This is a genomic window from Stieleria maiorica (assembly GCF_008035925.1).
GTDB classification, from domain to species: domain Bacteria; phylum Planctomycetota; class Planctomycetia; order Pirellulales; family Pirellulaceae; genus Stieleria; species Stieleria maiorica.
In genome coordinates this window covers 7,893,123-8,008,465 of record NZ_CP036264.1, presented here as the reverse complement: position 1 = coordinate 8,008,465, position 115,343 = coordinate 7,893,123, and the positions used below count along the sequence as shown (strand labels likewise).

Annotated in this window: 90 protein-coding genes (1 of these 90 only partly in view); 35 read left to right on the top strand and 55 right to left on the bottom strand. The window is 55.1% G+C overall.

Annotated features, from left to right (window positions below; genetic code table 11):
- The first annotated feature begins 88 nt into the window (after nt 1-88).
- From Mal15_RS27270 to Mal15_RS27255, 4 genes are read left to right on the top strand one after another with little or no spacing between them, the layout of a single operon-like run.
- On the top strand, nt 89-481 hold the full coding sequence (locus Mal15_RS27270; RefSeq protein ID WP_147870654.1) for a BlaI/MecI/CopY family transcriptional regulator: 393 nt from the start codon (nt 89-91) through the stop codon (nt 479-481).
- Complete coding sequence (locus tag Mal15_RS27265; RefSeq protein ID WP_147870653.1) at nt 478-2,775, top strand: M56 family metallopeptidase; 2,298 nt, start codon at nt 478-480, stop codon at nt 2,773-2,775. Before Mal15_RS27270 ends, Mal15_RS27265 begins: the two co-directional genes overlap by 4 nt.
- A gap of 29 nt (nt 2,776-2,804) precedes the next feature.
- Nucleotides 2,805-5,228 carry a DUF1549 and DUF1553 domain-containing protein gene (locus tag Mal15_RS27260; protein ID WP_147870652.1) on the top strand — a complete coding sequence of 808 codons (2,424 nt, stop codon included), beginning with the start codon at nt 2,805-2,807 and terminating at the stop codon, nt 5,226-5,228.
- Nucleotides 5,229-5,239: 11 nt separating this feature from the next.
- Complete coding sequence (locus tag Mal15_RS27255) at nt 5,240-6,526, top strand: DUF1501 domain-containing protein (RefSeq protein ID WP_147870651.1); 1,287 nt, start codon at nt 5,240-5,242, stop codon at nt 6,524-6,526.
- Between the two features lie 418 nt (nt 6,527-6,944).
- On the opposite strand, the gene Mal15_RS27245 is transcribed toward Mal15_RS27255, so the two are convergent.
- Both Mal15_RS27245 and Mal15_RS27240 read right to left on the bottom strand, forming a co-directional pair.
- Complete coding sequence (locus Mal15_RS27245; RefSeq protein ID WP_233903057.1) at nt 6,945-8,069, bottom strand: cobalamin-dependent protein; 1,125 nt, start codon at nt 8,067-8,069, stop codon at nt 6,945-6,947.
- Nucleotides 8,070-8,170: 101 nt separating this feature from the next.
- The gene (locus Mal15_RS27240) at nt 8,171-9,787 is read right to left on the bottom strand and encodes an acyl-CoA mutase large subunit family protein (RefSeq protein ID WP_233903056.1); all 1,617 of its coding nucleotides are present in this window, start codon (nt 9,785-9,787) and stop codon (nt 8,171-8,173) included.
- A 439-nt stretch (nt 9,788-10,226) separates the two neighbouring features.
- Here Mal15_RS27240 and Mal15_RS27235 point away from each other — a divergent pair, with 439 nt between their 5' ends.
- From Mal15_RS27235 to Mal15_RS27215, 5 genes are all read left to right on the top strand, one after another.
- On the top strand, nt 10,227-11,846 hold the full coding sequence (locus Mal15_RS27235) for an acyl-CoA carboxylase subunit beta (RefSeq protein ID WP_147870647.1): 1,620 nt from the start codon (nt 10,227-10,229) through the stop codon (nt 11,844-11,846).
- A gap of 37 nt (nt 11,847-11,883) precedes the next feature.
- The gene (locus Mal15_RS27230; protein ID WP_147870646.1) at nt 11,884-13,617 is read left to right on the top strand and encodes an acyclic terpene utilization AtuA family protein; all 1,734 of its coding nucleotides are present in this window, start codon (nt 11,884-11,886) and stop codon (nt 13,615-13,617) included.
- Nucleotides 13,618-13,854: 237 nt separating this feature from the next.
- Nucleotides 13,855-14,652 (top strand): enoyl-CoA hydratase/isomerase family protein, encoded by a 798-nt coding sequence (locus Mal15_RS27225; protein ID WP_147870645.1) that lies wholly within the window; start codon nt 13,855-13,857, stop codon nt 14,650-14,652.
- Nucleotides 14,653-14,828: 176 nt separating this feature from the next.
- Nucleotides 14,829-15,980: a PrnB family protein gene (locus Mal15_RS27220; protein ID WP_147870644.1), complete on the top strand. Its 1,152-nt coding sequence runs from the start codon at nt 14,829-14,831 to the stop codon at nt 15,978-15,980.
- Nucleotides 15,977-17,764: an acyl-CoA dehydrogenase family protein gene (locus Mal15_RS27215; RefSeq protein ID WP_147870643.1), complete on the top strand. Its 1,788-nt coding sequence runs from the start codon at nt 15,977-15,979 to the stop codon at nt 17,762-17,764. The genes Mal15_RS27220 and Mal15_RS27215 overlap by 4 nt, the downstream gene beginning before the upstream one ends.
- A gap of 218 nt (nt 17,765-17,982) precedes the next feature.
- On the opposite strand, the gene Mal15_RS27210 is transcribed toward Mal15_RS27215, so the two are convergent.
- The 7 genes from Mal15_RS27210 to hppD all read right to left on the bottom strand — a co-directional run bounded on the left by Mal15_RS27210 (nt 17,983) and on the right by hppD (nt 27,075).
- On the bottom strand, nt 17,983-18,726 hold the full coding sequence (locus Mal15_RS27210) for an SDR family NAD(P)-dependent oxidoreductase (RefSeq protein ID WP_147870642.1): 744 nt from the start codon (nt 18,724-18,726) through the stop codon (nt 17,983-17,985).
- A gap of 209 nt (nt 18,727-18,935) precedes the next feature.
- The gene (locus Mal15_RS27205; protein ID WP_147870641.1) at nt 18,936-20,285 is read right to left on the bottom strand and encodes a tryptophanase; all 1,350 of its coding nucleotides are present in this window, start codon (nt 20,283-20,285) and stop codon (nt 18,936-18,938) included.
- Between the two features lie 259 nt (nt 20,286-20,544).
- On the bottom strand, nt 20,545-22,521 hold the full coding sequence (locus Mal15_RS27200) for an acetoacetate--CoA ligase (protein ID WP_147870640.1): 1,977 nt from the start codon (nt 22,519-22,521) through the stop codon (nt 20,545-20,547).
- Between the two features lie 23 nt (nt 22,522-22,544).
- Complete coding sequence (gene fahA, locus Mal15_RS27195) at nt 22,545-23,822, bottom strand: fumarylacetoacetase (RefSeq protein WP_147870639.1); 1,278 nt, start codon at nt 23,820-23,822, stop codon at nt 22,545-22,547.
- Nucleotides 23,819-24,772: a hypothetical protein gene (locus Mal15_RS27190; protein WP_147870638.1), complete on the bottom strand. Its 954-nt coding sequence runs from the start codon at nt 24,770-24,772 to the stop codon at nt 23,819-23,821. The genes fahA and Mal15_RS27190 overlap by 4 nt, the downstream gene beginning before the upstream one ends.
- Nucleotides 24,773-24,797: 25 nt before the next feature.
- On the bottom strand, nt 24,798-25,952 hold the full coding sequence (locus Mal15_RS27185) for a homogentisate 1,2-dioxygenase (protein WP_147870637.1): 1,155 nt from the start codon (nt 25,950-25,952) through the stop codon (nt 24,798-24,800).
- 34 nt (nt 25,953-25,986) lie between these two features.
- Entirely contained in the window at nt 25,987-27,075 is a 1,089-nt protein-coding gene (gene hppD, locus Mal15_RS27180; protein WP_147870636.1) for a 4-hydroxyphenylpyruvate dioxygenase, read from the bottom strand.
- Nucleotides 27,076-27,340: 265 nt separating this feature from the next.
- On the opposite strand from hppD, the gene Mal15_RS27175 reads away from it, so the two are divergent.
- Genes Mal15_RS27175 through Mal15_RS27160 form a run of 4 tightly spaced genes read left to right on the top strand, consistent with a single transcriptional unit; the run spans nt 27,341 to nt 31,902 of the window.
- Nucleotides 27,341-28,366 carry a hypothetical protein gene (locus Mal15_RS27175; protein ID WP_147870635.1) on the top strand — a complete coding sequence of 342 codons (1,026 nt, stop codon included), beginning with the start codon at nt 27,341-27,343 and terminating at the stop codon, nt 28,364-28,366.
- Nucleotides 28,367-28,388: 22 nt separating this feature from the next.
- Entirely contained in the window at nt 28,389-29,462 is a 1,074-nt protein-coding gene (locus Mal15_RS27170; RefSeq protein WP_147870634.1) for a thiamine pyrophosphate-dependent dehydrogenase E1 component subunit alpha, read from the top strand.
- 55 nt (nt 29,463-29,517) lie between these two features.
- Nucleotides 29,518-30,567: an alpha-ketoacid dehydrogenase subunit beta gene (locus Mal15_RS27165; protein ID WP_199773743.1), complete on the top strand. Its 1,050-nt coding sequence runs from the start codon at nt 29,518-29,520 to the stop codon at nt 30,565-30,567.
- A gap of 39 nt (nt 30,568-30,606) precedes the next feature.
- Nucleotides 30,607-31,902: a dihydrolipoamide acetyltransferase family protein gene (locus Mal15_RS27160; protein WP_147870632.1), complete on the top strand. Its 1,296-nt coding sequence runs from the start codon at nt 30,607-30,609 to the stop codon at nt 31,900-31,902.
- 245 nt (nt 31,903-32,147) lie between these two features.
- Here Mal15_RS27160 and Mal15_RS27155 read toward each other — a convergent pair whose 3' ends face one another.
- Complete coding sequence (locus tag Mal15_RS27155; RefSeq protein ID WP_147870631.1) at nt 32,148-32,843, bottom strand: class I SAM-dependent methyltransferase; 696 nt, start codon at nt 32,841-32,843, stop codon at nt 32,148-32,150.
- On the bottom strand, nt 32,833-33,300 hold the full coding sequence (locus Mal15_RS27150; protein WP_147870630.1) for an Rrf2 family transcriptional regulator: 468 nt from the start codon (nt 33,298-33,300) through the stop codon (nt 32,833-32,835). Before Mal15_RS27150 ends, Mal15_RS27155 begins: the two co-directional genes overlap by 11 nt.
- An 86-nt stretch (nt 33,301-33,386) precedes the next feature.
- Between Mal15_RS27150 and Mal15_RS27145 the strand changes: the two genes are divergently transcribed.
- Entirely contained in the window at nt 33,387-33,986 is a 600-nt protein-coding gene (locus tag Mal15_RS27145; RefSeq protein ID WP_199773742.1) for an SAM-dependent methyltransferase, read from the top strand.
- 255 nt (nt 33,987-34,241) lie between these two features.
- Here the strand turns inward: Mal15_RS27145 and Mal15_RS27140 are convergent, their stop codons facing one another.
- From Mal15_RS27140 to Mal15_RS27120, 5 genes are all read right to left on the bottom strand, one after another.
- Nucleotides 34,242-34,742 (bottom strand): TIGR03067 domain-containing protein, encoded by a 501-nt coding sequence (locus tag Mal15_RS27140; protein ID WP_147870629.1) that lies wholly within the window; start codon nt 34,740-34,742, stop codon nt 34,242-34,244.
- 254 nt (nt 34,743-34,996) lie between these two features.
- Complete coding sequence (locus tag Mal15_RS27135) at nt 34,997-35,323, bottom strand: nuclear transport factor 2 family protein (RefSeq protein ID WP_147870628.1); 327 nt, start codon at nt 35,321-35,323, stop codon at nt 34,997-34,999.
- Between the two features lie 99 nt (nt 35,324-35,422).
- Entirely contained in the window at nt 35,423-36,307 is an 885-nt protein-coding gene (locus Mal15_RS27130; RefSeq protein WP_147870627.1) for an RNA polymerase sigma factor, read from the bottom strand.
- A gap of 128 nt (nt 36,308-36,435) precedes the next feature.
- Nucleotides 36,436-37,179 carry a hypothetical protein gene (locus Mal15_RS27125; RefSeq protein ID WP_147870626.1) on the bottom strand — a complete coding sequence of 248 codons (744 nt, stop codon included), beginning with the start codon at nt 37,177-37,179 and terminating at the stop codon, nt 36,436-36,438.
- A gap of 393 nt (nt 37,180-37,572) precedes the next feature.
- Nucleotides 37,573-38,085: a hypothetical protein gene (locus Mal15_RS27120; protein WP_233903055.1), complete on the bottom strand. Its 513-nt coding sequence runs from the start codon at nt 38,083-38,085 to the stop codon at nt 37,573-37,575.
- A gap of 250 nt (nt 38,086-38,335) precedes the next feature.
- Here Mal15_RS27120 and Mal15_RS34945 point away from each other — a divergent pair, with 250 nt between their 5' ends.
- On the top strand, nt 38,336-38,470 hold the full coding sequence (locus Mal15_RS34945) for a hypothetical protein (RefSeq protein WP_261344527.1): 135 nt from the start codon (nt 38,336-38,338) through the stop codon (nt 38,468-38,470).
- Between the two features lie 810 nt (nt 38,471-39,280).
- Nucleotides 39,281-39,574: a DNA-directed RNA polymerase subunit alpha C-terminal domain-containing protein gene (locus Mal15_RS35190; protein WP_147870624.1), complete on the top strand. Its 294-nt coding sequence runs from the start codon at nt 39,281-39,283 to the stop codon at nt 39,572-39,574.
- Between the two features lie 609 nt (nt 39,575-40,183).
- Here Mal15_RS35190 and Mal15_RS27110 read toward each other — a convergent pair.
- From Mal15_RS27110 to Mal15_RS27085, 6 genes are all read right to left on the bottom strand, one after another.
- On the bottom strand, nt 40,184-40,624 hold the full coding sequence (locus tag Mal15_RS27110) for a DUF6527 family protein (RefSeq protein WP_147870623.1): 441 nt from the start codon (nt 40,622-40,624) through the stop codon (nt 40,184-40,186).
- On the bottom strand, nt 40,621-41,796 hold the full coding sequence (locus Mal15_RS27105; protein ID WP_147870622.1) for a ThiF family adenylyltransferase: 1,176 nt from the start codon (nt 41,794-41,796) through the stop codon (nt 40,621-40,623). The genes Mal15_RS27110 and Mal15_RS27105 overlap by 4 nt, the downstream gene beginning before the upstream one ends.
- Complete coding sequence (locus Mal15_RS27100; protein ID WP_199773741.1) at nt 41,771-42,472, bottom strand: multiubiquitin domain-containing protein; 702 nt, start codon at nt 42,470-42,472, stop codon at nt 41,771-41,773. The genes Mal15_RS27105 and Mal15_RS27100 overlap by 26 nt, the downstream gene beginning before the upstream one ends.
- A gap of 85 nt (nt 42,473-42,557) precedes the next feature.
- Nucleotides 42,558-45,977, bottom strand: coding sequence for an ATP-dependent helicase (locus Mal15_RS27095; RefSeq protein ID WP_147870620.1), 3,420 nt, complete (start codon nt 45,975-45,977; stop codon nt 42,558-42,560).
- On the bottom strand, nt 45,961-46,554 hold the full coding sequence (locus Mal15_RS27090; RefSeq protein ID WP_147870619.1) for a hypothetical protein: 594 nt from the start codon (nt 46,552-46,554) through the stop codon (nt 45,961-45,963). The genes Mal15_RS27095 and Mal15_RS27090 overlap by 17 nt, the downstream gene beginning before the upstream one ends.
- Nucleotides 46,551-47,363, bottom strand: a complete 813-nt coding sequence (locus Mal15_RS27085) for a sigma-70 family RNA polymerase sigma factor (RefSeq protein WP_147870618.1) — start codon at nt 47,361-47,363, stop codon at nt 46,551-46,553. The genes Mal15_RS27090 and Mal15_RS27085 overlap by 4 nt, the downstream gene beginning before the upstream one ends.
- Nucleotides 47,364-47,870: 507 nt before the next feature.
- Here Mal15_RS27085 and Mal15_RS27080 point away from each other — a divergent pair.
- Both Mal15_RS27080 and Mal15_RS27075 read left to right on the top strand, forming a co-directional pair.
- A complete protein-coding gene (locus Mal15_RS27080) occupies nt 47,871-49,118 on the top strand; it encodes a helix-turn-helix domain-containing protein (protein WP_167547082.1) in 1,248 nt (415 codons plus the stop codon).
- A gap of 32 nt (nt 49,119-49,150) precedes the next feature.
- Nucleotides 49,151-49,663: a hypothetical protein gene (locus Mal15_RS27075; protein WP_147870616.1), complete on the top strand. Its 513-nt coding sequence runs from the start codon at nt 49,151-49,153 to the stop codon at nt 49,661-49,663.
- 64 nt (nt 49,664-49,727) lie between these two features.
- On the opposite strand, the gene Mal15_RS34940 is transcribed toward Mal15_RS27075, so the two are convergent.
- The 7 genes from Mal15_RS34940 to Mal15_RS27040 form a co-directional block, all read right to left on the bottom strand.
- Nucleotides 49,728-49,850, bottom strand: a complete 123-nt coding sequence (locus Mal15_RS34940; RefSeq protein ID WP_261344526.1) for a hypothetical protein — start codon at nt 49,848-49,850, stop codon at nt 49,728-49,730.
- 92 nt (nt 49,851-49,942) lie between these two features.
- Entirely contained in the window at nt 49,943-51,508 is a 1,566-nt protein-coding gene (gene tnpC, locus Mal15_RS27070) for an IS66 family transposase (RefSeq protein WP_167547081.1), read from the bottom strand.
- A 56-nt stretch (nt 51,509-51,564) separates the two neighbouring features.
- Nucleotides 51,565-51,852, bottom strand: a complete 288-nt coding sequence (gene tnpB / locus Mal15_RS35185) for an IS66 family insertion sequence element accessory protein TnpB (RefSeq protein WP_390623541.1) — start codon at nt 51,850-51,852, stop codon at nt 51,565-51,567.
- Nucleotides 51,853-51,932: 80 nt separating this feature from the next.
- Nucleotides 51,933-52,229 (bottom strand): IS66 family insertion sequence element accessory protein TnpA, encoded by a 297-nt coding sequence (gene tnpA / locus Mal15_RS27060; protein ID WP_147870613.1) that lies wholly within the window; start codon nt 52,227-52,229, stop codon nt 51,933-51,935.
- 52 nt (nt 52,230-52,281) lie between these two features.
- Entirely contained in the window at nt 52,282-53,064 is a 783-nt protein-coding gene (locus Mal15_RS34770; protein ID WP_233903053.1) for an MT-A70 family methyltransferase, read from the bottom strand.
- A gap of 249 nt (nt 53,065-53,313) precedes the next feature.
- A complete protein-coding gene (locus Mal15_RS27050) occupies nt 53,314-53,625 on the bottom strand; it encodes a helix-turn-helix domain-containing protein (RefSeq protein WP_233903582.1) in 312 nt (103 codons plus the stop codon).
- Nucleotides 53,626-53,819: 194 nt separating this feature from the next.
- Entirely contained in the window at nt 53,820-54,968 is a 1,149-nt protein-coding gene (locus tag Mal15_RS27040; protein ID WP_167547080.1) for an MT-A70 family methyltransferase, read from the bottom strand.
- A gap of 637 nt (nt 54,969-55,605) precedes the next feature.
- Here Mal15_RS27040 and Mal15_RS27035 point away from each other — a divergent pair.
- The 9 genes from Mal15_RS27035 to Mal15_RS26995 all read left to right on the top strand — a co-directional run bounded on the left by Mal15_RS27035 (nt 55,606) and on the right by Mal15_RS26995 (nt 65,584).
- Nucleotides 55,606-55,902 (top strand): hypothetical protein, encoded by a 297-nt coding sequence (locus tag Mal15_RS27035; RefSeq protein WP_147870610.1) that lies wholly within the window; start codon nt 55,606-55,608, stop codon nt 55,900-55,902.
- A 37-nt stretch (nt 55,903-55,939) separates the two neighbouring features.
- A complete protein-coding gene (locus Mal15_RS27030; protein ID WP_147870609.1) occupies nt 55,940-56,323 on the top strand; it encodes a hypothetical protein in 384 nt (127 codons plus the stop codon).
- A 548-nt stretch (nt 56,324-56,871) separates the two neighbouring features.
- Nucleotides 56,872-57,510 carry a hypothetical protein gene (locus tag Mal15_RS27025; RefSeq protein ID WP_147870608.1) on the top strand — a complete coding sequence of 213 codons (639 nt, stop codon included), beginning with the start codon at nt 56,872-56,874 and terminating at the stop codon, nt 57,508-57,510.
- 4 nt (nt 57,511-57,514) lie between these two features.
- On the top strand, nt 57,515-58,231 hold the full coding sequence (locus Mal15_RS27020; RefSeq protein WP_147870607.1) for a hypothetical protein: 717 nt from the start codon (nt 57,515-57,517) through the stop codon (nt 58,229-58,231).
- Nucleotides 58,232-58,312: 81 nt separating this feature from the next.
- On the top strand, nt 58,313-61,375 hold the full coding sequence (locus Mal15_RS27015; protein WP_167547079.1) for a type IV secretory system conjugative DNA transfer family protein: 3,063 nt from the start codon (nt 58,313-58,315) through the stop codon (nt 61,373-61,375).
- A gap of 18 nt (nt 61,376-61,393) precedes the next feature.
- The gene (locus tag Mal15_RS27010) at nt 61,394-62,707 is read left to right on the top strand and encodes a coiled-coil domain-containing protein (protein ID WP_147870605.1); all 1,314 of its coding nucleotides are present in this window, start codon (nt 61,394-61,396) and stop codon (nt 62,705-62,707) included.
- A gap of 800 nt (nt 62,708-63,507) precedes the next feature.
- Nucleotides 63,508-64,527 carry a DUF932 domain-containing protein gene (locus Mal15_RS27005; protein WP_147870604.1) on the top strand — a complete coding sequence of 340 codons (1,020 nt, stop codon included), beginning with the start codon at nt 63,508-63,510 and terminating at the stop codon, nt 64,525-64,527.
- 54 nt (nt 64,528-64,581) lie between these two features.
- Nucleotides 64,582-64,827, top strand: coding sequence for a hypothetical protein (locus Mal15_RS27000; protein WP_147870603.1), 246 nt, complete (start codon nt 64,582-64,584; stop codon nt 64,825-64,827).
- Between the two features lie 412 nt (nt 64,828-65,239).
- Nucleotides 65,240-65,584 (top strand): hypothetical protein, encoded by a 345-nt coding sequence (locus tag Mal15_RS26995; RefSeq protein ID WP_147870602.1) that lies wholly within the window; start codon nt 65,240-65,242, stop codon nt 65,582-65,584.
- A gap of 82 nt (nt 65,585-65,666) precedes the next feature.
- Here the strand turns inward: Mal15_RS26995 and Mal15_RS26990 are convergent, their stop codons facing one another.
- Both Mal15_RS26990 and Mal15_RS26985 read right to left on the bottom strand, forming a co-directional pair.
- Nucleotides 65,667-69,155 carry a DEAD/DEAH box helicase gene (locus Mal15_RS26990; RefSeq protein WP_147870601.1) on the bottom strand — a complete coding sequence of 1,163 codons (3,489 nt, stop codon included), beginning with the start codon at nt 69,153-69,155 and terminating at the stop codon, nt 65,667-65,669.
- A complete protein-coding gene (locus Mal15_RS26985) occupies nt 69,142-69,981 on the bottom strand; it encodes a Hachiman antiphage defense system protein HamA (RefSeq protein ID WP_167547078.1) in 840 nt (279 codons plus the stop codon). Before Mal15_RS26985 ends, Mal15_RS26990 begins: the two co-directional genes overlap by 14 nt.
- A gap of 174 nt (nt 69,982-70,155) precedes the next feature.
- On the opposite strand from Mal15_RS26985, the gene Mal15_RS26980 reads away from it, so the two are divergent.
- From Mal15_RS26980 to Mal15_RS26965, 4 genes are all read left to right on the top strand, one after another.
- A complete protein-coding gene (locus Mal15_RS26980) occupies nt 70,156-71,151 on the top strand; it encodes a tyrosine-type recombinase/integrase (RefSeq protein ID WP_315854275.1) in 996 nt (331 codons plus the stop codon).
- 670 nt (nt 71,152-71,821) lie between these two features.
- Nucleotides 71,822-73,141 (top strand): TolC family protein, encoded by a 1,320-nt coding sequence (locus tag Mal15_RS26975; protein ID WP_147870599.1) that lies wholly within the window; start codon nt 71,822-71,824, stop codon nt 73,139-73,141.
- Complete coding sequence (locus Mal15_RS26970; RefSeq protein ID WP_147870598.1) at nt 73,131-74,270, top strand: efflux RND transporter periplasmic adaptor subunit; 1,140 nt, start codon at nt 73,131-73,133, stop codon at nt 74,268-74,270. The genes Mal15_RS26975 and Mal15_RS26970 overlap by 11 nt, the downstream gene beginning before the upstream one ends.
- An 8-nt stretch (nt 74,271-74,278) precedes the next feature.
- Nucleotides 74,279-77,452, top strand: coding sequence for an efflux RND transporter permease subunit (locus tag Mal15_RS26965; RefSeq protein ID WP_147870597.1), 3,174 nt, complete (start codon nt 74,279-74,281; stop codon nt 77,450-77,452).
- Nucleotides 77,453-77,558: 106 nt separating this feature from the next.
- On the opposite strand, the gene Mal15_RS26960 is transcribed toward Mal15_RS26965, so the two are convergent.
- The 10 genes from Mal15_RS26960 to Mal15_RS26915 all read right to left on the bottom strand — a co-directional run bounded on the left by Mal15_RS26960 (nt 77,559) and on the right by Mal15_RS26915 (nt 89,647).
- Nucleotides 77,559-78,242: an ABC transporter ATP-binding protein gene (locus Mal15_RS26960; RefSeq protein ID WP_147870596.1), complete on the bottom strand. Its 684-nt coding sequence runs from the start codon at nt 78,240-78,242 to the stop codon at nt 77,559-77,561.
- Nucleotides 78,243-78,297: 55 nt separating this feature from the next.
- Nucleotides 78,298-79,524, bottom strand: coding sequence for an ABC transporter permease (locus Mal15_RS26955; RefSeq protein ID WP_147870595.1), 1,227 nt, complete (start codon nt 79,522-79,524; stop codon nt 78,298-78,300).
- 121 nt (nt 79,525-79,645) lie between these two features.
- Nucleotides 79,646-80,419 (bottom strand): hypothetical protein, encoded by a 774-nt coding sequence (locus tag Mal15_RS26950; protein WP_147870594.1) that lies wholly within the window; start codon nt 80,417-80,419, stop codon nt 79,646-79,648.
- Nucleotides 80,420-80,552: 133 nt separating this feature from the next.
- The gene (locus tag Mal15_RS26945; protein WP_147870593.1) at nt 80,553-81,083 is read right to left on the bottom strand and encodes a hypothetical protein; all 531 of its coding nucleotides are present in this window, start codon (nt 81,081-81,083) and stop codon (nt 80,553-80,555) included.
- Between the two features lie 91 nt (nt 81,084-81,174).
- Complete coding sequence (locus tag Mal15_RS26940; RefSeq protein ID WP_147870592.1) at nt 81,175-81,849, bottom strand: hypothetical protein; 675 nt, start codon at nt 81,847-81,849, stop codon at nt 81,175-81,177.
- A gap of 37 nt (nt 81,850-81,886) precedes the next feature.
- Nucleotides 81,887-85,141 (bottom strand): efflux RND transporter permease subunit, encoded by a 3,255-nt coding sequence (locus Mal15_RS26935; RefSeq protein ID WP_147870591.1) that lies wholly within the window; start codon nt 85,139-85,141, stop codon nt 81,887-81,889.
- An 11-nt stretch (nt 85,142-85,152) separates the two neighbouring features.
- On the bottom strand, nt 85,153-86,625 hold the full coding sequence (locus Mal15_RS26930) for an efflux RND transporter periplasmic adaptor subunit (RefSeq protein WP_147872558.1): 1,473 nt from the start codon (nt 86,623-86,625) through the stop codon (nt 85,153-85,155).
- A 239-nt stretch (nt 86,626-86,864) separates the two neighbouring features.
- Complete coding sequence (locus Mal15_RS26925) at nt 86,865-87,341, bottom strand: hypothetical protein (protein WP_147870590.1); 477 nt, start codon at nt 87,339-87,341, stop codon at nt 86,865-86,867.
- A 236-nt stretch (nt 87,342-87,577) separates the two neighbouring features.
- Nucleotides 87,578-89,086 carry a TolC family protein gene (locus Mal15_RS26920; protein WP_167547077.1) on the bottom strand — a complete coding sequence of 503 codons (1,509 nt, stop codon included), beginning with the start codon at nt 89,084-89,086 and terminating at the stop codon, nt 87,578-87,580.
- Nucleotides 89,087-89,155: 69 nt separating this feature from the next.
- Nucleotides 89,156-89,647 carry a hypothetical protein gene (locus tag Mal15_RS26915; protein WP_147870588.1) on the bottom strand — a complete coding sequence of 164 codons (492 nt, stop codon included), beginning with the start codon at nt 89,645-89,647 and terminating at the stop codon, nt 89,156-89,158.
- A 279-nt stretch (nt 89,648-89,926) separates the two neighbouring features.
- On the opposite strand from Mal15_RS26915, the gene Mal15_RS26910 reads away from it, so the two are divergent.
- A complete protein-coding gene (locus Mal15_RS26910; RefSeq protein WP_147870587.1) occupies nt 89,927-90,277 on the top strand; it encodes a hypothetical protein in 351 nt (116 codons plus the stop codon).
- Nucleotides 90,278-91,076: 799 nt separating this feature from the next.
- On the opposite strand, the gene Mal15_RS26905 is transcribed toward Mal15_RS26910, so the two are convergent.
- The 6 genes from Mal15_RS26905 to Mal15_RS26880 form a co-directional block, all read right to left on the bottom strand.
- The gene (locus Mal15_RS26905; protein ID WP_167547231.1) at nt 91,077-93,215 is read right to left on the bottom strand and encodes a heavy metal translocating P-type ATPase; all 2,139 of its coding nucleotides are present in this window, start codon (nt 93,213-93,215) and stop codon (nt 91,077-91,079) included.
- A 12-nt stretch (nt 93,216-93,227) separates the two neighbouring features.
- Nucleotides 93,228-93,593 carry an RND transporter gene (locus Mal15_RS26900; RefSeq protein WP_147870586.1) on the bottom strand — a complete coding sequence of 122 codons (366 nt, stop codon included), beginning with the start codon at nt 93,591-93,593 and terminating at the stop codon, nt 93,228-93,230.
- Between the two features lie 28 nt (nt 93,594-93,621).
- Nucleotides 93,622-96,852, bottom strand: a complete 3,231-nt coding sequence (locus tag Mal15_RS26895; RefSeq protein WP_147870585.1) for an efflux RND transporter permease subunit — start codon at nt 96,850-96,852, stop codon at nt 93,622-93,624.
- Between the two features lie 24 nt (nt 96,853-96,876).
- Complete coding sequence (locus Mal15_RS26890) at nt 96,877-98,187, bottom strand: efflux RND transporter periplasmic adaptor subunit (RefSeq protein WP_167547076.1); 1,311 nt, start codon at nt 98,185-98,187, stop codon at nt 96,877-96,879.
- A 1,102-nt stretch (nt 98,188-99,289) separates the two neighbouring features.
- A complete protein-coding gene (locus Mal15_RS26885; RefSeq protein WP_233903051.1) occupies nt 99,290-100,246 on the bottom strand; it encodes a hypothetical protein in 957 nt (318 codons plus the stop codon).
- A gap of 8 nt (nt 100,247-100,254) precedes the next feature.
- On the bottom strand, nt 100,255-100,671 hold the full coding sequence (locus Mal15_RS26880) for a hypothetical protein (protein WP_147870583.1): 417 nt from the start codon (nt 100,669-100,671) through the stop codon (nt 100,255-100,257).
- Between the two features lie 273 nt (nt 100,672-100,944).
- On the opposite strand from Mal15_RS26880, the gene Mal15_RS26875 reads away from it, so the two are divergent.
- The 3 genes from Mal15_RS26875 to Mal15_RS26865 all read left to right on the top strand — a co-directional run bounded on the left by Mal15_RS26875 (nt 100,945) and on the right by Mal15_RS26865 (nt 108,320).
- A complete protein-coding gene (locus Mal15_RS26875) occupies nt 100,945-101,835 on the top strand; it encodes an anti-sigma factor family protein (RefSeq protein ID WP_147870582.1) in 891 nt (296 codons plus the stop codon).
- A 14-nt stretch (nt 101,836-101,849) separates the two neighbouring features.
- Nucleotides 101,850-104,264, top strand: coding sequence for an efflux RND transporter periplasmic adaptor subunit (locus tag Mal15_RS26870; RefSeq protein WP_233903050.1), 2,415 nt, complete (start codon nt 101,850-101,852; stop codon nt 104,262-104,264).
- Nucleotides 104,265-104,330: 66 nt separating this feature from the next.
- The gene (locus tag Mal15_RS26865; protein WP_147870581.1) at nt 104,331-108,320 is read left to right on the top strand and encodes an efflux RND transporter permease subunit; all 3,990 of its coding nucleotides are present in this window, start codon (nt 104,331-104,333) and stop codon (nt 108,318-108,320) included.
- A 798-nt stretch (nt 108,321-109,118) separates the two neighbouring features.
- Here Mal15_RS26865 and Mal15_RS26860 read toward each other — a convergent pair.
- The 8 genes from Mal15_RS26860 to Mal15_RS26825 form a co-directional block, all read right to left on the bottom strand.
- Nucleotides 109,119-109,397 (bottom strand): DUF5676 family membrane protein, encoded by a 279-nt coding sequence (locus tag Mal15_RS26860; protein ID WP_147870580.1) that lies wholly within the window; start codon nt 109,395-109,397, stop codon nt 109,119-109,121.
- Nucleotides 109,390-109,593, bottom strand: a complete 204-nt coding sequence (locus Mal15_RS26855; RefSeq protein WP_147870579.1) for a hypothetical protein — start codon at nt 109,591-109,593, stop codon at nt 109,390-109,392. Before Mal15_RS26855 ends, Mal15_RS26860 begins: the two co-directional genes overlap by 8 nt.
- A 191-nt stretch (nt 109,594-109,784) precedes the next feature.
- A complete protein-coding gene (locus Mal15_RS26850; RefSeq protein WP_233903049.1) occupies nt 109,785-110,426 on the bottom strand; it encodes a hypothetical protein in 642 nt (213 codons plus the stop codon).
- A gap of 128 nt (nt 110,427-110,554) precedes the next feature.
- The gene (locus Mal15_RS26845) at nt 110,555-110,971 is read right to left on the bottom strand and encodes a DUF1622 domain-containing protein (RefSeq protein ID WP_147870578.1); all 417 of its coding nucleotides are present in this window, start codon (nt 110,969-110,971) and stop codon (nt 110,555-110,557) included.
- 12 nt (nt 110,972-110,983) lie between these two features.
- Nucleotides 110,984-111,526 (bottom strand): hypothetical protein, encoded by a 543-nt coding sequence (locus tag Mal15_RS26840; protein WP_233903048.1) that lies wholly within the window; start codon nt 111,524-111,526, stop codon nt 110,984-110,986.
- A gap of 254 nt (nt 111,527-111,780) precedes the next feature.
- Nucleotides 111,781-112,545, bottom strand: coding sequence for a hypothetical protein (locus Mal15_RS26835; RefSeq protein ID WP_147870576.1), 765 nt, complete (start codon nt 112,543-112,545; stop codon nt 111,781-111,783).
- The gene (locus Mal15_RS26830; RefSeq protein ID WP_233903047.1) at nt 112,542-114,578 is read right to left on the bottom strand and encodes a 2Fe-2S iron-sulfur cluster-binding protein; all 2,037 of its coding nucleotides are present in this window, start codon (nt 114,576-114,578) and stop codon (nt 112,542-112,544) included. The genes Mal15_RS26835 and Mal15_RS26830 overlap by 4 nt, the downstream gene beginning before the upstream one ends.
- A protein-coding gene (locus Mal15_RS26825) for a Glu/Leu/Phe/Val family dehydrogenase (protein WP_147870574.1) crosses the window boundary here: on the bottom strand, nt 114,575-115,343 show its 3' portion. Its footprint extends 581 nt past the window's final position; 769 of the gene's 1,350 nt are visible here — the last part of the coding sequence; the start codon falls outside the window, past its right edge; the stop codon is at nt 114,575-114,577. Before Mal15_RS26825 ends, Mal15_RS26830 begins: the two co-directional genes overlap by 4 nt.

The window sequence follows — 115,343 nt, the reverse complement described above, 5'->3', positions numbered from 1 at the left end:
CGTTGATTCTTTCTTTTACGGTGTGTAGAACTACAGTCTGTAAAAGTTCGGGCAGCAGTGAAAACGTCGGATTTGGCAGGTGGGTGCGATGCCGTTGAGATTGACCGGCCAGCAATTGGCGATCATGCGTTTGCTTTGGGACCGTGGCGAGATGACGGTCGCCGACGTTCAGGAATCGCTTCGCGGAAGCGACAGACCTGCCTATTCGACCGTTGCGACGGTGCTTGGCCGTTTGGAGAAGCGTGGCTTGGTGCGTCATCGGGCGGAGGGGCGGACTTATCACTTTTCGCCTGCCGTTTCCGAGACAGGTGTCGTTCGCGAGGTCGTCGATCGTGTTTTTGGTGGCAGTGCGACGGCGCTTGTCAGTCACTTGCTCGAGAACGAGGAACTCGTCCAAGGGGAACTGGAAGAGATCAAACAACTGATCCGAGAACATGAACGATCAAGTCAATCCGACCGCTCTTCGGAGGCGGAATCATGATCGGGATCGGCTCCATTCTGACTCCGATCGCGTCGGCGTTCCTGTTGACTTATCTGGTTTACTCCACCGTGACGACGGCGCTGGCGTGGGGGATTTGCCACTCGCGTTGCATGAAATCGGCTGTCTCGCGGGTGCGTTGTTGGAAGCTTGCAATTCTGCTGCCAATTGGGTTGTCGGCCGTTGCGACGGTGGTCCCCGCCCCTTGGTTGCCGGTGTTTCGGATTCAGCCAATGGCTGCCGGCGTGCAGAACACTACCCCGATCGGCGAAAGCCACCAGACTCTACTACCCAGGCAGCGCATGCGACCGGAGCGTGCGAGCCTGCCGACCGTCAAGCAATCGCAACGCCACGGATCGATTTCACGCCGTGGCGAATCCGCGGGCATCGAATCAAGTCGCGGTGAGCTCCACGCCACATCCCCGTCTTGGCTGAGCCTGTTTGCCGGAACGTTGATTGTGGCCTGGCCCCTCGGCATGCTGGTTGGTCTGGGCTGTCTAACCAGCGATCTGTTGAAGCTGAACCGATTGATTCGCTCCGGCCGTTCAATCACCACGGGCCCACTTTATTGGGAAACCTCAAAACTGCGCGAACGGATGCAGCTTCATCGTTCGGTTCGATTGCTGGAGTCGCCGCGGGTGAACAGCCCGTTTGCGGCGGGATGGTGGTCGCCCTGCATCTTGCTGCCGAGCGGTTGGATGGAACAACTTTCCGCAGCATGTCGGCAAGCGGTCTTGGCGCATGAACTCTCGCACATCGTCACTCGCGACGCGATCTGGAATCTGCTCTCACAAATCGTTTGTCGCACATTCTGGTTTCAGCCACTGAATGTTGTGTCCGTTCGCCATCTTCGGCGTGACATGGAATTCGTGGCCGACCATCAGGCCGCGCGCATCATTGATAATCCCGCCGATCTCGCCCGATCGCTCGTGCAACTCGCCGAACGACTAAAGAGCCCTTCGGGCAAGGTAAGCAACGTTCCCGCTATTGCCGCAGGCATGTCTGTCCATGCGAGCGGACTGAAAGGGCGTGTGTCGGCTGTGTTGAGTTACCAAGGTCCGGCATCCGAGCCAATCGTTGGTACAAAAATGGTCGGATTAACCTGTCTTGTTTGTTTCGTCTTGCTGATCGGTGTCCCACGTTTCGGGATTCCAGCTTCCAATCATTTCTCGGGAGAGACTTCTGGCATGCATATCGCAATAAAAAAACTGGGACTACTGACCGCGCTCGTGGCCGCCGCGACCACATCACCGGCGGACGACACGATTGGCCAAGCAAAGATGGATCGGACCAGCGGCGTGGTCGGACGGACGGATTCCAACAACGGACTTCCCGATGGCTTGAATCAGTTCAGCGGGATGCTGATCGGCGAAATGGTGGAACGTGACATCGAACGCGGCAACTTTACGGTCAAGGTTCAATATGTTGCCCGCGTTTGGGAGAACAACAAGGCTCCCAGACCGCGCTCCGTTGTCGGAAAGCAGGTCACGGTTACCGGAGTGACGGGCAAATGGTTGGACGAGCTGCTGTTGGTACGACCGGGCGAAACAGTCGAGTTCGAGGCTCAGCATCGCGGCGGCAATGCATTGACCTTTCCGGGCGAGTGGTTGAAAAAGGTACCGGCTTTTGATCCGGCCGAGCATCCCGTACCGGCCGAAGGATTCCGCGGGTTTTCGGGGATGGTCACGGGACAAATCGTCAAGAAAGACCCGACCAGCCGCGAGCTTCACCTGCGCATTGACGCCATCGAAAAAGCCTTTGAAAAAAACAAAGCGAGATCGGCGGCAGACGCCATCGGCAAAGAAATCGTGCTCGCCGGTTTTTGGGCTCGGATGAGCAAGCCGTTCGACAAACTGGAGAAAGGCGATCGAATCCGGGCAGGTGTCTTGCATCGTGTTCCACAAAGCGATCACTTCACCGTCATTGAATTAGCCGAGAAAATCGCCAAGGGAGAACAACATTCGGATGTCACCACGGAAAGCCCCACCCCTTCGAGCGGGTTTCCTGACGGCATGAAAGGATTCCGTGGAATCTTGCGTGGCAAGCTGATCAACAAGGACGTGGAGAAAGGCACGTTGGTCTTCGAAGCGGATCGGGCCACCCGTACCTGGAAGGCCAACCGCGCCAGCGACACGGACAGTTGCCGCGGCCGTCAATTTCTGGTCACCGGCATTTCAGGAAAGTGGATCGATGTCCTGATCACGTTGAAGACTGGCGATCTGATCGAGGTCGAAGCCTTTCATAACTCCGGCGAACACCTCGACTTCATTGCGGAGTGGTTGAAGAAAGTTGATTAGTGCTCTGTCAGCGTAAAATATCACTTGCCATGCGAAGAAGAATCTACCCGTTCGCCGCGATCGCGATCACGGTTGCCTTGCTTGGCCCCGGGAACCTGTGGGCGGAGCAACTCGACACTTCCATCGAAAAACGATTCGGAACGTCAGCGGCAAGTGCGCCGCCCGACTTTCAAAAGCACGTCATCCCGTTGATCAGTCGACTCGGCTGCATCGGCCGCGCCTGCCATGGTTCCTTCCAGGGCCGCGGCGGGATGTCGCTTTCGCTCTTCGGATACGATTTCCAGGCAGACCGCGAGGCGCTGACGGGAAAGAGCCACTCGGAATCGGGACACCGTGTCGACGTGACGAATCCCGACCAGAGTCTAATTCTCTTGAAAGCCACCGAAACGATCGGGCATGAAGGCGGGCAACGGTTCGAGCCAGATTCGTGGCAGTATGGAGTGCTGCGAGCTTGGATCGCGGCAGGAGCGCCGAGGGAGAAACGCGAGCAACACCTTGACTCGCTGGAAGTGCATCCCCAACAGTTGAAATGGAACGGGCTTCAGCAGTCCGCCGCGATCCGAGTCACCGCCATCTGGTCGGATGGAACTAAAGAGGATGTGACCGGCATCACGAGGTTTCGTTCCAACGATGACGCCACGGTTCGGATTGACGCGGAGGGGCGTGCCGAAGCCGTCGGTTTCGGGGATACACATCTCGTCGCGTTCTACGACAACGGCGTGGCATCGATTCCCGTGGTGGTTCGGAACCCCAAGCAGCCAACGGCTCCTTGGCCGATCGATCCGGAACCGTCACCGATCGACCAACGGGTCAACCAGAAGCTGCGATTTCTGGGGATCGTCCCGTCGCAGCGGTGCGATGATTCGGAATTCATTCGTCGTGCATCGATCGATTTGACCGGCACACTTCCGAGTCCGCAGGAAGTACAAGCCTTCTTAGCCGATCCATCTCCGCATAAACGGTCATCAAAGATAGACGATCTACTACGTCGTCCGGCGATGGCCGCCTGGTGGGCGAACAAGCTGTGCGATTTCACCGGCTGCAACCCAGGCCAGCAAGCCGAGCTTGGACAGGAGTTTGCCCAGCAATGGTACATGTGGATTTACCAGCGGCTTCGCGACAACGTGCCGTACGATGAAATCGTCGAAGGAATCCTGCTCGCACGTGGCCGCGATGATGACGAATCGTATCGGGACTATGCCGAGAAAATGTCGTCTTACTTTCGTCAGGACAACGCGGGTGACTTTGCCGACCGCTCGACCATGCAGCACTATTGGAGTCGGCGCTCGCTTGGTGAATCGTCGGAAAAAGCGCTCGCCGTCGCACACAGTTTCATGGGGATTCGCTTGCAATGTGCCCAGTGCCACAAACACCCTTGGGATCAATGGACACAGGAAGACTTTGATCAATTCAGCCACTTCTTTGACGATGTCCAATACGGCGTTCGTCAAGACGCCGAACCCGTCTATCGAGAGCTTGCGGGAAACGTCGGACTTCAACTTCGCAAGGGGCAGGAAGGTGCACCGATCCGCCCGGAACAGTTGGCTTATGCCCGGGAAGGCAAGACGATTCCTTGGCGAGAGGTTTATCTTCGAGCGCGCGAACAGCCCAAGCGTCTGTCTCTGCTCGGTCAGCAAAGCGTGTTTCTGAAGCCCGACGGCGATCCACGAAGGGCGATCATGGACTGGCTGCGGCAACCGGAGAACCCTTGGTTCGCCAAGGCGATCGTCAACCGCGTTTGGGCGAGTTGTTTCCACGTGGGAATCATCGATCCGCCGGATGATTTGAACGCCGCCAATCCGCCCAGCAATCCGGAGTTGCTGGACTATCTGGCGACCGAATTCGTCAAGCGGGACTACGACCTGCGGTGGCTGCTCGCTGAAATCACCAACTCTTCGGCATGGCAGCGAAGCGTTCGGCCCAATGCGACCAATTTGAACGATCGCAAACACTTCAGTCGTGCGATCCCGCGAAGAATCCCCGCGGAAGTCGCCTACGATGCCATGAAGCAAGTCCTCTGTGCGAGTACGCAACAAGAATCGGTGCGAGAGGATCTGTCACGTCGTGCCGTCGGTCATCTGTCAATGCGAATGGCCGGGACGTATGCGATGCATGTCTTTGGGAAACCAGAACGGGCGGTGACGTGTGACTGTGAACGCGTGAACGAACCCTCGCTGCTGCAGTCGGTCTTCATGCAAAACGACCCGTTGGTTCTGATTTTGCTTGGCGACAGCGGCTGGTTGGCCGAGATACGTGAACACCAACAGCCAACCACCGCGGTGCAACAGCGGTGGATCGAGGAAGCCTGGTTGAGAGCATTCAGCCGACCGCCTCGCTCGGAAGAGCTGGAGCGTGCGCTCTCACATCTTTCGTCAGCCCCGTCCGTTGGCGAAGGCATGGAAGATCTGTTGTGGAGCTTGTTCAACACGAAAGAGTTCTTGCTGAATCACTGATGAGAGTTGAAATGAATCGTTTTTCCAATCCCTGCTGCTCGCGTCGAACCGCGATCAAAATCGGCACGCTGGGTTTCGGGCTCGGCTTGGGTGACTACTTTCGATTGGCAAACGCCAGTGAAACGCGGTCGACGGATCGATCGGCGGTTCTGGTCTTTTTGAAAGGAGGTCCGTCGCATCAAGACACGTTTGACATGAAGCCCGATGCACCGGCGGAATATCGCGGCGAGTTCCGGCCGATTCGCACCAACGTCCCAGGCATAGAGATTTGTGAGCACTTGCCGCGGTTGGCAAACTGTGCGGACCAATATTCGATCCTTCGCGGGATCTCGCACAATTTAGCCGATCACAGCATCGGCACTTCGTACCTGCTGACCGGCAATCGCCCGACCCCCACGGTGCAGTACCCGATGTACGGCAGCGTGGTCAGTCACCAGCATGCCGCGGTACGCGATATTCCATCATTCGTCTCGATCGATCGTCCGTTGGGTGGCCCAGGTTTTTTGGGGCCGGAGTATGGACCGCTTTCGACCGGGGAAAAGCCACAGCACGGTTTGCCGTTTCGCGTGCGAGGGATTTCGCTCGACGACGGGTTGTCGATCGAGCGTTATCGTTCACGCGCTGCGTTGGCGGAGGACTTCGATACGCTTTTTCGTGGTGTGGAGTCGCTCGATGACCAGGTCCGCAGCATGGATCGTTTCCAGCGACAGGCATTCGATTTGATCAGCTCGCCGCGCTGCCGCGACGCGATGGACTTGGCGAAGGAGCCGGAGAGCGAAACGCAACGTTTCGGAAAGCACGAATTTGGTCAATCGTTGATGATGACGGCACGCTTGGTCGAAGCCGGCGTCCGATTTGTCACCGTGATTCTGGAAGATTGGGATACGCACCAGGAGAACTTCAACGAATTGGGGGGACGACTGCTGCCGCCGCTGGACCAGGGGCTTTCCGCGTTCCTGGATCGATTGAACCAGCGGGGAATGCTTCAGTCGACAACGGTCTTGGTGACCGGTGAGTTTGGACGCACGCCGAAGATCAACAACAAAGCAGGACGCGATCACTGGGCTCGGGCGATGACGTCAATTCTTGCCGGTGCTGGCGTGAGCACAGGACAAGTCGTAGGCGAAACCAATGACAAAGCCGAAGAGCCGGTGGGCACCGGCTTCACCCCGGATGATCTGGCGGCAACGTTTTACTCGGCACTCGGAATCGATCCCAAAATGGAGTTTGACAGCAACGTCGGTCGCCCGATCACGCTGGTTCGCGACGGCAAGCCCATTTCGCGGATCTTAAGCTAAACGGTCTTCGAGCCCCTGCCAGCCGGTGCCGTACAACGCGGCGGTCGATGCAACCGAGGGCAGTGGGTTTCTCGGTGAGTGTTGCGCGAGAGGAAAAGTAACGATGGGCAAAACGATCACAGCCGAAATCGTTTGCCCCCATCGTTTTGCCCCCATCGTTTTGCCCCCCATTGTTTTGCCCCCCATTGTTTTGCCCCCCATTGTTTTGCCCCCCATTGTTTTGCCCCCCATTGTTTTGCCCCCCATTGTTTTGCCCTTCCTTCGAGGATGGGGCAACGGTCGTGCAATCGGACCAATAGGACACATAGGACATATCTGTCCCATACGCCCTATTGGTCCTATTGGCTCCATCGCGTGATGTCGTCTTCGCTAGCGACACGACACGGCGAACTGCCTCCGACGCAATCTGATGGAGCGATCACTGTTCTCCCGTCATGTCGCGGATAATTTCATCCCAGCCCGACGGTTCGCTTTGGCCGGCTCGTACGACCGGCACGCCGCGAGACCCCGGCAGATTGACCTGCTCTCGCAGTTCGGTTTCCAGTCGATCGGCACCGGGAAGGTCACACTTGTTGATCACGATCATGTCAGCGATTTCCAGCAAACCCGCCTTCTCCCATTGAATCGCGTCTCCCGATTCCGGCTGCAACAGCAAGTAGACACGGTCGACGTGCTGGCGGATCGCAACATCGCCTTGGCCGACGCCGACACTTTCCACCAATACCAAATCGAATCCGAAGTGGGCTAGCACGAGAAGCATCTGGTCTAAACGGTGTGCAATCCCCTGTTGGCCGCTGGGGACTGCGAGACTGCGGATGAAAACGCGTTCGTCGCTGCCGGCGGACATGCGGACGCGGTCCCCCAGTAAGGCGCCTCCGGTGATTGGACTTTGCGGGTCACATGCTAACACCGCGACGCGTTGATCCCGCTGCACCAGCCTGGGCAACAGGTTGGCAATCAGCGAACTTTTGCCCACACCGGCACTCCCGGTGAAGGCCATCACACGCGTCGTTTTACCGGCGCGCTGACGGTGCAAATCGTTCAGCATCGTCGCGGACAGTCCGCCTTGCTCGATCAGCGACAGCAGACGCCCCAGCAAGACACGATCGGGGAGCGCGACACGATCGCCCGAGTCAACGCCACTCGTCAGATCAACGGTTTCGGTTTGCTGTGGCGAACGCTGACGCAAAAAGTCAACGATCTCTGCAATCGAAGTCCCCGGACCGAACACACCGCACACGCCGAGTTGCCTCAGACGCTCGGTGTCCTCTTTCGGAATGATGCCCCCGACCAGACACTCGGTGTGTTGATTCCCCGTTGCTCGAAGTGCGTCGATGACACGGGGAACCAACGTCATGTGTGCACCGCTCAACAGGCTCAGCCCCAACCAATCGGCGTCTTCCTCGGCCGCGGCGGCGGCGACGGCATCTGGACTTTGCCAAATGCCGCCGTAGATCACATGGTAGCCGGCGTCGCGTAGCCCGCGTGCGACGATCTTGATCCCACGGTCATGTCCGTCCAAGCCCACCTTGGCCAACAACACCCGATTCGATCGTAGAACGTTCGCTCCAGCACATTGTGCTTCGGGGGATCCGGTCGGTATTTCGGTAGCATTGGGGGACATTGAATTCGCTCTCGACGACACTACATTTGCCTAGCTCCCTGTCGGCCAAAAATCTCCGCCATCGCGGCGGTGATTTCTCCCACGGTGGCGCGCGTCCGTGCGGCCTGGATCAAAGCCGGAAAGACGTTTTCACCGCAACGAGCGGCATCGCGGACCGCTTGCAGCGAACGCTGGACCTCGTCACGGCTTCGCTGCTGTTTCACACGTCGAAGTCGCTCCAGTTGTCTGCTCTCCGCCATCGGGTCGACCTCGTGCAATTCAAGCGGCTGTTCGTCCGGCTCGACACAATCGGTGACGCCCACGATCTTCTTTTCACCACGGTCGATCGCAGTCTGGTATTGATAAGCGGCGTCGGCGATCTCACGACGAAAGAATCCCGTTTGGATGGCGGCCAGCATCCCGCCCGCTTGATCGATCTTCTCAAAATACGATCGGGCTTCCCGAACCATGGCGTCAGTCATCGACTCGATCGCGTAGCTCCCGCCCAGCGGGTCCACCGTGTTGGTCACTCCGGTTTCCAGTGCCAAAACTTGTTGCGTCCGCAGCGCCAGCGTGGCGGCATGTTCGGTCGGCAACGCAAGCGTTTCGTCCATGCAATTGGTGTGTAACGACTGGCATCCACCGAGCACCGCGGCCATGGCTTGATAGGCCACTCGGATCAAGTTGACCTGGGGTTGTTTGTCGTAAAGCGAACAGCCGGCAGTTTGTGCGTGAAACCGCAATTTCCACGACGCCGGATCCTGGGCGTGGAATGATTCCCGCATTAGGGTCGCCCACAGTCGTCTCGCCGCACGATACTTGCTGACTTCCTCCAGCAAATCGTTGTGGGCATTGAAAAAGAAACTCAGCCGTGGGGCGAACCGATCGATCGCGAGCCCCCGCCGCAAGGTTTGTTCGACGTAGTGACGACCATCAGCGAGCGTGAACGCCAGTTCTTGGCTTGCCGTCGATCCCGCCTCGCGGATGTGGTAGCCACTGATGGACACGGTGTTCCAACGCGGCACGCAGTCGGTACAGTATTCGATCAGATCGACAACCAGACCGACGGACGGCTCAGGTGGAAAAACGAATTCGTTCTGCGCGTGAAACTCTTTCAGGATGTCGTTTTGGATCGTCCCGCGCAGCTCGCGAACGTCGAATCCCCGCTCTTGCGCGGCCGCCAAATAAAACGCCATCAGAATCGCAGCGGGAGCGTTGATGGTCATCGAGACGGAGATTTTTTCCAAGTCGATGCCGTCGTACAGCACCAACATGTCATCCATCGTGTCGATCGCAACACCAAGACGTCCGACTTCGCCGCCGGATTTCGGATCGTCGCTATCGAGCGCCATCAGGGTTGGCAGATCGAACGCGGTGCTGAGACCGGTTTGTCCCTTGCGCAGCAATACACGAAAACGCTCGTTCGTTTCGGACGCGGTTCCAAACCCGGCAAACTGCCGCATGGTCCACAAACGCCCCCGATACATCGTTTCGTGGATGCCGCGCGTGTAGGGATACCGTCCGGGGTTGCCGATGTCCTGATGCACGTCGACCTGTGACAGGTCCGCATCGCTGTAGACCTGTTTGACCGCAACGCCGCTGACCGTCGTCGGTTGCTGCCGCGGCGCAGACGTTTGGCTGTGGAGTGTGGTCGCCACCAGCATCTCCTTCGAAAAGAACTCCGCCCGTATGGCACGGGTACACGTGTTGGTGCCCAAGCTTTCGCCGCCCACCCCCGCTGCTCCCGGTACGACGTCCCTTCCGCGACGTCGTCTCTCGCTGCTCCGGGTACGATGGCCCTTCCGGGCCGTCGTCTCTCGCTGCTCCGGGTACGATGGCCCTTCCGGGCCGTCGTCTCTCGCTGCGGAGCAGCGAGAGGAAATCGCCTAAAGGCTAAACACCAACCAAATCAAATCAGCCCCTGTTTCCATTCTACAAGTCGTCGCCGGAGCGTTCGAGACTTCTCGTTGCGTGGCATCAGGTCGCCGGTTCAGAATCCGTGATTCGCGGGTCCCTGGGCCATTGCGGGATATAATGAAACATTGCGGCGACGTGTTGGACACGTCGACAAACGATCGATTTGTTCACGGTGTCATTATGAATGACTTGCGCGATGTGACCGAAGCATTGATGCGTGACGAAAGTCGGATCCGCGAAGCCAGCGGACGCGAGACCAACGGAGGTGCAGCCAAACAACGTCACTCCGACCGGCTATCGGCTCGGCAGCGAATCGGCGCGTTGGTGGATCCCGGCAGCACGTTTTTTGAACTGGGAATCTGGGCCGCTTGGCGGATGTACGACCAGTGGGGCGAGGTACCGGCGGCAGGCGTTATTGTGGGGATCGGCCGCGTCTGCGGGCGACCGGTGATGGTGGTCGCCAACGATTCCTCGGTGAAGGCCGGCGCGTTCTTTCCCCAGTCCGTCAAGAAGGTCTTGCGCGCCCAGAAGATCGCGATGCGGTTTCGGCTGCCGTTGTTGTACCTGGTTGATTCGGCCGGAGTGTTCTTGCCGTTGCAAGACGAGATCTTTCCCGATGAAGATGACTTCGGCCGCATCTTTCGCAACAACGCCGTCCTTTCCGCGATGGGGGTTCCGCAGTATGCGGCGGTGATGGGAAACTGCATCGCCGGCGGTGCTTACCTGCCCGTTCTGTGCGACAAACTGTTGATGACCGACGGCAGCCAGATGTGCCTGGCCGGTCGCTCGCTGGTCAAAGCGGCGATCGGGCAGGACGCCGACCCGGAATCCTTGGGCGGCGCAAAAATGCACTCCCAGATCAGCGGCACGGTCGATTTTCGCGAGCCCGATGACGAAGCCTGCATCGCTCGCTTGCGATCGCTGGTCGGCTTGCTGCCCGACTTGCGATCCAGGGACCGAGCCAATTCGGACGTTATCGATCGCTTCCAAACCGAACGTCCCGCCGAAGACCTGTACGATTTGGTGTCTGCCGACGGCCGCCGGGAATTCGATACCCGCGATGTGATTCGTGCGATCGTCGATGCCGATTCGATACAGGAATACAAATCCGAATACGGGCCAACGTTGATCACAACGTTTGCCAAACTTTGCGGTCGGGCGGTGGGCATCGTTGCCAATCAACGCAAACGATCGATGACCGCAGAGCACCAGTTGCAGATCGGCGGTGTGTTGTACGGCGACTCGGTCGAAAAGGCAGCTCGTTTTGTCAACGACTGCAATCAAGTCGGATTGCCGCTGATTTTTCTTCAAGACGTTCAGGGATTCATGGTCGGTGTCGCTGCCGAACAATCGGGCATCATTCGCTCGGGGGCCGAACTGGTGCATGCGGTCAGCACCGCGACCGTACCCAAGTTGACGGTCATCATTGGCGGCTCCTTCGGCGCCGGTAACTATGCGTTGTGCGGAAAAGCCTACGATCCTTGGCTGATCGTGGCCTGGCCCAACGCGAGGTACGCGGTGATGGGAGCTGCCTCGGCCGCCGGCACACTAACCGACCTGAGAATTCGTGATGCGCATCGGCAAGGTCACGAATACTCCACGCAAGAACGTGACCAGCTCTATCAAGAGACTTTCGATCGCTACCAGGCACAAACCGACATTCGGTACGGCGCGGCACGCGGTTGGGTGGATGCCATCATCGCACCCGACCACACCCGCCGTTGGCTCCACACGGCCTTGGAGATCCTGCCCGACAGGTCGAAGTGCAATGATTTATCCGCTGACGTGAACTTGGTTTGATCCACGTCCGGCAAACGCAGCTTGATTGGAGACGATCATGCGAGATCCGGTTCGAATTGGAAACGCCCACGGGTTTTGGGGCGACCGCATCGAAGCCGCCGCGGAGATGCTCGCCAGCGAGCCCGAATTGGATTTCATCACGCTTGACTTCTTGGCGGAAGTCTCTCTGTCGATCATGGCCGCCCAGCGCGAGCGTGATCCACAGGCCGGCTATGCCGACGATTTCATCCAGGTCTTGGAAACGCTCGTTCCCTACTTTCAACAAGGCGGCCGGTGCCGCATGGTGACCAATGCCGGCGGTTTGAATCCGCTGGGATGCGCGATCGCATCGCAACGATTGTTGCAGCGAACGAATTGCCCTGAAAAGAAAATTGCCGTCATCGCCGGCGACGACGTGATGACGTTGCTGACGTGTGATTCGAACCGCGAGCAGCTGAGGAACCTGGATACCCGGCAATCTATCGATGCCGTTGAAGAACACTTGCTCACTGCGAATGCCTACATCGGCGCATCGCCCATTGCCCAGGCATTGTCGCGGGGCGCCGACTTGGTGATCGCCGGCAGGGTGGCCGACCCCAGCCTGACCGTCGGGCCGTGTCTTGCACATTTTGGATGGGATCCGGACGACTACAATCGCATCGCCGGCGCCACGGTCGCCGGCCATTTGATCGAATGTGGAACGCAGGTCACCGGCGGAATCTCGACCGACTGGTTGCGAGTCCCCGAATCAAGCCGAATCGGATTTCCGATAGCCGAAGTTTCCCAGGACGGGACTTGCGTGATCACCAAACCAAACGGCAGCGGCGGCTGGGTGAATGAATCGACCGTCAAGGAACAGCTGCTTTACGAAATCGGCGATCCCGACGCGTACCTGTCGCCCGACGCGATCGTTTCGCTGAAATCAGTGCAGGTGCGCCAAATCGGAGCGGACCGGGTTTGCATCAGCGGGGCTCGCGGGCTTCCCCCTCCACCCAACCTGAAAGTCAGCGCGACGTATCACGCCGGATACTGGGCGGCTGCCCAACTGTCCATCATCGGCCAGCAGGCTCACGAAAAAGCGTGCCGGGCCGGCGCGGGGGTACTGCAGCGGCTGGCCGACGCGGGGCTGACCTTCCAAAACTCGTGCGTCGATGTCATCGGCAGCCACGAATTTTCCGAAGTCGTCATGCGGTTGGCGGTCGCGGATCGGTCGCGAAATCACGTCGAGCGGTTTTGTCGCAGCGTGATGCCGTTGATCACCGCGGGCCCCCCCGGGACGACCGGCTATGCGTTCGGCCGGCCCAAGGTCCACTCGCTGATTCGATACTGGCCCTGTTTGATCGCCAGAGACCAGTTGGAGATCGAAGTTTCGTTTCTGCCGCAGTCTGATACCGACACCGCCGAAGGCCCTCCACCTAGCCCGGCACGACCGTCGGCCACCGCAGCCGTTCGGTCATCTCCCGACGTCACAACATCGACTCGCGAAGCGACCGGACGATTGGTCGATGTCGCCTTGGCGCGCAGCGGTGACAAAGGCATCAACGCCAATTTGGGTGTGATCGCGCGGCGACCGGGCGATTATCCGCAGCTGGAATCCTGGTTGACCGCTGCCCGCGTCGCCGAACATTTCGGCGTCGATCCATTGACGGTGCGCCGGTTTGAAATGCCGAATCTGGACGCATTGAATTTCGTCTTGTCGGGCATGCTCCTAAACCCCATCGCATTGGATGCCCAGGGAAAGGCATTAGGGCAAAAGTTGCTGCAGATTCCGTTGCCCGAGGCATGGACATGAATGGCACGGGCACGCGCTGGTGTTCAGGCTTTAGCCGCCCACACCCGCTGCTCCAGGGTACGATGGCCCTTCCGGGCCGTCGCCCGTGGGGCTTAGCGCGGCGACCTAGAAAGGACGTCGTACAACAATCCACCGACCAGCTCATACCCGGTCGGCCAGATCATTTGAATTTGTCGCGTTTGAAAGGACAGCACTGGAAGCCTATCCCACAAAGACTTCGCTCGTCGGAGAGATGAAATGGAACCACTGATCCAGTGTCGACGCGAGACGCGTAGCACCGCCATCATCACGCTCAATCGTCCCCAAAAGCGAAACGCGTTGTCGATTGAATTGATGCAACAATTTCACCAACAGTTCGTGAAGTTGGAAACCGACGCAGACTGTCGTGTCGTGATCATTGGCGGTGCCGGTCCGGTGTTTTGCGCCGGCTTGGATTTGATCGAGGCCGCCGACCCGGCCATCGCTCCGCAAAGCGCCCGATGGGTGGAAACGACCTTCACTTCTCTGATGAACAGTCCGTTGGTGACGGTCGCGGTGGTGCAAGGCGCCGCCATGGCAGGCGGCGCCGGTCTGCTGGCCGCATGCGATTTTGCGGTAGCCGGCGAAGAGGTGACGATCGGTTTTCCGGAAACTCGACGCGGTCTGGTGCCCGCACTTGCTGCGACCTTGATCGCACGTCGCTTGCGTGATTCGGAGATGCGAGAACTGTTCCTACTCGCCGAACCGATCGACGCCCGCCGGGCGAAAGCGTTGGGGCTGGTGCACCGCGTCGTCAAATCGGCCGACTTGCTGCAGGAGTCGTTGGGGATCGCCGAAACGGTCTGTCGAGGTGGTCCCGAGGCGGTGCGACAGACCAAACAGATGATTCGCGCATTGACGGGTTGCCCGAGCGATCTGCAGGACGACGCCTTGGCGATTCACAAAAAGATGCGCCAAAGTGACGAAGCGGCGGAAGGTTTGGCATCCTTTGCCCAGCACCGTGATCCACGCTGGAATCAACAAGATTCCGGGGCCGGTCCCGACGCCGGGGCGTAGAATAATGACAGGGATGCACACAGCGGCGCCAATCCCCGGGGCAAACGTAGCTACCTTCGCCAGAAAGTGGTTCCCCGTCTTCTCCACGCTCCGGCGAGTGCAGCTACGTCGAAGGCGATTCCGATGGCAGACGCCGAGGTGAGTCTGCGATCGTGCCTGAACAGTGGGAGGTAATGATGGACACTCATTTCACCAAGCGGGGTTTTCTGCCGGTTCATGATCCGGCGACCAGGTTCCGGCGTTTTCCCCAACTGAGCAGTCTCGACGAGCTCGGCGGATCGCTTCCCGAACGACTCGAGCAAGATGACTTTCGCGATCAAATCCGACGCACCATCATCCCGAGGTGGCCCGAAGACGAGTTACGACAATCGTCCCTGGACGAGTTGCGATTGTACTACGTGCGACTGGGGTTTCTGGCCTCGGCTTACATCAACCAAGTCTCCCAGCCTCGTGTCCATTTGTTGCCTTCGGTATTGGCCGTTCCACTTTGCCACGTCTGTCGGATTCTGCAGCGGCCCCCGATCCTCAGCTATGACGGCTATGCGCTGTACAACTGGAGACGCCTGGATCGCCGGGGCCCGATCGCGCTGGGCAATCTTGAGACGATTCAGAATTTCGTCAAGCTTGAAGACGAACACTGGTTCATCTTGGTGCACGTCGAAATCGAAGCCATCGCGGCTGAAATCCTTGCCGCGATAAACCGCGCCGAGCCGGCTCTGCACGGGCATGATGGGGACACGGCTGATGAATGCCTGCGCGACATCGCCGACGCCCTTGAGAAACAAACGAAGGTCCTGAGGCGGATCCCCGAGCGGATGCGTCCGCAGCTCTACCATCGTACGTTCCGGCCATACATCCGCTTCTTTGAACAGGTCAGTTACGAAGGGGTCGCGGACCAACCCATGAATTTCCGCGGAGAAACCGGGGCCCAAAGCAGCATCATGCCCGCGTTGGAAGCGTTCATGAAACTGCAGCACCGGCAGACGATCTTGACCGAACATCTCGCCGATCTGCGACGGTTCATGCCGATCGAGCACCAAGCGCTGTTGGGTGAAATCCAGGCGATGCCTTCGCCGCGAGCGTGTACTTCGCCGGAGAAGTTCAATGCGGTGCTTGAGGCAATGGCGGCGTTTCGCGAAGTGCACTATGGCTGGGCGGACAGCTACGTCCATCAACGAACCGACGACCCGCGCGGAACCGGCGGCACTCCTTACATGAAGTGGCTGAAGCAGCTGATCGATGAAACGCGGGCAGCCAAGCAACCAAGCTCGCGGTCATGGGTAGACGTGATCACGGGCGGGCACGGGCTGAGCGGAGCATCGTCATGAGTACAACCATCGAAAAAGGCGACATCGAGAAGCAGGAACTGAGGAAGCAACAACTCGCGCAAGCCGAAGAGCTGTTGTTCGCCGAAAGCCATCCGGAAAGCTTTGCCAAACAGCTTTATCACGGATACTTTGCCCAGCAAATGGTCTTCCCGTACCCCCGACTTGCGGCCGCGGAATCCGAATCCGTGGCCGCCGCGCTCGATGAGCTGCGCCGCGTCTGTGACCAGTACCTGGACGCGGAGCACATCGACCGGAACGCCGACATCCCTGCCGAGTTGATTCACCATCTCGGACGCATCGGCTTGTTGGGCATGACGGCACCGGAGTCTGCCGGCGGGCGAGGTTTTTCACAGTTGGCGTACTGCCAATTGCTCGAAGAATTGGGATCACGCTGCAGTTCGACCTCCATCTTTGTCAATGCACACCATTCGATCGGAATGCGGGGGCTGTTGCTGTTCGGCAACGAACAACAGAAACAACGCTGGCTGCCGGACCTGGTCAGCGGCAAAGCCATCGCCGCGTTTGCACTGACCGAAGTGCAAGCCGGATCCGATGCCGCGAACGTTCAGACCACCGCGACGCCGGCCGCCGATGGATCGCACTATGTCCTTAACGGCAGCAAACGCTACATCACCAATGGCGCCATCGCCAATCTGCTGACGGTGATGGCCCGGACGCCGATCGAGGGTTCCGAGAAAACCGCGGTCACGGCATTTTTAGTGACCCCTGACATGCCGGGTTTCCAGGTGGTGGAGCCGCGGATGGAAAAGCTGGGCATTCGTGGAACCGCGACCGCCAAATTGGAATTCGAGAACATGCGTGTTCCGGCCGAAAACGTGCTCGGCCGGGAAGGAAAGGGATTGCGTGTCGCGTTGACCGTGCTCGATTTCGGCCGCACGACCTTCGGCGCCTGTTGCAGCGGAGCGGCCCGAAGCTGCCTGCAATTGGCAACCCGACATGCCCGAACGCGAATCCAATTCGGACAACCCATCGGGGCGTTCGAATTGGTTCAGAAGAAGCTGGCGCGGATGGCAGCGGATTTATACGCCATGCAAGCGATGACGCACATGACCGCCGGGCTGATCGACCGCGGTAGCGACGATTACATGTTGGAAACCGCGATCTTGAAGGTTTGGACGACGGAGCGACTGTGGAAGATCGTCAATGAGACGTTTCAGATTTACGGCGGCGCCGCGTACTTTACCGATCAGCCGCTGGAACGAATGCTTCGCGACGCCCGCATCAATCAGATCGGCGAAGGCGCCAATGAAGTGCTGACATCGTTCATCGGCCTGGTCGGGATGCGAGATCCGGGCGAACGATTGCGCCGGGTCGCTCAGTCGCTGCACGCCCCTTGGAAATCCTTGGGCGTGATCGGCCAGTTTGTCGTTCAGGAGTTCGGTCGCCTGCTCGGTCGCCCGAAAATCACGACCCGCAGCGACTCTCTCGGCGATCACGCGCGGTGGTTGTCCAAAGCCGTCAAACGGTTCGGTCTGTCGGTTCAGCGCGAACTGATCCGGCATCGGGAGGAGATTCTGGACCGCCAGCTGGTTCACGAGCGGATTGCCTGTGCGGCGATGGAACTGTATGCATCAACCGCCGTGATCGCTCGCATGGATCACGAGTTGCAAACCGCTGCTTCGGAGACGGTACGACATTCGCATCAAGCGGCTAGGCTGTTTCTGCGCCAGTCACGGCGGCGTTTTGAGCATGCGATGGCGGGGAATCGCAACAACGACGATGTCCAAATTCGTGAAGTCGCGGAAAGTCTGAGCGCGGGATAGCATGCCAAGTGCCTCGATTCGGTCGATCGGGTGAGATGCGGACATTGGATCTCTGTACGACGGTCCCTTCCGGGCCGTCGAGGTGAGTCCGCTGGACGACGGCCCAGAAGGGACCGTCGTACCCGGAGCAACGAACGCCGACGGCCCGGAAGGGACCGTCGTACCCATCGAATCGCTTGGACCACACCGGGGCGGTCCTTTGCTGCAATTCCCCCGGCTTAACGCATCCGCATGCCGCCGTCGAGGCGGATGACCGTTCCGTTCATCATCGGGTTCTGCAGCACGTGGAGGACCGTTTCGGCGAACTCTTCAGGGCGACCGAATCGCGGCGGAAACAACGTTTGATCTCGAAGAACGGCCAATCCTTTTTCGTTGACGTTGTCCATCAACGGCGTTTGAAAGACTCCCGGAGCGATCGTCACCACACGGATTCCCAACGGCGCAAATTCACGCGCCGCCGGCAACGTCAATGAAGCGACACCTCCCTTGGATGCCGAATAGGCCGCCTGACCGACCTGTCCTTCCATCGCCGAGATGGACGCAGTCATCACGATCGCGCCGCGTTCGCCTTCTTCGTCAGGTGCGTTGGCTTGGATTGCCGCGGCACACAGTCGCAAGACGTTAAACGTCCCGACCAAATTCACTTCGATCACGCGTCGAAATTCAGCCAAGTCGAAGGGTCCGTCACGCCCGACAATCCGCTGGGCGTGAATCACACCGGCGCAAATGACGCATCCGCGTAGCGAGCCGAAACGATTCTTGGCAAACTCGATCGCGTCTTTCACCGAAGACTCATCGGTCACATCGGTTTGGCAATAAAACTCCCGCTGTGATTCATTCGCCGGTGGCTTGACATCAGCGATCACGACGTTTGCTCGCTCTTGTAGTAGCCGACCGACGCACGCGGCGCCCAATCCGGAGCTTCCTCCCGCAATAAGAACTGTCTCTCCATCGATGTCCATACAACGACTCCCGGGGGTAAAACGGTGCGCGGTTGATGTCGCAAACCAAAACCACTAGCTGGACAGCGCCACTTTGCTCACAAAACACCGTGAATCGCCGGTCCAACGTAGCTACCTTCGCCAGAAGCTGGATCCCCGGGGTTTTCCACGCTCGCATCGAGCGTAGCTACCCCAAAGTGGCACTGTCCAGCTAGGTTATCGTAGGAAAGTCACAATTCGGCGAATTTCGCCGTGAAGTGGCGAAGCGTCTGTGAAGCTTCCGTGATCCGCAAACCACGCAGCGTCTGGCGTTGCTGGTGCACTTCAATGATCGCGTCCGCGACGTAATCGATCTGGCTTTTCGTGTAGACCCTCCGCGGAATCGCCAGCCGAGTCAATTCCTTATGCGAGTGGTTTTTACCGAACATCACACTGCCGATTTCTACGGCTCGGATCCCTGCGTGTCGATAGAACGCGCAAACCAGCGATTGCCCGGGATACTGTTCAGCAGGAATGTGCGGGCAGAATTCGCATGCATCGATGTAGATCGCGTGGCCTCCCGGTGGCTCGATGATTTGAATACCGGCATCTAAAAGTCGCTGGCCCAGGTAGGCGACGCTGGCGATTCGGTAGGCCAGGTAGTCTTCGTCCAAGACTTCCGTGAACCCTTGAGCCATCGCTTCCAGATCACGACCGGCCAATCCACCATAGGTGACAAAGCCCTCGGTCAAGATCAACAGACTGTCCGCCCGCTGTGCAAGGTCGTCCTCGCGCATCAGCAACACGCCACCGATGTTGACCAGGCCATCTTTCTTGGCGCTGATCATCGCTCCGTCGGCCAAATCAAACATCTCGCGGACGATCTCCCGTACGCTGCGGTGCTTCTGTCCCGATTCCCGTTCGTGGATCAGCCAAGCGTTCTCAGCGAATCTCGCGGCGTCGAGAAACAACTTGATACCGCTACGCTGGCAGATGTCGTGCGTTTGACGCAAGTTTTCCAGACTCACGGGCTGACCGCCAACACTATTGTTGGTGATCGTGATGACGCACAACGGAATCTGCTCAGCTCCGACATCGTCGATCAACCGGTTCAGCTGGTTGACATCGATGTTGCCTTTGAAGGGGTAACGACTGCGTGTGTGGGACGCTTCTTCGGTCAGTAAGTCAACCGCTCGGGCGCCGGAGTGTTCGATGTTGCCGCGGGTGGTGTCGAAGTGATAGTTGCCGGGAATGACTTTGCCCGGACCTCCCACTAGTTCGAACAAAATCCGTTCACTCGCCCGCCCCTGATGCGTGGGCAGAACGTGCGGCATCCCAGTCAAATCACGGATCACGCTTTCAAATCGATACCAGCTACGAGCACCCGCATAAGATTCATCGCCGTCCAGGATCCCCGACCACTGCTTGCTGCTCATCGCCGACGTGCCACTGTCCGTCAAAAGGTCGATGATGACATCCTCGGCAGCGATCTGAAACATGTTGAAGTGGGCGCTGCGCAGGATCGTTTCGCGCTGTTCCCGCGTGGTCAACTTGATCGGCTCGACCATCTTGATCTTGAAGGGTTCAATCGTTCGGTCCATGGTCGGATCTTGGGTCACATAATGGAGTAGCAACAGTCGCGAAGACCTTCGGCAACCGTTGGTGTCTAGCCTTTAGGCCAATACCGCTAAGTTAAGCGTTGTTTCCTGCGGGGAGGGCCCGTAGGCTCGCGCCAAACGGCTGATCATCGTCCGACATCAGCCGGTTCGCGCCAGCGTCCGGGCTTCTCCCCCGACCTTAACTTAGCGGTATTGGCCTTTAGCCGATTCCCGGTCGCTGCCACGCGGCGACAGTGGACGGCTATCCCTTGGGTGTCTTCAGTTCTGGCAAGTCCTTGTACAATTGCAACGCCTCGGGATTGGCCAAAGCGTGTTCGTTTTTTACCGGGCGGTTGTGGATCACATCACGCACGGCCAACTCGACGATCTTGCCGCTTCTGGTGCGAGGAATGTCGGCGACCTGCAGGATTTTCCAAGGCACGTGTCGCGGCGTTGTGTTGTCGCGGATTTGCTTGCGGATCTTGTCACGCAATGAATCGTCCAACGTCAGATTTGGCCTCAACTTGACGAACAGGACCAGCCGCTCATCGTCGTCACACTGCTTCGTTGTGACGATGCTCTCGAGGACTTCGCCCAACTTTTCCACTTGACGGTAGATTTCAGCCGTTCCGATCCGCACGCCCCCGGGGTTGAGCACCGCATCACTTCGTCCGAAAAAGGTCATCCCGTCATGTTCGGTCAGCTCCACCCAATCGCCGTGGCGCCAAACGCCGGGAAAGTGCTCAAAGTACGCCGCGCGATACTTTTGACCGTCATCGTCGTTCCAAAATCGGATCGGCATCGACGGGAACGATGCCACACAAACCAGCTCGCCCTTTTCGCCGCAGACCGGTCGGCCCTGTTCGTTAAACACGCGGACGTCCATGCCCAACCCTCGCGTTTGCAGTTCGCCGCGATAGACCGGACCGATCGGGTTTCCGAGTGCAAAGCAGGAAACCAGATCGGTGCCGCCTGAGATGGACGAAAGACAGACGTCTCGTTTGATATTTTCATAGACGTAGCTAAAACTCTCCGCAGCCAGCGTTGATCCGGTCGACAGAATCGTCCGCAGCGAAGATAGATCATGTGTCTTTGCGGGCACGACGCCGGCTTTCTCGATTGCCGTCAGATACCTCGCACTGGTGCCGAACACGGTGATTCGTTCTTGTTCGGCCATGTCCCACAAAACGTTGGGACTGGGATGCATCGGCGACCCATCGTACAGGACCACCGTCGCTCCGACGGCCAGACTGGAAACAAGCCAATTCCACATCATCCATCCACAGGTGGTGAAATAGAAGATGCGGTCGTCACGTTTCAGGTCCGTGTGCAGGACCAACTCCTTCAGATGCTGAAGCAGGGTTCCTCCTGCGCCGTGCACGATGCACTTCGGAACCCCCGTCGTGCCGGATGAATAGAGAATGTAGATCGGATGGTCAAACGGCAATTGTTCGAATGGCAATGGCCCTGATTCACCTGGGGCCGTGGCGACGTAATCTTCCAGGGAAATCGACGGTTCGAAACGGTTGTTGGGCCTGTCGTGACCCAAGTAGCTGGTGATCACGGTCTTCTTGATACTGGGAATCTGCCGACTGATCTGCACCACACGAGCGATCGAATCGAATTCCTTGCCAGCGTACCGGTAGCCGTCGGCGGCGAAGAGGATCTTGGGCTTGATCTGGCCGAAGCGATCCAGCGTGCCTTCGGTCCCGAAATCGGGCGATGTCGACGACCAGATCGCTCCGATGCTGGTCGTGGCCAACATCGCGATCACCGTTTCGGGAAGATTGGGCATGAACGCAGCAACGCGATCCCCCACGGTGACGCCGTCGCGACGAAGTGCGGCTGCCAAGCGAGAAACGTTGTCAAACAGCTCGCGATAGGTCAGCGAACGTTGCCGCCCCTGTTCGTTCCAAAACACCAAGGATTCCTGATCATCGCGAAATCGCATCAAGTTTTCGGCAAAGTTCAGTGTCGCGCCGGGAAACCATTGTTTTGCCATCACGGGCAACGTCGGATTCACACGATCAGCGATGACGCGGTGCCATTTGCGCTCCGCGCGGACGTCGCAGAACTCCCAGACACTCGTCCAGAACTCTTCCGGTTGATCGATCGACCACTCGTACAGGCTTTTGAAGTCGGTGACTGCCGGGCGACACCCCTGGACCCGCTTGATGAATGCGGTCAAGTTTGCCTGAGCAATCCTCTCGTCGGTCGGTCGCCATAGTGGCTGAGACATGGGGCCGTCCCCTTGTTCACGATTTACACTTCTCTAGCCGGCAACACCGTACCGGTCACTTCGCCGAAGCCGATGCGATAACCGTCTCCCCGGCACCACCCGGTCAGCGTGACCTGATCGCCGTCTTCTAGGAATGTCCGAGTCTCGCCGGTGGCTAGGGCAAGCGGCTGCTTCCCACCCTGGCTGATTTCCAACAAACAACCAAGTGAATCGGGACTCGGTCCGCTGACCGTTCCGGTGGCCAGTAGATCACCGGTGCGCAGGTTGCAACCGTTGACCGTGTGGTGTGCCACCTGCTGCGAGAAACTCCAATAGACGTGACGCAAGTTGGTGGCGGTGATTCTCTGGCCCTTGGGCATGCGGGAGGTTCGCAGCACCGCTTCCAGATGAATGTCGAATGTGCGGTTGGTCGTGCCCGCCAAATAAGGCAACGGGGGCGGATCTTGCCGTGGACCTTCACTGCGGAAGGGTGCCAACGCTTCCAGGGTGACGACCCACGGTGAAATGCTGGTGGCGAAGTTCTTGGAAAGAAACGGCCCCAGCGGCTGATACTCCCATTTCTGTATGTCGCGAGCACTCCAGTCGTTCACCAGAACGACACCGAAAACATGCTCCTCGGCTTGATCGATCGAAACGGGATGCCCCAACGTGTTGCCGGTTCCGATCACGAAGCCGACTTCCAATTCGAAATCGACCGCGCGACTTGGTCCCAGTGATGGTGCGTCTCCCTGCGCTGTCAGACGCTGACCTCGAGGGCGAAACACATTGGTTCCGGAGACGACTACCGAACTGGCGCGGCCGTGGTAGGCAACCGGCAGGTGCACCCAATTCGGATTCAACGCATTCTCTGGTCCTCGGATCATCGAACCGACGTTGGTCGCGTGGTGCCGCGAGGAATAAAAGTCGGTGTAGTCACCGATTTCAATCGGCAACAACAATTCAACCTCTTCGATCGGCAACAGAGTTTGCTCGCGTAGTTCGATGTCATCGCGAATGGTCGCCACATCGGAACGCAGCAGGTGGCTGATGGTTCGGCGAGTCTGTCCCCATGCCGTTCGACCGAGTGCCATGAATGCATTCAGGGATCCCTGTGAAAAAACGTGTTCTGCTTCGGGGACATCCAACAAGTGCCGGCTGGCAAGCACAGAGAGGTCCAATACACGATCGCCGATGGCCACGCCGACTCGGGGCGTTCCGCCGGGAGGCCGGAAAACACCGTAGGGAAGATTCTGAATCGGAAAGTGCGACTCGGGCTCTGCCGGAACGAAGCTGCGAAGACGAGGATCGGTCGTCGAAATCATGACGGGGACTCTGTCTGATGAACTTCCAATGGATCGGACGCGCCGAACAGATTCAATTGCCGTAGTCCATCGCGAGGTTCCTCAAAACTACAGCTTCCGAATGATCGGATCGATTCCCGTCGACCATCTGCAATCTCGCTCAGCGTGGCCCCGTGATCGCCCCACGACATCGAGCGTTCATCGAACTGAAACGCGTCGGCGGATGTTTCCGCCAAGATCGCGGCGATTTGCGACGGTGCCAGCTGATGGACACATGCCAACACGGCGGCGGAAAACAAGTTCAGGAAACCGAATTCTGTCTGTCCAGATTCTTTCGGACGGGAGAGAGGATGATGCAAGCCTGCCGTGGCCTTCCAGCGCACGCCGGCAGATCGACAAGCGTCAATGAAGATGCCGACTTGTAGCGGTGTCGGCAGCGCGTTTTCGGACAGTCCCCCGAGACGGATTTTCAGCCCCACGCGTGTAGAACCTCTCGCTTGAATCGACGACAGCACATTGGTCAGAGCGTTTCCCCAGTCGCCGGCAGCGATCTCCAAGAACACGTCCGCGTTTCGCATTGCGAGCGCGTCGGTCACCTTTGAGACGTGGTCCAAAAACTGATCCAGTGAATCAACCGACTCGACCATCCACGCCGGCAATTTCAATTCCAACGCGGCAACGCAGAAATGAGCTGCCTGAGCCCGCTGGAAATCAGCCACGTCTTTGAAGTCGCCCACGGTGGGGCAAACCAGCGTCAATCGGATCGGCGTCCCGCGGAGCAGGCTGGAACAAGCCGCAAGTTCGGGCAGTCGGTCGACGCCGCAGACCATCCGCCCCAACAACCACGCGTCGGCTTGTTGCCGATAGTCTACGTAACTGCGGACAGCTTGATCGACCGACAACTTCGCAGGCGGAAAGATGCCGGCGTAGTCGATCGAACCGGCCAGTAACGTTGCCAGGCTGTTGGTCATCTGTGTATACCCTCCTCTGTCGCCCTCACAGCAACCAGGAACGAGCGTAATCGGGGTCTTCCGACGCCAGTGCCTCCCGCGCGACGCGCAGGGGATGAAACGTGTCCAGCATCACGGCCAATTCGTCGGTGCGTTGAACCCCGATCGACGCCTCGGCGCGGCCCGGATGCGGCCCGTGCGGCAGCCCCGACGGATGCAGCGTGAGCGAACCGTAATCGATCCCGCGCCGACTCATGAATTGGTCGTTGGCGTAATAGATCACTTCATCGCTCATCACATTGGAATGGTTGTACGGAGCGGGAACGGCATCGGGGTGATAGTCGAAAAGGCGTGGCACGAAGGAACAGACCACAAATCCGTCAGCGGCGAACGTCTGGTGCACCGGCGGCGGTTGGTGCAAACTGCCGGTGATCGGTTCGAAGTCGTGGATCGAGAGCGCCCAGGGGTAATAAAAGCCGTCCCAACCGACAACGTCCAACGGGTGATGGTCCAAGACCATTTCGGTCAACAGGTTGTTTTGCTTGACCACCGCGCGGAACTCCCCCGTTTCATCGTGGATGGGCAACGCCTGTGGCGGGCGAATGTCGCGTTCACAGTACGGACTGTGTTCGAGCAGTTGTCCGTACTCGTTGCGATATCGCTTGGGGGCGGCGATCTGTCCGGCGGATTCGATGATCAACAGTCGCCAGGGCCCATCGGTCAGTTGCAACCGATACAGAATTCCGCGCGGGATGACGATGTAATCTCCCTGCCGGAATGCCAATTCCCCCATCAACGACTGGAGGACACCGGATCCTTCGCTGACGTAGATGACTTCGTCGCCCTGGCCGTTGCGATAAAAAAAGTCGTCGTCGACGGTCGGGCGAACCATCGACAGAGACAGATGATGATTGAACAACAACACGGTTCGCTGCAGCGTTGCACTGTCGACGGTCGGCAGCTCGGCGAGTTGGAAGTGCCGCATCCTTAACGTTTCATCGGGATCGGATTTCCAGTCGATCTTTGCCAGTGTCTTTGAACGGCAAACGGTGGTCGGTGGGCGGAGGTGATAGAGCAGCGACTCGGGGCCTGAGAAACCGAAGCTGCCCATCACGTGTTCGTGGTACAGATCACCGGACGTCTGCCGCCAGACGGTGTGTCGCTTTCGAGGGACTTCGCCGAGCTGGTGATAAAAAGGCATGCCTGTCCCTCCGAGTGACCCCGTCCACGATCGCTTACAGATTACCTCGCAGCGCTTGCTCCCGCTCGATGGCTTCGAAGAGCGCTTTGAAGTTTCCCTTTCCGAAGCCGCTGCAGCCCCCGCGCTGAATGATCTCGTAAAACAGCGTCGGTCGATCTTCTACCGGCATGGTGAAGATTTGCAACAGGTATCCCTTCTCGTCCCGGTCGGCCAACAGATTCAGCCGACGCACCTCGTCGGGATCTTCTTCGATCGTGCCCACCCGATCCCAGACCTGATCGTAGTAAGCATCGGGGACGTTCAGAAAGACGACGCCGTTTTCTTTCAACAACGAGACCGTATGGATGATGTCGTCGGTCAGCAGCGCAATGTGTTGCACGCCTGGGCCGACGTTGTAATCAAGGTACTCTTGGATTTGGCTTTTGCGTCGCCCCGTGGCCGGTTCGTTGATCGGAAATTTGATCTGGTCCGAAGGGTCGGCCATGACCTTGCTGCGAAGTGCCGAAAAATCGGTCGAGATGTCTTTGTCGTCGAAGCTCATGAATTGATGAAAACCCAAGACCTGATCGTAGAACGTTCCCCAATCATTCATGTGGCCCTCTTCGACGTTGCCGACGATGTGGTCGATCCGCTTCAGTCCGACGCCGGCCGCGGGAATCCTGTGAATCTGATAGCCCGGCAGAAACGGGCCCGCGTAATCGGCCAAGGAGATGAAGGAGTGCAGCGTATCGCCGTAAGCCCGAATCTTTGCACGCCGAATCTGTCCTTCACGATCGGCGCAGCTGAAGGGCGGCACAGCGGATCGCGCGCCGCGCGCAATCGACTCGCTGTAGCAGTGGTCGACATCGTCCACCAAAAAGGCGATGTCCAAGACGCCGTCACCGTGTTTGCGCAGGTGTTCGGCCATGGCGTCATCAGGAAATAACGGTGTGCTAACGACCAGCCGAGTATCGCCTTGCTGCAATACATACGACGCTTGATCTTTGACACCTGTTTCCGGACCGGCATAGGCGAGCTGCGAAAAACCAAACGCGCGGCGGTAGTAATACGCGGCCTGCTTGGCGTTGCCGACCAGCAACTCGACGTGATGGATCGCTCTCAACGGCAGGGGATTTAAAGACATGCCTGCGACCTCACTGAAAAGACAAGTGCAGTAAGTGTCAAGCCTGCGAACCAATCATTTGATCGCCAGCTGATTGCGTCGACCACTCCTTGGCATCTAACAATTGTTCGCCCGAAGTCCGCACCAGGCAATCTCGATTGACCGGAATTGCGAAAACGATTCCTTGTCTAGACTCGCCCGACGCATAGGATTGAATCTGTAGTAGGACTGCGCATTTAAGTCCGCCTCTGGCATCTTTTCTTTACCCCGCTAAGGAGGCATTGCGATGGGCAAGCTTGCGCACGTATCGCTCAGCACGCCCTGCGAAGACGTGTTTCGGGCGGTCGGAATTATCGCCGACCAACAACCGTTGCCGGCGCATTTGAAGCTGTACGCCGAACAGGCCGATCAGGTGATGCGGCAGGCGGCCGCGATGGTCGACCAAGGCGAGATGCAGCAGGAACGGGCACACGAATTCCAGCAACTGCTGGTCGATTGTTGTGCCTTTGTGATGTGCCACCCGATCATCGCCACGAACAATTACCTGCGCCGCTTCGCCGAGGGGGTGACGTTTGCCCAGGCGCGGCACGAGATTCAACAGTTCTCCGTCTTCGGGCTGCAGTTCGATGTCGCACAGGCAAAACTGGTGGCCAACGCGCCGACGTTGGAAGCCTATCAGGAGCGATTGAAGGTGCTGCTGAACGAGAAGGGGATCCCGTACGAGAACGGATTTGAAGGTGAATTGACCGGCCAGTGGAGCCCGGCCACCATCCACTTCACCTGGATGCAGGACACCGCAAGAGGGTTAGGGCTTGCGTTCGAGGATTTGGGAAAGATCTGGATCGCACAACCGGGGACCAAACGGTTTGTTGAAACCACCTTCAACACCTATGCCAGTACCGACCAGAGCACGGCGACCGGGGCGGCGTTCGCCATCGAGAACTGGGCGGCCGGGGCACTGTGGACCCCATGGATCGCGGGGATGCGGAAATTGAACGAATCGCTGGAGCATCCCGTTGATCTGGGCTACCTGACCTACCACGAAGCGCAAGAGGTTCATCACTCGCAAGCAACATTGGACGAATTGCTGGAAGATTTCCAGACCGTCTGGTTCGACACGGAGCGTTTCTTGTGCGGTGCCGAAACGATTCTGACCGAGGGCGTGCAAGCCTATTACCAATCTCAACTCGACACCCTTCCGGAGAAAGACAACAGTTGGCCAACCCAGGCTTGTCAGCCACGGAGTTTTGATCCACATGCCTTGGACAAACTTCCCGTGCCGATGCATCACTCAACCGGACACCTGATTTGAGACACGTGTGCGGAGTCGATTTATGCAGAACATTGCTCACACCCATGACTTGATCGATTCGGACCCCGTCATCACGAGTGGCGATGACGTGCTTCCGTTGCAGACGGCGCTTCAGATTCACCGCGTGATGGTTCGCACACGCGTGATGGAAGAACGCATGATCAAGATGAGCAAATCGGGCGAAGGCTACTTTTGGATCGGCGGACCGGGCGAGGAAGCATTCAACGCCTGTCTGGGACTGCAAGTCAATCGTGGCGCCGGCCCCAACCACGACTACCTTCATCTGCACTACCGTAGTAGTGCCGTGATGGTGGCGATGGGCATGCCGCTGATCGATGCGATTCGTCAAATGGCGATGAGAATCACGGATCCGTTTTCCATGGGGCGGAATTTTGTCGGCCACTTTTCCCGGCCCGATTGGAACGTCGTTCCGGTCACATCCGTGGTCGAGATTCAGTACGCGATGGCGGCCGGTACCGCGATCGTCCAAAAACGCTCGGGCGGGGAAGGAATCACGATCGTGGTCGGCGGAGATGCCGGCACGGCCGAAGGAGACTTCGCGACCGCGATGGTGTGGAGCACGCGGCCGGACAACCAACTGCCGATCTTGATGGTCGTGACACACAACAACTGGGGAATTTCGACCGCAGCCTGCACCCAGCACGGCGAAAAACAAATCCTTGATCGCGGTGAACCGTTTGGAATTCCCGGACTGGTGTTTGATGGCAACGATGCGATCAAAGGCTGGCACGCCGTCCGCCGGGCAATGGCGTTCTGTCGAACCAAAGGCAGACCCTGCATCCTGGAACCGATCGTGTCGCGTTTGTACGGACACTCCTCATCCAGCGGCGCATTGCGTGTGAAGAATGAGCCGGACTGTATCGAGTTATTGGAGCAGAAACTGGTCCAAAGCGGGCTGGTCACCGCCGATCAGCTTCGGTCCGTCCACGAAGATGCGGTCGCCGAAGTGAAAGCCGCCGTGGAACAAGCCATGGCAGAAGCGAATCCCAAGCCGAGTGACGTCCAGCGGTTTACCTACGCACCAAGCAAGGTGGACCGGGTCTATCCGAACGACTACACGGGTTTGCCGATGTAGCCGGTGCCCGACGAGAGGGGCGTCAATTGAAACAGGTAGCAATGCGATGGCAACCATGGCCCAAGCCATACGGATGGCGCTGCACTACGGCGAAACCGAGCTGGGCGTGACCGATATCTTTGGCGAAGACGTCGGTCCGCCGTTGGGCGGTGTGTTCACCGCGACGCAAGGCCTGGAGACCGCCTGGAATTCCCCGCTCGATGAACGCGGGATTGTCGGCACCGCCATGGGGATTGCCTTTGCCGGCGGACGCCCGGTCGCAGAGATTCAATTTTGCGACTATGCGTTCAATACGATCGATTTGCTCAAGGCCGCCGGCAATCAATCTTGGTCCAGTGCCGGCGGCTGGAACCTGCCGATGGTTCTGATGACGCCCAGCGGCAGTGGGATCCGAGGCAGCCTGTACCATTCCCACTCCTTCGACAGTTGGGCCACGCGGCTAGCCGGCTGGAAGATCGTCATGCCCAGCAATCCGATCGATGCCTACGGGTTGATGCTCTCGGCGATCGCCGATCCGAATCCGGTGATGGTGCTGTTGCCGAAAGCGTTGCTGCGTGTCCGCGGTGAGACCCTGCTTCCAGGCGAACCCGAAGACCCGGTCGTATTGAAGGAAATGATCGATGCCCCGGTCGGCGATCGGACACATTGGCAACCGAACTGGCCAACGCTTGGCGAGCACTTCGTTCCACTCGGCAAAGCCTCGCTGGTTCGCAGCGGTGGTGATGCCACGGTGATCAGCTACGGCAGAACACTACCATTGTGTGTCTCCGCAGCAGATCAGTTGAAGACCACCGACCGGATCCGCTTTGACGTGATCGATCTGCGCAGCCTGTTTCCCTACGATTGGCAAGCGATCTCCGCCAGCGTCCTGAAAACGGGACGCGTCCTGATCGTCAACGAAGACACGGAGGTGACCAATTTTGGCGAGCATCTGCTCCGCCGCATCATCGATCATCACTTCTACGACCTGTTATGTCGGCCGCGCGTGCTGTTGGCCAAGCATGTTCCGGGGATCGGTTTGAATCAGGTCTACGAAGAAAACACGGTTCCCCAATCGCAGCACATCCTATCGGCGATGCGGGATCTGGCAATGGAACCCGCCTGAACTGGGCTCCGAACAACTACCGAGTAACGAGCCGATTCCATGGACTTTCAACTTCCCGAACTTGGTGAAGGGATCTACGAAGCCGAACTCGTTGAGTGGCGGGTCAAGCCCGGGGACCAGGTGCAACCCGGACAAAGTCTTGCCGAAGTGCTGACCGACAAGGCGACGATGGACGTCCCCTCACCGTTTGCCGGACAGATCGACAAATTGCACGTCGACCCCGGCAACGAAATGAAAGTCGGCCAGGTCGTGTTAAGCTACACCTCGGAAGCGGTGATCGAATCGGCTGCCGACGACGCGGTCGACCCTGACACCGAAGTTGAACGAATCCAGCCGACAGAATCGCACGAGGTCGTGCAGCGATCGCCGGAGAAAGCGGAGACGGAGACACCGCATCACGTGACGGCGACGACCGGCGTTCAAGCGGCGCCCGCCGTTCGCCGCATGGCCCGTGGATTGGCCATCGACTTGGCGGCTGTCCCGGGCAGCGGGCCGGATGGACGTGTGTTGATCAATGACATGACCGAGTTTATTCGATCGTCACGCCATACCGGCGCGCGATCCCACGACGGCCCCGCCCGCGAAGCAAGAACCAGAGTGCACGCCGATCAAAAGCCGGATGCACCGGAGGAATTGAAACCGGGAACGCGAGTCAAGTTTCGCGGCGTGCGACGAAAGATCGCTCGGCACATGGTCGAAGCGAAACAGAAAATCCCGCATTTCGGGTACGTCGATCAATGCGATGTCACCCAATTGGTTCAGGTGCGGGAATCACTGAAGGATTCGTACCCGGAGGTGAAGCTGACGTTTCTTCCTTTCATGGTCCAGGCCGCCGTTGCGGCGCTCAAGGAGTATCCGCTGGTGAATTCCAGATTGGATGAACGAGCCAATGAAATCGTCCTGCATGACCACTACCACATCGGGATCGCGACCGATACACCACTCGGCCTGATCGTTCCGGTGGTTCGCCACGCGGATCATAAGAACCTGATCGATCTGGCCGGGGAGATCCAGCGGCTGACCTCTGCCGCTCGCAGTGGCATGCTCGCGGCTGGTGATTTACGCGGCAGCACGTTCACCGTGACCTCGATCGGCAGCATCGGCGGACTGTTTACCACACCGATCATCAATCATCCCGAAGTCGGCATCATGGGAATCGGGAAACGGTTCACACAGCCGTCCATCGACGTCGCCGGCAACGTCCACGCCCGTGACATGGTCTATCTGTCGTATTCCTTCGACCATCGCGTCGTCGACGGCGCCATTGCCGCCAGATTCAGCAACGCCGTGATCCAACAGCTGGAAAACCCGACGCATCCATCGCTAGCGACATGATTTCGGGCGTGTGTTTAGTCATCGCGTCGAGAAATCCCCCCTCACGCGGCCCCGCGTTCGACATCATTCTGCCCCGAATCATTCTGCCATCCCCCTGCTCGACATCATTCTGCCCCGAATCGTTCTGCCATCCCCCTGCCCCCATCGTTTTGCCCCCATCGTTTTGCCCCCATCGTTTTTCCCCCATCGTTTTTCCCCCATCGTCACGAACAGCAAGTGTTGGCGGCTGGCAACAATTAGGTGTCTCATGCAGAAGACACCCAACCCTTGAAAGCGAATCCGGCGTAGAACAGACTGACGTCAGAAAACCCGGCCTCGTGCATCAGCCCCTCGTCTTGCCCAGGATCAAGAATCTCCAATTGGGAGTCGATTGCGTCTCGAGCCAGCGATGCCTTTTCGGGATCGACTCCGGAACTCACCACATAGGCTGCGTATCGCGAAAGCCACTGCGCTCGCGCCGCACCTGATTGAGGAAAGCTCAAGTGAACAGCAATGAACGGGCCGTTCGGTTTGATCCGCCGACGAATGGCGGTCAGCATCTGTCTCCGCTCATCGATGTCGGCGAAGTGCATCGTTAAAATGCAGGTGGCTGCATCGAATGGCCCACGGGGCGCAACGTCGACCTTGCCTTCATGCAGTGCGACTCGCGAGGCATGGGGCCCAAGCGTTTGCTTGGCAAGTTGCAGCATTGACGGCGAAGGGTCAACGCCATCGAACTCCCAGCCTGGTTCGGCTTCCGCAAAGGCCTTCAACTCAAGGCCGCCTCCCGCACCGACGACGAGTATCCGGCCACGGCTCCCCACACGCTCGGCCAGCAACAACCTCGCCATCCGCTGCATATCCGCGAAACCCGGAACGGCCATCCGTGGCGAATCCGCATATTTGGCCACCGCCTCCGGGTCGTGAAAAGCCGCTTTGAGAAAGTTCGGGTTAGACGCCATGCGCGTTCCGTTTTGCCTTCAGTGAAATGCCTTTGGTTTTGAGTCGCTTGTGACAATCCGCGCTCAGCGAGGCGAGCGTGACTTCACCGAGCCGCCGCAGCAGCAGCTGTTCGGCTTCATCAAATGTTTTGCCAAGCGCAGCGTTCACGGATTGCTCCACCAGACACCCCGGCGACTCGGTGCGATTACCGATCGCCAACAACGCAGGACTGCCGACGGCCTGGTAAATGTCCAGCAACGTGACTTCGTCCAAGTCGCACGCCAAAGTCCAACCGCCGCCATGCCCCTTCTCCGATCGCACGTATCCCTGCTCGCGAAGCCCCGCCATCAGACGACGCACCACGACCGGATTGGTGTCCATCATCTTCGCCAAGTCACTCGACGTCACCGGCTCATCCAGTTCGGCCATGTGCAGCAGGATGTGCAGTACGCCGGAGAGCTTGCTATCTCGCTTCATGTAACTTATGTTATTACGTGACCGTTCAGTCGTCAAGTTCGACCAGCACCGCACGGCCGCTCAACCGCCAACGAAGGAGAAGCGCTTTGTCACTGCCAGATTGGAACGCGAGGTTTTCCGAAACCGAATTTGCCTACGGCACCGAACCGAATTCGTTTCTCGCGAAAAACGCCCACCTGCTGGTCGATCCCGTGCTTTCGATTGCGGAAGGCGAGGGACGCAACGCCGTCTTTCTGGCAACTCAAGGATTGCGTGTCCACGCGGTCGACGGCTCGGACGTCGGGCTCGCCAAAGCGGCGAAGTTGGCAGCGAATAGCGGCGTCTCGATCTCGACGGAAGTCGCAGACCTGAATGACTTTCAACCCGAACCACAAACCTATGGCGGGGTCGTCTCGATCTTCGCGCATCTGCCAAATTCGATTCGCGACAGTCTGTACCCGCTTTTGGTGCAATCTTTGAAGCCGGGCGGCATCCTGATTCTCGAAGCGTACTCCGAAAACCAACGTGATCGCGGCACGGGCGGGCCTGGCGAATTAGACCTGCTGATGACGTGCACCAAGATCGAGAGGGAACTCCCCGGACTGGAAACTATCCTACTGCAAGAAACCCAGCGCGAAGTGGTCGAAGGCAAGTATCACACCGGCGTCGCCTCCGTGATCCAATTCATCGGCAAAAAACTCGGCTAAGGCTGCGGCACAACGATTAAGTGAATGGCGTAGCGGAACTCGCCAAGAGTTTCGATTCCGCAGAACTCGCCTGGCTCCAGCAGCTGACCGTCAGGCATCGCGCCCCTCATCATTCTGCATCCCTCATCATTCTGCATCCCTCTCCCGACTCCCAACGACGTGACAGGACACCGTCGTCGGGTGGAGAGGAAGGAAAATATTGGAGGCAGCAGAATTGGCTGCACCGAAGGGACGAATCCCAGAAGCGCGTTTGCGCTACCTGCCAGCGCCCAGCCGTCGCAGCTCCAGCACGACATCCGCGTTTGGCAGCTTGAACTCGCCCGGGCGAGGCTTCCCCGACCACAGCTTCTCCTTCCAGACACCGACGACACAGCAAACCTTCAACCTGTCGCCGTCCAGCTCGTAAATCCCGAGGGCGTCGCCACCCGATTCTTTCGCTTCGTCCGATCGGTGATCCCAGACTTTCGGCGTTGACGTCGGGTCGAGATCAAAGGTGCCGGCCCACAGCTCCTGATCGCCTGCGTCCAGCGCCGCGTAGGTTCGGTCCTTTCGAAAGACCAATCGCTTGGCTTCTTTCGTAATTCCCGGCGGCTGCACATCAACGATCTGCCAGGTCCCGGAGAAGGATTCGAGTTCCCGCTCAATGGCCCTCGACTTGGCATCGGCCTCCGACCGAACCTCGCCGAGCTTGGAGTCGTCCGCCATCGTCCCAAGGCAGAAGGCCAAGACGAAAAATGTGAACAGTGTTGATTTCATGGGTTTAGTACCAGAAAGGTGTGAAAGTAGAATGGCACGGGCTGAAGCCAATACGCTGAGCCGTAGGCGCTAGCCTCGGGCCTTACCGCCGTGTTCAAGGCGTATCAAGACCCGCGGCTAGCGCCGTCGGCTCACTAAGCCCGTGCCATTCGTGTGAAAGTATGGACCGGTCGATTTCCGCCGAAAGCGACGATGACAACGAGCTGATTTTCCCCGTCGCTGCTCAGACACCTCCAATGACGAAGGAGCCGTGGCTACGGGGCGATCTCTAACGACGCGATTTGCTCGCCCTCGAATTCGAAGACATACTTCAGGGCGACTGGGCTACCGGGAAAGTTTCCGGTCAACCGGCAGGTGACGACGCACTGGTCCTCCCGCTGCTCGCTCTTCAGCGGCTCGCAGGTGTAGACGTACTTCGTCGACGCGTCTTCTTTCCACTTCTGGATCGCTTGGCGGCCGCGATACGTGTGGCCTTCGTCCTTCACCACGGCATCGCCGGTGAAACAACGTGCAACGGCTTCGCCGTTTGATTCGTCCGCTTTGAAATAGCCCGCGACGGGTTCGGGGAGTTTGAGAGTCATGGCGATCCCTTCGAATGAGTGTGAATCGAGCAGCCCTTGCTGCCTCTTACTCATTGACACGGCTCGCAACCGACTGTGACGGGCGTGGGATCAAAATCCTCAATTTAGTCGCAGTGTTTTGCGCACCTCTTCCCGCTGGAGCATGCGTTGCAGCCAGTCAATCGCATTCTCCGGCTGAAGAAACGGATGCTCTCGGTAAAGGGCAACGTGCTGTTGCTCGACCAGATCCTCGATCTCCCTGACCGTCTCACCCACCACATCTCGTATTCGTTGGACATGCCGCGAAGCAAACATCAACCGGTGCGGATCGACATGCCCAGCTTCGATAAAACCACGCGTTTTCTTGGGGCAGCGGCAGGGATTGTTCGCGTTGACCAGACCGCACTGGTGGTTCATGAAATGGTGCAGGTCACGCCGGGCCCGTGCGAGGCATTGGCGAAAATTGACAGCGGTCATCTCCAGAACTTCGCCGCCGACGGTGTCGCTCGCACCCAGGATCTCGCCGAGCGTAAAGATCAACCGTTGCCTGCGATCCAAGCACAGCAACATCCCCATCGTGCAGCTGTGTTTGGCTTCCTCGACCAAGACCGGGAGGGCTACGGGAACATGCTCAGGATCAGGCAGTTCCAAGTCTGGCGTCCCGGCGATCGCCTCACCGTAGTCGGCAAACGTCATTTCGTGAGCCTCTGCGCCGCGACGCTTCATGTTCAGAACATGATTGGCGGCGATCCGGTACAACCATGTGCGAAACTTGCTCTCTCCCTTAAACGTGCTCAGTTTGGTGATCACTTTGACGAGCACTTCTTGGGTCACCTCCTCAGCATCTTGAGGGTGAAACACCATTCGCACCGAAATGTTATAGATCCATGCCTGGTGCCGCAAAACCAGCGTCTCCAGCGCGGCACGATCGCCACGGACGGCCAGATCGACCAGATCCGCATCCGAGACGTCGTCCGAATCGACCTCGCTGAACGGATTTTGCATGGCGGACCCCCAGTCGCCCAAAGTGATGAAATGAACAGACGATCACAAGCTTGGACACGCCGGCAGCGAGGGTGTGACAATTCCCATCAACAAATCACAAAGAATATTCTCGGTTGACCGCGAGTCGTCTATTTCACCTTCAACGTAACTTGACCGTTCTTCGCCTTGGCAAGCTCGGCATCCATGTCGCGTTTGAAGGCGCGGAGCGTTGCCGCCGAGCCGATGATGCCGATACAACCGGCGGTGCCCAGGCGGCCGCCGTCAGGGTGGATCCGGAGCTCGGTACGGTTGCCTTTCGCCAATCCCTTCGTTTTTGCGGCTGCCGTCCGGTCGCCAAAGTCATCCTTGATGTCGCTGACGTCGTAGGTGAACCCGACCCCGTCCACCTTGAATCCGGCTTTGGAGCGAGTCCGGTAGTTGTCCACCGTGTACGACCCAACCGGTAGGTTCCCTCGTCCGCTGTTGCCAGAGCGGAAGGCGTACGTCACGTTGTTGACGCGGATCCGCCCCGTCTTCATCTGGTTCAGCTTCTTCGCCTGGAACGTCTTTTCGAACACGGCAGTCAGGTTGGTGATCGCTGGCAGTGTTGCCGTGACCCGGTTCAGCTGCTTCAGCGTCTCGCCGTTCGGATCAACGCGTTGATCGGGAGATTTCGTGCCCATGACGTACTGCTGGTACGCGCCGATCGCGTCTTTTGTTTTGGTCCCAACCTTGCCGTCCTCCGCCAGCGCAGCCAACCTCGGCTGGCCTTTTGCGGCCAGCTTCGCGTTGAGTGTACTGAGATTCAGATTCAGCAAACTTTGAACCGTCATCGCGTCGGGCTCCCGGTTGATACCGCCTTTGCCAACCGACTTTGCAATGGTCATCATCATGACATTTACCCCTGCTTTTGTTACGGATTCTTGCTCAACACCAAGTAATCAAAGTCTCATGATCCAATTCGGAAGCGCCGGAGGCGATCCCAAACCTCTGGTCACACAGCGATGGATCCATCACGGCCAGCCCGGCCAGTCATGTTAACAGGGAACCCCCTTCCGTGTGCCGAGTTCTCAGATCGACATTTCTCGGTTTCAGAAGAAACCGATGCACGAATCCGATTCGACACTCGACATGGCTTCCCGAATGGACACGCCAGGCACTTCTACCGCAAGCGGCTTTCGCGAAACGAGCTTGCAACGTCGAGCTCCGATAAACAGCGTTGGATCTTATTCCGGAATTCGCGAGTCGAACGGCGCTCGCCGCGGTTGAGTCAGGAACAAACGCGTCTATTCAAACGGGCTGCCGCCGAAAGGATCGTCCGCGTCACCCGTTTTTCCTTCCCGACCATTTCCCAGATCCCCTGACGCATCGGATCCGGCCCGGTCAGCTCCGATGCCTGGGGCGGCGTCTGCGCCGGCACGCACCGGGATCTCGACAACAGCTTCGATCCGGCCCTTTGCGTCGACAACGATCAGCGTGGGGTCGCCGTCAACCGGAAAGGTTTCATCGAGCAAATGCAACTCACAATCCACGATCTGGAACGATAGGCCGCCAAATCGGCACGAAGCCCCACCGGCAATGATCTTTTTCTCGAATCGACGGTTGCCCACACCGGTGTAGCTGACCGCACCACCGGTGGCCGAGTTTGCGATCGCGTTTGCAAGCGCCGGGCTTGGTGAGAGAATCAACGTGCCTGATGACTTGCCCGAAAACGGCTTGTCCGCGACGGCAAGTCGAATCTTGCCGAATTCAGAAATCCCGTAATTCGCTAGCGAATACGTGATTCGTCTCGATTGCACGTTTCCATTTGGATGAACCGTGATTTGTGTTTGAATCGGCGAGAGCAATGACGCGGGAGCGCTGCCTCGATAGGTGGCAGTGAACGCACTCGAACCCCACGAAGCAAGCACCGCGGAGCAGGCGGTGATGAACAGAAGGGTTTGAAGTTCGTATCGCAATGGCTTGACCCCCGACCCAATTCAACAGCATATGAGAACTGCCTTCGTCCCATGGCAGCCGATCCGGCACCGACCGCCAAAGGCCAGTTTGTTGCACCTAACCACCGAAAGTCAAGCATCGGGGTGTCGCAATCGCTACAACGGCGATACCGACGGTGACCGAGATGTGGACGAGCAGGAATGCGGCCACTTCGGCCAGCGATTCCGCCGACAGCTGAGGTATTAATCACAGCCGACCTGTTTTCGTTGCCGAGGAACGCGAACCGCAGCTTGCTACGAGGTCAATCGATAGAAAGCGTAAAGGCAGGCGAGCCAATATGCCGGCACGATCCACTGGGCCCGCAACGGCAACCATGGCTGTTCCGTCGGCCGATCGCGTGGGTCCTCGGTCGCCGCAGGGCTTTTGCCTTGCCTCTGTCTATTCCCGATCCTCGAGAGACGATGTAACGGGAAAACATACCGAGCGAAACTCCGCCCAAGAAGAATCCGAAATGCTCTGTGGCGATGTCATGTTGACTTGAGCGAAATGCGATCTGAGCCATCAGCATCCAGAAGAAAAAGCCGACGAAGCCGCTCACTGCCGTGAGCGCTCGTTGACACTGAGTCGCTTGTCGATAGTTCAAGTAGCGACCGACGCCGGCACCGATCGCGAGGGTCAACAAACCCATTTATTAACCAAACCGCTTTGTGCTTGTGCCCTTTTCCGCCACCAGTTCTTTCGGTACTCGACAAGGATACGTTTGCCATCACGACGAGTATTCAGCATAAGGTGTTCGACAGCCAGGCACAAACTCGTTGCACGCCAGAGAATGCGGAACTCGCGCATCCGAAGGAGTTCGCCAGGCCTGTGCGGCGCTGTTCTCCTCCCTGGGAATTCGACTCCACCGTCGCGTGATTAGCGGCGACAAAAACTTCAAGCGGGCCATCGTGACACGCCCCCAAAAAGATCCAAAAAACGGTTGAAAATTGCATCGGTTTTCGGCCATCGTGTGGTACAAGCTGGCGATGACTAGGGGACGAAACTACTTCATGGCCGATGGAGCGATGCGAGATGGCAAGGACACGGATTCCGTTAGACCAACAGTGGGTCGCCGAGCAGAAAAAAACAAGAATGCTAGCGTCCGCGGTTGCGGAGCTTGAATTGGATGTCCGAACGGTGAACGGACTGGAGGAAGCCGGCGTCTTGTACGTCAGCGAACTCATTGAGTTAACGCGCGCAGAGCTCGACAGGATCCCAAACTTCGGATCCAAGAGTGTCGAACGAATCATTCAGGTGTTGGGGGAGCACGGATTGGCGTTACGCTCAAGCTGGTCCTCGCCGGCACGCTAAGCTCCGACCAACCGTTTTTGGTCTCTCACATCAGCCTGCGATTGTCGCGATGTCCGCTTTCAGCGGCCTCACGCTTCGTCCAGCATACGATCGCGCACCGCGTGAATCTCGGTCGATCGCCCAACCAGACAATCCAGACCAAATCGCTTTCCGGCACGATGCCCCCTTTGTAGCGCTCATTGGTCAGTCTCGAAATCGATTCCCGCTTCCACGATGCCCGAGAAAATGTGCAACCAGTGACGACGGTCCCGCGACCTCCGCCCCCGGCCCACAAAGCCCGCCGATCCTCACGGACACAATTACGTTGTCCAGTGATCGGCAGAAAAAGTGACAAGAGGGCCACACTGCCCGAGTATCGGACCAGAAAAGTCCAGAAATTGCCGGATTCTCCGGCAGTCGGGGCGACTAGATTCGAACTAGCGACCTCTACGTCCCGAATCTAGTCAGGCTCAATTGAACTAACGCTTATTTTACGTTTAGGACACTGGATATTGCGGGGAGTTGCATCGCTTATCAACGCTTGTTCAATGTTACTCAAATTGGCTTCAAATTGCCAACTCTGCCCCGGAAATGCCCCGGGCACTGAGCGCTAAAAACTGGCATCGCAACCTATCCACCGAAAATCCAGGAACCAAATCTTGCAAACCACGAGCGCGGCTTTTCCACGACTTGATTGTTCGACTCTCGACTAGCTGGCTGTTGAACTGCATTTCCGAATTGCCGCTCTGTGGCCAGGCGATCCCTTCTTCTTCCCGCGGCGATTTGCTCATCAGTCCATTGCCCTGCAACCCGAACTTGCCCGCGGGTGATCACGTAGTGCGAACGGCACGCCAGCGTCCAGCTCCCAACCGATGGGTTTAGTGAAACCGATTCGCCGTCATAGATGATTCGCCAATCAGCTGGACTCAGTGGCGTGACGACCTCTTCGCCACAGCCGCAACAGCAAAGGTGCGACACACTCTTAAACTCGATCGAAATGTACAGCACACCGGGCTCAAGTTCGTCCGGGAAATGAACGACGAATCTGTGTTTCAGTGTTGAATACTTCATGAGCCGTTAAATCCATTATTTATTTTGTTCGTATCAAGGGTGTAGGTTGAATAGAGCTCTCCTTTCAGATCGCAATAGAAATTCAGAATCTGTTTCCACTTTACGATTACCAACATCGCGTTTAGAGCATTCAGCTCAGCGACCTGAATATTTGAGGCGTACAAGTCCGCCTCGGCGTCGGCCTTAAACGGCACAGCACCCTTGTGAACATGGTCTCGCCTGTTAGGCACACTTGCAGCAACACGCAAGATTCCGCTAAGCGACTCGCCTTCTAAGTCGATCCCCATGCCAACATCGATGAACGATGCATCCATTGCTTCAAGCTTCTCGATAGCCGCTTTCTTTGCTTCGCCAGCGTCCATGCACAGGAATGCGAATGTCACACCATCAAGCAAATTCACATTAGACGGCCCGATCGCCACTTTGTGCGGCACAATGCCGCGACGCATTTGTGAATACATTCTGGAAAAGTATTCGACCTTCGGAATGACCTCACGAAGTTGCTCAATCGAAGCCGCTCCGGGAGCACGAAAGGCATTGTGCTGAAGAAACACATCATCGTCGAACAAGTGAATTTCACGTACGGGCGTCTTGGCAACACCATCCAACACGTACGAGCCAGTGCCCCCGAGACCAATAATCGCGATCACTTCGCTCGACAACTTCCGCGTCAGTTCGCCTATGCCAACACGATCGGAGGCCGTTTCGGTGTAGTTAAACACCGTGTCTTCGTCATCGGAGGGTACACGCAGTGACTTTGGCGAAATGCCAGGGCGAATCACTGATGCGGGACCAGCCAGAATATTTGCGTACGTAGTCATCTTCTCGTAGTAGTCAGAATACCCACCTTGCGGCTTACAAGAGAACGAGTGCGTAGCCACCATCCCGTTGGCGAGTTTGATATTCGCACCACGATCATTGATGTTTAGCGGCTTTCCAGAAGTATCGCAGGGAGACTCACCAGCAAAATGCACTTGGTGATTCCTGGGTTTGTGAGTCTGGTTGCCCGACTCGCTCAACTCGGAAACCAAAGTTCCGTGACGGACGTTTCGGTCCGCATCGACGTAAGGAACGTCCCGCATGAGAAGGAATCCGCCGTTTTTCTCGACGCAGTATCCCTCCTCACGCAGGCGTTTCAGGTCGGCACTACGATCGAATAGCTCGTTTGACATTGAAAATCGTCCCATGTTTAACCTGAACAGTTCCACCAGCACCAAGATTGCCGTCAGACGGACACGACAATGCACCGTCATAGGTAATCGTGAACTCCTCGTTCTCACCGTGGTTTCCAGGAAACGCAAGTTGAACGATTTGATCAAAAGTAACGTCTTTCGACGGAACAGTCTTTTCGCGAGTGTTGACAATGATCTGGACGCTCGGATCGGGCTTGGGACCCTTAAAGAACCGCTCCACCCCAGGCTCATTCAAATCAACCAGTTCAGTGCGATCGATTACACGATCTTGACCGCCAGGTACTGACAGAAAAACGACTTCGCCATCACTTGCCTTCGCAAGTCGCCGCAGAACCTGACCACTGATTAGTGGCTTTCCCCAGTGCTGCTGGTCTTTCTCGACCTCGAAACGAAAGCTTCGGTCACTGCGAAAGGCAATAAACCGCTCAGCTCCACGCTTTTGCAGGTCGACTTTTTCATCCAGACGGATGTCCTCGAAGTCACCGTTATCTAGGATTGCAGCAAGACTCGCATCACCGTCCGAGTCGTAGCCTGCGATTTCCAGAATCTGACGACCCAGTGGAACAGGATCGTCGACTTGATAAGGTTTGAATTTCAGCTGGTCATTTGCGACCAACACACGAAAGCCTTTGTTTTTTGTATTTCTATCACTCACTTCAAAAATCTCCTCAGAGGTTTGCCGAAGGCGGAATTGCCTCGGTCTGAAGAGTTAATCGCGTGAGATCAGCAAAATCGGTAAGTCAGGCAGAGATTTTCTTGGATAATTCCCCAGCCGGTAGCTTGCCACAAACGAAGTACGCTGGGCAGAGCGGACAGGTATCGCTAGTTTTTAATCCAAACTTGCCGGATAAGATTTCAAGACCGATTTCGTCCAGTCGCTTTTGAGCATTGTCGAGTTTTCGCGCGGACGTCGGCAGCGGCGTCACTTTTCCATCGCTCAAGTGGACAACTTCAGCGACGGTACGTTCGGAGAGCCCTTCTGTCCCAAGAACAAATGCCTTTGACTCAATCGATTCCACATCCTTTTTGACAACATGTCCGGTGCGAATCCGTTGAATCGATAGGCTACCGTCCTCTCGTCGAACGACCTGGTCAGGAACGATCTCTATCGTCCCTCCTGTAATTTGTACTATCATTGGTTCAGGCGGTAGTGTCTCCGCGCCTGAGGCACATTCGATTAGAAATCGAACGAGATCAACAGCGATTTTTCGGTACTCCACCGACGATGCGTCGGCCGAAAACCCACGCTGCACCATCGCATTTTCGAGCAATCTCTCAGCTTCATCGCGAGAGGGCCGACTGATGTGATTCGATGCAACATGTTGCACGACATCCTGCACAGCGGCGTGCAACTGCATGTATTGCGTTTCCGTTCTGCGACCTCCCGTCTGAAGAATGTGGGAATAGAGGAATCGGCGTGGGCATTTATCGTAGAGTCGAACCTGATGATCCGTTACCGAAATTGGTTCCTCTACTGTTACTCTCCACGCATCAGTCTCCTGGTCGGCTGCAACCTCACCGTCAGCCTCAATCTCCCATTCGTCAACATGCCCTTGCAAACATTCCAGAAACTTCGATGGGGATTGTCGCGCATCGTCGGAGCGTTTCTTGTTTCGGTAAAGGAAAAGACGGTCTTCCGCTCGTGAGAGAGCAACGAAAAGCAGACATGCCTGCTCGTTTTCCAAACCGTTCTTGACCGCGTCATAGCCAGATTCGGACGTGCCTTCGATCATCCCATCTGGTGGTGTGATTTTTCGCGAGAGCTGAAATCCAGCCGACAAAGGTATACTTGAAGAATTGAGGCCTGGTATGTGGACGACTGGAGACTCTAGTCCTTTGCTTCCGTGCATCGTCATCAATCTCACCGCGTCAATAGACTCTGCCGCTTTGGGAAGTTGGCGCAGCTCGCGATCATCTGAGTTGAGGACAAGATGACGAATGCGATCCAGTAGACGAAAAGTCGGGGTCCCTTCTCCAGCAGGAATCAGTCGAGCAAAATTCATTAACTGCCAGATCGCGATTCCTTGTGCTCGGCTTGAGACATCATCGGCCATGGCCAGGTTAGCGGCAATTCGTGTTCGATCGAATAGTAGTGTTGCCAGAAGTATCCAAGGATGAGAGCCGGGGTGAAAACCCGCCAGCGCGGCTTGCAGTCTTTCCAGAGATGCTACACCTTGCTCAGTCAGTTCTACATCGTCCAAAGAGTCAGACAGCCACTTCATTGCCGGCGTACTGCTTGCTCGCAGATGATCGATCAACGCCGAAGCATCAGATAGCCGCATTGAGAACTCGTTCATTGTCGCAATCCGGAGAAGACCCATCGCGCGTCGATCCGCCATGAGAGAAACGATCGACAGCAGGTCTCGAATCTCACTTCTCTCGAAGACGTTTCCCAAGAACAAAACCGGAATACCGCGATGCTCCAAATCGTTGGCAAGTTGCGCCAATCGATCATTGCCAGAACATAGCACGGCTTGCTTTCGGTAGGAGTAACCGTCATCTCGCATGGTTACAATCGCATCTGCAATCGCGGCAACTTCATCAGTCTTTTTTTCGACCACTCGCAGTTCTGGACGGTGCTCCATTGAGTCGCGCGTGGTCTCAATAGACGTCGTGTCATCGCTCACGTCGACCATCGAATTGGCAAATTGGTAGACGGTTCCGCTAATCTCTGGAACGCTTCGATAGCTCAGATCGAGCTCGCCCGTAGTGCCACCTGGAAAATCGTCTTCACAGAACCTCTGCATATTGAACAAGGATGCGCCGCGAAAACGATAGATCGACTGCCTAGCATCACCCACAACCCAAAGGTTTTTCCCCGATGGTGATAACGCCTTAAGAAGTCGCACGCTTGCTCGATTGACGTCCTGAAACTCATCAACGAGAACGTGTTCGTAAAGTGAAGACAAGTGCTCTTGGACATCGCTTATTTCCTCACAAAGCTTCACCGGCAACGAAACAAGGTTGCCAAAATCGACACCACCACGGGAAATTTTCAGCTCCTCATAGGCCTCAAAAATAGTCGCTACATCAAGGCACTCTTCTGCGCGAGTGATTGCTTTTTCTTCACTCGCGTTTGCCCGCATCGTCTCCGCCAACGAGCGATAGCGGTCCGGCCCAACCACTTCATCGTGCGCTCGGGAAATAGCGTCCAGAGCACGGCGAATCTCAAGTGAAGGATATTGCAGGTTCTTTAGGTGGTTCAGCTCCAGCCCAGCGTAGACCCCCTCCAGCATTTCTATCGCTTCCGCTCGGTCAATAAGCCGAGGGTCACTGGGGAGATTCAGCAGGTCATGAAATCGTCGGACAATATCGAGTCCGAATGAGTGAAAAGTTCCCACCCAAACCCTTGCAGCAGCGTCTGGATTCATTGTCGCGAGGCGATCTGACAACTCCCCCGCAGCTTTGTTAGAAAACGTCAGCACCAGTATGCGTTCTGGCGAAACACCTGTGCTGACCAAATGCTCAATACGACCGATTAGAGTCCGCGTCTTTCCGGTGCCCGGTCCTGCTTTGAGTAGAAACGCGTTCTCACCCGAGAAACGCATCGCCTCCAGCTGACGATCGTTGTACTTGATAGCGACTTCCGGCTTATACTCTTCGACCAGCTCTGGCAGAAATATCGCATCAAGTAGCTGTTGAAAGACTACCGGGAGTGGAGCATCAATCAACGCTGCAATCTGACTAGCGGTCTGCTCTTGTTCTAGATGGAGCGTTCGGATCCAATTGCGGGGTAATAACAACTCTCTAGCGAAGAGGTCCATCTGCACCTCACGCCGTGCGCGGTTGCTGTAATCAACCACCCTGTCCGTTCCAACGCCGGTGGAACCCGAGGACCGCTCTGGGTCAATGTCGGTGATAGCGAGGAATTCAGCTTCTCCACCGAATTCAACATGCCCAATTTCGTGCGCAACAAGAAAAGCGTCAGTGAAAGCGCTGCCGCTGTCTTCGTGGAGAATTAGCCATGCCTCGGGATCGAACAAAGCACGCCCGCCGCACAGTCGCACATCGTCCACAGGAACTCGGCTAACATCAATTTCTAGTCGTGCAGCCTCTCGACAAACGAAATCGTATGGCTTGGACGGATCACCACCATCAGAAACTGCGGCTGCATGAAGCTCTGCTGCTCGTCGTCTTGCAAGCTCAATTCGATCGGTCATGACCGAGATACCCCACTGCTGTTTTTCGCTCCTCGTCTGTCAATTCCGTGTTCTCGATTAACTCTTGAAAAGTAACCTGCTGAGCGATTTGTGGCTTCTTGTCTGCCTTGAATTCCAGCGTTTGAAGCACGTTCGGCGGCTCTCGCAGAAAAGTCTTCAAATCCTCCAGCGTCGACTCCAGTGCAGTTGAGGCCGCCACCAAAAACCGTTCCGGCAGACTCTCAAACTCGACTTGCCTATTGCGAATGGCAACAACAAAGGCCTTCGGGAGTCCAAGTGATTTACATAGCGAGGCAAACTTCTTCCCCTGAAACTTGCGGAAGGGGTTCGTAGATCGAGCCGATGATGAGCCTGCCGCCTGAAGAGTATTCCACGCAGAGCTGAACGTGGGATCATCGATTGCTTCCGGCTTCAATCGAGCTTCATTCTCAACCGCACGGATTTCAAAGGAAAGTTCGATAAGCTCATTCTTGTACTCGGGATAACTCTCTACGTATCGAGCAAGGGTTTCGCGATCATGTGATAGTTCCATTGAAAATGCATCGAGCACTTCCTCTAAGTTTTGATTGTGGCTCATACCCTGTCCTCCAAATACAGTTCTTCGCGGAGCTTGGCACGAGCCCGGTTTCTTCGAGCTGACACAGTCTTCTCTGTGCAACCAACAAGTTCCGCAATTTCCTTTATCTTGAATCCCTCCACCAATAGTTGAATTACTTGCCTTTCTTCATCTGGCAGAAGGCTAATCGCAGAATACACGCCTGATCGGTAAGAGAAGTCTTCAAATTTTTCCGAAACGTCTCGAAGCGACCTGATAGCCGTATCGACTCCGTCAAGATCCGCCGATTCGACAACTGCCTCAAGTGACTGACAATTCTCCCGTTTTCGATTCTCGGACGAGTCACGCTTTGCCGTGCGCCGCGCCCTGGCTACCGCACTATTGAAATTGATTTCGAAATAGTCCAATCGATCATCGTAGGCATTGCGATCATGACAGAGCTTCTCCGTTACGTTGTCGACAACGGCGTCTCTGACTGCGGCTTGATACGAGTCCTCGATATATCGATCGCCGCCCAGAGATTTCCGATTCACCCGTAGGAGTTGAAGAAAACGTTGACGAAGGCTACGGAAAAGAGATTTGTAGGCTAACTGATCACTGCAATTCTTCGCGAATCGAACAAAATGCATGACAGCTTCCGGCGGAATATATTCGGGATCAGCTGAATCCAAGATCTCCGAGCGCCTAGCAACTTCTTCGATTGAAATCTCATGAAGTGCAGCAAGCAGTTGTTCGACTGGTGTACGGCGCGAATAAACCTCGCCCGTTGATTGCTTGCGTTTGCGAAGCGGGGGCACGGCTGTCGCAACCCTGATCGGCTCTTTCGTCATTGTCTTGCCCTCACCGTAAGGTTCTCCGAATGAACTCGGTTGCGAATTAGCCGTGACATTTGTTCGTCGTAGACCGTTGCCGTCTTCTCGGGACCGGATAGCCGCGATTCCACCTTCTCAATGATGAAAGGGCTGTCCCACCGGCAGCCATACTCGGAATCTGGCAGTTTTCGACTGCCTAAGCCCCCTCGCAACTCGATTCCTGCCGACCGAGGTGAATAGTCCAATGATGCAACCATGAGCTAAAAAGTCCTTTTCATTTCAACAACTTGCAGCTTGAGGCCACCCAAGAGAGGTGTGCGACATTGCCGCTTACGTAGAATTTACCGCAATCGGACTTTTAAGTCAAATCTTGACTTGCATGTCCTGATAAGGTACTATGGATCTGAGATGAGAGATCGGAGAATTTTCACAAATTGACCTTTCCCTCATCATTGGATGGACATTTGGCTGCCAGTTTTTTTCAAGCTATTGTCAGCTCGAAAAATCGCTGGCTGGAGGCATCGCATGGCAAAGATCGACACCGTTTTACTGGGGCGTCAGATTCAAGAAGCTCGAAAGAGTGCTGGATTCACTCAGCAGCAAGTTGCTGACGAACTTGGCATTCAACGCACCGCTGTAGTCAATATTGAGGCTGGACAGCGATCCATCAGCACTCGCGAACTTACCAAGCTTGCACGATTCTTCGGTCGCTCCGTTTCTGAGCTTCTCGATGAAGAATCGTCGTCCAATGAAGATATCTTTGTCGTTCTTCATCGACTCGACGAAGAGTTTTCTGAAGACTCAGAGGTACGCCGAGAAGTCAATAACCATGTTGCGATCTGTCGCGAGGGGCATGACTTAAAAGAGATACTTGGAATTTCCAGTGAGGATGCATCGCCAGAATACGCGATGCCAGAACCGCAATCGACCATTGAGGCCGTAGAACAAGGTGCTGAAGTCGCCGTTCAAGAACGCCGTAGACTTTCTCTTGGAAGCAATCCGCTTCCAGATCTTGCAAAGCTGATAGCTGCACAAGGCATTTGGGCGGCAAAAGTTTCTCTTCCCGACGAAATGTCCGGGATGTTTCTCCTTCACCCGACTTTTGGTTCCGCGATTCTCATCAACCAACATCATCCGCTTTCAAGACGCCGGTTTTCGTTTGCCCACGAATATGCTCATGCACTGCTTGACCGAAACTCGACCGCGACCATAAGCAGTAGCAGAAACAGAAAGGACCTTAGAGAAGTAAGAGCAAATGCCTTTTCGGCAGCATTTCTACTTCCAGCAGATGGGATCCACTCCTTCTTGTTGCATAGAAGAAAAACTGTCCCAAGCCGAATAGAACAGATTGTCTACGATCCTTCTGCACATGGGGAAGAATTTGTTGCAGCGAAGCAACGCGTCAAGGCCAGCAATAGCAAAGTCACCTATCAAGATGTCGCATCCCTGATGTGCTATTTTCGTACAAGCTACCAGGCAACTTGCTATCGGCTTCGGTCACTTGAGTTTATCACCAAAGATGAGCTATCTGAACTGCTCGAAAAAGAAGCACTTGCCAAAACGGTGTTCACTGTTTTGCAATTGTTCGACGAAGCTAAGGATGAAGGCGAAAACGATAGCCAGTTTGACGAAGATGTACTTCGGCTGCAGGTATTGAATCTTGTCGTCGAAGCTTATCGTCGCGAGGAATTGTCGCAAGGGCGACTACGCGACTTCAGTTCGATGCTTGGCATCAAAGCAGCAGATTTGTTGGAACTTGCCGAGGCGGCATAGCGCAGTTAGTAGTCGAGGAATGACTTTTAGCAATGGATGCAAAGACAACAGTGATCCTCGACACATCTGTGCTCATTAACTTTGCCAGGATCCGAAGAATTGATCTGCTTGAATCCCATCCGTCATACGATTTCTTGATTTGCGACCACGTTAGAGACGAAGTTAAAGAGCATTTCCTCGAACAATTCGAAGCTGTCAACAGTGCGTTGGCGGATGGTGTGCTTGCTGAAACCGCGGCAGACGATCCAGCAGAACTATCTGATTTTGTCACACTAGTCGGTGAAAAGCGACTTGGAACGGGCGAGTGTTCTGCAATCTCACTCGCTAAGAACCGCTCAATTGCCCTTGCCATTGACGATCGCAACGCACGAAAACGTGCCACCAAATTCGCCCCCGGCATACAACTGCATTGCACACAATCGCTTGTCGTTGACCTAATTCAAGCAGAAGTTCTTACGATCGCGGAAGCCGACGCCATCAAGCTTGACTGGGAAACCAACCATTGCTTCAGGCTAAAGATCGCGAGTTTTGGAGATCTGATTTAGTCCCTCTAGTCGATGAACGGGTCGCAGCAGAGGCGTCTTTGGAACTTGCTGCAGCGGGCATGTACTAAAACAGCCGCTTCTCAACCTGGTTACCGTAAACCGTCCACTGGGAGTGCGGAAGCTCTTCGCGGCCATACATCTCCAAGTAGGGGCCGGGACTCACCTTTTCGACAATCGACCTGATCACGCCTGGCTTTCGGCTGTGTTGACCTCGGTGTGACTCGATCCAGCTTTTCATTGTGTTGTCGCGAAAGGTCGTAAGCGCACGGTGAAGTGCGGCTAGCTCTTTGCTTCTCGTTCCTTTTTTCGCTGGTCAGCGATTTCCCAACGATGCTCGGGATTGTCAGCCAGCCAGCGATCTGGAAGCAGTGTTTCTACTGCGACTCCCCGGGGAAGCCCGCTGATGACTGCCCGCATGTACGCCCACGGTTCCACATGGTTCTCTTTGCAACTGGCGATCAGCGACATCAGTCGCGACGCCCGATGCCCCGCTTCGGTGCTTCCAACGAATAGCCAGGCCTTGCGGCCAAGGGCGACGTTTTTCATCGCCCGTTCGGCTCGGTTGTTGTCGATCGATAGCTCGCCGCTTTCGATATAGCGATTCAGCCCTTCCCATTGGTTGCGTGTGTAGGTTGCCGCCTTGCCGATTAAACTCTTCGGCAAGAACTCCTCGTCGTCCAGCCAACGCTTCAGGTCCCTCAGCAGCGGTAGCGCGTGCTGCTCTCGTATCGACCGGAGGATCTCACGATCAGATTCGCTCGCTGCACGCTCCACTTCGTAAAGACGCGCGATCACGCCAAGGACATGATGGGCTCGCGCAGGATCTTGCTCACGCGCCTTGTGCCAGTAGCGACGACAGTGCGCCCAGCAGGATACTTCGGCGATCTTGCCTTGCGATTGCAAGTAGATTCCGTCATAGCCACCGTAAGCATCCGCTTGGAGGTAACCTTCGTAGTTTTTCAAAAATTGTTCTGGCCCGGCCCGCTCTCGCGTCTGCGTGAAGTCATAGACCGTGTATGGGTGTCCGCGATCGCCAAGATACGCCCAGAACCGTGCCATACGTGTACCGCCGATCGCGTGATCGATCAGCTTGACCTGCGTGTCGTCGGTGTGGATCACGCGAGACTGCAGGCAGCGCGACTTCATCAGCTCGTAAAGCGGCTCAACAAGGTCCGATACGGCCGCCAGCCAATCGTAGATCGTGCTGCGGCGGATGTGCACGCCATGACGTGAGAAGATGTCTTCGAGTCGATAACCGGGCAAGTGGTCACCGAATTTGCCGACGACGACTTGGGCAAGAAGGCCTGCGGTGGCCAAGCCCTTGGCGATCGGCTCAGGCGGCTTGGGGGCGGTCAGCAGGGTTGCCTGATCATGCTTTTCCGGGCAAGCGTACACAGCTCGCTTGTGCACGATCACTCGCATCTGCGCCGCAACGTAGTCGAGTTGCTTGCTGATCTCGTACCGAATCACCGGCATCGGTTTGCCATCGATCGGACAGAGACGCTCCTGCTCGGGAAGTTCGTGAAGGACTTCCACGTGTGGCAAGTTGTCGGGAATCATTCGCCGGGAACGACGCTTCTTTCGTCCGCGTCTGGGCTTGGATTCCTCCAGCTCTTCTTCGATCAGCTTCTCAAGCTCACCGATCTCAAAGAGCAGCAGTTGATCGGGATCGATCCGCTCTCGTTGCTTTCCGCGAAGAGCCGCGAGAAGCTCGGCAATTCTGTGCTCCTGCTTTTCAAGCTTCGCTTGCTGCGTGGAGACCGTTTGGGCAAGTTGATCGTTGGAAGAAGCGAGCTTCAACACGAGTTCGCGTAGCTCGTCGATATCGGCAGGCAATTCATCCATGTTCATGCCGTTAATATGACAACCAACCCAATATCGTTCGACCGACGATGAAAAATTCAACGAGTTTTTTTCGGTCGATAGCGTTTGCGGTGCTCGATGCTTCTCAAATCGATTCCACCGAGCAGGAGCGAGAGCTGTTGCGCTGTAATCTCAGCCTTCTCAGGACGTGTATCTTTGCCGACAAGATCGGTTGGAAACTGAAACGTTCCCTTTTCGAGTCGCTTGTACCAAATGGCCAGTCCATCTCGGTCCCAGTACAAGATCTTCAGCCGGTCACGATTTCGATTGCGGAAAACAAACAACTGGCCGCTCAGAGGATCTTGCTCAATGATCGTTGTGACCATGCCAGAGAGACCATCGAAAGAGCGGCGCATGTCTGCCGGTTGCGTGCACAGAAAGATCTTGAAGCCGGTTTGGATCCCGATCATGCCTCCGCCCCTTGAATCTGAGCGAGTGTCTCCAAGACGGGTCGCAACGATTCGATTTGGTTGTCGACACGGAGAACGGCTCCGCAAGGGAAGTCGACGCAAACTTGGCTGTTTGGCTTGACGACAACAGGAACAAACAGATCGACGGGCGACGCCTTGAGCTTCCGTCGCCAAACATAGAACGAGTTGACGCTGACATGGATCTGTTGGCAAAACTCGGCAACCGTCAGTTCACTGGATTCGAACTGCTCCATCCACGCAGCCCACTGAGGGGCAGAAAATCGTTTTCGCATCGGACCTCCTCCAAGGAAATCCAATAAACTAGTTCTGCCGTCAACATGGACTTCACCGTGCGCTTACAAAGGTCAGCGCGCCCCGCACACCCAGCAGCAGGAATTCGTGGGACACGCGCCAATAATTCCCCATGCCGATATCTGGCTTCGTCCACACAAAGCACGATTTGAACTTAAATCCCCAGGATTCGATCACGTCAAACGACTCACGCAAGAAGGCGTTCGTCGTCCACAGATGCAAATGGGCATTTTCGGCGACAATCTCTCTGACCGGCTCGGCGCATATTTCGTCCACGGTCATTGTCTGGTAGTGATTCTCTGCCGCGCCACGTGAACTGGTGTTGTCGTATGCCCAGGGAGGATCGGCATAGATCGTCGAGAATCGATGTCCCGATTTCACCAGCGTTTGCAACTCGCTGACGTTCGTTCCCACGCTCGCAGTTGGCTGTTGTCTATCGTTGTCGGAGGATTCGGCAACCGGAAACAGAACCAATTGCTTCGCAGCCGTTTCGTCCTTGCACACTTTCGAGTGAAGCAACTCCATGAGCTCGGATAGCGCGGCCTCGATGTCAGCTTCGCTGTCCATCAGCATGAGCTTATTGAACTCAAGCACCGTGCCGATGGGCAATGGCGGCTGCATCGTCTCTTGAAGCCCTTTCACCGGGACTGGGCATTCATATTGACGCTTCCATTCGATTGCAAATGCCGTTCGCAGCGATTCAATGTCATCAACTCGGTCGCTCACAAGGTCGTCGCGAAACGAAACGGCTGCTTGCAACATCGCGCCACGGCGTCCGCATGGCAGGTCCAATATCAGGTGAGTTAGATCCATCATCGAATGCTCTTGAATACTATGTGGTCGACACAGATGTCATCAGTTCCCGTCATCTGGGATCGTTTTGCCGATCCCGACTTTGATCACATTGCCTGAACCAAGGAGGAATCTCTTGCGTCGTTGAATGAACGCAATCCGAGCATCTCGGGCAGTCTGCCGTTTGCTTGATGCTGAAGAATTTCGCATCGCAAGAATCGCAAACGAAGTACCACCGGTGCAGCTCTTGTTCGCTCCTTGAATCCGGCTCGCTCATATGGGCAGCAACCCTTCGTTTTCGATTCGCTCCAACTCTTCGCGGGAAATCATCCACTCTTTGCTTAACCCACGACCTGTCCCTCGCTTTTCGGCCCACACTCGACCGTGGCGGCACCATTCCCGAACGGTGAACTCAGCTCGATTCAGGATCTGAGCGACCTCAGCTGTTGAGTAATATTCCTTCGTTCTCTTCTGCTCGATGAGCGACTCAAGCAGACGTTCAATCCGCTCAAGTCGCATTGCTACTTCTCCGTCTGCCATACTTATTTCCTCTTCCTGCTGGAACACTTGTTTACTCAGCATCATCACCGTGGACGAAAATCCACGTGTGAGCCAAGTCGACGACCTTTGCCAAGAGCGGAAGGTCGTCACGACCAAACTGCGCTGATTCTTTCCATACATCACCGTTCTTGAATAAACGGCAGACAGTGACGTTGTGTCGCTGACCCGACTTTGTCTGGTTTCTCCAGATCACGGCTTTGACCAACCCAAACCGGATCTCATGCATCGGTTTCTTCATTGCTCTTTTCCTCTACTTCAATGTTGTCGCTCTCGATATCCGTGCTGTAGATAGTCCAGCCGCTGACTTTGTTTCGCCCAAAAAGTTCCAGATATGGCCCTGGACTGACCCGCTCAATGATCTTGCGTACCCGCTCTGGAGCCCGACCATCGGATTCGCGCACCGCACGCATCCAACTGTTGAGCGTGGTTTCGGCAAACGGAAGTTCGCCGCGGATTCCTAACAGCAGGAACTCGTGGGCTTCAATCCAGTAGTCCGTTGACTGCCCATCGGGATTTAGACAAATCAAGCACGCCTGATATGAAAAACCCCAACTCTCCAAGACTTGCTTGGCTTCGCTGAAAGTCGCATTAGTTGCCCAGATATGGAGGTGGGCGTTGTCTTCTGCCACTGTTGGAATCGGCAGTTCACCAAGCGAACGCACCAGACCGTCGTTGCCTTCCCCATCACCTGACCACGGTGGGTCGACATAGATGCAGGAGAATTTGTTGTCACCAGTCAACTGCTCGACATTGTTGATCACCACACAATTGGTGATATCAGCCTCAACACCGTTTACGCTGCGATTCTTCTTTTTTGACCTAATCTTGCGTGCAATTCGCACGAGCCCCGCCGTTGTCACCTCGCCACAATCAGCACGCGTCGTATCGACGTATCGTTCAAACTCTTTTTCCGGAACGATGGCTGTCAGTTGCCACCGCGAGGATTGATCTTTTGTTACACCGATGTCACTTAACGTGACACGGTGCGAAGCGGACTCATCGCTACGGTCACCACCGTGTAACTTCAGTTTTCCCAACAGCTTCCCAGCTCGTCGCTCTGCGCGAAGTTTGACCTCCGCTGCATAGTTCTGAATCTCCAGTCCCATTCCTGCCGCCTGCGCGTACTTGCGCGCCGCCTCGGCTTTATCACGAATGTCTTTTAGCTCATTAAGCGAGCGAGCCTCGGAGATTGCCTGGTGGGCTTGCGAAAGCAGTGCCAACGATCTGCTGACTTCTGCTTCCTCACAATCCTCAGTCCCTTCCTGCTGCTCCCCAGAAGTTACCTCCACCACCGTTTCATCGGTCGGTACAGAAGATTCCTCAACGGGAGCCGGTGCAGAATCCTCCGGCTTGTTGAACCAACTCACAATCATGTTCTCCATCTACTTACGGAACGCTTCGAAGTTAATAACGAAGCGACAAGAGTAGTGGAGGAAAGCCGTTTCTCGATGAAAGTCACACTCGAAACGGCACTAGCCCTTGCAAGTGTAAATGCGATTTAGCAACGCTATGCTTTGCGCAGAAGTTCGCAGCAAAGTGACACCTTGTACTGACACCTTGCCTCGATTCAAAGCATCCGTTTCAAACGCTCAGTTCAGCTTTACTGCAAAAATGTTTGACATTTTGTCACAAGCTGCAGAAATCACTCGGGGCGCCGAAGCGAGCAAGCATCATGCCAGCCTACGACTGTCATGCTGCTTGCTGTTTTCGCTCCGACTTCCGGCGATCGCTCCAGCCTGCGGCAGTGATTTCTCCCATTGGTGGTTCTCGCCGTACCATCGTCCATTGGCTTGCATTTCCTTCCTCGATCCAAATTCCTGCCAACAAGGTCGCTCGCAGCACCGGGCTTTCGCCCGGCACCTCTCGCGTTGCCTGGATTTGTCTTGTTTTCGCTCCGAGTACGCCTTCATCGGTGAGTGAAAGGCCTACTCGGCACAAAAACATGCCGCAGGGGCCACTGATTAAACGCGGGCAGTACCGCGCCCGTTAGCAGGAGAGACAACGATGAAAATAAAACGAAAACCAACTATGCCTTACAGCCTGTTTCCACTCGGTAACCTCTATTCGACACGAGGTATCAATGAATCGCTCGACCGCCAAGAGATGTTTGCAATGGTCGCACGTCACGCCTGCGGAGACTGGGGAATCTGTTGCCAAGAAGACAAATTAGCCAATCAACAGGCGCTCAAGACGGGAGCCCGTTTGCTCTCCGTCTATCGAAGCAAAAGCGGAGATAAGATTTGGATCATCACCGAAGCCGACCGCAGTGCAACGACCGTTCTGTATCCCTCTGAGTATTAACCCCAAAATTAGCCAATCAAACGAAAGGATTCGAGACATGAACCTAAAACACATTCGAGACAACCTCAGCGTGCTACCCTCGGGCGCGCACCCCTATGAAACAGAAACCTTTGTTGGGGCGCAAAGCAACGTGGAGGTCCAGCAAGATGAGCCAGGACAGCTGGGAAACGAGGTGCGTCACCCGGTTCGCATCTTTAGCGTTGGTATGGTCATCACGCGAATCTGGTACGATTCCAACGACCATCCACAAAACGCTTGGAGAGTGGATCAACGCCGTATGGGCCTTGGTGAATGGGGAGCAACAGTCTACCAGCTACTGAGCACTGATGATCTTGGCGACGCATTGCGGGGACTGCGACTTGCTCGCCGCTGGATCAGGAAACGAGACCGCCGCATTGTGTGGCTGCGACTGCTTTCATAAAGACTATCACTCAGAAACGTGCGGAGCGATTGCTCCGCACCCTTTTGGCAGTCTAACAACACCACGCCGAAACTCTCGGTGCTGACTTCAGACCAAGAATTTCCGATTAGGATGGTTGCTAAATCGCGCGCCGCTGTACGCGGCTTAGCCTGAACGGCTTTGCGCGTGACCGGCTTGGGCCGGTGCACGCTTGCGACCTGTACGGTCGCTTGGGCTCGCTTGGCCGCTCGCCCCAGTTTGACCCGACTGGGGTCGGGTGCAAACTGTTAACGGCCTGCGCTGTACGCTCCGGCCTTTTTACGCGGGCTGAACGCCCGCGTGGGGCGCCGCTGGCGCGACGCCCTAGTCCATGGATGGCACCGCGGTTTAACGTGGCACGTGCCTGTCAACATGCCTCGTGCAGACGCGGATGCCCAACGAATTGTTGGGTCAATCGACTACATGTCATTCAAGGTGTCACCTATGGGTATGTTCTAACACGTTGTGCGTTGAATACTGTGATGCGTTCACTCCCCCGGCTTCTTCACTGACCAAGGCGCAACGATTGCATGAGGCTTACTGACCGTGATAGTGAAATCGTCTCAACGCTTGCTGCCCGAGTGCGGCTGTTTACACTCAATCAGATCGCACGAACTTGGTGGGCCTCTAGCAAACACTCACACGACCAGGCACGCAAACGCCTCAAGCAACTTGAAGACGAACTGTTGCTCAGAAGGATTCGCCTTACTGTAGTCGAGCTGCACGAACTTTCATCGCCCATCGTTACCTGGGCACCTGGTCAGGACCAACCCAATCTGGGCTCTGCGGCGTGGAAAATGCAAAGTCGTTGGCACGCCACGCCGCGTCCTGTCTCGGCCTACATCGCGACCAAGGCGGCTGCAAAACAATTCGGTGGTGCTGCCACAGGAAGACTCAAGCACCACTACCAAGCAACGCACGACATCGGGGTTGCCGAAATGTACTTGCAGCTAAGGAAATCTCGCGCCGATCTGATACAATATTGGGTTGGCGAAGATATCCTCGCTCCCCATCGCCGCAGGCAGAAACTACCTGATGCCGTCATCGCATCGCTGCCGGGTGCCACTCCTCAGCTTGTCCTGGAATTCGGTGGAGCGTATGACAAGGCACGTCTGCTGGCTTTTCACCAGGAGTGCAGTGCAAACGCCCTGCCCTACGAAATTTGGTGAGAAAGTGAGCAAGACTCGGCTAAGCGATCGAGATTATGAAATCCTCGACCACATCAAACGCTACCGCATGACCACGCGGGATGTTCTGCAAAAACTCTTCTTTGCGGACTCGGACATCAGTGCCGTTAGCAAGGTCACATCGCGTTTGATCCAGATGAACGTGTTGCAGAAATACGCTCTCGATGCCGATCGCGTCTACTTCGGTCTTGGCGAGGTAGCTGCCAAACTCCACGGCCTATCAGCTTCAAAAGCCTCTGCCCATGGACCGCAAGCCTTGATCGATAACTATGCGGCTTTGCAGTTCTGCTGCAACGGAGCTGTGCCCAGAGAACGCTTGCTTGTCAGCGAGCTAAAGCAATACATCGGTGGTATCCGAGGAAAGAAGCTCCGCCCAGGGATGTTCTACATCGACTATCAAGGTGGCCAATCTCGTCTAGCGGCGATGCGAGTTGATCACGGCAGCTCCCCCGCACACCTCCTTCGTCGTTCACGCGAATACTTGGAGCGGGTAGTTGCAAATCCGGGAATTGCTTCGCTGATACACCAGAAGAGTTTTATGCTGACAATTCTCACCGCGTTTGATGATAAGAAGACGCAAATCGAAGATTGCATCTCCCGCCAAGAATGGAAGGTCTTTTTTCGAGTAGAAGTGGTCAAAGGACTTCGCCCTTTGTTGACAGCCTCCGCACAGAAAGGCCAACTTCCGGGGGCAGAATTCTAAATGCTCTATGATCAATTCAAGAGACTCATAGATCGAGTCCCTGGGCTCCCGCAGAGTTTGCGACAATCCTTTGAAAACCCAGTGCAGGTCGAGCGTTTGCCTGACACATCGGGAATTCAAACCGAGTTTCCTGCATACTCGGAATCACGTGCTGCGGCCAAAAAGACCATTCGCAGAACGCTGATTGTCGCTGTTTTTATTTGCCTACTTCGAAGCATCCCCGAACACTTTCTACCAATTCCCTGGGCATACGATCTTTACGGAGTGCTGGCATGCCTTGCTGCATTCACAGTGACCGCCACTCTGATTGGTTGGCCATCAAAGTGGTGGCACTATCCGCTCTACTTCGTAGCTCTGCCGGCGCTACTGCTCTACATCCTCTACTTGAGATCGCTGTTTGCACTCCTTCTGCTGGCATCGGCGTTTACGGCTATTGTCGCCGATCGTTTTACCAAACTGACGCTTTACTTAGGAACAACGACGCCTTTTCCTAGGGATCGCGCCCGCTTTGTACGTTCAAAATGGCCAAGCCGACTGTTTAGCCTGAACACCATTCGCGGCATGGAGTTCTATGGGCTCATTGTATTGGTCTTAGTCGCTGCGCCCTTTATCGTTGATGGCTTGGATACCGCGGCAAATCCAGAGGGCGGATCGCTTCATTTTGCAGCCTCGCTGGCAACTCTTGGTGTCATCGTTCTGCTTCCCGTTGCCGTGGAATTACTGGCGGCAGTTTTCTACGGTCGCCGTCCGCTACGGGTCACACTTGCTTGGCGGGCCTTTAAGCGAAGCTTTGTCGACTGGAATTGTTACAACAGCCGCGAGGTTGCTGCGCCAGGAATCCTTCGCTCACCGGTAGGTCATGCCACGTCTCGTAGAAAGATGTTGCTTGGTGTCATCTATCTCTGGGCGGCAGCATTGATTCCCTTGGTGAGCTATCGCCATGCCATGCACGAAAGACTGGCCTACGCGCGCACCAGTGCATCGGTGAAACAGCGGACCGATGATGAGCAAGCGCGACAAGCACAGGAGAAAAGACTCAGAGAGTTCATCCGCCCACCGGACTTTGCTAGTAGGCAAGCCGAGTTTAAAAAGCAATTAGCCTTAGAGAGAGAGTTTGATTCGTGGTCCGGCGATTTGGACGCAATTCCAACACTTGCCCACGACCTCGAACCGTTCCAGCTAAAACTTCTTGAGCGATTACCCCAAGAGAATCGCCGCCAGCAAGTTCGCGAGATGCTTGGTCTTATCGACGCACCTCTTCGCGTCCCCATGTCGACACAGCCGCACGATCCAGCACCGGAAGAACAGGTAGCAAAGAGTGCTGCGCAAGATCGACCAATTTTTCTGCTGTTCTCCAAAATCGAGCATCCTTATGAGAATGATGTCACTAATTTTGGAAAGCCACAGGCTCGTGAGGGATTTGTCTTTGCACAAATCTTTCTCATCCTCGGCCTGGAGCAGGCCATCATGTTGTTGCTCGCGTTTAGCTTTCCAATTGCGTTTCTCTACGCTGCAAGCGTTCGTGTGGCAGCCAACTTGCGAGAACAATTGGAAGCCCACCCCGACACCATTCTCTCATTTGGGAATTGGAACCGCCTGGTCGACGACGTTGTTAAATCCGGGGACGAGACAGAACAGAAGAGTTTGCTGCTAGGCACAAACGTTTCCGATGGTTCGCCAATCATGGTGCCCCGTTCCGTATTTGAAGAACATGCCCACATCCTTGGTGACTCCGGGTCTGGGAAAACTTCGCTTGGGATATCCTTGATTCTCAATCAGCTGATTCGCCAACAGGATTGTTCCATCGTTGTCATCGATCTTAAGGGAGATGACTCTGCGCTGTTCTCCGGCACAAGAATGGACGCCGAATCAGCCGGTAAACCATTTCGTTGGTTCACCAATGAACTTGGCAAAAGCTCCTACGCCTTCAATCCCTTCACTCAGGAGTACTTCGACGGCCTTTCCCTTTACCAAAAGACTGACGTCATCACTGCCGCCTTGGGTTTGCAGTACGGGACGGATTATGGCCGAGGCTTCTACGCTGATGCGAATGCCGACTACCTCTATCGCACCTTGCAGGCTCATCGACACATTCGCTCCTTCAAACAGCTTGCCGAGATTCTGCCCACCGGCATCGACGTACCTTATGCTGCCGAAGTCCGCAAGAATGCAAGTCACCTGGTCAGTATTTCACAGCGGCTTGCCTCAACAGAGGCACTCAATGTGATCGACAACGACGAGTATCCAAAATCCGTGATCGATCATCAAATCGATTTTGCAGACGTTTTTCGCAGACCGCAGGTCATCTACTTACAGCTTCCATCCTCACTTGGCACCGCCTCCTCTGCCGAGATCGCTCGGATTGCACTCTATTCCATGATCGGCTCTGCCAGACAAACCCCCGATGCAAAACGTGTTCAGACCTTTGTCTTCATCGACGAGTTTCAGCGACTTGTCGCAAACAATCTCGAACTGCTCATGCAGACCGCCCGCAGCATGAAGATGGGACTTATCCTGGCCAACCAATCAATCTATGACCTAAAAAAGCCGGGCATCGATCTCATGCCAACGGTTCGCACCAATACTCGCTACAAGCAAGTTTTTGCGGCTTCCAACATCGAAGACTTGCGTGAACTAGTCGAAGTTTCCGGGGAAGCACTCGTGCATACCCGTTCTTACGGTCAAAAAGTGGGAATGGCCGGCCCATTTGGTGGCGGCATTCTGAACCTCAATCAAAGTGAGTCGACCACACCGCGATTGCGCACCAATGATGTCCTATTGGCAACCGATGCGGAGGACCAAAGCATCGTCCAGATACGGCGTGGTGCTGGCTATGCTCAATACGGTGGTTTCCCTTTTATCATGCGTTCCAAATTCCATATTTCAGCAGACGAATACAGCCACCGAAAAGAGCAATCCTGGCCCGAGCCCAGCGATGAAACCGTGGTTGGAACAGAAGTCGAACTCTCAAGTCCCCTCGACCAATTTGATCCGGTCAAACCACTGCCAGACTCTCCTCCCGATTCTCCGGCAAGCTCCAGCGGAGCCAAGGAAATCACCGAAGACCAATTCAAGTCGGCAAAACCCACCAGCACAAAACGTAAGAAGAAGCAAACCAAAAAACCTCCCCGTTCCTCTAACTGAATTCACACCACTGACGCCATGAATCAGCAGACCGACCCCGCCCCTGCTCGAAACCCCGATGAATCACGCCTCGACCTCGGGCGCCTGCTTCCTATTGGTGCGCTTGTACTTGTTGTTGGTTTCGGCGGATTTGCCTATCTCAAGTCTCTGCAAGAAGCTGAAAATGCTGAGTCAAGACTCGCCGAGCAAACCAACCAGAACATGGAGTTGCAAAAGCAGATGGCGAATTTGCAGACCGTAATGGAGGATCTCAGGACCGCAAAGGTTTATGAAGAACAAGAAAAATCCATCTCGCAGGTCAACTCCATGGCAGTGATCGAACAGGGCGAATTGGTCTCCGCACAGATCGACTTGCTTAGCCAAAAGCAGTCAGCTCTTTCGAAACGCATCTCTGAACTCGAAAAAGGCGATGTGGGGCGCAAAATTGCTGCCAGCCCCAAGCTTGTCGCAGAGTACAACGCCGCGTTGGATGTGACCTTGCCCGGCCCAACGATATGCTCAAGCCTTTCATCGCGATTGGATCGGCTTATGATTGCCCCCGCAAAGGCCATTGATGAAAAAGTCGGCGGATATGTGCCCTCAGGTGCTCTGCAATCCTCACTGGCATCCATTGAATCGCAAGTCTCAGATGCGTTGGCGGCGCTAGACCGCGTCACTTCCGATATTGAAGCCATCGTGCAGCAGGCACAAAGCCTTCAACCAAATGAAAGCCAGACGCTTGCACAAGCCATCAGCATTCTCTCCCAAGCTCAAGATGCCAAGCGTCGTGAGTTGGTGAGCGGGCAAGTCGAACAGGCGAAGAAAGAAGCGGCAGAAAAACTTGCTGCTCAAGAAGCAGAGAATCGCGCAAAGATTGCCGAAGCCGAACGAAAGGCCGCAGAAATGGTCGGTGATGAGACTGCAGCCAAAATTCTGGCCGATGCCAAATCCATCAAAGCTGAGATCGATGCGGCCAAGGCTGTACGGGCTGCGGCAGAAGCTAAGGCCCAGCTCGTTCGTGAATACAATCGCGAATTGCCGCAGGTCAAACAATACCTGCAGGCTTTTCTTGCTGACGGACGTAAACTTCGCACCGCCGGCAGTGGCCCCGCCTCATTGAGTTACCTGGTGGGCAAAGGTGCATTGACGCCCAGCAACACCGGGCTTGAAGAACTGCTCTCCTTGGGCTCCTACTACAACGACCGCCCACGGGGGGCACTGCCCGAGTTCTTTTATTTCAACTCCGTCAATGTCACTGGGAAGAACGACAAAATCGCCGCCATCGAGAAAGCCCAGCAATTCCTGATCAAATTCGGTGAACTAATGGTCGAAAATGGCACACTTGCCAAGTGACGTTTGCCAAAGCGACGCTTACAATAGAGCACACCTCCCCCTCCGCCGGGAGAACAATAAGGCGGACTGTCCCCTCCCACCGGGCAGTAACAATATAAGGTGGGATTTTTTATGCGCTGACCAAGTTCGCAGACGCCGACCTTGCTCAGGGCAGTGGTCCGCAACATGGTACTCAACTTGGCTCAGCCGCCTGGGCAAACAGGGCGATTTGTATGATCCAATTTGAGAGCCATGTCGCTCGACAGCAGAATGAGGCTTCGCTGTGCGGCCGTTGACAGACAAGCTGCAACCGCCGACACATCTTCGCCCTCAATGGTCAACTGGTTGTTCCGTCAGCAACACCTGCGAAAAGCCCGCTCAGAGAATCCGAGCAACAAAGCCAACGGCTTGCGTGCAGCTACATACAGCCCTTCATCGCTCATGCCGGCTTCGCCATCTTTCACCGTGCGGGGCCACAGGTCGCGGGGCGAGCCCCGACGGATGAAAGACGACGAAGCCAACGCGACCAATTTAAATCACCAAGTTCTTTCGGATGACTTTGCCCGGTCACTGTGTTAATGGATCGAAGATTACAGCACGAAACTGGGTAGAGTGATTCAGATCTCATGATTCAGGTACAGGCCTGACTCATGAGGTCGGTGGTCTAAAAGGTTTTTAACGCTACTGAGTAATTCATCTCAGCCACTCCGCTTTCTTCTTCAGCTTGGTTGGGATCTGGACTGTCTCTGCGATCGAGGCGGCCCGGATCCTGACCAACGTTTGGGAGGGTGTTTTTTGACACGAAAGCAAGAGTGACTGCCATGGCTACGCTCACAAGAGCACACCAGGAATTGTTTCGCAGGTCGCCCGATGAGTGCTTTGATTCATTCGATGCACTGTATCGGCGATGCAAACAGGATCGCGAACAAAGCACAGATCGCTGGCTTCGGCCGGAAGAGCTTGTTTTGACGCATGATCTAACGTTCTGTCTTGGCGATGCCCCGGATTTTCAGCTCAATGACTGGTCGTTCTCCCAGCTCTGCCGCATGGCCGGCGTGAGCAAGGACACGATCAATCGATTGACTCCCAAGACAGCAAGCAAGGCTCTTAGTGAGACACTGCCAAGCACTGAAAAGCCGCTTCAGTTTCTCACCAGTGATGAGCAAATCCGATCGGTCCACGGTGTTTCCTACACTCGGCTGTGGAACACGGAATTGCTTGACGTTGTCCAGGAGTTTGCATCGGACTTCACTCCGCCGCAAACCGCGATGGATGGCGTCAGCACCGGGCTCTACTGTGGCGAACAAGACATGTTTGCATTCATGATCGACCCAACCGGTTGGGCGGAAATCGACGGTGAAGCGTTCGCGCCTGGTTTCTTCCTCTGGAATTCAGAAGTTGGACGCCGCACTCTCGGCATTCAAACGTTCTGGTTCCAACGGATTTGCCAGAACCACATCGTCTGGGATGCGACAGAGGTCGTTGAGTTTACGCGTAAGCACACTGCAAATGTGCGTAAAGGGCTTGATGAAATCCGCTCCATTATCGAGCGGCTTGTCGCAAAACGCGATGAACGTCGCGACGGCTTTGTACAAGTGATGCAAAATGCGATGACCGAAAAACTCGGCGACGATGCCGAGGAGGCAACCAAGCAACTTGCCAAACACGGTATTCCTCGCAATCTGATCAAGGAAGCTCTTAAGGATGCCCAGAATGCAGGAGCATTTACCATCTATTCGCTGGTTGATGCGCTCACGCGGCGATCGCAAGAAATTCAACTAGCCGGCACACGTACCGAGCTGGACGCCAAGATCGGTCAACTCTTGAGTCTGGCAGTGTAAACGCCGGCGCGCAAATCCTGTTTTGTTTCTTTACTCGTTTGGAGGAATCTGCCCATGGCGTCAAAGCCAAAAGTTCGACCTGTTCACGAGGTGCGTTTGGGACGCATCAAAGCAGCCATCTGGGAAAACGAAACCCAGAACGGCACACGGCACAACGTGACAGTGACCAGGATCTACAAGGATGGCGAGCAATGGAAGGATTCAACGTCTTTTGGAAGAGACGATCTTCCGCTTGTTGCCAAAGTCGCAGATCAAGCGCATAGCTGGATCTTCGAGCAGGCAACCAATTCGGGCGAATAAACTAATTGTCGCTCGACCATGGCAAATGAACCGAGAGGTTCAGAGTACGGAGGTTTTCAATTGTTTTCGGACTACCGAGGACCTCTTAATTTCAAATTGCTCAAAAATTCTTCCCAGCAACCCTTCACCATCGACTCATTCGACTAAAATGAACTTTGCTCCCAAGCGGGAGCTCACACCGTTCATTGGCAATTAACCGAATTTCTATGCCGCAGCCTGGGCTTTGTAACGGGCTATGGACGATTCCACATCCGCATCACCGCGGTCGCGTTGGGTCTGTTTCGCAATTCTTGCTTAGAGCTTTTTGGTTTTAAGGAGGAAGGACGTAATAGAAAAAGCCGGTATCCACCTTTCTCTGGAAGTTGTACGGCAACTTCCGGGAGATACCGGCCACCATTTGAGGTTCAATCAAATGAACTACTCAAAAAAACACGATCGTGCGGTAATGTCAACTGTGTATCACTTTCATCCACACTTCATGGGGCTTCACTACTTTGGTGTTCAGCCTCGGTGGCCCTTTGACTATGAGCCGGTGGCTCAAGTCTTGGAAATCGATCTTGAGGAGGTCTTTCGGCTGACTCAAGGTATCGAACTTTCCAGGGACGACGAAGTGCGCGTGGAATGGTTGGACTTGCTCCGACCAAACCGCTCAACCTCGATCGGCGATGTCGTCGTGGTTGATAACGGTAACGTGGTACAAACTTGGCGCTGCACAGGTGACTGTTGGGAGCTACTGAGCCCCGACCTCGACGGATAGAATCGCCGACAACCAGCCCTGTCTACACCTCGTGTGTAGGCAGGGCCTTTTTTTGGCGGCCCTATTACGAGCAATGAACATCTCAACTAGATTCTGTCGAGAAAAGCTCCAGCATCCAGTTTGGTATTGATAGTTCAAGAGGACCGTATCTTTGCATCTGAATCAAAGTGTCACTCTGAACAACTCCGATTGTCGAAGAGTCGCTGTTTACCGAAGACGCAATCTTTCCCAGCCACTCAAAATCACTCGCGTAGACATTTGCGTTTCCATCGCTATCTGACATAACTCTCACGGGAAGACCGACTTCGACTTCCCAATCTTCGGAAAGCTCAAACTGAACTTGCTCAACTTGTCGTGACCAAGTTTTGGAATCCTGTTCATTGCTTGCCAAAAACTTTCGCCAAATTTTTCGCTCGTTTTCTGAGAACTCCAGTGGCTCTGACTCTGTAGATGACTCAAGCCACAGCAGCATCGAATCTCGCGTAGTGAACTGAAGGTCCAACTCGTTGACGATACGAACGGCAAGTAATCGGCTTTCCATTCCCGCTTCAAGCATTCTTGCAGCAGCCATTGCAGGCACGCCATAGGTAAGGCAAATCGCAACGTATGTTTGCCGTTCATCACTGGCGTCATCTTCTTCTAATGCTGGATTCTCATTTAATGCAGCAAGGACAATTCGAACTGCCTCAATGGCCCAAACAAGTCGAAACACTAAGCCTTCCTGCACAAATGCGATTCCAGATGAATCAGTGACACCTGCAAGCGGCTCTCCGCTGATCCACGTTATTAGAATCGATTGCCACTCACTTTCACTCCAGTCATCGCTTAGTGTCGAGGGTTGGAAAGGGTAAACATCAAACAGTTTGCTTGCCAAGTCGCAACACCCTTTAGCCAACGCCGAAGGCTCATTGTTTTCGATTGCAGCGGCGCAGATCTCAAGCAAATCGTCTAGGCTCTTGGCGTTTTCAGAAATATACAAGCCAGCCTTCGTGCCTACACTCGCCGCGAAAAAACCTTTCCTTTGCACATTGCTAGTTTGCCTCCAAATATGTCTCGCCCGACCGTGCAAAAGTGCCGTTTGTTTCTCTTTTTCTAGGCCCATCACAGCGAGTCGTCGCTCCCAATAGGAGCTTTTAAGCGCTTCATCCAGTAGACCGGCGACATCGTCAGTATCGCAATTCAAGTCTTCCAGTAACGCAAGTACCCCTGCGTCTAACTCGGCCAATACCACCCCGAGAATTTTTGCCTCCTCATCCTCCGTTTGCGTTAGCTCATCTACCGATGGCTGTTGATTGAGCACGTATTCGGCGAGACTGTCACCTTCGATTCCGAAACGATCTGTCAACAGGTAAAGACAGAGCTTAATCAACAAGTACAAGCCGCTTTCCATGTGTCGGCTGTGAGCTTCGTTGACGAGCTTGTAGAACCCTCTAATTCGGTTCTGTTGTCGCAACAATCTGACAGTCTTGTTTTTGGTTTTGTCCTCCCAGACAGGAAGCACGTAGATCCCGTCCAAATCCACATACGCCCGCCCAACTCTTCCTACAACGTTCGCAAATTCTTTCGCTGGCAAGGTTTTTCCGTGACGAGCCAGCGAGTTGAATATGAGAACGCTGAACGAAAGGTCAACGCCCTGGGCAAGTGTTGGAGAGGAAATAGCAACGCTTATCACCTTGCGGCGAAGTAACCGTTCAAGCTCTCCCAAGAAAGGTCTCGGCAATTGCCCGTGATGAACAGCAATCCCTACTTTAAGTGCCTGCATCGCTGGGTGGTCCTCACCTAGCCATTCTGCCCCAATTCGCAAAGCCGTTTCAATTTCCGAATGGGCCTTTTCAGTTGTCAACGGACTGGCATGCCCTTGCTTTACTGCCAACAGGTAGGAGCTCGCAACACTTTCCACTGACCGTTTCTCGGGGCAATAGAGAAGAACCGAATGCCCTTCAGCATGAAATCGACCAATGGTCGCAACCAATAATTCACGCCGGTTCTGAGGGAAGGAGTTTTTCCGCTTACCCTTAGGAGGCTCCGGTTCGATAAATCGGTGCACAAATACTTCTTCACCTAGGACACGGTACTCCAGTCTTGCAGAAGATGTTTGCCATTCCAAAGTTGCTGAGCGTTGCCGTGTAGGACGCCATTTTGAACGAATTGCATCACCCGGTCGGTCAGCTCGAATCCATGCCGTAAAGGAATCGAACGGATCACCTTCCGTAAATATTGCCGAAAGACAAACGATGCGACGATCGCCAGCGTCCGACCTTCGTAGCAATCGTTGCACGAGAACTTCATAGCGAATCTCTCGTTCGTTGAGACCAATCATGTGACCTTCGTCAAGTACGATCAAGGCAATATCGTCTATTACATCTGGAGACTGCCTTACCGCGAAATCTAGCTTTTCGGGAGTTGCGACCACAATGTCTGCTGACTGCAGTGTGTCAACATCTGATGCACCTACCCCGCTTGCGCCATAAACACTAGTTACGGAAAACCCAAGCGGCCGAAACGTTCGTCCAAGAGCCACTTCCACTTGCGCTGACAGTGCTCGCAACGGAGTGACGTAAACGACCCGACGCCCATTAGCCAGACATTTCAGAATACAAAGTTCCGCAATTCTCGTTTTCCCACTACTTGTTGGAAGCGCTACAACAAGGCTGTCCGACTCGTCTGTAACTCTCGTCGCCGCCGTGAGTTGAGATGGCCAAAGGTCAATCTCGGCGACATCTCGTTGGCTCAAAATATCGATAAAGTTCTTCCGGAGTTCTCGCCATCGATCATCTCCATCTGGGCCAATCGGCAATCGCATGTGTAGACTTCGGTCCCAAAGATCATCGATCAAGTGCCGAGCCAGTATGCTGCTCCAAAAAAGGGGTACATGCAGCAGCTTTTCAGACGCTTCGATACACTCATCAAGCGAGGAAATTGCAGACTCAACAAATTGACTATCTCCAGTGCGAATCGCAAACTCAAACTCGGCGATTGCTTGGTGGAATACTCTTGCAACGACAATCCGAGAGGCATCTGATGTCAAGAATTCGCTGTCATTTTCGAGCGCATCGAGCACTCCGTCGTCACTATGTTCCTCACTTGACAGCCAGTTCAAACAAAGTGTTTCTAACTCCCCTAATTGCCGCTGCATAAGAGCAACTAACAATCGCTCTACACTCGACAGATTGAGTCTTTCTCTTTCTTCTGCCAGTAACGAAAATGACCTGGCAGCAAAATGGCCAAGATGAAAAGAAGCACCAGCAACTGTCAAATGAAACCCACGATCCGTATCGCGAACGCCGCGCCGAACTGCAGCTTCTATGGACTCGGCTGCCACTCGAAAACTGTCGTCGAGAATCTGGGCGTCGCGATCAATAGATCGCAATCGCAGTGCACATGCGAGCACAGAATAGCCGTGATCAAGTAAATCGACTGTGAGATCTGCAGAAAAATTTGGGCTGTCGGGTGGCAATTCCCCGTTTGACCAAACCATTCCACGAGCCAGCCCCCGGGACAGGAGTTTTCCCCGAGTACCGCTTTGAATAAGGTCATTAAGCCGACTCGTTAACTCTTCAGCTGACTCCATCTTTCTCTGGCTCGATTAGGCTAAGGCATGAATCGAAAACGTCCTTGATGAATGCACCGTGCCTTGAAACGCGACATCCACACAGCGACAACGGAATACCATCCTGAACGCACTCAGTGTGGCTCTCCAGGAAGCGTGTCGGATCGTTCCCCGAAAGAGTGAAAACCAAATGGCGAATATCTCGAGCCCTAATTGTGTCTCGCTGAAGACGTGCAATCAGCTCTGCCTCTGTATCACGATTCTCCTTGCGGAGGATGTATTCGAGGAAACCCAGCGTTCCTGGATTTGGCCGACCACGGTATTTCGCCAAACCGTCGCGAGCTTCTCTAATTACCGATGGAGACAGTTTTGCGCGACTCTTTGCTTCAACCTTTAGCACCTTGACTTTTGATTTCGCCTGTCGGAATCCAAGCACATCGTCACCACGCATGGCTAGGTTACGATCGTCTTTGTAGCGAAGCCGTTTTACAAAAGCCGAGAACTTGGTTTTCTGGTTGACGAATTCGGTTGCCAATATTTCCCCCATGTCTCCTGAGCGTTGCTTCACGCCCTCTGGTAAGCGGTTGCGCACGAAGGCGGCGGATTTGGTAAATCCCCCCATCTTTTCAATGATCTCGAGGTCAACCAAATGATCTGCCACAGTCTCGACAATGGAGCTCATCACCAACTCTCGGCCTCCGTCACGCTCATGCAACACCAGCACCTGGTCGGAATTAGATTCCTCTGTCTGAAACCATTTATTGAAGAGGTTATTGCTCAAGTTTCCATGCCCCGATTTTCGCGTTGTCTCGATCTCCCATTTCAGTAGCACATAGCGTTCAAACATCAGCTCGAAGAATACCAAGAACATTAAAGGTAAACAGCATACAAAATAGTGCATGACAAAGGACATTATCATGCATTAAAGTTGCGGAGTTGAAAAACTATTGGAATCCAATTCCCGATGGGCCGTATTCGTGAATTGATGAGTTGATGAATCGAGGATCTGCATGGATGCACCGTGAGTTACTTGCTAAGCAAAGCGCCTCCTTGGCAAACCGACATCGAATCTTTCACCAATTCGGTGCCTGTTATCGAGACGCCGGCATTGGTAGACGAATCAGGTCCAGCAGCTCGATTTGCCTGGGAAGAGTTCGTCTACGGTCGAATTCGCAACCCACACACGCGAAAGGCCTACGGCCAAGCAGTGCGGCAATTCTTGCGATACTGTGAACGTCTAGGTCGTGATCTATCGACTGTGACGCCTCGTGATGTTTCGACGTATCTGGATCATCTCGACTATGCGACTTCAACGAAGAAACTGCACCTATCCGGCCTACGACATTTTTTTGACGTGCTAGTTACGCGCCACGTGGTTTTTCTAAATCCAGCCACCGCGGTTCGCAGCGAACGATTGCAAGTTGTCGAAGGAAAAACGCCTGAAATCTCAATTATTCAGGCCAGGCAGCTAATCCATAGCATCGATGTGTCAAACGTTGTGGGCCTACGCGACCGGGCAATCATCGGAATTCTCATTTACACAGCTGCACGGGTTGGTGCGGTGTCCAGCCTCAATCACCAGGACTTCTTTAGCCTCGGTGATCAATACTGCCTTCGATTCACGGAGAAACGAGGGAAAGTCCGGCAGATACCAACTCGGCACGACCTCCGGGGGTTTATCCGAGACTATCTTACGGCGGGAGGGCTCAACGATTCCGACAGGAAGGCTCCCCTTTTCCGGACGACTGTACGCAGGACCAAGTCGTTAACACGCAATCGAATGACGCCGGGCGACATGGGACGTATGGTAAAGCGGCGAATGCGGCAAGGAGGACTGCCAAATGGACTATCCCCTCATTCGTTTCGTGTCACAACCATTACCGATCTACTGAGTCAAGGAGTACCACTGGAAGACGTGCAAAACTTGGCGGGTCATGCAGATCCTCGGACAACCAGACTCTACGACCGTCGTCAACGACGCATAACCCGAAACATTGTGGAACGGATCTCGATATGAGTCTTGAACCACTCTTGCGACATTTCAATAACACTCAAAAGACGTCGATCAGCTACAGCAGCCCGAACAGCCGTTCGATCTATTCATGGGAATCCGATAGAAAGGCCACAAAAACCGTTGGGCGACTGCCTATATAGTCGCCCGTTCTATTTCAAACCGTGATCGCGCCGGCAACGCGATCTTTTCTTGCAATAGGACGTCTAGGCGTGCTATGCCGTGAGGACTTATGTCATTCCGGTTCCTAAAGCGCCCTACGGCGATTCTATCCGCTTTCATCGTTCTTTCTGTAACGTTGTTACACCTTCTATGCGCTTCGCATAGTGCTCACGAAAGCCAATGGCAAAGCCTATCACATGCTCATGAAGTTCAGCTCTGCGAGTGCGAGAACTGTCCGTGCTCCATTAGCGAAAAGCAGTTTGCCGTATACTCGAAAGCGACTGGCGATTGCGATCAACCAATAGTGTTTGCAAACGATTCGCAATGCAAACTGCCAGTTTCAGATCCAACACATTTAATGCGGCCTTTTCTATTCCCTGAAAACACTGCGTCGCCGCATTTACGCGCCCAGCGAGTCACTGTCATTCTCATCTGATTTACTTTCGCATGCAAAAGCTTGTACTCGGGAGAAACATCTCCCGGTTTGTCAACTTATTCGATTGTGAATCCGACTATGAAACAGTATCCGAAATTCGGGTTGCTGGCGTCTGGGGTGTTTGTCTTGACCTTCTCAAATACGACTCAGGCACAGAGCCTTTCAGAAAACTCCGCCTTGTCCTCTGGTGAGCAAGCAACTGCCACCATTTCGTGTTTCTCGCAAGTCAAAGAAAGGGTGCTTGCAGGAAATCCTCGGCTAAAAAGCGAGTCGGCATTGCTTAGGTCAAAGCATGCTCAGACTAGGCAAGCAGCGCTATTCCCCAATCCCGTTATTGCATTGGAGGCTGAAAATTTTGGAGGAAATCAGTCTGATGACAACATGGAATACACAGCCGGACTTTCTCAGCTCATTGAGACAGCTGGCAAGCGACAGGCGCGCACAGAGCTTGCTAAAGCGCATGCCAAAGCCTTTGAAATCCGTCGCGACATCACTATCGCCGAGATAGTTGCAGATGCGCGCGTGGCCTATGCGGAAGTGATTGCTGCGAAATCTCTACTGGCTCTGTCTAAAGATGAAGTCGCAATTCGCAGGAAAGCCAAGCGACTCATCTCTCGCAAATTCCATCACGGTGGTGCGTTGCAGTTCGAAGTTGACAAGGCCGACGTGTCGCTGCAGTCTGCACAAGTCGTTCGAGACCAGCGAGTACAGGAGTTACACGTTGCGAAACGCAAGGTGGCGTCGCTGTGGGGCGCCAACACGTCCGATTTAATCTTCTCCGCCCATGAACTGCGACTCGACGATCCTGAGGCAGAGCTGTTCACGCCGAATGTTCAGGCGATTCCTGGTGTCGCATATGCACACGCGAAGCGAGAGGCGGCAACTAAATCCGCCGAGCTTCAACATTCCTTGGCGGTGCCCGATGTGACTGTATCAGCCGGCTATAGGCGATTTGATGCAACCGACGAACATGCATTTGTAGCGGATATTTCCGTTCCTTTACCAGTCTTTGATCGCAATCAATTCGCGACAAAAAGAGCACGTGAAAAACTGAGGGCAAGTCAATTCGATCTCGCCAATACACAAGTCGAGGTCAATACCGAACTCAGTTCCCGTCGTGATCGACTGCGATTGCAATTGCGTGAACGGGAACTCCTTGAGCAGCGACTGTTGCCGCAAACAGAGAAGGTGCTGTCGTCGGCAACAGAAGCCTACCGGTTAGGACGAATTAGTTATCTCGACTATTTGGACGCTCAGAAGACGTATCTCGAACGACGCGAGCGACTTGTCACAGTCACCCTTTCAGCGATCCGCAATCAAGTCGCAATTCAGAAACTAGATGGAACACTTCTAGAACGACTCACTCAAATGGACCAAGGAGAATGCCATGATCGATAGACCGCTAGAAAATTCACTAAACCTATTGCTTCTTTCTTGTTTTGTATTTGTAACGGCAACATGCATCCGTGCTGAAGAAGACACAAAGCACGCAGGCCATCATCAGGACTCGCACGCGAAACACGATGATAGTGAGCACCGGGAGCGGGATCATGATCAAGGAGAGGCACGCACCAATCAACAAGACTTACATGCCGATCATAGCGACCTGGACACCGGCCACGATCATGACTCTCATTCTGACGAAGACGAGAAGCACAGTGGACATGGTCACGATGAACACAGCGAGCGATCAGAGGAGTTTCTGGAGTTTCCATGGGGCAAGCTGCAGCGTGAAGGTGTTGAAATGACCAGCGTTGGCCCCGCTGTTATTAAAGAGAAACAGAGTTTCTATGGCGAGACGGTCATAAATGGCAATACGCTGGTTCACGTACTACCGCGATTCTCTGGGACACTAAAAACAGTTTTGAAAATGCTGGGAGATTCCGTTCAGGCAGGTGAGGTCTTGGCGATTGTCGAAAGCAATGAGAGCCTTTCAAATTACAAGGTAAGAGCAGAAATCAGCGGCGTGATCATCGACCAGGATGCAACGAAAGGTGAGTTTGTATCTAGTGAAAAAGTGCTTTTCAAGCTAGCCAACCTCGAAACAACTTGGGCCAATATTTCTGTACCGCCAAGGCTTCTTGCATCTCTCAAAGTCGGCGCACCTGCAACTGTGATTTCGCAGTCAACAGATGCTCGGCTCGATACAAAGATCACCTACGTTCGCCCAATCTTGTCCGAGGCAACCCGCTCGGGCCAAGCACGCCTGGAACTTCCGAACAATCAACTGAAGTGGCCGCCAGGTATGTTCGTCACGGTGGAAGTTGTCTTGAACGAAATTGCCGTCCAACTGGCCGTCCCCGAGAGCTCAATCCTTCTAGTTGAGAACAAGCCTTCAGTGTTCGTAAAAGCGAAAGCTCCCGATGGCGACGAAGGTTTCGAAATACGGCACCTAAAAACGGGGCGCTCAGATGGACGCTGGGTGGAGATTCTAGACGGACTGAAACTGAAGGAGGTTGTAGCAGCAGGCAACACTTTTTTACTCAAAGCGGAGATGGGCAAGTCTTCTGCAGAACATAGCCACTAAGAGGTAACGTGCTTACAGCAATCATTCGATTTTCGATTAAACATCGCATTCTTGTCGTCCTCGCATCCGTCTTCATCGCAGCTCTTGGTGCCTACAATTTCACTCGGCTTCCGATAGACGCCGTCCCTGACATTACGAACGTGCAGGTGCAAATCAACACATCGGTTCCCGCGCTGTCCCCGATCGAGATAGAAAAACGAGTCACGTTCCCGATCGAAGTTTCCATGAGCGGCCTGCCTCACTTGGAAGAGCTTCGCTCAATTTCGCGATACGGACTGTCTCAGGTCACTGTTGTTTTCGACGACGACACCGACCTGTATCTGGCTCGCCAATTGGTTAGCGAACGCTTGCAGACTGCGAAAGATTCGCTGCCCCGCGGACTGGCTGAACCATCGATGAGTCCAATCAGCACCGGGCTTGGTGAAATCTATATGTGGGCCGTTGAAGCGGAACCCGACGCGAAGAAACCTGACGGCACGGCCTACACGCCAACTGACCTGCGAACGATTCAGGACTGGATCATCCGCCCGCAACTATTAACCGTTCCCGGCGTAGCAGAAGTCAATTCAATTGGTGGATTTGCCAAAGAGTTTCACATTACGCCCCATCCGACTCGCCTACTCTCACTTGGCTTGACTTTTCAGGACGTGTCAGAGGCACTTGAACGTAACAATGCATTCGCGGGAGGTGGCTATATCGAGCATCGCGGCGAGCAGTACATCGTCAAGATGAGCGGACTTGTCTCCACGCTGGAACAGATACGAAAGATTCCCATTGTGACCCGGGACAGCATTCCGATTCTCGTCGAGGATGTCGCTGGAGTTTCATACGGAAAAGAGCTTCGGACTGGCGCGGCAACACTTGATGGAGAGGAATCCGTTGTCGGCACCGCCATGATGCTAGTCGGTGAGAACAGTCGCACCGTGGCGAAGGCGGTCGACGAAGCGATGCAACAAGTCAATCGCACTTTGCCAGCCGGTGTCCATGCAAAAACTGTCTACAACCGAACGCGACTGGTTGATGCAACTATCGAGACGATCCAAAACAACCTAATGGAAGGAGCGATTCTTGTCATCGCCGTGTTGTTTGCCATTCTTGGAAACTTCAAAGTGGCGCTATTTGTCGCTCTCTCTATACCGCTCTCCATGTTGTTTGCGGTCACCGGGATGGTCAGCAGTAAGATTAGCGGGAATCTGCTGAGCTTGGGGGCCATCGACTTCGGGATCATCATCGACGGCTCGGTCGTAATGGCCGAAAACATCATTCGCCGCTTTTCAGAGAAGCAGCATGCCCTTGGGAGAACCCTGACCCGCTCTGAACGGCTCACAGAGACATATGAAGCCGCTCGCGAAGTCGCGCCACCTGTGCTTTCCGGCGTGGGCATCATCATGATTGTCTACCTTCCGATCCTGACTTTGACCGGCATCGAAGGAAAGATGTTCGTACCGATGGCCAAAGTTGTCTTGCTCGCTCTGCTTGGCTCGCTGATTCTCTCTTTCACGTTCATTCCGGCAATGGCAGCATTGTTTCTGACCGGAAAAGTCAGCGAAGGCGATGGACGCGTTATGTCATTTGCCAAACACTGGTACCGTCGAACATTGTTGGCATCCCTTCGATTCAAGAAGGCGTTTATTGGCGTTGCAATCGCCATACTCCTACTCTCAGGCTGGATTGCAACCGGGCTTGGAAGCGAATTTGTCCCATCGCTCGATGAACAGGACTTTGCCATTCAGTCGCTGCGCATTCCCGCGACGTCGCTCAGCCAGTCCATTGAGATGCAAAAGAGACTCGAAAGGCGGTTGCTTGATTTTCCGGAGATTGAAACTGTCTTCGCTCGCATCGGAACGGCGGAAGTTGCGACCGACCCCATGCCTCCCAACATTGCTGATGGCTACATCATCGTTAAGCCAAAAAACGAGTGGCCGGACCCGAGCAAATCGAAAGCTGAGTTGATCGCCGAGGTCGAGGAGGCGATCGAAGAGATTCCGGGCAACGCATACGAAATCTCTCAACCGATTGAGCTTCGCTTCAACGAGCTGATATCCGGCGTTCGCAGTGATGTGGCCTTCAAAATCTTCGGTGACGACATGAGCGTCATGCAGGCGAAAGCGAACGAAGTCAGCAAGCTATTGAGCCAAATTGAGGGTGCAAGTGACGTGAAGGTCGAACAAGTCAGCGGACTACCGACACTACGCATTGACATGGACCGTGAGAAGCTTGCACGGTTTGGGTTGGACGTGGCAGACGTGCAGGAAGTCGTTTCGATGGCGATTGGTGGAAGAACCGTCGGCCAAGTCTTCGAGGGCGATCAACGTTTCGATATCGTCCTGCGACTACCGGAATCACTGCGAGAAAACCTGCGGATGATTGAGCAGTTGCCGATTCCATTGCCCAGTGACGATGAGAGAGCGACAGAGGAAGAAGCTCACAATCCGGTTTACGAGGCCCGTGTTGTCGCACTGAAACAACTGGCGGATATTTCCGTCGTCGAGGGGCAGAATCAGGTAAGCCGCGAGAATGCCAAGCGGCGAATCGTGGTTCAGGCCAATGTGCGGGGGCGCGACATGGGATCGTTCGTGGCTGACGCGTCCAAGTTGATCGAGCAGCGGGTCCAGTTCCCATCCGGATACTGGTACCGTTGGGGCGGACAGTTCGAGAATCTGGAACGAGCCTCAAATCGACTGATGGTCGTCGTCCCGGTCGCCCTGCTGCTTATCTTTGTCATTCTGTTTTCGACTTTCAATTCAACCCGTGACGCGCTCCTGATTTTCTCAGGCGTCCCGTTTGCCTTGACCGGTGGAGTTATTTCTCTTGCGATCCGAGACATCCCTTTCTCAATCTCCGCAGGAGTCGGCTTCATCGCCCTTTCCGGTGTTGCAGTGCTGAACGGTGTCGTGATGGTGAGCTTCATACGGCAGCTATTGGAGGAAGGGAAAGACATTCGCACCGCTGTCGTTGACGGAGCGGTGACACGCCTTCGCCCGGTACTGATGACTGCCGTCACCGACGCGCTAGGATTTATTCCGATGGCCCTAGCGATGGGTACCGGTGCTGAGGTGCAACGTCCGTTGGCAACCGTCGTTATTGGAGGGATTATCTCGGCGACAATTCTCACACTCTTGTTGCTCCCAACCCTGTACGCGACGTTTCACCGTGCTGACGACGGACAATCGCTCGACTAAGTCGTTGTGAATGACTTGGGGCCGATAAATCGCGGCGTGCGTCGGCAGAATTGGAGCAGTTTCATCCACAGGCACTGTTCGTTTCCTTGCAAATGCGTCACACCATTTACGCTGCCTTTGCAGAAACGACTTCCTGCGTTACGCCTTCGACAAGTCGAATCGTCCGCTTGGCGAATGCAGCGGTGTCTGCGTCGTGAGTGACCATGACGATCGTTCGTCCGTCATTGTGGAACTCGTTCAGATAGTTCATTACCTGCTGTCGCGTTCCAGAATCAAGATTGCCGGTAGGTTCGTCGGCTAGGATCACCTGCGGGTCGTTTGCCAAAGTGCGGGCCAGTGCGACTCGCTGCTGTTGGCCTTGGCTCAGCTCAGACGGCAGATGGTAGGCACGATCTGAAAGACCGACACGGTCGAGAAGTTCGAGTGCCCGTTCGCGCTGTTCGTTGGCAGACCTGCCGGACAGCATGAGCGGAATCTGAACGTTTTCGCAGGCCGACAACCATGCCACGAGGTTGAACGACTGAAAGACGAAGCCGATTTTCTTGCCTCGCAGTTTTGTTCGTTCGTCAATTGACAGGTCATACAATGACTTGCCATCGAGAGTGACGTTTCCGGTCGATGGAGCCATCATTCCGCCGAGGATCGACAGTAGTGTTGTTTTACCGCTGCCGCTGGGGCCGACGATCGCGATGAAGTCGTTGTCCGGGATTTCGAGGTTGCAGTTGTCGAGTGCTGTTACGACGTTACCGCGACGCTCGTAGGTTTGGGTGACGGATTGAAGTTGGTACATGAGAAGTCCTTTTCGCGTGTGAATATGTTGGAGTTGGGTGATTGAGCCGACAGTTTCAGGCGTCATTGAAGACGAGACACGGATCGAGTCCTGCGGCGCGTCTTGCGGGCAGGAAGCTCGCGGCAACAGCGACGACGGTTGCGGCGACCATGCCAACGGCCAGCAAGTGCGGCATCGGCTGAACTGAGATACCCAGCAGTTGCGGACCCAGAACGGTAGCAACGATCGTGCCGACAACAAAGCCGCCCAATCCGCCAGCCAAACCGAGCAGCGTCGCTTTGCCGAGGAACATCCGCGTCACGAAACTGCGGCTGGCACCCAAGGCCATGAGCGTGCCGATCTCTTTTCGGCGTTCAGTGACGTTGGCGTACATGACGCTGGCAATACTGGCTCCACCGACCAGCAACAGGATTGACAGGAAGACCCATGACAATCGTGACATCAGGCCGTTGACGGCGACCTGCGTTTCCACAACCTGAGCGATGGTGATAATTCGCGTGTCTGGTAATTCCGCAGACAGATTCGTAATGAGACTGCCTGCCGCGTCTTCACAACACGCCATGATCTCGATAACATTGACAACCGGCCCGGCACCGGACAAATCTTGCACGCTGTGCAGGTGAGCGAACATGCGGCTGTCGTCGATTGTGCCTGTGGCAGGAAGAACGGTCAAGACGCTGAAGTCTTCGCCGAGTACTGCCAACTCATCGCCAGCTTTGGCTCCTAGCTGAGCCGCCAGATCGTGTCCAAGAATCACATCGCGGTCATCGAGTTCCTGAACGGTCCTTGTGGTCGCCAGTGAGTTTGGGTCGTCAGCTCCGGCGTCCACATTGGCCTTGGTTGCACAACAACCTCGGTCGGAGCCGACAGGACTGATCAACCCCAAGCCCTGCCACGCCGCCTTCGCCTGAAATTCCGACTGCGGCAGGATGCCGGTGACCGTGACCGGAATCGAATCGACATTCGATTCCACACACAGTTTCGGTGCAAGGTTTTCAACGCCTGGCATCCGAGCCAAAGCCAATCGCGACACGTATTCCTCCGGCATCGTGTGGCCGTGCATATCGGCGGAGTAGTAATCCTGCAACGTGACGGCGGGCGGCAGCACGAGCACATTCGCCCCGAGCGATTCCATATCACCGGCGATCTTCTGTTCAGAGAAGACCGTGATGTTTTGAATCGCCACCATTGCAGTCACACCCAAAGTGACAGCCAGTAAACTGGTCAGCATCGGCGTCGGTCGTTGCCAGAGTTCTTTCCAAATCATAGATCGTAGTTTCATGGAATCCGTTCCTTGTTGAATTTGTCGGTTGTCTTTATGAGTGCAAAGCTGAGAGAGTCGAGTCCAAGGGGAGTTGCTTTGGACTCTCATCTCTCAACTCTGTGATTGTTCAGTTCGATTCCTAGCGTCGTGAGGGTTGCTTGCCTGTGGCCTGATGATGCTTGCAGCTCTCGTCGTCGCAGCACTTTCCGGCCGCCGCCAGTTTCTGAGCCAACTCGCCGTGGGTGATATTGCCGTTGAACACGCCGATCATCACACCCGGAGGAGCCATGAAGGCAACGACTGGCGTGGGTTGATTTGTAGGGACGCGCAATTGCTTCAGAAACTTGGCCTCGTTTGGGTCGCTGGCCGACACCGTCACGATTTCCGTTCGATCGGAATACAGCTTGTCTGCCTGAAACTGACGGACGCCGACAGGAATCTCTGTTGAAGGTGTAGGTTGAGCACACAGGACGACAATCTTTTTGTCTTGCAGTGCCTTGAGGCAACTGGCCTGTCCGGATGAGACGATGGCGGCGGTCAACTGATGCGAACTGACTTTCTGGGGAAAGACGCTGCATACAGCCCCGTTGGGAGCCAGAACGGCGACAGCGGGCATTGGAATACGAGTCGCATCGAATTGCTTGATCAGTGCCTGTTCGGCTTTGTCGCTGACTTGCACTGGTACAATCATGGCGTCACGTCGTTCGGCCAACGCGGACTTGATGGTTCCGTGCATGGTCTGAGCGGCAGTGTCGTTGCTGCGATAGAACATTACGAAAGCGAACTGATTGTTTTGTGCGGCAGCCGCGACGGCTTGCTCGCCGGGACTGGCCGCGTCTGCTGAAGGGCTAACGGTCAGAAAAGCACTCAGCAGCGCGACGGTCAGTCCGTAGGTTGAGACGATCCTTGTCATTGGGAAACTCCATTTGATTGCCGAAGGTTCAGTGTGCCGTTGTGTTCGCTCGGCTGGCAAACACGGGCCGTTGGAAGTTGCTGATTGCAGACTGGTGATTTGAAGTCTCCAGTCGACAATCCTCAGTTTGAAATCAGTGGTCGTGTCCTTCGTGGTCGTGATCGTGCGAGATCGTGCCGCGATAGGATTTGCCGTTGATGGTCAGGACCAGACGTGGTTCTGCCCCTTCTTCATCGAGATGATGAGCGAGTTCTTCATCTTTGGAGACGAAGCGAGAGGATTTGCCTTGCGGGTCGTTTGCATCCGGCGAAGCGGTCAGCGTGAATTGTTCCGGCTTGCCGTCGTGCTTGGCGTTGATCGTGACTTCCGTTGCATCAATCGGAACCTGTTCGGTGGCAGCCCCGTTGAGGACATAGATGGTGACGGTTCCTGCGTCTTCATCGTGAAGAACTTCAGCGTGATATTCTTCGTTGCCCAGCTCAATCAGGTCGCCATGATGCGGACCCTCAGACGGATGAGCATGACCAGTGTGGTCATCGTGGGCGTTCATCGTGTTCGGCGGACCGGCAGTTTCGGGGCCAGTGGAATTATCGTTGGAACAGCCAGCGACAATCATAGCCATCAACGCTAACGACAGCGTGAGGGAAGTAGAAACGGTTTTCATCGAATTCTCCGGTGGGGGTTGTGGTGAATAGAGCCTGGCAACCGATTGAACGTATTTGGGCGACTGCCAGCCGTGTTGGTTGTTGTATTGATCAGTGTTCGTGACGTGTCTCGAAGCCGTTTTTTCGCAGCCAGTCCTGCCAGCCTGCGGCAGCTTCGTGGGATGCGACTTCGACGTGTTTCCACTGTGGACAACGGACACTGACATCTTTGTGACCTCCGTGGTCTTCGGTTCGCACTTCGCAGCCGAGGCCTTTCATTAACGCGACTAGTTCAGACATCTGAGTGGCGTCTTGCGAGTGAATCGTTTTCCAGTTCTGCATCACGTAGGAGACTTCTTCCGCTTTGCCGGGACTGTGGCTGTGCCCTTCGTGACTGTGTCCGGCATGGTCATGGCCGGAAAGATCGTGACCATCGTGAGCGTCATGCCCCGAACCGTGATCGGCAGCGTGGCCGTGGACCGTCTCGAACCCGGCTTTCTTCAACCAGTCTTCCCACTGGTGAACCAGCTTGTCGTTGGCAACTTCCATGACCTGCCATTTAGCAGAGCGATAAATGACATCCGTGTGACCGCCGTGCGAGTCCATACGGGCTTCGCATCCGAGCTTTTTGACAGCCGCCAAGTGCTGTTCGGCCTTGCGTCCATCATCAAAGTGCATTTCCTTCGTCTTGCTCAGGCGGTAGGCGATCGCCTCGCCTGCTTCTGACACACTCGACAGAGCTACGACTGCCAAACAGCAGACGACGGTTTTGGTAAAGTTCAACATCGTTCTCTCCTTCAAGAGATTCACCGACTGTTCCCCGTCATTGGGCAGCAGAAGCGGTAACAGGTTCAGTGTTCTCCGTCGTCCCGGACGAAGTGGGATTTGATTCATTGGTGAAGTGCGGTTCCTCAGCTTCCTCGACGAGAGCAACTTCCGTATTCGATTCGTTGACGACCCGTTCGGCTTCATTCAGACCAATCAGCCAGAACAAAGCCGGATGCACGAAGAAGTCGAGCAGCGTGGAACTAATGAGTCCGCCAAGAATGACCGTGGCCACTGGATAAAGGATTTCCTTGCCCGGTTCGCCTGCCGCCAGCACCAGCGGTACCAGTCCGATGCCGGTCGTAAGTGCTGTCATCAATACAGGAGCCAGACGTTCCAGTCCCGCACGGACGATCATTTCTTTGGTCCAGCTTTCGCCTTCGTACTTGACCAGATGCAGATAGTGATTGAGCAACAGAATGCCATTCCGCGTCGCGATACCCGCCAGCGAGATAAAGCCAACCATCGCGGCCACCGTCAGTGTTTGACCGGTGACGACCAGTGCAATAACTGAGCCAATGAACGCCATTGGTAAAGCCATCATCACCTGCAAAGACAGATTGATGGAGCGGAACATGGTGAACAGCACGAGGAACACGCCGATCATCGAGACGGCGAACAATGCTCCGATGATTCGTGATGCCGATTGCTGACTTTCAAACTGACCGCTGTACTCGACGAAATATCCGGGCGGAAGCGATTCGACGACCGGGCGCACGCGTTTTTGAATGTCCTGCACGACGTCCACTACGCCGCGTTCCGACACGTTGCATTGCAAAACTATGCGACGACGCACATTTTCACGATTGACAGTGTTCGGTCCGCCCGACTCATAGATTGTCGCCACCGACTCCAAAGGAAGTTTTCCACCGTCTTTAAGGTCGATTGTCAGCCGTCGCAACGACTGAAGGTTCTCGCGGTAATCTTCATCCAGACGAATCAGTAGATCGAAGGTGCGCTGTCCAATCAAAACTTCCGAAACAACTTGTCCGTTCATCGCCGTTTCGATGAACTCGTTGACCTCCACCGCAGTCAGTCCATATTGCAACAACTGATCGCGGTCCAGCTCGATGCGAAGCTGTGGGATGGTGACCTGTGGTTCAACGAGCAAGTCCTTTACGCCCGGCACTGATTGCATAGCCGACTTCATTTCCTCCGCTTTGCGACGCAGAGTATCCAGATCGTCACCGTAAATCTTCATCCCAATCTGTGCTTTCACACCGGAAAGCATGTGTGAGATCAAGTGAGCCAAGGGCTGTTCCACAGCCGTCACGATGCCCGGAATATCAGCCATCGCTTCGCGAATTTCTTCGAGTTGTTCTTCCCGTGATCGAGGTGACTCAGGATCCAGTTCCAGAATGAACTCGCTCATGTTCACGCCTTCGGCATGTTCATCAAGTTCCGCTCTTCCCGTTCGGCGAACGAACTGCTCGATGTCCTCGATTTGCTTGAGTCGATTCTCTACTCGCCCAGCAATATCGTTGGAGGTTTCGAGCGATGTGCCCGGTGGGAGCACGACATTCAGTTGCACAGCGCCCTCGTTGAAAGGCGGCAGGAAGTCGCGTTCGAGTCTGAAGACGAACAACGCTGCCAATGCAACGAGGACTGCGGTCACAGCCAGATTGAATCGAGGAAACAACAGGCTAAATCGAATGACTTTGTTACCGACCCATTTGACTCCTCGAAGCACGAAGCCGTCTTTTTCATGTGCGGTGAGTTTGCGACTTCCCAGCAGCCAGTACGACAACACGGGAGTCACCGTAAGCGACACCAACAATGAAGAGACAATCGAGACGATGTAGGCAACACCGAGCGGAGCAAATAAACGGCCTTCCATTCCCGACAGTGCGAACAGCGGAACGAACACCAGAATCACGATCATTGTGCCGAAGACGATCGAGTTGCGAATTTCGACACTGGCCTGAAACACAACCAGCAGCGGGCTCTTTGGATTCGTTCGACTTCGGTTTTCCTTGAGTCGCCGGAAGATGTTTTCGACATCGACGATGGCGTCATCGACCAGTTCCCCAATGGCAACCGCGAAACCACCGAGCGTCATCGTGTTGATTGAGAGGCCGAAGAACGAGAACACGATGATCGACATCAGCAGTGACAGCGGAATCGCCGTCAAGGTGATGAATGTCGTGCGAAAATTCATCAGAAACAGAAACAAGATAATGACGACGAGGATGCCGCCGTCTCGCAATGCTTCGACGACGTTTTCAATCGCTCGGTCAATAAACGACTTCTGCGTATAGAGTGGTTCAATTCGCAAATCACTTGGCAGCGATGGTCGCAGTTCGTCGATCGCGGCCATAACATCATCTGTCACACGCCGCGTGTCAGCTCCCGGCTGTTTGTTGATGGTGAGGATGACCGCCGGACCACCGGAGAAGTTGCCTTCATTGCCTCGAACGAACGCAGAACTGTCGCCGCGTTTGACTTGCGGGCCTTCTACGACGCGAGCAATCTGAGCCAACGCGATGGGTCGGCCTTCACGCATTGTGACGACGACCTTCTGCAAGTCTCCAATCGACTTGACTCGGCCCAACGCCCGGACCAACAGTTCATTCGGCCCCTGTTCATCGAGATAGCCGCCAGTTGCATTCTCGTTGCTGTTCTGAACAGCCTCTTTGACCTCGTGCAGCGTCACCCCGTAACGCAGCATCGCATCTGGATCGACCAAAACCTGAAACTGCTTTCGACCTCCCCCCATCGTGAACACTTGCGACACGCCGGGGATCGTCAGCAGTCGTTGCCGCACAACCCAATCGCCAAGTGTTCGCAGTTCAAGTGGTTCGGTTTCCCTGTCGTCGCTCCACATGCCGAGCATCAGAATCTGGCCCATGATGGACGAGATCGGTGCCAGGGTTGGTTTCACACCATCCGGCATCCGCTCCTGAACAAGTTGCAGCCGCTCGTTGACGATCTGCCGGTCGTTGTAGATGTCGGTTCCCCAATCGAACTCGACGTAGATCACCGAAATCCCGACGCCCGATGAACTGCGAACAGCCTGAACACCATTCGCGCCGTTCATCGTGGTCTCAATGGGAAACGTGATCAGCGTTTCGACTTCCTCCGGTGCCAGCCCCGGTGCTTCGGTCATGATGACCACACGGGGACGGTTGAGGTCCGGGAAAACGTCAATCTGTGACTGCGTTGCCTGCCACGTGCCATAACCAACAAGGAGCAGGGCAACAGCAATGACAAGCAAACGCTGTCTCAGTGCGAATCGAATAATTGCGTTTAGCATGATGTGGCCCCTTAGTGGTTGTGACCGGCGTGTGGATCAACTCCACCACCAGCCTTGTTCTTGAGGGCCATTTGCATCTGGTGAGCACCACGAAGTGCCACTACATCACCCGGAAACAACGAACCGTCGTTGTCAATCACCGCTGAATACTGATCGCGGTACTTCACATGCACCGGAACGCGATCGAAATGATCGCCGTTCTGCTGAAAGACAAACGACTCGGCTCCTTCGCGAGCGACGGCATCAACCGGCAACACAATCTGGTCCGGCCATTGCTCAACCGGAACTCGCAACTGCAATCGTTGCCCGGGCAGATATTTCCATTCGACATAGCGATTACCCTGTTCACGACGGTCCTTGGTAACTTCATTGGGCAAGCGAACGTAGAAGTGCAGCGTTCGCGAATCGGTATCCACCGTATTCGCGAGATAGGCGATCTTCAGACCTTCGACCACCTGCGTTCCCTCACCCGGTTGTTGGAAGATCGCATCGATGGTCCAGTCTTTCTCGGACGCCTGTCGAAGCTGGCTCACATCCTGTTCAAACGCCATGCCTTCGATGAACAATTCGTCGTAGTCCGTCAGGATGCAGAGTGTCTCACCCGCGTTGACCGATTGACCTTTGTGAACATCTAGCTGCTGGAGAATCAGAGGACCCGCGTGAACTTCGGGTTCTCGTTGTTGTGTTGGTTGCTGGTAATTGGCTTGACTGATGAATGTTTGCGTGAGCTTGAGTTCCTCGTCACCGTGACCGTCAATGGACGGAGCGAAAATCTGCAACTCACGCAACAGTCGACGTTCGTTGGCAATTTGATCAACTTGCTTGTCCGAGAGTCCGTGTAGCCGCAGAGCTTCCCGTTGGGCACGTAGCAAGGCAGTCAGCTTATCACGAGCGTATTCGCGATCTAGCAACAGTTTCCCGGCAACGGCACCGCTGCGTGTGACGCTTTGAAGTCGATCAATCTCTTTCTCTTCTACTTCCAGTTCGCCCAGAGTCTTAACAAATTCGGTTTGTGCGTTCACGAGGTCTTCATGCGTCAGGCGAATCTGAAAGAGCAGCGTTCCCGGTTCGACAGCTTCTCCCTGAACAGCGTGAACGTGAGTGACAACGCCGGTCATCGGTGTTGCCACCTGCACCCGCGTGCGACCGGGGCGTTCGACGACGAGTGCAGGAACGGTGATCGACCTGCGAAACGTCTCCAACCTGATTGGTTGAATCGTCTTGTCAGACAAACCGATGTTTCGCAGAGCTTGGTCTGACAGCTCCAGCGATGTGTCTTCGCTGTGTCCCTCGTGGGCACCGTGGTCATGCCCGGCATGCGGGTCTTCCTCTGCGTGAGCCGCCTCAGTGCCGGATTCACCGCCGCCACGAAACGCGGTCACAGTGCTATCGACCCACGATGTCGCTGCGGGAAACCAGCGGCTCCACGTCGCACCGCCGACAACGGCAACGATCAGGAGTCCGGCGATCCAGACCCACTTCATTGGGATTTTGGGAAAACGTATCTTCATTGTTCAATATCCAGCACACGGGAATCATCCAACCTGCGTGCGACATGCCTCATGCCTGAGACAAGCGCAGCGGAAAGCGATCAATCAATCGCGGGGGATCAGACCAAGGCAAAGAGAGCATCCGGCATTGGCAACGAGACGAGTGCGTCAGCGGCGTGGAGAGCCACTGGTCGTCACGTGCCGGAGCCGGTGAAAGCCTTGGTCGCGTGCTGTTACAGCCGCCAGACCTGAGAAATGGCGCGTGCAGTACCCGAGTCGGAGAGCGGATCGGGTGGCGATTCGGCTGCCAAGTTCAACGCAACCAAACTGTCCATTGCGTCGGTGTGAGCCACATCGAAGAGACTTTGGCACCACATCGAGAACGTCAGCATTAGTTCAAGATCGCTTGTTCGCAGCACCGAAGTGAAGCTGCAATCTCCCTCATCGCATCCGTGAGGCTGACCACCGTCATGCTTCTGCTGATGGCCGCAGTCGTTCTCAGTGTCTTCGCTGGATGAGTCGGCGTCACCGTGGTGATGATGCTCGTGTCCGTGCAAATCGTGATCGTGACAGTGCTCGCCAGACTGATGAATCACTGCCGTCAACCCGTGAGTTTCGCAGCATGAATGATCATGGTGCGCACAGCATCCCAGCATTGCGTGTAACGCAACCGCTGCCGTCGTCAGGATGGTGATGATGCTGTGAAACATGGGCTTGAGGCTTGATTCTCTGAATTGCGGGCGCAATGGTCCCGCCGGTGGGAGTTTTATCGGTTATTTCGGTGACGGTCTACAGTGATTCACCTTGGCTAAATCATCTTGCAAGTCGTGTGCCGAATCCAAATTGGTCTCTTAGTACCCAAAAACGCTGTGGAAATCGCAATCGGTCTCAGCTACGAAAATTGTAAAGTATTCACTTTGATTGTAAGTGTCGTCCGTTCGACACTCTACTGACCACTCAAAGCCTGACCTCGTAGGTCGTCTCCAACGCTGTAAGTCACGACATTCGACAGTCCGCCAGTCAGCAGTAACCCGTCGATCTTTGCATTCGCCTGAGCCAGTCGGCCCATCGCAGCCACGTACTTCAGGTTTGCATCGAAGTAGGCTCGTCGCGCCGTCAGCACACGCAGGAAGTCGAATTCTCCGGCGTCCCTGGCTTCCTGCATCAGCTTCAACGTTTCGTCTGCTTTGGGAAGAATCGAATTCTCGTACTGCTGAACTGTGGCTTGGGCAATGTTGTATTCCCGCATGACTTGAGCCAGATCGCGGCGAATGCTCTGACGAATTCGCTGTACGTTTTGCGTAGCGGCACAGTACTCGGCCTGAGCGGCTCGAATGTTGCCCTGATTCTTGTTGTGGACCGGAACAGGAAGACTCAACTGAACATTGGCAAATGCATTTCCAGTCCCGTCATCCCCACCCGCCCCAAGATTTGCTGTCACGTTCGGAATCGGCTGCACCTGCTGACGCTGGATGTTCGCTCGCGCCCGATCAACCCGAGCCTGAGCAGCCGCCAACTGCGGACTCATTGCCACAATCTGTGCAAACTCAGTTTCCGCGTCGCGCGCATTGACTGCGACGTCCAAGTCTCCAATCAATGCTGTGGTTCCAAGATCGGGAACTCCCGCCAACGCCGCCAGCTCGTTCAAAGCCGCTGACAATTCAAATTCAGCCTGCTGAATGGAAAGATCAACTTCGTTGAGTTGGATTTCGGATTGCAACACATCGGGCCTTGTACCGATCTTTGCATTAACTCGTTCGTCCGAAACTGTCACTCCTTCTTTGGCAACGCTGCGAAAGTCCCTAGCGAGTTGCAGGCGTTTCTGAGCAGCCAATGCATCGTAGAAGGCAAGCCGAATGTCCGTGAGAACTCGTTGTCGCTGCGTTTCAATCTGCCAGTTCATCGCGTTCACATCGTGTCCGTGAACCTGACGATTCCATGCGAGTTTGTCACCGCGAACAAATGTCTGCGAGACAAATGCTCCGTGGAGTCCTCCCGCTCCGTCGTTGCCAATTTCTTCGCCGAAGTAGCCAATCGTCGGATTTGGCTTGAGTCCAACCTGAGTTCGTATGCCACCGGCTCGCGCCGATGCCGCAATCGCCTGCTGAATGGCGGGATTGTTCGCCAATGCCAACCGTTCAATGGCTTCGAGCGTCAAGCCGGATTCACCCATTGCGAACCCTCCAACTTCAACGGGAACAGCAAGCTGAATCGCGGAATCAACCAAATCGCCAGTTACTTCATCCGCCTCATCATCGCGAAAAGCAACGGTCAGAACTTCCGGTACTTCGCAGGATTCAGGTGATGCAACCGTGCCGGGCGACGGTTCGGCTTGACGGATTCGCGTTGTAGACGAATCACGCTGGGCCAGATGCTGTCGAGAAGTGGAACAGCCAATGCTGACCAGCGGTAAGGCCGTCAAAGCGAGCAGGAGGAATCGTTGCGGAAAACACATGGCAATCATCTCTGAGGGCGGTGAATCAAACATTCTGAACAGGCACGGACTTCCAGTCGCGGAAGACGGCTAGATCAGAAGACGCATACCGATGTTCAGAAATGGTTGCCCAATAACCTGTCGCCGAAGTAATTGAGGGAAGAGGGGAGCTTGCTCGCTCACGTGCTTGGGTGCATCACCGAGGAACGCTAGAACCAAATGGCCTTCGGATATCGGTGCCGCATCATTCAAACCCGAATGAAAAAGCAGACCGCCACAGTATGGACACTTGCCATCCGGTGAATGGCCATCGTCCGAAGGAACCTTTTCCTGCTGCGATTGTGAATGCGGGCAACAAGAACAAGGATGAGATACGTGTGTTGCCACAGATTCCGGACTACCGCCGCCTGCCAGCAGTTTGCTGATGGCACAGCATGGCACAACTGACTGAAGAATCAGCAGTGCAGCCAAGAGCGTTGATGTGGCAATACGGAGAAACACCGGGACTTCCTTGTCGGTGAAGGTTCTGTTTGGAATCCGCTGTGAGACATCGAAAGGATGGTTTACTTTGTCAGACAGCAACGGTTCTTCAGGATTATCGACCTATGCGGGACGAATCACCCGTTCTGATTGGAGGGACGGCTTCACCGGAATAATCGGCAAAGCTTTTCCGCTAGCAACACACTTGGCAACAACTGAATCGTCATCAGGTTGACACGGGCTGTTGTCAATGCGAGTGCGCCTCAGTCCCAGCTTCGGCAGAAATCGCCTGTATTTTCCGTTTGGCACACGCCGTGCAACTTGAGGCAATCGCGGCCCGACCGCATCTACGCTCTCAACCTCCCACGAAGGATCAGCCCCATGACGCGTCTTCTCACTTTTGTGGCACTTGTTGTCGGATTCAGTCTCATTGCCTCGACCTCGGAAGCCGGTGACTGGCATCACGGTGGCCACGGAGTTCATCATGGTCACCACGGCGGGCACGGTTACGCTCACGGCCACAGCGGCTATGGTCGCTCGGCGTATTCCAACTACGGTTATGGGGGATACTACGGTGGCCAGTCCTACGGATACGGCAATGGGTATGGCTATCAGCCTCGGTTTCAGCAGAGATATGCTCCCCGCCACCGATCGTACAGCGGTCATCAGCACGGTGGCCTGCATGTTGATATTGGACGCTTTCACGTCATAGGCGTCGGCGGACATCACTAATCGGCTGCTCACACGTTCTCCAATTCTAACTCCGTGAGTCGTCGGAATCTCGACGGCTCGCCTTTGACGGCATATCAACCAAGCCAACAGGATCAAACCATGTTTCGCACGACCACGCTGGCAACTTTATCCGTGTTGGCACTTTCCGGCTGCATCGCAACTCCCGCGTCAGCCCAATACCTGTATGGAGACCTCCACGGCGGCAACGCTTACGGCCATTCCTACAGCCACCATGATCATGGCCACCGACATCATTACGGCCACGGCGACTACTATGAGTATGGCCGCACCGCTTATCCGACCACAGCCCTGAGTCGGCATCATGCGATTCCCATTTACGCTGAGGCTGCGTGTCCTTACGGAAATGACCCCATCTGCAGCGAACCGATTGGTTGTCCACTTCAACGTGGCCGAACGTATTCGAACCTGTTGACCGACGAATACCAACCCGGTTTTGGCTTGTCATCGCCCGGCGAAGCCCACTCACACACCGGAGATAGCTACAGCGAACATTCACACGATGGCCACGCTCATGATCGTCAACTTCCCAGTCGTCACGTTGCACCATCTGATCGAGGTTACCTCGCACCGCCATCGTTGCCTCGCAATTCAGTAAGAGACTATCAGCCGCAACAGGGCTTCCGCCGTGAACAACCACAACAGGATGATTCGATTCGGATGGACGGTCCCCCACCGTCGTCGTTTGACCCAAGCTCGCCGTCTCTACCACCTAGCGACAATTCAAAGCCCGTCGATGTTCCACCACCGTCAACTGTCTAAGCAACTCAATATAACTCCATCACGATTTGAGCAGTCGTAGACCATTCCCAATCACAAGCAGTGAGGCTCCCATGTCGGCTGCGATCGCGGCCCACAGCGATGCGAACCCGGCGAACGTCAACACGACGAACAGAGCTTTGACGGCCAGCGAGAACGCGATGTTCTGACGAATGATACTGAGCGTTCGTCGTGAATGGTGAATCAGCCACGGTAGCTTAGAAAGGTCATCGGACATCAAAGCAATGTCAGCCGTTTCGATGGCCGCATCGCTCCCCGCGGCCCCCATCGCAAGCCCGAGTGACGCACGAGCAAGTGCTGGGGCGTCGTTAACGCCATCGCCAATCATTGCGACGTGTTCATATTGTTTGACCAGCCGTTCCACCGCCACGACTTTATCTTCAGGCAATAGCTCAGCGTGAACTTCGTCGATGCCTGCTTCCTTCGCGATCGCTTTGGCCGTGCCTTCGTTGTCACCGGTCAGCATCACCAGTTGCTCGACACCTGCTTCATGAAGTTGACGAATCGCATCGCGGGTTTCTTCCCGAATGGCGTCGGCCAGTGTGATGAAACCGCAAACGTGTTCATCGTTTCCAACCACCACCACGGTTCGCCCCGCTTCCGTCATCGATTCCAACTGCTCGTGAACCTCCGGTGTCTCCTGTCGGCGCTGTTCCAAGTAGCGATGTGAACCCAACCAAAACGGCTTGCCGTTGATGATTCCTGCCGCTCCTTTGCCCTGAATGGTTTCAAACTCGCCGGCGGGGACAAGCTGCAGTTCCCGACGTTTGGCTTCTTCGACAATCGCACGAGCCAAAGGATGGTTGCTGTTGAGTTCCAACGCACCGGCTCGCAACAGTAGCTCCGCTTCGTCATGTCCGTTCATCGGCACTACGTCGACAACTGTCGGCTCTCCCCGTGTCAATGTGCCGGTCTTGTCCATCGCTATCGCCTTGAGGTGGGCGGGGACTTCAATAAACACTCCTCCTTTGATGAGTACGCCATTGCGAGCAGCAGCAGCCAATGCAGCGACGACGCTCACGGGAGTTGAAATCACGAGGGCACACGGGCAAGCGATGACCAGCAATACCAGCGAACGGTAGAGCCAGACTGACCACTCTCCCCCGAAAACCAGCGGTGGAATCACCAGCATCAGGAAGGCGACGATCATGACCACAGGTGTATAGATGGCGGCAAACTTCTCGACCCACTTTTCCGACGGAGCACGTTTGGACCCGGCGTCACCAACCATCTTGATGATGCGAGCCAGCGTCGTGTCATCAGCAGCTTTGGTCGTTTCGATTTCCAGCAAGCCATCACCATTGATAGTTCCGGCAAATACTTCGTCATCGGCTTCCTTTTCAACAGGAACACTTTCTCCGGTAATCGGTGCCTGATTCACACCACTGATTCCGCTAAGGACACGACCATCAAGCGGAATCTTCTCACCGGGACGAACAACAACCGTGGAACCGACCGGCACATCAGCGGGAGCCACGTCGTTCACGTCACCTGCTTCGCCCCGAAGGTGAGCGGTTGGTGGTGACAAGTCCATCAATGAAGCGATGGCGCGACGTGCCCGGCCTACGCTCCATGACTCAAGCAGTAGTGAGAACGAAAACAGAAACGCAACCGTCGCCCCCTCGAACCATTCGCCAATCAATACCGCTCCAATCACGGCGACTGACATCAACAGGTTCATATCGGGACGCAATGAGACAAGCGACCGCCACGCTTTCGGCAGCACCATCAGCAGACCTGCAACGATGCCGATGCTGTAAAGCACGATCGATGCAATCGGTACCGATTCCGACTCACCCGTCCACAGTTGCAAAGCCAACCCGCTCAGTCCGAACAGACCACTCACCGCAGTCAGTATCGAACGCTGATGCTTTTGCCAGAACGAAAGGTCGTTACTCGTCGCACCATCGTCCTGCCAAGGCTCGGACTTCAGGCCAGCCCGTTCGATTGCCGCCAGCACATCCGTTCGTGACACGTCTAGTGAAGACGTGTCAACGGACAGCTTGCCATTCAATAAATCAAAACCGAGTCGATCTTCATCGCCCAATAGCGGAATCAATTCACGTTTGAGGAGTGTGACCTCCTCAGCGCAATCCATCCCGTGAATGAGCAGCTCGATTTCCTTTTTGTTGCTCTCCATACTCACTCGTCATCACTCCGTTGGCTTCGGTGGTTGCTCACCAAACTTAGCTTCATATCTCGCGGCAAATTTCTCGAAGTTTTCCGGGCTGCACTCAAAGCACTGCGATTCAGGTCTGTCATGTTCGTCGCACCAGTCGCCTTTCGCTTTGAAGTCGGCGACCAGTGACGTCTTGCATAAAGCACATTCGTCTTCGGGAACACCGTGTTCGTTGCACCACCAGCCGTTGTGATCATGTCCAGCGTGGTCTTCGCCCTCATGATCGTGGTCAGCATGTTCTTCTGTGCTGACTGTGTCCGTGCTGGAACTACACCCGGTCAATCCGAGCGTGGTGAATCCGAACATCGCCAACAACATCATTCCATAAACCAAACGCATTGCAGTTTCTCCTTGCAATCAACTTTCATCAGCGAGTGTCGGCACCAAAACGACTCGGTTGCCTTTGAGTGGAACTCTCGCTGAACATCTCACTATCAACCTGTTCGCCATTGATCTTCTGCGGGGTCTCATCACCGTGAGCCGGTTCATCCGCAGAACCCAATGGGCTTTGAAATACCATGTAAAGCACTCGCAAGACCAGCAGCGACATCACCATCGCACTGACAACGCCTCCAATGACGACGGTTGCGAGCGGTCGCTGAACTTCCGCACCCATTCCAGTGCTGAGGGCCATCGGGACAAATCCCAACGCAGCCACCAGCGTTGTCATCAATACAGGACGAAGCCGAGTCAAAGCTGCTTCTTCGACTGCGGATTCCAAATCCCGACCGCGTTGGCGTAGTTGCCGAATCGTGGAGACCAGCAGCATGTCATCCAGCACCGCAACGCCGGATAAGGCCACAAAACCAACTGCCGCAGAAATAGAGAATGGCATGTCTCGCAGCCACAACGCGATCACTCCGCCGGTCCACGCAAACGGAATGCCGGTGAAGATTCTCACGGTATCGATGGCGTTACCGTAGGTCACGTACAGCAGCGAAAAGATCAGTACCAACGCGACCGGAACAACGATAAACAACCGTTGCCGAGCTTGAATCATGTGTTCAAACTGCCCGCCGAATTCGACGTGATATCTTGCCGAGGGCAGTGTTACCTGTTCCGCGATCTTTCTCTCCGCTTCTGCAACGAAGCTGCCGACATCGCGGCCTCGCACATTTACGGATACAGTGACTCGGCGTTGCCCCCATTCGCGGGCGATCTGTGATGGGCCACTCGTGAACTTCACTTCGGCCAATCGTCCAAGCGGAATCTGTTCGCCGCGTGGCGTTGTGACCGGAATCGAGGCAATCTTCTCCGGGTCGTCACGGAATTCGTCAGGAAGTCGAACGGTCAGTGGAAAACGAAGCTGTCCTTGAAACACGTCGCCAACAGGACGATTGCCAACGGCTTCGACCAAGTCCAAGACGCTGGAGGCCGGGATTCCGTAGCGAGCGATTTCGTTCTGTTTGATTATCACTTGCAACATCGGCTGCCCGGTCAACTGAGTCGCACCGACATCCGCTGAACCGGGAACGTCGAGCAGCACTCGCTCGATTTCGGTGGCCTTGGCGGCAAGCGTATCCAGATCATCGCCGTAGAGTTTGACTGCAATGTCGCTACGACTACCGGTTCCCAATTCGTCCATTCGCAGTTTAATGGGCTGAGTGTAGGCGAGTCGCTGGCCGGGAAGTGTTCGCAGCTTCTGCTCGAACAACGCCGTCAGTTCAGCTTGCGTAGCTGCCTTCTTCCATTCGTCTCGCGGTTTGAGCGTGATGAACACATCAGTCAATTCGAGTCCCATTGGATCGGTGGCAATTTCTGCCGAACCGATGCGGCTCCAGACATGAGCCACTTCATCCGGAAATTCGTCCAAAAGCGCCTTTTCCATCTGCGTATTGAAACGCATCGACTCATCCAGTTGTGTCCCCGCCAGCCGGACTACGTTGATTGCAACCGAGCCTTCCGAAAGTTGTGGCATGAACTCGGTGCCGAGGTTTGGAGCAATCATCCCGAAAGCGACTACCAACACAGCCACCGCGAATCCGATGATGGCTGTCTTCTGGTGCATCGTGAAGTGCAACACGGGGCGGTAGAGCCGCTTGAGGATACGCACGAGCAGCGGCTCACGATGACTCATTTTCTTGGGCAGCAGCAGACTGGCCAGCACCGGCATTAACGTCATTGAAAGCAGCATCGAACCGGCCAAGGCGAAGATGACCGTCAGTGCCATTGGACGGAACATCTTGCCTTCGATGCCTTCCAGCGTCAGGATCGGCAAATAGACGATCATGATGATGAGTTCGCCGAACATCGTCGGGCCGCGAACTTCAACCGCCGCGTCACGGATGCGTTCCAATCGACTGCGATTGAGTGGATTGGCCTGCGACAAATGACGCACACAATTCTCAACCATCACGACCGAACTATCGACGACCAACCCAAAGTCGATCGCACCCAGACTGAGTAGGCTGGCAACAATCCCGAAACGCCACATGCCACTGAATGCAAACAGCATCGACAGCGGAATTGCTAACGCGACGATGAGACCGGCTCGCAGGTTGCCGAGAAAGAAGAACAGCACGGCGATAACCAGCAGCCCGCCTTCAAACAGGTTCTTTCGGACGGTGTCGATCACGGAATCGACCAGTTCCGTGCGGTCATACATCGTTACCAGAGTCATACCCGGCGGCAGGTTGGCCTTGATTTCCTCGACTCTTTGTTTCAGTGCATCGGTGTACTGATGCGTGTTCTCTCCCATCAGCATGAAGCCAAGCCCCATGACAGCTTCACCATTGCCGTCTGCTGTCACTGCACCACGTCGTATTTCATGGCCGACTTCAACGGTCGCCACATCCCGAATCCGGACCGGCACACCATCACTCGCCTTGATCACAATGTTTTCAATCTGCGAAATATTAGTCGTGCGTCCCAGTCCCTGAACGAGCAACATTTCGCCCATGCGATCGACGTTGCCACCGCCGACATTGCGATTGTTCTCTTGCAACGCATCAACGACTTCGCCAAACGTCAGCCCGCGCGACACCAAACCTGCCGGATCAATGCGAACTTGAAACTGTTTTTCGTAGCCACCCCAACTGTTGATTTCGGCAGTGCCCGCTACGGTTCGCAGCTGTGGTTTGACCACCCAATCGTGTGTGGTGCGAAGCTCGGTCAGCATTCGCATCCGCTCAGACTCAGGCAGCTTCGTGAAGTCCACGCCCGGATAGGTCAGCACGTAATGAAAAACTTCGCCGAGTCCCGTTGCCACCGGTCCCATCTTTGGACGACTCACCCCACCGGGAAGCTCCACGGTTGCCAGTCGTTCGCCAACAACCTGTCGGGCGAAGTATATGTCCGTGCCATCCTCGAACGTCACAACAACTTGCGAGAAACCGTACTTCGAAACCGAGCGAATGTTCTCCAGCAAAGGCAGACCGCTGAGTGACTGCTCGATTGGATAGGTGATCTGGCGTTCGATCTCTTCCGGCGACAATGCAGGTGCGGTCGTGTTGACCTGCACCATGATTGGCGTCGTGTCGGGAAAAGCATCGACATCAAGCTGGCTCAGTGCGTAGCCGCCACCCGCAATGAGTACCAGCACACCGAATAAAACGGCGAACCGATGATGTAGTGAAAGATCAATCAGGCGAGTGAGCATCGTGGGAATTCCTTTTCGTCAGGCTCAGTGACCGCAGGTGCAGCCTGCACCCAAGTTGTTTTTCAGCAATTGTGCCCGCAGCACATCGCTGCCACTACTTGCCACGACTTCACCCGGCAGCACGCCCGCAATAATCTCCGTAAACCCGTCCTGCTTGATTCCCACGCGAACCGAGCGAGCCACAAAGAACTTCGGTCGGTCTTTCTCAAAGAATCGCTTGTCGCGAACAAAGACCAGCGTATTTTCGCCGTCCCATTGAATCGACGAGTCTGGCACCACGATCGCATCCGGTTCGTCTCGCAGCACGATCTGGCCCAAACCGAATGACTCGTTGCGAAGGCTGCCGTCTTCGTTCTCAAGCTCTGCTCTCACTCGTACCGTTCGAGTCTGCCGATCAACGTCCGAACTAATCCAAATGACTTTGCCCCGATGCTCTGTCGCTTGTCCATCAGGACGATAGCGAACTTCCTGTCCGATTTTCGCAAGCGATGCTTCTTCTGCGGGAACACGAAGATCAAGCCAAACCGTTCGTGTATCGGATAGCCGAAACATTTGCGTGCCACGATCAACGACTTCGCCGACTACCGTTTCACGTTCGACCACCCGGCCCGCCAACGTGGCGATCACCACAATCAGATTGTCGCTGTCCCGCGCCTCAATCTGGTCGGTCCCCAAGTTGCGTACGGCGTCCTTCGCCTGTTCCGGCTCCAGGGAGCGAAGCCGGTCCAGATCAACCGACAGGCCGAGATTGCTGAGAGATCGAACGGTTTTCTCCACCAACGACGTCGCCTGTTGCAGTTCAGTCTGACTTTCCAGCAGCCGCTTGCCCGGAATGACATTGCGATTGGCGAGCGGTTCGATGCGACGAACGGCGTCCTGCTTCAGCCGCTCATCAGACAACGCTGACAGAAGATCGGACTTTAACCGACCCACCTTCTCGGAATCGACAACCGCTAACACCTGCCCGGCCTCGACCCAATCACCGACGTTGACCCGCACTTCCTTCACGATTCCGTCGGCGAGTGGAGAGACCTGAGCAGTCTTGGTTGCGTCATAGCGAACTTCACCGGCCGTCTCGACACTTTCGATGATTGCATTGCGTTGCACCGGTTCCACGTCAACGCCTGCACTCTGCATGGCATCGAGCGAAGCGAATTGGATTCGCGAACCCGGTAATTGACTGAGTGCCAAGTTTTCCCGACGAGGACGCACCGTCAGTGCCCGTTCCGCTCGGACAAGATCGTTGTCGGTAATCTCGGCAAGTGACTTGGTCTCGGCGAGCAATGGGTTGTGCAGCACACAGCCGTGAACGCCGTGAACATCGCAAAATGTCAACTTCGGGGAATCTTGTATCAAACCCGGAACGCAATTGATGCACTCCGCCTCCGGTACTCCGTGACTGTCGCACCACGCTGGGCCGGTTTTTGTGGGTGAGGCTGTGGCCGCAAAACTCGGCAGCTTCCAGTCATTGTGATGGCCATACCAAGCCAACGCCACTAAACCGGCAACGACCAAGACAGGCGGAATCCATCCGACTATCGCAAGTAACACTCGCCGAAAACGCGAGTTTCGCGGTCGCACCGCTGCTGATAACTCGCTATTGGGCGTGGGTTGTTGGTCGATCGCTGAATCGACTGGTATGGGTTCTGCCGAGACCTTCGGCTGAGTAATGACATTCGACATGGTGCTGCGTCCGCTGTAACAAAGAGTGACACTCAAACGATGCTTGTGGCCAAGCAAACGACAAAGCCGTTCTCAGGCAGCGCAGCACGAAGCAACCAAAGTCACTACGAAGTGCAGCCAAAAAACGGCTGAAAGAGCGTCCTACAGCAGGAACCTGCAATAAGCCGTTAGAAGCGCTCGCCCCTGCGGAGGCGATTCGTCTCGCGAAGCAAATTCGAGACGCTGAGTGACAGATGTTGCTGCCAAATCGTTGACAGCAACAATTGCGAGCGTGTCCACCATTCCTGTCAGTTCGACCGACGCATTGAACCCCGGAGGCAAGGCCCCCGCACAGAAACAATCGTGGCACGGCTCAGGACAATCAGGAGCGGCCGGAGCTTGCTCCCCTTCTGCATCACAACAGCAGTGATGCTCGCAACCTCCAAGCTCAACCGAAGAATCACCCACATCCGCACAGCAAGCCCCACCCATCGCTGGACAAACCAGCACGGTCAGGCACATCAGCAAGTGGATGTAACGGGTGAACATGCAGCAATGAAAGGGAGGTTGGACTTCAAGAGAGTATCTACTCTGACGCCTATAGTATTGGTCGATTTCCGTCCTGAGTCAATGTCGATGTAAAGATTCGAAATACCCAAAATCTCCACATTGTCGTCTTCATCCACGGCGCCATCAATGCCTTCGAGGTTGAGACGAGCCCACGTGCGTTCGATACGACATCGAATCTGCTTTGGGGGCGAACTCATACAGCCCCCTACTTCATCGCTGGAGGTTTGACGCCCATCTTGGTGAGCTTTGCAAGGTACTCGTCCGGCTGCGTGTGCAGCTTCTTGGCACAGCCAACGCAGCAGATATAGACTGCCTTGCCTTTCACGTTGACTTTCAAGGGAGCCCCCATTCCTCCCAAAGGCTCATCCATCACGGGACAGACCTTTTGTGCAGCAATTGCACTGGCGTCGGCCAGCGTTGCCTTGAAGACGCCGGGCCGAACCTGTTCGCCCTTCGCCGTGTAGTATTTGGCGAGGTACTGCTGCGGTGCAGCCTTTACTCGGTCACTGCAACCCGCACAGCACACGAACAGAGGCTTGCCTTCGACCATGACTTTTGGCGGTGCCCCCATCGAGCCAAGTTTTTTACCGCTGACTGGACATGTGGCCTGCAAGCTGATCAAAACTGCGTCAGAGAGCTTTCCGTCAGCAACTTTGCCCATCGCATGAAAAGAAACCGGCTGCGAAGCGACTCCGTTGAGCGTCACGTCCATATGTAGCAGGTGGCCGCTCACACTCGAGAGATCGACCGCGACGCCAATTGCATTGTTTTTTAGTGGCTTCAACTCGTACGGATAATCCTTCTTCCCCTCGCCGACGCGGAGTTTCAGTGACCCGCTCGCCTTCGGAGCACCAACTACCTTCCCGTCGCTATCAAGCAGCATGAACATGATGCCTTTGGGAACAATGACCGTCTCGATTCGCTGAGTTCCTACGATTTGAATGGTCCCGCCGTTCGGCCCCTGCTCTACGGCAGAATGATCGTGGCCATCGTGACTATGTGTAGCGTGCTGGTGGTCTGCGTGGTCGTGCTGTTGGGCAATGAGACTTGATGACATCGCCAGAGTTGCGAGGACCATTGCAGATATGCGGGTGAGGTTACTCAAAGACATGCTGGGTCTTTCCTTGAGAGAAGTGAAGTACAAAGGATTGGCGGAGGCCATCACGTTGTTTAGTCGTTTAGCTTGGCGAGATATTTGTCCGGATCGGCAAGCAATTTGTCCTTGCAGCTGTCGCAGCAAATCCAAACCTGTTGGCCTTGGACTTTGACCTTCTCCGGCTCGCCCATCGTGCCCAGCATCTCGCCGCTGACCGGGCAAAAGTGCTGTTTCATTGCGGACTTATGGTCTTCTTCGGAGAAGTCCGCCAGTGCCTCAGTCATCTTTTCCATGTCGGTTTTGCCCGCATGATCCCCGTCACCGTGATCGTGTCCCGAATGGTCATGCTCCGTTTCTGGGTGATCTGACGAGAAAGTACGGGCAGCGGGATTTGTTGTTTCCGTAAAATCGGATTCGGTAGTATTGCAACCGGAAATAGCAAAAAGTAGCCCGGATCCGAGTACCAGACAAAGCAGTAATTTCGACGTCATAGATTTGCTCGCAGGACAACGGTGAATCGAATGGCATTGATGCCGGACGCGGGTTTCGATGCTTTCGCCGTGCGAATCTTCATGCGAAAATCCCAAAAACTGCGAACGAGGCCCCGCAAACATCGTTTCTTCGAGTTTTTCTTTGCCAAAGCGTGAAGGACGGTCGCTTCAGAGCATCCAAAAACATGCTCGCCAAGATTGCGTCTTGAAGCGGTGAGCGGACGGCATAATGCAGTTATTCCGCCCCGAACACTCCCTGAAGGAGGTATCGCCATGAAATGCACCGAAGTTCAAGACCGACTTTCGGCGTACTACGACGGCGAGTTATTTGATGAATCGCAGGCCGCGATGGCTCGGCATCTGGCGGGTTGTGAGTCGTGCGCTGCGGAATTAGCGGGCTTCAAGGATGTAACACGAGCCGTGAACCGAATGCCGCACCCACAGGTTCCGCCTGCTGTCTGGGAGGGGCTCACGGCCCAATTGGTGGCAAACGAATCGAGCGACTCGGTCAAGCCGCAACCTGCGTCCGACCAGCAAACGAACCGGTATTGGTGGACTTCATCCCGGCAACTGGCACTGGCCGCATCGGTGCTTCTGGTGCTGGGCTTTGGGTATTGGATGAATCGCAGCATGGATCACCCCCACTCCAACAACCATGCAAATTCCGCCGACCAAGAACACAGTGCCGAGTTCGTAGCGACGATGGACCACTATCTACGCCAACTTCCTGACGATCCCGACGCCGCTGAGCAGTTTTTGTTGAATAAGTACAACGGCCGAACCGTCAATGCAGATAGTGCGGTCAAGCTGGTTGGCTATCGTCCTGCCGTGTCCGAAGGTCTGCCGGAAGGCTATTCACTGGCTTCCACAAGCGTGCTGAAAATGCCCTGCTGCACATGCGTAAAGGCAGTTTGCAAAAGGTTGGATGGCTCAACTCTCGTCTTGTTTGAGCACGATGACGAGAAAACAGAATGGTTTGGCCAGCGTCAGTCAAACATGGCAATATGTGGCGACAAAGAGTGTTGTTTGGTTGATCTCGATTCGAGTATCGCGGCAACATGGAAAAGAGGTTCGCGATCACTGACTGCTGTGGGTGTGCGCGATGTTGATGAAGTAAACACGCTGGTCAGCTGGCTGGATAAGAAGGTTGGGACAGCACTGTGAGAAGCAACTAATCAATGAGTAAAGCAACCGCAATGAATCGAGTCAGTCAAATTTACGAACATCATCGCAGCAAGCTGTGGATCGCCCAAGCCATCGTGTTGCTCGGTGTTGGTTTGTTGCTGGGCATGTCGATGCGTGGCGACGGCTCGACGGACGGCGGTACGTCGGCTCAGGAAAACCATTCAGGGCATGCCCATGCCTCCGCAGGGAAGAGCGAAGCTCAAATTTGGACTTGTTCGATGCATCCGCAGATTCGTCGTGACGGACCGGGTAGCTGCCCAATCTGTGGGATGGACTTGGTGCCGGTCAAGAAGTCTGCCAGCGGCATTCGCACCGTCTCGATCAGTTCGGATGTGAAGAAGCTGATGAACGTGCAGACAGTTCCGGTTGCTCATCGCTACGTTACGGCCAACGTTCGCATGGTGGGAAAAATTGAGTACGACCGAACACGTCTTGCCCATATCACCGCCTGGGTTGCTGGCCGCTTGGACCGACTTTTCGTTGAGTTTGAAGGCGTGGAAGTTAACAAGGGCGACCATATGGCCTATATCTACAGCGAAGAACTCTACACAGCTCAGGAAGAACTGGTTGCTGCTCAGCAATCGAAAGCCGACCGTCCAGCGTCACGATTTGTGGAGCCGTTGAATCTGGCCGAGTCCGCTCGCGAAAAGCTGCGGCTGCTTGGCATTACCGAGAAGCAAATCAGAGAAATCGAACAGCGAGGAAAACCGAGTACACACCTAACGATCTACTCTCCCGCCGCTGGAATCGTCGTCAAGAAACACCGCGAGGAAGGCGATCGTGTTCGCACCGGAGATCGAATCTACACAGTTGCCGACTTGGATCATCTGTGGGTGCAAATGGATGCGTATGAATCCGATTTGCCTTGGCTTCGCTACGGACAGGATGTTGAGTTCACAACAGAAGCTTACCCCGGTGAAGTCTTTCATGGCCGAATCGCGTTCATTGATCCGGTGCTGAATGAAGCAACAAGAACGGTGAAAGTACGAGTCAATGTGTCCAACGAAGACGGACGTCTCAAGCCGGAGATGTTTGTTCGCGCAATTGTGAAATCCAAGATCGCTGCGGGTGGACGAGTTCTTGATTCGTCGCTTGCCGGAAAGTGGATCAGCCCGATGCACCCCGAAATCGTCAAGGACGGACCAGGCGATTGCGATGTTTGCGGGATGCCATTGGTACGAGCCGAAACGCTTGGTTATGTCACAGCGGAACCGAGCGACACAGCCAAACCACTGGTGATTCCGGTTTCCGCCGCATTGCTGACCGGAACACGAGCCATCGTCTATGTGCAGGTTCCTGACGCTGAAGAACCGACGTATGAGGGTCGCGAAATTGTGCTTGGCCCACGGGCCGGAGACTACTACCTCGTCAAAGCCGGTTTGAAAAAAGGCGAACTGGTTGTCACCAACGGCAACTTCAAGTTGGATAGTGCTCTGCAAATTTCTGCCAAGCCATCCATGATGACGCCTGAAGGCGGTGGTGGCGGTGGAGGGCACGATCACGGTGGCGAAAAAAAGCCCGTTGCCGAGGGCGAGCCGATGCAAATCGCAGGACGTTCGGGAATGTCGCTCCCATCGGAGTTGGAAAAGCAATTACATCAAACGATAGAGTCTGTCGAAACGATCGGCAAAGCTATCGAAAGTGCTGAACTTGATGCGATTCGTGACGGCTACACTCAACTTGGAAAAGGCATCGCCGCGTTGAAGGTTGATCAGTTGTCCGGCGATATGCGGGCGCAACTGGAGGAGTTCGCGATGCTGCTCAGAAACGATGCGGTCGAAGGCCAGGAGGTGAAGTCGCTACAAGATGCTGACCGGGTCTTTTTGGTGACGAAGCGACACGCGGAACGTTTGCAGCAGATGTTTGGGCTATCTCACACCGGACACCAGATGGCTGAACAGAGCCTCGATGTTCCCGCCGAGTTTCGCAATCAACTCAGCCAACTCGTCAATCCTTACGTTGCGATCTCGCAAGCGTTGGCGGCAGACGATGCCACGTCCGCCACAAACGCCGTGGCGGGACTTCATCAGACCGTCAGCACAATCAATGCTCAGTCCTTGACGGGCAAAGCCGCTGAACGTTGGAATTCAGAACTGAACAGTCTCTCGGCAATCGCAGCTCGACTATCAAAGGCCAATGACCTGAAAACGCTTCGTTCATCTTTCGCACTACTGTCGGACGAGCTTTTGACGCTTCAACGCGTTTTCGGACTGGCGGGTAGTGATAAGCTCTTCGAGCTTCACTGTCCGATGGCATTCGAGGGTCGCGGAGCAAGTTGGATTCAAACCGACGACGCTGTTCGCAATCCGTACTACGGTGCTTCGATGCTGAAGTGTGCGGACAAGGTCGAGCCGCTAGGTGAGAAAGCGCCGCCGCCGGATGAGCACGCCGGGCACAATCACGGGTAGGAGTACGAGTCGTGCAAATCTTTCAGCCGCATTTTTGGAAACCAGAAACGAGAATAAAACGCTTTGATGACCGAACCTTCCAATGACATAGCTCCCGATATTCAAAGCGCCCGTCGCACTATTCTCGGCGGCACCATCTGGTTCTGCCTGCACAATAAACTCGTCGTCTTTCTGCTTGTCTTGGCAATCATGGGCTGGGGCGTCATGGTCGCCCCGTTCGATTGGAAAGTCGGCAGTCTGCCTCGCGACCCAGTTCCCGTCGATGCGATTCCCGACATCGGCGAAAACCAGCAGATCGTTTTCACCGAATGGATGGGCCGCAGCCCGCAGGATGTCGAAGACCAGATCGGCTATCCAATGACGGTTGCCCTCTTGGGCATCCCGGAAGTCAAGACCATCCGCAGCTACTCGATGTTTGGCTTCTCTACGATCTACGTGATCTTCAACGAGAACGCTGAGTTCTATTGGTCACGTTCCCGTGTGCTGGAAAAGCTCAACAGCCTACCCGCCGGAACTCTGCCCGAAGGCGTGCAACCGACGCTCGGGCCCGACGCCACCGCCCTTGGTCAAATTCTGTGGTACACGCTGGAAGGCCAAGACCCAGACGGAAATCCTACCGGTGGTTGGGACCTACATGAGCTGCGAACCATTCAGGATTGGTACGTTCGCTACTCAATCGCCTCGGCAGAAGGCGTCAGCGAGGTTGCTTCGATTGGAGGTTTCGTTCAGGAATACCAAATCGATGTCGATCCCGATGCAATGCGAGCCGCTAAGGTGTCGCTCACCGATGTGTTTGGGGCCGTTCGTATGTCCAACGTCGATGTCGGTGCGAGGACCATTGAACTCAATAAAGCCGAATATGTCATTCGCGGACTGGGATTCATCGAGCAGGTTGAAGATATCGAGAAGACCGTCGTCAGAGTCGCCGATGACGTGCCGATCACGATTAAGGACGTGGCAACCGTCAGACTTGGGCCGGCTTTGCGTCGTGGGGCGCTGGATAAGGCGGGAGCCGAAGCTGTGGGCGGCGTGACAGTCGTTCGCTATGGGTTCAACCCGCTGGAAGCCATCAAGAACGTCAAGAAGAAGATCGAAGAAGTGTCGCCCGGATTGCCCAGCAAAGTGCTGGTCGATTACACGCGGACCACGGCTGAGCAGGTTGATGCCTACGGCAAGTCACACGACCTTCCGGCGATCACCGGTTCGACACCCAACCACGATCCTTGGGTTCAGCACCTACGTGGAACGCCCCGTGACAAATGGCCAAGCTGGATCACGACCAGCCAAGTCCGAGTCGTTCCCTTCTACGACCGCACCGGAGTCATTTACGAAACGCTGGGAACGCTCAATACTGCACTATCAGAAGAAATCCTCGTCACCATTATCGTGATTCTGGTGATGGTTCTGCACCTGCGTAGTTCGATACTCATCAGTGCCTTGTTGCCGCTGGCCGTGTTGATGGTCTTCATCGCCATGAAGACGTTTGGAGTGGATGCCAACATCGTCGCACTGTCCGGCATTGCCATCGCCATTGGAACGATGGTCGATATGGGAATCATTCTCTGCGAGAACATTCTCAAACACTTGGACGAGGCCGACCCGAATGAAGATCGCGGCCACGTCATCTTTCGCGCATCGAACGAGGTCGCAAGTGCTGTTCTAACCGCCGTTTCGACAACGGTTGTCAGCTTCCTTCCCGTGTTCACAATGATAGCTGCGGAAGGCAAGCTCTTTCGTCCTCTCGCTTTCACCAAGACGTTTGCGCTCGCAGCATCGGTTATCGTGGCCCTCACCATCATTCCACCAGCAGCCCATATTCTGATGGGCGGGCGAATGCAGGCAGGCTCACTTCGCAGATACTCCATGATCGCTCTTGTCGCCGCAGGCGTGCTCGCGATGTTCTTCGTCTCGTGGTGGGTTGGAACTATCGTAATCGGTCTTGGCCTCTACAAGCTGCTCGAACCACGCATTCCGACCCAATACAACCACTACGCACCCTTCCTTGCGAGTGCTATCGCGGTCTTGGTTGTCGGGGTAATTCTGACGGAACACTGGTTGCCACTTGGGCCGCAAAAAGGACTCACACGAAATCTGTTATTTGTCGGGATGCTCATTGGAGGATTGCTTGGGTTCTTCACGATCTTCCAACGCTTCCTCTACGAGCCAATCCTTCGTTGGTGTCTCGCTCACAAGTTGTTCTTCCTTTCAATTCCAACAGCAATTCTTCTGTTTGGCGGTAGTGCGTGGCTTGGTTTTGACCGCGTATTTTCATTCATCCCGAAACTCGCCTCGAATGTCGGTATCGAGCAATCGACGATCCGTGAGTCGAAGCCTTGGACAGCCGCCAGCGAAACGCTACCCGGTATCGGCAAAGAGTTCATGCCGCCTCTGGATGAAGGTTCATTCCTCTACATGCCGACGACGATGCCACACGCTTCGATCGGCGAAGCAATGGACGTGTTGCAATTGCAAAACAAGTTCCTCATCTCCATTCCCGAAGTCGATTCGGTCGTTGGCAAGATAGGTCGAGCCGACAGTCCACTCGACCCGGCTCCAATCTCAATGATCGAAACGTTTATCACCTACAAATCGGAATACAAGACCGACCAGAACGGCAATCGCCTAAAGTTTCGCTACGACGAAGAAGATAAGAACTACGCCCGCGATGAACAGGGCATGCTGATCGAAGACCTGCATGGCCGCCCATTCCGGCAATGGCGTGATGAAATCAACTCGCCCGAAGATATCTGGCAGAAAATCACAGAAGCCGCCGACATTCCCGGTACGACGTCAGCTCCGAAGTTGCAACCGATCGCGGCTCGTATCGTGATGTTGCAGAGTGGTATGCGGGCACCGATGGGAATGAAGATCAAAGGCCCAGATCTCGAAACCATTGAACGTGTCGCTCTACAAATCGAGGGACTCCTGAAGCAAGTCCCTACGGTTCAGGCGTCCGCCGTGATCGCTGACCGCATCGTCGGAAAACCATATCTGGAAATCGACATCGACCGCGATGCAATCAAACGCTACGGCCTGCATATCCGCAGCGTTCAAGATGTCATCGAAGTCGCAATCGGCGGACGTCGTATCACCACGACCGTTGAAGGACGCGAGCGCTACCCGGTTCGAGTCCGCTACGCACGAGAGCTGCGAGACGATGCGGAGTCGCTGGAACGCATCCTCGTACCAACGCCAATGGGGCAACAGATCCCGCTCGCACAATTGGCCGACATCCGTTACGTGCGCGGCCCCCAAGTTATCAAGAGCGAAGACACCTTTCTATTGGGCTACGTCCTGTTCGACATGAAGGCAGGCAACGCCGAGGTCGATGTTGTCGAAGATGCTCAAGCGTTCTTGCAGGAAAAGATCGACAGCGGTGAGCTTGTACTGCCTGCCGGTGTCAGCTATTCCTTCGCCGGAAACTACGAGAACCAGCTTCGTTCGCAAAAAACCTTGATGGTTGTCCTTCCGCTGGCACTCGGAATCATCTTTCTGATTCTCTACTTCCAGTTCAAATCCGTCATCACGACTTCGCTTGTTTTCAGCGGCATCATGATCGCTTGGTCCGGTGGTTTCATCATGCTCTGGTTGTACGGGACCGACTGGTTCCTGAACTTCAACCTGTTCGATACGAACATGCGTGAACTGTTTCAGGTCCACACGATCAATCTCAGCGTTGCAGTCTGGGTCGGCTTCCTCGCATTATTCGGTATCGCCACCGATGACGGGGTTGTGATCGCATCCTACTTGGAAGACAGTTTCCGCAGAGACCGCATCACCAGTGCTCAGCACGCCCGCGAAGCCACCGTTACCGCTGGATTGCGTCGCGTTCGACCCTGCCTGATGACCACCGCAACGACCATCCTTGCCTTGATTCCCGTTCTCACGTCCACCGGTCGAGGCAGTGACATCATGGTTCCCATGGCCATTCCAAGTTTCGGCGGCATGGTGATTGCGATTATCACGATGCTTGTCGTTCCTGTGCTTTACTGCTCGGTGATGGAATGGAAGCTTCGGTTTGGAATCGACGATCCAAGGTTCGCGGCAAACGCATAGCTTTCGCCGGCTTCACGGTCAGTCAAGGCGAATAAGTTTACTGATTTCTTGTGAAGAAGCCGTGAGGCCCTGCATCTAAATCACCAGAGAACGCGGGAGTGCAGTTATTGCGGCTGCTCGGCCTGTGACGTTCTGGGCGGACCTTCTCCTTGGAGGGAATGAACGATGTTAAAGGCTGTTATGACTTGCGTACTTGGTCTCGGATTGATCGGCTCAACCGTAGTGTTGTCAGCGGCGGATGCGAGCCAGGTCGACAGTCAGTATGTGCAGGCTGCGGAAAATGTGAACTCATCGAAGGTGGCAAAGCCAACGTGCTGCGCGAAGCGAGCTTACTGCTGTAAGATCGAGAGGCCATGTTGCCGATAGCGGCACTCGATGACCGACTGATTGCGACGACAGTACGTCACACAGGATGTGAGACAGGAATGTCGCCCCACTTCTCTTGTAGGTACTCCAGCACAAGTCGGCGATGCCAGAGTTTCGGCAGGTGTTAGCTGCAAAGGAGGCAGCTTGAGTGGAATTCTTCTTGGCGAAGCTGGGTTTCAATACTCCGCTTCGCCATTCGCTCCATAAATTCCACTTCGTAGACTTCCCAGTCGACGCCGTGCTTCTTGTAGGCATCCAGAATGTCTTTGGTCGGGGTGGAAGTTCCGGGACGTGCTCGTGCGGACCACAAGACTTTCGTTGATGACCATTGAGAAGTACATCAAGAGAGCCATGCCAGCAGCGACCGTCCCCTTGCCGTATGCCTTCATCAGGAACATGGCAATGCCGCCAGCCGATTGATATTGAACTGTGTCAGGTCAGCGATTTGCCGCAGCAGTTGTAACATCCGGCAATCAAAGCTCCAAACAGCCAACCTAGTACAAAAATCTCGATAACGCCGAGAACCGTTTCCCAAAGCGGCATGTCCCACCGCATGATCGTCGTGACATCGACACCGTGCATCAGGCTGTTAAAGAACCGAATCGCTACTTCCTGCGGAACAGTCATCATCACGAAGACACAGCCCAGATAGGAAACGGCACAAGCGACCGCAACTGCGAAACCGAACCGGGCAATACTCAGTTTATTCATGGCTGTCCTCGTGGCGTTTGGAATGGTGGTCGGAATGGTCGGTCATGTGCCCACGCATCATCAACAGATGGCAGGCAAGCATCAGAACCATAAACACGGTTAATGTCACTCCTTCACTGACGCCAAAGTAAGGCAAAACGAAAATCAGGAGCATCGGTAAGCCGCAGCCGATCAACATGTGCAGGAAATGTTTCATGCTATTTGCCTCGCGTTTCTTTCTCGGCCATTCGTCTGACCGTTCGGATGCACGGCATCCCGGTTTCTTCAGCAACGACCACAAGAATTAGCATTGAGGCGTGGCCAACAGCAAGCAAAAAAACCGCAAAGCCAGCGAGCTTTTGACAGCTGTGGCGTTACGGTTCCGAGGAGGCCGCTGTTTGAGTGCGTCTAGTGTTTGTGATCCGTGTGCTCGTGGTCATGGCCTTCCAACGTCCCGTCCTTGATCAGTTTCTCAGCCTTGGCGAGAGTTCCGGCGGGATCGGCCTTCGCCTTCTTTGAGCAGCCTTCGCAGCAGAGGTAGACTGGCTTGCCTTCAATTTCCAGCTTGATGGGTTTTCCCATTGAACCGAGGAAGCTGGTGTTTGCGACGGCGCAATACTTCTGAGCTTCGATGGCCATTCGTTCGCCCATTGGCCGCTTAGCGAGCGTCTCGGTCGCGTCACGCAACTTCATGACCGTTTTCACCGTCTTCTCGCCACCTTTGACGGCGTCTTCTTTACACGCCTTGCAACACAAAAAGACTGGTTTGCCTTCAACCATGACCTTTATCGGAGTGCCCATCGTGCCGAGGCGGTCGTAGGTCATGATCGGGCAAAACCGTTGTGCCTCGGCCAATTTCTGGTCTTCGGAGGGCAACGCCAAAAGGGCTTTGGTGATCTTATTTTCTCTCTTTATCATCGCTTCATGATCATGCCCTTTATTGGCATCGTCGTGGCCTTCGTGAGCCGAGGCCGAGCCGGAAGCAAAGCTGACCGTGGCCACGGCAATGGCGAGCAGCAGCAGCATGAGCGGAGATCGTGTAATCTTCATTCTGGGGAATCCTTTGTTCGGAACCAAGGTGAACTGCCCATCGTCGCCCGGGCAGAAAATCGTCCTGCGTCGCAACGATGAAAAACCAATCTACATTGCCGCTTTAGATGCGGCTCGAACCAGTTTCTTCACGGACTGTCCGAAAATTTTTCAGTGACGCTTTTGTCACTTGATTCGGACTGGCAACCATCGGTTTTTTGGGGTAATGACTCGGCCTTCATTTCCATCATCAGGAAGTAGTTCAGTCCCGTTCGGATTACAGCAACCGCTGCTAGCTTTCCAATGTGGTCCCAACTGGGCGAAACGGCAGTCCCGAGAATATCGGCGCCAAGCTGGAATTCCAACGCCAGCGAAAGGTATCTCGCAAGAATCAGTCGCGTTGGAGCGAAGTCTTCCGGCTGTCCGCTCGCAAAGCTGCGGATCAGGTGAACGATGGCCACGCACACGCCGATCGTGACCAGTGTGGCACCAAGGACTTCAATCGCGAGTTGTATCCAACCGACGACCAAGATGACGTTTTGCTCAATCAGGCTTGTTTCAGACATAACACGTCATCCTCAATGATGCTTGTACCAGCCGACTCGTTTAATGTCGTTCCAAGAAGTTGTCTGATGGCACTGGCCGCATTGATCGACTCTCGCATGAGGCTTTCCCGCAACGCGAGCCGAAATCATGTTGAAGTGCATCATGTAGTGACTCGGGGGTGCCTGATGGCACTGGCTGCAATCAGTCGATTGCGGCGAAGGGTGTTTGTATTCAGGGATCGTCCAGCGATCGGTCGCGTGGCACTGAGCACAATCAGAACCGAACAAGTTCTGATGCCGGTCGCCATTGGAATGGCAAGACGCACAGTCCAACACAGACTCATTCAAGCTGATGCGAGAGTGCGGTGAAACGCCCGAATCGAGTTTTTCACTCAGCCGCAGGTAGGCGGCGACTTCCTCCGTTCCCGGCTCGGCATCCTGCATTTTCTTCATACCGATGCCCGTCAGCAGCGAATGGTCCATCAACGACAATTTTGCATCGACGCCGCGATGTTCCAGATGGCACTGCTTACAGGTGTTGACACTGGCGTGAAATGCGGTTGGCTGGCGTTGCAAAAGAGATTCATTGTTGGCGTGACAAAGAATGCACTTCGCCGTGTCCACTCCCTTAACCGGCGTGTGACAAGCGTTGCAGTTGTTCGCAAGACTTGCGTGGGCGGCTGAGAGCGGACCCGGGTTGACTGCTTGGTGCATCGAATGAGAAACGACTTCCGTCGCCTCACTCGGAATCCATCCCACTCCATAGGCCACCGCAACTCCGGCGACAAGAACTAGAATGATGATCGTCCATCGTGTCATTGCAGCACCTGCTACTCAAACCAACGCAAGCCGAAGTAGACGGCGTAATACACATGCACGAACATCAGAGCGTACAAGACAAAGGAAAGCACGATGTGGAACTTCAGCCACTTGCCGAACCACTGCTTGAAATCCTCGTGAGTGCGAATGGCGTATTCGACGTCCGCGATTGATTCAGCAAGACGCACTAAAGTGATCGAATCGGCTCTTGCAACGGATGGCTCCGTGCTCGGCTCCGGAAGAAAGAACCCAGCCATCAGGCGCGTGAAGAACCCGGAGAAAGGGCGTAGGCATTTTGCGGCAGACGGATCAGCTTGTGTATTCACAAGAGCTTCGTCATAAGCGGCTTGCAACTCGTTCAGCATCGTCTTCTTTTCGCGAATCTCCTTGGCGAAACCGGACATCAGGTATCGGCCCACAAAACCACTGACGACAACCAGCAGCGTCATCGCGGTCAAAGCAATCCCAACGACGCTTTCGTACTTATGGCCGCTGTGAATGATGGCCAGAATCGGTCCGAGCACGCCCGCGTAAATGTGCCACGCTAATAGTGTCCGCATGGAGACGTGCTTGGTGACCGACTTCTTTAGACTCTTGCTGCGTTTGACGATCAAGTAGGCGAGCGGAACGAGCATCAGAGTTGCCCCGGCGACTCCGAAAACTCCACCCCAGAAACTTCCTGCAAACCGGTGTGCGTGATGAAGCGGAAAGCCAAGCCATGCGAGCAACATCAACATGACCAGGCCGGTAACGACGATTTTCTCTCGTTCCTTCATGCCTCAACGCTCACATCTTGTTTCGCCTTCGCTTGGCAGCACAGAATCATCCCGGCTTGACGGTCTTCCGGCTCCAAGCCGTCATCAACTTCCATCGTGACTTCGCCGGAGAGCAGCTTCGCGACACAAATGCCACAGGTTCCAACGCGGCACGAGTAGTCGATTTCAACATCAATACGTTCTGCCGCTTCGAGGATTGTTTCGTCTGCCAGCAATTCCGTTGACTTGCCGGAAGTCGCGAACGTGACTTTGGCTCCCGTCGCTTTCGGCTCGTGAGCTTCCTGCCCTTTGGCAACTTTGGCTTTCGGCTTTTGTGTCGAGCCAAAGTTTTCGGTGTGAATGTTGTCCGCAGGAACTTCGAGTTCTGCCAGCATCCCCTTGGTTGCTTCCATCATTGCCGGAGCACCGCAGATATGAACCCGCTTGGTTGCGATATCAGGCACCCATTCAGCAAGCAGTTCTTTGCTCAGCCGTCCTTTGCGATAACCGTCCAAGTCCTTCTCAATGCGACTCATCGCAACATGCACGTGCAAGTTGTCGTACCGCTCGTCGAGTCGTTTGATTTCTGACTCGAAGATGAAGTGCTGTGGATCACGACAGGCGACGATGAAATGAATTTCGCCCGGCCAACACATATCGGTTAACGCCCGCGTCACGCTCATCATAGGCGTGATGCCAACGCCACCGGCGACCAGCACCACACTGTCAGACTCTTCGCCGGTAAAAGTGAACCGTCCACTGGGAGCTTTCACTTCCAGCGTGTCGCCGACTTTCAGTTGGTCACAGATGTAGCGTGACCCCGCACCCTTGTCTTCTCGCTTAACGGTGACTTCGCAGTAGTACGCTTGTGTGGGAGCGGAAGAAATCGTGTAGCTCCGCCGGATCGGCTTTTCGCCTACGGGAAGCGTGAAGGATAGGAATTGTCCCGGCAAGTAGCTAAACGGAATCCGTCCGCCATGACAGGCGACCATCCGAATCGTTTTGACATCATCGGTCTCGTCGGTGATCTTAGCAACTCGCAGCCGACAGAGTTTTTTCTTCGCAACCGGAATCAATCCGCTCGCGTCAACTCCATCGGCGGGAGCTTCGGTTGGGCAGCCATCATCAGTCGCACAACAATCGCTTACCGGTTGAGAGTCGAGGGCTGAGGGTCGAGAGTCCGAGGGAAGTGTGCTGGGAGCGGTCGATTGTGTGTTCGCGCCGCCATTCCCGGTTCCCCCACTTCCGGCTTGGCCCCCGCCAGCACTCGCGTTCGCTGTCGAGAGTCTTTCCAGCAGTGATGCCGCGCGTCGCATCTTAAAGAAGTACATCCAGATCATCGCCGCCGCAAACAGGATCAGAACAGCCATCAAGCTGGTGTGAAACGGCGACATGCCCCACAGCAATGCGTTTGACGAGGCAGTGTTCACGGCATCGTCGATATTGAGTTCACGTTTGAACCACTGCAATGCGACGTTTCGAGGAGCCTTTCCTTCACTCAAAGCACGATGAGCTGCGAGACCGCTTTCAAAGTCATTCAATCCTTCGCGAATCTTGGCCGTTGCCGCCTGCATTGCAGCGAAGTCATCACCCGCAGCCGAACGTGATAGTTCGTCAAAGCCTTCGCTCAATAACCGAGTTCCGGCGATCATTCGTCCGTGAGCTTCCTGCTCCAATTCCCCGCGACGTTCCATCGGCAAATCGGGCAGTTCCATCAAAGACGGATAGAGGTCTTTGGGCTTGGGCGCGCCCATCTTCTCCATCATGCCATCCATCATCGCCCCCATGCCGCCGCCCATCATCCCGCCGCCTTTGCCACCCATGCCATTCTTCGGACCGGCACCTTCCGGCGGCCCTCCCATGCCACGAGCTCCCGAACCGCCGTCATTCGCATTGGCTTCTCCGGGGTGATGTGCTGCGTGCTCTTCGGGCGACACCTGAGCGATCGCGGTCGAAGCCGTCGCTACAAACAACAGCACTAACGCTGTGTAGGTTGTTGGCCACGTGCGACGGGACATCGATTTGCGGACTGGGTTTCCATTCTTATCGTTCATGTCATTTGCATCGCTGCGTTGAAGTATCGACTAGTTCCCTGTGATTCCATCGCTTCGCCGATACGGTTAAGAGCATGGGCGTATGCCGCCGTTCGCATGTCGATTTCTGTCTCGACGCTCAAGTCATGAATAGCCCCGAATTCCTGAGCCATAATCTTCTGCAGACGTTGATGCACTTCCCCTTCACTCCAGTAGTAGCCTGCCCGATTCTGAGTCCACTCGAAGTAGCTGACCGTGACGCCGCCAGCATTCGCCAAGATGTCGGGAACAACCGTTGTTCCCAGTTCCTTCAGAATGTCGTCGGCTTCCGTCGTTGTGGGTCCGTTGGCGACTTCGACGATATAGGGTGCCGTAATTCGCGAAGCATTCTCGCCGGTGATTTGGTTCTCCAAAGCAGCCGGGATCAGAATGTCCACATCCAACTCAAGTAGCTGCTCATTTGAGATGACAGAACCACTGCCCGAATCATCAGGATTGCAATGACATTCCACGCAACCGCAATCCGGACAATCGCAGACGCTGCGTTCGCCGTACACATTCGATACGGATGTTTGAGAGCGTTTCAGTTCAATGGCTCGCGGAATATCCAAACCCTCTTCACGATAAACTCCGCCTTTGGAATCACTGATGGCCACGCACCTGTAGCCATCTGCATGAAGTAACCGGGCCACGTGCTGACCAGCGTTCCCGAATCCCTGAATGGCAACTCGGACGTTGTCGGGAGTCCAGTTGTTGCTCCGCTCCAGTTCTTTGATGCAGTAGTAA

Coding starts and splice junctions, on each gene's coding strand:
- Mal15_RS27270 (WP_147870654.1), top strand. CDS start 89: ATGCCGTTGAGATTGACCGGCCAGCAATTGGCGATCATGCGTTTGCTT.
- Mal15_RS27265 (WP_147870653.1), top strand. CDS start 478: ATGATCGGGATCGGCTCCATTCTGACTCCGATCGCGTCGGCGTTCCTG.
- Mal15_RS27260 (WP_147870652.1), top strand. CDS start 2,805: ATGCGAAGAAGAATCTACCCGTTCGCCGCGATCGCGATCACGGTTGCC.
- Mal15_RS27255 (WP_147870651.1), top strand. CDS start 5,240: ATGAATCGTTTTTCCAATCCCTGCTGCTCGCGTCGAACCGCGATCAAA.
- Mal15_RS27235 (WP_147870647.1), top strand. CDS start 10,227: ATGAATGACTTGCGCGATGTGACCGAAGCATTGATGCGTGACGAAAGT.
- Mal15_RS27230 (WP_147870646.1), top strand. CDS start 11,884: ATGCGAGATCCGGTTCGAATTGGAAACGCCCACGGGTTTTGGGGCGAC.
- Mal15_RS27225 (WP_147870645.1), top strand. CDS start 13,855: ATGGAACCACTGATCCAGTGTCGACGCGAGACGCGTAGCACCGCCATC.
- Mal15_RS27220 (WP_147870644.1), top strand. CDS start 14,829: ATGGACACTCATTTCACCAAGCGGGGTTTTCTGCCGGTTCATGATCCG.
- Mal15_RS27215 (WP_147870643.1), top strand. CDS start 15,977: ATGAGTACAACCATCGAAAAAGGCGACATCGAGAAGCAGGAACTGAGG.
- Mal15_RS27210 (WP_147870642.1), bottom strand. CDS start 18,726: ATGGACATCGATGGAGAGACAGTTCTTATTGCGGGAGGAAGCTCCGGA.
- Mal15_RS27205 (WP_147870641.1), bottom strand. CDS start 20,285: ATGGACCGAACGATTGAACCCTTCAAGATCAAGATGGTCGAGCCGATC.
- Mal15_RS27200 (WP_147870640.1), bottom strand. CDS start 22,521: ATGTCTCAGCCACTATGGCGACCGACCGACGAGAGGATTGCTCAGGCA.
- fahA (WP_147870639.1), bottom strand. CDS start 23,822: ATGATTTCGACGACCGATCCTCGTCTTCGCAGCTTCGTTCCGGCAGAG.
- Mal15_RS27190 (WP_147870638.1), bottom strand. CDS start 24,772: ATGACCAACAGCCTGGCAACGTTACTGGCCGGTTCGATCGACTACGCC.
- Mal15_RS27185 (WP_147870637.1), bottom strand. CDS start 25,952: ATGCCTTTTTATCACCAGCTCGGCGAAGTCCCTCGAAAGCGACACACC.
- hppD (WP_147870636.1), bottom strand. CDS start 27,075: ATGTCTTTAAATCCCCTGCCGTTGAGAGCGATCCATCACGTCGAGTTG.
- Mal15_RS27175 (WP_147870635.1), top strand. CDS start 27,341: ATGGGCAAGCTTGCGCACGTATCGCTCAGCACGCCCTGCGAAGACGTG.
- Mal15_RS27170 (WP_147870634.1), top strand. CDS start 28,389: ATGCAGAACATTGCTCACACCCATGACTTGATCGATTCGGACCCCGTC.
- Mal15_RS27165 (WP_199773743.1), top strand. CDS start 29,518: ATGGCCCAAGCCATACGGATGGCGCTGCACTACGGCGAAACCGAGCTG.
- Mal15_RS27160 (WP_147870632.1), top strand. CDS start 30,607: ATGGACTTTCAACTTCCCGAACTTGGTGAAGGGATCTACGAAGCCGAA.
- Mal15_RS27155 (WP_147870631.1), bottom strand. CDS start 32,843: ATGGCGTCTAACCCGAACTTTCTCAAAGCGGCTTTTCACGACCCGGAG.
- Mal15_RS27150 (WP_147870630.1), bottom strand. CDS start 33,300: ATGAAGCGAGATAGCAAGCTCTCCGGCGTACTGCACATCCTGCTGCAC.
- Mal15_RS27140 (WP_147870629.1), bottom strand. CDS start 34,742: ATGAAATCAACACTGTTCACATTTTTCGTCTTGGCCTTCTGCCTTGGG.
- Mal15_RS27135 (WP_147870628.1), bottom strand. CDS start 35,323: ATGACTCTCAAACTCCCCGAACCCGTCGCGGGCTATTTCAAAGCGGAC.
- Mal15_RS27130 (WP_147870627.1), bottom strand. CDS start 36,307: ATGCAAAATCCGTTCAGCGAGGTCGATTCGGACGACGTCTCGGATGCG.
- Mal15_RS27125 (WP_147870626.1), bottom strand. CDS start 37,179: ATGATGATGACCATTGCAAAGTCGGTTGGCAAAGGCGGTATCAACCGG.
- Mal15_RS35190 (WP_147870624.1), top strand. CDS start 39,281: ATGGAGCGATGCGAGATGGCAAGGACACGGATTCCGTTAGACCAACAG.
- Mal15_RS27110 (WP_147870623.1), bottom strand. CDS start 40,624: ATGAAGTATTCAACACTGAAACACAGATTCGTCGTTCATTTCCCGGAC.
- Mal15_RS27105 (WP_147870622.1), bottom strand. CDS start 41,796: ATGTCAAACGAGCTATTCGATCGTAGTGCCGACCTGAAACGCCTGCGT.
- Mal15_RS27095 (WP_147870620.1), bottom strand. CDS start 45,977: ATGACCGATCGAATTGAGCTTGCAAGACGACGAGCAGCAGAGCTTCAT.
- Mal15_RS27090 (WP_147870619.1), bottom strand. CDS start 46,554: ATGAGCCACAATCAAAACTTAGAGGAAGTGCTCGATGCATTTTCAATG.
- Mal15_RS27085 (WP_147870618.1), bottom strand. CDS start 47,363: ATGACGAAAGAGCCGATCAGGGTTGCGACAGCCGTGCCCCCGCTTCGC.
- Mal15_RS27080 (WP_167547082.1), top strand. CDS start 47,871: ATGGCAAAGATCGACACCGTTTTACTGGGGCGTCAGATTCAAGAAGCT.
- Mal15_RS27075 (WP_147870616.1), top strand. CDS start 49,151: ATGGATGCAAAGACAACAGTGATCCTCGACACATCTGTGCTCATTAAC.
- tnpC (WP_167547081.1), bottom strand. CDS start 51,508: ATGGATGAATTGCCTGCCGATATCGACGAGCTACGCGAACTCGTGTTG.
- tnpB (WP_390623541.1), bottom strand. CDS start 51,852: ATGGTCACAACGATCATTGAGCAAGATCCTCTGAGCGGCCAGTTGTTT.
- tnpA (WP_147870613.1), bottom strand. CDS start 52,229: ATGCGAAAACGATTTTCTGCCCCTCAGTGGGCTGCGTGGATGGAGCAG.
- Mal15_RS34770 (WP_233903053.1), bottom strand. CDS start 53,064: ATGATGGATCTAACTCACCTGATATTGGACCTGCCATGCGGACGCCGT.
- Mal15_RS27050 (WP_233903582.1), bottom strand. CDS start 53,625: ATGATGCTGAGTAAACAAGTGTTCCAGCAGGAAGAGGAAATAAGTATG.
- Mal15_RS27035 (WP_147870610.1), top strand. CDS start 55,606: ATGAAAATAAAACGAAAACCAACTATGCCTTACAGCCTGTTTCCACTC.
- Mal15_RS27030 (WP_147870609.1), top strand. CDS start 55,940: ATGAACCTAAAACACATTCGAGACAACCTCAGCGTGCTACCCTCGGGC.
- Mal15_RS27025 (WP_147870608.1), top strand. CDS start 56,872: ATGAGGCTTACTGACCGTGATAGTGAAATCGTCTCAACGCTTGCTGCC.
- Mal15_RS27010 (WP_147870605.1), top strand. CDS start 61,394: ATGAATCAGCAGACCGACCCCGCCCCTGCTCGAAACCCCGATGAATCA.
- Mal15_RS27005 (WP_147870604.1), top strand. CDS start 63,508: ATGGCTACGCTCACAAGAGCACACCAGGAATTGTTTCGCAGGTCGCCC.
- Mal15_RS27000 (WP_147870603.1), top strand. CDS start 64,582: ATGGCGTCAAAGCCAAAAGTTCGACCTGTTCACGAGGTGCGTTTGGGA.
- Mal15_RS26995 (WP_147870602.1), top strand. CDS start 65,240: ATGAACTACTCAAAAAAACACGATCGTGCGGTAATGTCAACTGTGTAT.
- Mal15_RS26990 (WP_147870601.1), bottom strand. CDS start 69,155: ATGGAGTCAGCTGAAGAGTTAACGAGTCGGCTTAATGACCTTATTCAA.
- Mal15_RS26985 (WP_167547078.1), bottom strand. CDS start 69,981: ATGTTTGAACGCTATGTGCTACTGAAATGGGAGATCGAGACAACGCGA.
- Mal15_RS26975 (WP_147870599.1), top strand. CDS start 71,822: ATGAAACAGTATCCGAAATTCGGGTTGCTGGCGTCTGGGGTGTTTGTC.
- Mal15_RS26970 (WP_147870598.1), top strand. CDS start 73,131: ATGATCGATAGACCGCTAGAAAATTCACTAAACCTATTGCTTCTTTCT.
- Mal15_RS26960 (WP_147870596.1), bottom strand. CDS start 78,242: ATGTACCAACTTCAATCCGTCACCCAAACCTACGAGCGTCGCGGTAAC.
- Mal15_RS26955 (WP_147870595.1), bottom strand. CDS start 79,524: ATGAAACTACGATCTATGATTTGGAAAGAACTCTGGCAACGACCGACG.
- Mal15_RS26950 (WP_147870594.1), bottom strand. CDS start 80,419: ATGACAAGGATCGTCTCAACCTACGGACTGACCGTCGCGCTGCTGAGT.
- Mal15_RS26945 (WP_147870593.1), bottom strand. CDS start 81,083: ATGAAAACCGTTTCTACTTCCCTCACGCTGTCGTTAGCGTTGATGGCT.
- Mal15_RS26940 (WP_147870592.1), bottom strand. CDS start 81,849: ATGTTGAACTTTACCAAAACCGTCGTCTGCTGTTTGGCAGTCGTAGCT.
- Mal15_RS26935 (WP_147870591.1), bottom strand. CDS start 85,141: ATGCTAAACGCAATTATTCGATTCGCACTGAGACAGCGTTTGCTTGTC.
- Mal15_RS26930 (WP_147872558.1), bottom strand. CDS start 86,625: ATGAAGTGGGTCTGGATCGCCGGACTCCTGATCGTTGCCGTTGTCGGC.
- Mal15_RS26925 (WP_147870590.1), bottom strand. CDS start 87,341: ATGTTTCACAGCATCATCACCATCCTGACGACGGCAGCGGTTGCGTTA.
- Mal15_RS26920 (WP_167547077.1), bottom strand. CDS start 89,086: ATGTGTTTTCCGCAACGATTCCTCCTGCTCGCTTTGACGGCCTTACCG.
- Mal15_RS26910 (WP_147870587.1), top strand. CDS start 89,927: ATGACGCGTCTTCTCACTTTTGTGGCACTTGTTGTCGGATTCAGTCTC.
- Mal15_RS26905 (WP_167547231.1), bottom strand. CDS start 93,215: ATGGAGAGCAACAAAAAGGAAATCGAGCTGCTCATTCACGGGATGGAT.
- Mal15_RS26900 (WP_147870586.1), bottom strand. CDS start 93,593: ATGCGTTTGGTTTATGGAATGATGTTGTTGGCGATGTTCGGATTCACC.
- Mal15_RS26895 (WP_147870585.1), bottom strand. CDS start 96,852: ATGCTCACTCGCCTGATTGATCTTTCACTACATCATCGGTTCGCCGTT.
- Mal15_RS26885 (WP_233903051.1), bottom strand. CDS start 100,246: ATGGCCTCCGCCAATCCTTTGTACTTCACTTCTCTCAAGGAAAGACCC.
- Mal15_RS26880 (WP_147870583.1), bottom strand. CDS start 100,671: ATGACGTCGAAATTACTGCTTTGTCTGGTACTCGGATCCGGGCTACTT.
- Mal15_RS26875 (WP_147870582.1), top strand. CDS start 100,945: ATGAAATGCACCGAAGTTCAAGACCGACTTTCGGCGTACTACGACGGC.
- Mal15_RS26870 (WP_233903050.1), top strand. CDS start 101,850: ATGAGTAAAGCAACCGCAATGAATCGAGTCAGTCAAATTTACGAACAT.
- Mal15_RS26865 (WP_147870581.1), top strand. CDS start 104,331: ATGACCGAACCTTCCAATGACATAGCTCCCGATATTCAAAGCGCCCGT.
- Mal15_RS26860 (WP_147870580.1), bottom strand. CDS start 109,397: ATGAATAAACTGAGTATTGCCCGGTTCGGTTTCGCAGTTGCGGTCGCT.
- Mal15_RS26855 (WP_147870579.1), bottom strand. CDS start 109,593: ATGAAACATTTCCTGCACATGTTGATCGGCTGCGGCTTACCGATGCTC.
- Mal15_RS26850 (WP_233903049.1), bottom strand. CDS start 110,426: ATGAAGATTACACGATCTCCGCTCATGCTGCTGCTGCTCGCCATTGCC.
- Mal15_RS26845 (WP_147870578.1), bottom strand. CDS start 110,971: ATGTCTGAAACAAGCCTGATTGAGCAAAACGTCATCTTGGTCGTCGGT.
- Mal15_RS26835 (WP_147870576.1), bottom strand. CDS start 112,545: ATGAAGGAACGAGAGAAAATCGTCGTTACCGGCCTGGTCATGTTGATG.
- Mal15_RS26830 (WP_233903047.1), bottom strand. CDS start 114,578: ATGAACGATAAGAATGGAAACCCAGTCCGCAAATCGATGTCCCGTCGC.